A 115,343-nucleotide genomic window follows, 5' to 3' on the forward strand; every position below is an offset into this window, starting at 1 on the left:
TTGCAATCCGTGACTTGATAAAAAAGCACGGATTGCAAATCCGCGCTATCGAAGTAATAAGTATAAGAATGATGATGAAGAATAAATACAATTTTTATGAAATACTCTGAAAAAGATTTTGACATTAAAAGGCTCATACGAAAATTAGATGCCGAATTTATTCTCCAGTTGTTGTTGCTAGAAAAATTGCCACCTTCAATGCAAACTATTTTGGATGCAGAGATAAAAGCGGGAAACAGAATTGTAGATGTTATGGAAGATTATCCAGATCCCATTCGGTCTGCGTTACATTAGGTGAAAAATTTATAGTAAAACATAAAAACTTAGATGAAGGTGAAGTAGAATTTTCCCTTTGCAACGATCCGCATTATTGGTTTGCAGACTATACATCAAAAACATATCCTAAACATCTCATTATTTGTTGAAGCTATGGGAATATTTTTTTACATATTATCACTTATACCTTTCTTTTTTGTCCGATGTCGCGGATTTGCAATCCGTGACTTTACGCTCAATGAAATGTTATCAAAATATTAAAGCTACTTATTGTAAGTAGGAAATAAGCACGGATTGCAAATCCGCGCTATCAAATTGCAAATCCGCGCTATCAACAAACATGCTATCACAAAAAAGAAAATGCTCCCCACACAAAGCAGGAAGCATTTTCAACCCTAATATTTAATATAAGTAAATCATTACAAAGAGACCCCTCGTCTCCATGGAATGAAATCATTCTGATTCAGTAAGTCGGCTTTCGTTTTCACTTCACCGCTTGCCACTTTAATGATGTATTCAAGCAGTTCGTCTGCTGCTTCCGGGATGGTTTTATCTCCGCTGATGACCGTTCCTGCATTGAAATCGATAATATCAGACATTTTTTCAGCTAAAATAGTATTTGAAGAAATTTTAATCACAGGAGCAATCGGATTTCCCATCGGTGTTCCGAGACCTGTGGTGAAAAGCACCACTGTTGCTCCGGAACCGACTAAAGCCGTTGTACATTCGGCATCATTTCCGGGGGTACAAAGCAAATTCAGTCCCGGTCTTGTCGCGTATTCTGTAAAATCCAGAACCTCAACAATTGGAGCAGATCCGCCCTTTTTAGCTGCTCCTGCGGATTTCATGGCATCGGTAATCAAACCGTCTTTGATATTTCCGGGAGACGGATTCATATCGAAACCTGAACCTGCCGCCACAACAGATTTTTCAAAATCTTTCATCAACTGAAGGAATTTCACACCATCTTCATCGTTGATGCAACGGTTCACCAACTCCTGCTCTACTCCGCACAATTCAGGGAATTCAGCAAGCATGGTTGTTCCGCCAACTGCTGCCATAATATCTGAAACCTCACCCAAAACGGGGTTTGCAGAAATTCCGGAGAAACCGTCGGAACCGCCACATTCCAAACCGATATTCAGCTTTGTGATGGGGGCAGGTTTTCTTTCGATATTATTAGCTTGTTTAATTCCTTCATAAGAATCTTTGATCACGCCGGTCAGCATTTCATCAATCGTTCCCGATTTTTGCTGTTCGTAAACAACAATCGGTTTCTTATTATCGGGAGCCAAAGCGTGAAGTGCATCCATAAAAATCTGCACCTGAAGATTCTGACAGCCTAAGCTGAGAACCGTAGCACCGGCAACATTCGGGTTGTTGACATATCCTGCAAACAACCTTCCTAATGCTTCCGCGTCCTGACGAATTCCGCCACAACCGCCTTGATGGGTGATGAATCTTACATCGATATTTTTAAATACTCTGGTGTCTTCTTCCTCTTCCACTGCTGTATCAGAGGTTTCGCCACCATTTAATAATGATCTTAATAAAAGCTGATGTTTACTTGCTTTTTCGTGTAACAGCTCTTTTTCAAAAATATCTTTCAGCGTTTCGATATTTTTGTTTTCGCAGAATACCAAAGGAAAAAACAGCCAGATGTTTTCCGTTCCCACCTGTCCGTCTTCACGGTGGTACCCCATGAAAGTACGGTCTTTCCATCGATCCACATTCGGGGGAGTCCAGCCTAAAGATTCAGTTTTGCCTTCTACTTTTGCGCTTTGGTGTTTTACATTTTCGGTTGTAATTACCTCACCTTTTCTGATGGATTGATTAGCTTTTCCGACAATGACACCATACATGATGATCTGATCTCCTTCTTGAAAATCTACGGCAGCAAATTTATGTTTAGCCTTAATGTCTTTTGCCAACGTATATTCTGCACCGTCAAGATGTACCGATTCTCCGGCAGATAAATCCAGCAACGCTACAATAACGTTGTCTTTAGGATTTACTTTCAGGACTTTCTTTTGCATGATTTTTTAAGAATTGAATTCTACAAAATTGTTATAGGCAGTTTCCATATCATTATGATCGATTTCATACAATGCTTTTGCCACCGCTGTTTTCAGACCTTCAACCTGAGTAAGGTCTCTATCCCAGAAAGATTTTTCAGAAAGTGCCAATTCAGCGACTTTTTCATACTCTTTGTTTGCCCAGACTTCTTTGAATTTAGCTATAATTCCTTCTTCATCATTCAATGGAAGGACTTTTTCGCCAAAACTTCCCTGATAGAATCTGATGAGACTTGCTAAAGAAAAGGTAAGGTTTACCGGCAATTTTCCGTTGTTTTCAACATAGGTAAGTAAACTTGGCAATACTCTTACTTTAAATTTAGATACAAAATATAAAGCAATACTTGCCAAATGATGCTTAATGAAAGGATTTCTGAAACGGTCGAAAACTTCTTCCGCGAATTCTTTAAGTTCAGTTTCATCTAAGCCTAATGTCGGATTCACTTCATTAAAAATGGAATCCTTCAGGAACTTTCCGATAAATTGGTCATCCACAGATTCTTTAACTGTTTCTTTTCCCGATAAAATTGCCGGAGCCAACATTAAAGTATGACCGCCATTCAGAATTCTGACTTTTCTTAAACGGTATGGCTGAATATCATCCACCACCAAAATCTGCTCGTTGATTTTGTTGAACGGAATTCTATCATTTAAATTTCCGGCTTCCTGAATGACAAAAAGAAGGAATGTTTCTGAAACCACCATCATCTGATCTTCATAATCCAGCCGATCTTCATAAGATTCTGCATCATCTTTCGGATAGCCCGGAACAATTCTGTCGACCAAAGTATTATGGAAATAATTGTTTTGATGAATCCACTCCGCAAATGCATCTTCTAAATTCCAGAGTTGAGCATATTTGATGATAATATCTCTTAAAACAAATGCATTATCTTCAATTAATTCGCAGGGAATAATTCTCAATCCTTTATCTGACGCTCCATTGAAGTATTTAAATCTTTCGTAAAGTAAAACTGCTACTTTCGCAGGGAAATTTTTGTGCGGGCCTTGGTAAGAGGTTTCCGTTTCGTCAAAAGCAATTCCTGTTTCCGTGGTATTGGAAAATACAAATTCCAGCTCTTCTTCTTTCGCCAAAGCTAAAAAATCTTCGTAATCAGAATATGGATTAACTGATTTCTGAATGGCAGAAATAACGTGCTTTTCATCAACAATTTCTCCTTTTTTAATTCCTCTCGTGAAAAGGGTGTATAAATTATCCTGCTCTTCCATTTTCTGAATAGAGCCGTTTGGCGTTGCCTGTAAATTGACAATACCCCCTTTCCAGTCGGTTTCTTTATTTAATTTATCAATTACATAATCTGTGAATCCACGCATGAAATTTCCGCCGCCAAACTGGACGATTTTAATGGGAAGTTTTTCCTGAGTATTGTTTAATTCACGATTTAATTTTTGTTTTATCTGATTTTCCATTTTTCTAATATTGCTGCACTGGCTTTGGTTTGTTTTAAACGCAAAGACCGCAAAGTTTTTTTTGACTACTGACTGTTTTTAAGTTCGCAAAGGCGTTTCACTTAAATAAGATGACTAAGAGTTTATTTACTTTCTGTATATTTTAACCATTAAGATTTATTAAGGATTTAAGAAAAGTTAAGGGAAATAAATTTCGTAAGATTGAATTTAATCTGCCTGTAAATTCTTAATTCTTCTTAACTTCTTATCTATTCTTAATGGTTTAATTTTTTACGATGACTTGGAGTTTTGAACACAAAGTCCGCAAAGATTTTTTTAATATCTCATGTATATTTTTAAGTTCGCAAAGGCGTTCTACTTAGTAAAGGATTCAAAGTTTTTATTTGAACTGGTAAGAGTTCTTTTAAAATTTCATCAAAATTTATTTACTGATCACTTTGTATTTAGGAACCAGTGTTTTCATTACAGTCCAGGCAATAAGGTACGCTACGGCGCAGATTGAGAAAATAATCATGTAGCCTTTATCAATTCCGTCTTTAACGATTGCTCCGGATTTTTCCAATTGTTCAAAAAATCCATCCGGTAATCTTTCGTTGATGTATTGAGGATATTTTTCCAGTAAAGGAACTCCGTCTACGGTTGTCCAAGCTTTGTGAGCGTGATCAAATAATAATCCAGAAGATTTATTAATTAAAAAAGAACCGATTCCGCCTGCCATTCCGCCAATTCCGGTAATGGTAGCAATGGCTTTTTTAGGGAACATATCGCCGACCGTTGAGAAAATATTTGCCGACCAAGCCTGATGTGCAGCTCCGGCAATTCCGATAATCAAAACAGGAATCCAATACGTTGCCGAACCTAAAGGTTGTGCCAAAAGTGCCAAAAGCGGAAAAAATGCGAAGATCAACATGGCTTTCATTCTTCCCGAATAGGCGTTCATTCCTTTCTTTTCAACAAAATATTTTGGAAGCCATCCTCCGATAATGGAGAATAAAGTGATCATATACAATACAAATAACGGGAATGCACTTTGCGTAGAATCCATTTTGTAAACGGAACTTAAATACGCCGGAGTCCAGAATAAAAAGAACCACCAAACACCATCCGTCATGAATTTTCCAAAAGCAAATGCCCACGTCTGTTTATAACTGAAACATTCTTTGAACGTGAATTTCCGTTCTTCTGTTGTTACCGTATTTTCCTCAACAGCAGCATCTTCTTGATCCTGATTAATATACGTAAGCTCATGTTCATTCACTTTATGATGCTGATGGGGTTTTTTGTAGTAAAATACCCAAAGTCCCATCCATACAAATCCCAAAGCACCAATGATGATGAACGCCCATTCCCAACCCATCGATTTGGCAATGAAAGGAATTGTAACGGGTGCTGCCAAAGCTCCCACCGTTGCTCCTGCGTTCCAGATACTTGTAGAAAATGCTCTGTCTTTTTTAGGAAAATATTCTGCGGTTGTTTTAATTGCTGCTGGAAAATTTCCCGCTTCACCAATTGCCAAAACGAAACGTGCAAAAATGAACAACGTAACACTTGTACTGATGATCGCAGAAGTATTGGAAACTGTAGAAATCAATTCTTTAGATCCCTGAAAACCTGCAAACCAGTTTCCGGTAAGAATTCCTGAGGTAGCGATTCCGCAAAAAGCGTGTAGAACTGCACCGACTGACCAAACTCCGATTGCCCAAAGGAAACCTTTTTTGGTATCCATCCAGTCGACAAATTTCCCAGCGAAAAGCATTCCTACTGCATAGAAAATGGAAAACAGCGCAGTGATATTTCCGTAATCGTTATTGTTCCAGTGAAATTCAGGAGCAATGAAATCTTTCCATGTTAATGATAAAACCTGCCGATCCAGATAATTAATGGTCGTCGCTATAAACAGCAGCGAGCATATCGTCCATCTGAATGCACTTGGTTTAAGAGATTTAACCGAACTCATACTTGTTTAGAATTTAGTTATTTTTTGTTTTAATTTTTAATGATGCGTTTTTTTTAACGCAGAGAGCGCAAAGATTTTCTTTTTAAACTTCATGTATATTTAAGTTCGCAAAGGTACTTCGACAAGCTCAGCATAAACTATTCACTCAGCGAAGCTATGTATTGCGTTATTTTTCATTATTACTTTAAAGTTTGGATGATTTCCAAAACTTTTTTTGTTTCATTTTCAATGGTTACGTAATCTTTTGCAGCCATGAGATCTTTGCTGATGAGTTTACTTCCCATTCCTACCGCAGAAACTCCGGCTTTGAACCAGCTTTCAATGCTTTCTTTCGTGGTATCTACTCCACCGGTCGGCATGAATTTCAGATTCGGGAAAACATCTTTGATGGCACTCATAAATCCTGCTCCTAAAGCATTTCCGGGGAATAGTTTTACAAATGTTACTCCTGCCGCTTCTGCGGTGATAATTTCAGTCGGCGTCATGCAACCCGGACTGTACAATACGTCTTTCGGAACTAAAAATGCGGCAACTTCAGCTACAAAACCCGGACTAATAAAGAAATCTGCTCCAACTTTGTAATATTCTTCCGCTTGTTGTAAATTTTTAATGGTTCCGATTCCCAGAAGCATTTCCGGCATCTCCGCGTTGCGGATCTCTATCATTTTTTTAAAATTGCTTAATGCAGATTCTCCGCGGCTGGTATATTCTACTGCGCGAATCCCTGCTTTGTAAAGCGATTTCAGTATGTTTATGGTTACCGTTTCATCATCATTATAATACAAAGGCAAAATCCCCTGATTAACGATGGCGTTGGTAACGGTTTGAATTTTTGTCATTTTGTTTGAATTATCTTGTTTAAAAATAATTTTTAATAAGATTAAGTCTATCCTTTAGTCTACTGTAACTTCAGCACCTCTTTATTTTTAACGCAAAGGGCTCGAAGATTTTCTTTTTAAAACTCGATGTATATTTTTAAGTTCGCAAAGGCGTTTCACTTAAATAAGATCACTAAGTTTTTTGATTTAATTCTAAAAAGAATCGCTATAAACTACAAACCAGCAACTAAAAACTATTATCTCTTGATCCTTCCTCCGGAATTTCCTGCCATTACTTCTAGAATGTCTTCTGCGCTGCAATAGTTAATGTCTCCTAAAATCGTGTGTTTGATCGCACAGGCTGCGTTGGCAAAATTCAAAGCCTTTTCGTCGTCGAAATTTTTTAAGCCATAAATTAAACCCGCTGCGAAAGCATCTCCTGTTCCGATTCTATCGACTACATTGTCTATTTCTAAAAATTGGGTTTCAAAATAATTTCCATTGACTAAAGCTCTTCCCTGTGTCTGCTGAGAACTTGCCGTAACCCCGATTCTTATTTTGTCGAAAATTTTATGAATGGACGGACATTGTCTTTTTAATTCTTCACAGGCTTCTAAGAATCCGTTTTTATCTGTTGAAAACTGAGTCCCTAAGATTTCGTTGATTTCATTTACTCCACCAATAAAGATGGTTGATAGAGAAACCAGTTCTTTCAACACTTCGTTTCCGTTTTTTCCGTATTTCCAAAGGTTGGAACGGTAAGCGGGATCGGTTGTTACTTCAATTCCCAATTCAAGGGCGGTTTTCAAACCTTCTTTCAAACTTAAATAAGCTGATTCCGAAATTCCGGGACTGATTCCTGTCCAGTGAAAATAATCGCAGTCTTCCAAAGCTTTTTTCCAGTCGATTTTCTCTGCTTCTATGTTGGCAAATGAACCATTTAAACGGTTATAAGCAATTCTGCTTGCCCGAACTGATGATCCTACTTCTAAGAAATACAAACCTAAAGGATGTTCATTTTTAGAAATAAAATTGGCGTCAATTCCGAAACTTTTGACAAAAGATAAAGCTGATTCTCCAACGAAATCGTCCGAAACTGCACTTACATGTTTTACTTCGCAACCCATCGTTGCTAATGAAGAAGCGACATTAAGCTCTGTTCCGCCGAAGAAAAATTCCATTTCATGGCTCTGCTTCATGGTTCTGTTTCCGGGAGGGGAAAGCCGCATAATGATTTCACCGAAAGTAAGTATTTTGCTAACCATATTTTAATAAATACTCTTTTTAATATCTGCTGTTATTTTAACGCAAGGTGCGCTAAGATTTTCTTTTTAAAACTCGATGTATATTTTTAAGTTCGCAAAGGCGTTCTACTCAGCCAAGCTCACAAAAATTTTTCAAGTTTAGAAAAAGGCGGATATGTAATTATTGTTTATTTAAACCATTAAGATTTACTAAGGAGTTGAGAATAGTTAAGTTTTAGCATCGCTTTAAGCAATCTGCTTAATAAAATCTAAGATTTTAAGCTTAAAAAACCTTAACTCCTTAATTGTCCTGAATGGTTTAAAATATTTTTTATTTCTCGCTGATTTTACAAATCTGGCAGATAATTATGTTATAAAAATCCGCGTAATCTGCAAGGTTTTTAATTTCAATCATTAAGATGTTATTAAGGAGTTTAGAAAAATTAAGTTGAGCTTCGCTTTAAGTGCTTTTGCTGAATTAAAATCTTTGATTTTACCTTAATCAAAACTTAACTTCTTAATTCTCCTTAATGGTTTAAATTTTTTTTTATGTATCCCGAAGATTTAGCTGATAACGCAGATCATTTAAATCTACAAAATTTGCTCAATCTGCAAGGTTTTTAATTTTAACCATTAAGATTTATTTAAGGAGTTTAGAAAAATTAAGTGAGCTTCGCTTTAAGTATTCTTGCTGAATTAAAATCTTTGATTTTATCTTAATCGAAACTTAACTTCTTAATTCTCCTTAATGGTTTAATTTTTTTTTATGTCTCCCGCAGATTTAACTGATAATGCAGATCATTTTAAATCTGCAAAATTTGCTCAATCTGCGAGAAATTTACTCTTATTTAAATTTAAAAATCAAAATAATTTTTAGCATTATGGTAACAGATATCGGAAATAATTTTTCCAACGTGTTCCATATCCTGTGGCAATTCGCCGTTTTTCATTTCTTCTCCGAAAAGATTACAAAGCACTCTTCTGAAATATTCGTGTCTCGGGAAAGAAAGGAAACTTCTTGAATCGGTTAACATCCCTACGAAACAGCTTATCAATCCCATGTTTGAAAGCGCGTTCATCTGTTTGATCATTCCGTCTTTCTGGTCTAAAAACCACCATCCTGAACCAAATTGTACTTTTCCTTTAATACTTCCATCGTTGAAATTTCCGATCATCGTTGCGAAAATTTCGTTGTCGGCAGGATTTAAATTGTATAAAATAGTCTTCGTTAATTTGTCTTTTCCGTCTAAAGCGTTTAATAATTTAGACAAAGTTTCAGCCTGAACGAAGTCACCGATAGAGTCCCATCCTGTATCGGGACCGAGAATTCTGTGCATTCTTTCGTTATTGTTTCTCAAAGCTCCCAAATGGAACTGCTGAACCCATCCAAATTTGTGATACGCTTCTCCTAAGAACAGTAAAATGGTTGTTTTAAACTGATTAACCTGTTTTTCGGCAATTACTTTTCCTGAAATTTTATCATTGAAAATGGAACTTACTTCCGCTTCTGTAGCTTCTTCAAAAGAAATATTGTTCAGTCCGTGGTCGCATAATCTGCATCCGTTCTCGTGGAAATATTCAATTCTTTTTAATAATGCATCGCACAAAGTCTGGTAAGAATTGATCTCAATTCCTGCCGATTCGCCTAATTTGGCAATATAATCTGCAAAGTTGTGGTTTTCAATTAAAATTGCTTTATCGGGACGGAACGCTGTACTTACTCTCACTTTCCAGCCGCTTTTTGCCAGATCCTGATGATAATTCAAAATATCTGTTGGATCTTCTGTTGTACATAGAGATTCCACATTCATCATCTCCAATAAACCTCTTGTTGATTTTTCGGGAGTCTGCAACTGAGCGTTGATGTTATCGTAAATTTCTGAAGCGTTGTTTTCATTCAGCAATTCATCAATTCCGAAATATCTTTTCAGTTCTAAATGCGTCCAGTGATACAGAGGATTTCTTAATGTATACGGAACCGTTTTAGCCCACGCTTCAAATTTTTCTTTATCTGAAGAATCTCCGGTAATGAATTTTTCGTTCACGCCCATTGTACGCATTGCTCTCCATTTGTAATGATCGCCCGCAATCCAGACTTTAGAAATATTATCAAAAACCGTGTTTTCTGCAATATCTTTAGGAGTCAAATGATTATGATAATCGATGATCGGCTGTTTTTCTGCGTAGTTGAAGTATAATTCTTCAGCGTATTTATTTTGTAATAAAAAGGTATCTGTAATAAAAGATTTCATTCTTAAAGTTCTAGTGTTATTCATTAGCAGGCTTTCCGATGGTTGCTAAAATTCCGCCATCAACGTAAATAATCTGTCCGTTGATGAATTTACTTGCATCTGAAGCTAAAAATATAGCCGTTCCTGCAAGGTCTTCCGGATTTCCCCATCTTCCTTCCGGAGTTCTGCTGATGATAAATTCGTTGAACGGATTTCCGTCCACTCTGATTGGTTCTGTCTGCGACGTTGCAAAATATCCGGGACCGATTCCGTTTACCTGAATATTATGTTTCGCCCATTCTGTTGCTAAATTTTTGGTGAGCATTTTAAGTCCGCCTTTTGCCGAAGCATATGCGACAACGTTATCGCGTCCCAACTCACTCATCATCGAGCAGATGTTGATGATTTTTCCGGATTTTCTCTTGATCATGTATTTCCCCACTAATTTAGACATGATGAAAGGTCCGGTAAGGTCTACATCGATTACTTTTCTAAAGTCTTCCACCTCCATATCAATTGCCGGAATGCGTTTGATGATTCCTGCATTGTTTACAAGGATGTCTATTTTTCCATGAGCAGCTTCCATTAAGGCTACTTTCTGGGCGGCTTCCCGTTCGTCGGTTACATCGAAAATATATCCGGTCACTTTGTATCCTTTGGAATGATAATATTCCAGTGCTTCGTCTAATTTTTTCGGTGTAGTACTTGTGATCGCCAGTTCGGCTCCCGCTGCGGCAAGACCTTCTGCCATTGCCATTCCCAATCCGTGAGTTCCGCCTGTAACAACGGCAACTTTACCGGATAAATCGAATAATTTCATGTAGAAAAATTACTTGAGTTCGTTAGTTTTTACAGCATCCATATCGCCATAGTCCATGTTTTCTCCCGCCATTCCCCAAATGAAAGTGTAATTGGAAGTTCCAACTCCTGAGTGAATGGACCATTCGGGAGAAAGTACGGCTTCGTTGTTTTTCATAAAGATATGACGCGTTTCATGAGGCTGACCCAGAAAATGACTTACCGCCTGACCTTCTTCCAGATCAAAATAGAAATAAGCTTCCATTCTTCTGGTGTGTGTATGAGAAGGCATCGTGTTCCAGACACTTCCTTCGTGCAGTTCCGTCATTCCCATCTGTAATTGGCAGGTTTCCAGTACGCTATTGACAATCAGTTTATTAATTGTTCTTTTGTTTGCGTATTTTGTTTCGCCCAGTTCTACAATTTCAGCTTCGTTCTTTGTAATTTTCTTTGTAGGATACGAATGATGAGCGGACGCAGAATTGAAATAAAATAAAGTCTGCCCATCATTTCCGTTTTCAAAAACCACATCTTTGGCTCCTTTTCCGATGTATAGAGCTTCTTTGTTTGCCAGTTCGAAAACTTCGCCATCAACAGTTACCTTTCCGGCTGCTCCTACGTTGATGATTCCCAGTTCTCTTCTGTCAAGGAAATTTTCAGCTTTCAAATCGTCTGTCGGTTCCAGCTTCAATGGGCTTTTCACAGGCATTGCACCTCCGACAATCATTCTGTCGTACATAGAATATACTACATTGATCTGATCTTCATGGAATAAGTTATTCATGAGAAATTCCCTTCTTAAATCCTCGGTTGTATATTTTTTTACATCTTCGGGATGATGGGCGTAACGAAACTCAGATTTTGTCATCTTCTTTTATATTCATTTTTGCGGTTTTGATAAAACCGGTTAAACATTGTGTAATCGATTGCATAAATCACACTAAAAACTTTTAGAAATACTTTCGGGATAAATATATAATTAATATTCAAATGATCAATAAAAATTTAATAAAATATTATAAAATACTATTTTTCAATACTTTAAATGATAAATTAAATCTATAAGTTACTAAATTACGATCAAAAATTTAATGATTATTTAACCAAATGCATACATCAGGAATTATCTAAAATTAAATTTGAAGATAAAAGCTGTTAGATTTTAACAATATTGATTTTGTAATAATAATTCAAAATCAATTTATTCTATACATCTAATGCAGATAAAAATTATCACTGAAAAATTGTATTGTAAATTCAGGCTTAAAAAACTGATAAAAATCAGTAAAATGTCTTATTTTGTGGTTCTTGGTGATGAATTTGGGGAAATCTGAAGCTTCAAAATCGCTCATATTTTAAGTTTTTTTTAAGTTATTCCATCATCAGAACAGAAAAATCTGAACCAAAACCAAAAGACTATTAAACGAAATAATACACTGATTAACAATTATTTAATATTTAAAAATTAATTATAAATTACAGCAATTCTTTTCAAATTAATGAAAAAATAATATTTTTTTCTTTGCATATTCAAAAATAATATTAGTTTAGGAGCGATAATATTTTGAATTGAAAAATTACGCAATCGATTGCACTAAGGAAAGTGTATTTTTTCTGAAAATATAAACCACAAAAAACAGTAGAATACTTCCAAGATCCACCAATGAAGACAAAGATTGAAAAAAGACTTTCAACCAAAATTAAAACTATAAGGATACAAAATGGATAAAAAAGTACAATCAGTAAAGTGGTTATATCTAACTGTCTTTCTACTTCCTGTCCTTGCAATGGCTCAAGAAAAAGAAACGAAGGAAAAAGAAACCAAAATCGACGAAGTGGTTTTGGTGGGATACACAAAAGTTTCTAAAAAAGACGTTACCAATGCTGTTTCTTCTGTAAAAGCAGAAGCTATAAAAGATATGCCTTCTACTAATGCTGCAGAAGCAATACAGGGAAGAATGGCGGGAGTACAGGTGTCTCTGAGTGAAGGTTCACCGGGAGCCGATGTAGATATTGTAGTAAGAGGAGGAAACTCTATTACAGGGAGCAATGCTCCATTATATATTGTAGACGGTGTACAGATGGATAATGCGCTTACTATTCTATCGCCTAAGGAAATTCAATCGATTGAAGTGTTAAAAGATGCTTCATCCACGAGTATTTACGGAGCAAGAGGAGCCAATGGTGTTGTCCTTATTACGACGAAAGGCGGTCGTAAGAGAGCAAAAACATCAATTAATTACAACGGATTTTTAGGGGTAAGAAAAATTCAGAATACGATAGATGTTCTGGATCCTTACCAATATGTTCTGTATCAGTATGAAGTATACAATAAGGGCGGTGTACAGACTGATATTGATGCATTCAAAGCGAGATACGGAACTTTTGCAGATCTGGAAAAGTACAAATCTGTAAAAAAGAGAGACTGGCAGGATGAAGTTTTCGGAAGAGAGGCATTCAATTTTACGCATAATCTTTCCGTAACAGGAGGATCTGATAATTCTTCTTTCTCCTTATCCTTAAATAATGTACAGGAAGACGGAATTATGATCGGTTCCGGATTCAAAAGAAATATGGCAAACTTTAAGTATGATTATGATGTTTCGAAAAAAATCAGCATCACATTAAATGCCAGATACAGCCGCCAGATGATCTACGGAGCAGGAACTTCTTCCACCGGTTCGCAAAGTACCAACAGACTGAGAAATGCTGTGAGATATCAGCCATTTGAAGGCGGTTCCAATGTAAACGTAGATGAATTTGATCCTTTATTTGCCAACGAAACCAACCTTGTAAATCCTATCCTTTTAGCAAACAGCGAGGTAAAGGAAAACGGAAGAAACGACCTTCTTTTAAATGGAATCATCGAATACAGAATCAATAAAGATTTCACTTTCAGAAGTGTGATCGGATATGTACAGAGAGATGAAATGGTAAATCAGTTTTCCGGACCGGTTACTTCTCTTGCAAGACAAAACAACGATCAGCCTGTTGTTTTCCTTAGCAAGGCTCAATCCAGAAGAATTACGAATACCAATACATTAAATTTCAGAAAAACTTTCGGAAATCATAAGCTGGATCTATTGGCAGGACAGGAAACCGTAAAAACGGATGCAGAATCTTTAACGATGAACATCAAATGGTTCCCGAAATCCATCAGCGCAGAAGAGGCATTTGCCAATATTCAGGCGGCTTCTCCTCCATCGGGACAGGTTCAGGATATTCCGAAAACAAACGTTTTACCGGATCGTCTGGTTTCATTTTTTGCAAGAGCCAACTATATTTTTAACAACAAATATATCTTTACTGCTTCCATGAGAGCGGATGGTTCCAGTGTATTCGGACCCGGAAACCGATGGGGTTATTTTCCGGCGGCTTCAGTTGCATGGAAAGTAAATGAAGAAAATTTCCTGAAAGACAGTAAAGTAGTGAGCGAATTAAAACTTCGTGCAGGATACGGTTTATCCGGAAACAACAGAATACCGGCATTTTTATACAGTACGTTTTTCACAACATCATCAGATTACGGGTATGCATTCGGGAACAATGTAACACCGGGAGCTACAACAGGAGCGATTATGTCTAATCTTAATGTAAAGTGGGAATCGGCAGCTTCTAAAAATATCGGGGTAGATTTTGGATTATTCAACGGAAGAGTTTACGGAACGGTAGATGTTTATCAAACCGATACAAAAAATCTTTTGTTGCTGGCTAAAATTCCTCAGACTTCAGGATATGAATACCAATATCAAAACTCTGGAAGTACATCCAATAAAGGAATTGAATTTTCTGTAGGCGCTGCGATCATCAACAAAGAAAACTTTAACTGGAAAATTGATGCGAATTTATCTTCCAACAAAAACGTGATCAAAAGTTTAGGAAACAGTGCTTCCGCAAGTGCAAGTTCTTATCTATACCCTTCAGGATGGCAAAACAACCTGAACGATTTCCTTGTACAGGTCGGAAAACCGGTAGGAACATATTGGGGATATATTACCGCAGGAAGATATGAAGTAAGCGATTTCGATTATAATCCTACCACTCAGGTTTATACTTTAAAAGCAGGAATCCCGAGTTCTGCAGCAGCAGCAAACGGAGCGAAAGCTGTACAACCGGGAGATCTTAAACTTACAGACCTTAACGGTGACGGAATTATTGATAATAAAGATATGACGGATCTGGGAAGCGCACAACCGAAGTTTTACGGAGGTTTCAACCAGACCTTCCGCTACAAAAACTGGGATATGAGCCTAATGTTCAATTTCTCTGTAGGAAATAAAGTATATAACGCAAACAAAATAGAATATTCTACACAGTATCTTTACCGGGACAACAATATGCTGGCTGAAGTTGCCAACCGATGGAGATGGTTTGATGATGCAGGAAATAAAGTGAATGATCCTACTGCTCTTGCCGCTTTAAATGCCAATACAACAGGATTTACACCTCCTGCAGGAGCTTACTTCCTTCATTCGTATGCTATCGAAGACGGTTCTTTCCTGAGACTGAACAACGTTACAATAGGATATTCTTTAGGAAAAGATTTCACCAAACAATTGGGATTATCCAATTTCAGATTGTATTTTACGATGAACAATCTGTTCACGATTACAGGGTATTCCGGGTATGATCCTGAAGCCAACACAAGAAGAAATCCTTTAACACCGGGGGTAGATTATGCAGCATATCCGCGAAGCAGATTTATTTTATCAGGAGTTGATATCACTTTTTAAACCTAATATTATGAAGAAAAATAAATTTTTAGCCATTCTTTTTTCTGTCATCGGAATATTTTCTCTGAATTCTCTTAATTCCTGCGAAGAATATTTAGATGTAGAAAGCTTATCCAATACTTCAGAAAAACAGCAGTTTGATTCCGCAGCAGATACCTTCTCTGCTTTAGTCGGAGTCTATAATGCAACCATGGGAGACAACACCTACGGACAGAGAATGAACCTGATTCTTTCTCAATCCGGAGACGACATGAGAACTTCGGGAGATTATAACGCAAACGACCGAAGAGGGGTAAGCTGTTTCGGAGCGATTCCAACAAATACAGAACTTTTAAGACCGTTCTTAGATACGTACGCTGGAATCGAAAGAGCCAATCTGGTGATCAAGAACATTCCGCTTTCTCCTGTGTATCAGACGGGTTCAGCGGCGGATAAAAAACTAATGGACAGATATTTGGGAGAAGCTTTAACTTTAAGAGCACACTTCTATCATGATCTGATCAAAAACTGGGGCGATGTTCCTTTTCAGGATGTTCCTTCTGCTGATCTTCCGAGCGTGTATCTGCCAAAAACAGACAGAGATGTTATTTATGATAAAATTCTGGACGATCTTTTAAAAGCGGAAAGTTTAGTTCCGTGGAGATCCGAAGGCGGAACTACCGCTCAGAGAATTTCGAAAGCAGCCGTAAAAGGATTACGAGCAAGAATTGCACTGGCAAGAGCCGGATATTCATTAAGAAGAAGCCCGCAACAGATGATGCAGGGCTCCAATCCTCAGAAATATTATCAGATTGCTTATGACGAATGTAAAGACATCATCAATTCCGGGCAGCATCAGTTGAATCCGAGTTATGAAGGATTATTCAGATCACTGCATACCAACAGCGCAGATACATCCAACGAAGTAATTTATGCCATCGGAGCTTTCGGGGGAAACTCCAGAACAGACAGTAAAATAGGATATTACAACGGTTTAAGACATGATGATACCGACTGGAAATCTTCCGGAGGAGTCAGCGCAATCCCTGTTTATTTTTATGAATTTACAAAGTATGACCTGAGAAGAGATGTAAATATTGCCATCTTCAGGGTAAATACTTCAAAGCAGGAAGAGCTTCAGACTTCCATCAACTGGAACGACGGAAAATTCAGAAAATCGTGGACTTCCATCACAGGAACTTCACAAAACCTTGGAATCGACTGGCCTTTGCTGAGATATGCAGATATTTTATTAATGTTTGCCGAAGCAGATAATGAGCTTAATAACGGTCCATCTGCACAGGCAGTGAATGCAGTTCTTTCAGTAAGACAGAGAGCATATGCAGGAAATTTAAGTCAGGTAGGAACTATTCCGACCGACAAAACAGGATTCTTTAATTATATCGTTAAAGAAAGACAACTGGAATTCGGAGGTGAAAGTCTTAGAAAATACGATCTGATCCGCTGGAATCTTTTAGAAACGAAAATCAACGAAACAAGAGCTAAACTTACCCAGTTTATGAACGGTACAGGAGCTTATGCCAACGTTCCGGAATACATCTTCTACAAAAAAGTAGCCTATAACAAAGACAGAACAGCACAGCAAAACGTTTCGGATATCGATTTCTACACAGCAACAGGAGTTGCCAAAGCAGATATTTTCTACAGCCCGAACCAAAGTGTTGCAACGCCTTCCGGATACACAAAAGTAAACTGGAGACTGGCAATGACGCAGCCTTACATCAGTGGAGATCCTGTGAAAAGTTATGCCTATTATTTCCAGGCTAACAGAAAGGAATTACTGCCGATTGCTTTAGACGTAATCAACTCCAATTATAATCTTACGCAGGATTATGGATATTAGAAAATAGTTCACATTCATATCAGAAAAATACAGGCTTCATCTCCAAAGTGGAGTCTGTATTTTAATCAAAAAATTTTCAATGAAAGCTTCCTTTTTTCTTAAAAATTTAAATTCTTTTTTTGCTTTTCTGATCGTATTGCTCAGTTTTCTTTCTTTTAAAGCCAATGATAGAACCATCGTGGTTTCAAAAGACGGAAAAGGAAATTTTTCCACCATTCAGCAAGCCGTCAATGCAGCAGAAAACGGATCTTCCGTAAGAACAAGAATTGTAGTAAAAGAAGGAATTTACAAAGAAAAAATTACCATTCCGGAAACAAAAGGTGCTATTTTGCTCGAAGGTGAAAATCCTGAAAAAACCATCATCACCTACGACGATTTTGCATCAAAAAAGAATCCGGAAGGAAAAGAATTTGGAACTACAGGTTCATCAACGGTTTTTATTTACTCAAATGATTTTACGGCAAAAAATATTTCATTCGAAAACAGTTCAGGAAAAGTAGGACAGGCTGTTGCTGTTTTAACGACGGGCGACCGAATAGCTTTTGAAAACTGCAGATTCTTAGGAAATCAGGACACCTTGTATTTAAAAGGCGTTCAGGATTCATCAGACAAAACAAAGCCTTCCAGAAACTATTTTAAAAACTGCTACATCGAAGGAACAACCGACTATATTTTCGGAGCAGGAACCGCTGTTTTTGAGGACTGCATTATTTATTCCAAAGAATCGGCAAGCTACGTTACCGCGGCTTCTACTCCACAGGAAAACGAATTCGGATTTGTTTTTATCAATTCAAAAATAGAAGGAAACGCAAAAGAAAGTTCAGTCTATTTAGGAAGACCGTGGAGACCTTTTGCCAAGACCGTTTACCTCAATTGTGAAATGAATTCCACCATACAACCGGAAGGATGGCACAACTGGAACAAGCCCGATGCAGAAAAGACCACGTTTTATGCAGAATTTAACTCCAAAGGAAACGGTTCAGATCACTCCAAAAGAGTATCATGGTCGCATCAGCTAACCAAAACCGAGGCAAAAAAATATACAAGAGAACAGGTTTTAAAAGGAAAAGACAACTGGAATCCGCTTATAAATCTTAAGTAAATATTCTAAATACCACAATTTTTATAATGACGGAATGCCCGATGAATGGGAAATTAAAAACAGACTGAATCCTGAAGCTGCCAATGCCAACGGAAAAGATCTGGATAAAAACTATGACAATATTGAAGTTTACTTTGATGATCTCGTGAAAAATATAACCGGACAACAATAAAAGCAAATAACCATGAAAACTTTTATTGAAAACAGTGATCTAATAAAATGTATATGAAATTGAATGTATTTAAAATAATAGCTGCAGCAGTATTAGTGTCCTCAAATTTTCAGGCTCAGACTTCTGTTATTCAAAAGATCAGAAACAATCCTAAATCTCCGTTCTCTTATGCAGAACTTGCAGTGAAAGAAGGCGGAAAATGGGAAGGCGACAAATACATCGGAGGAACTTTCAAAAACGTTCAGGAACTCATCATTTCGGAATCGCATACCGATCATTCCACCTACATCAGATACGAAGGCATCGGTCTGGAAAACAACCAGATCGGATACCGCTTATATCTCGACTGGAGAAATGCCACGGATATTTTTGGTAAAAAAGTCAATACTTTGGTGTTGCCGGAAGTCGGACAGGACGGTTTTGAATCGTATCATCACGATGCAGCTTGGGGACAGGATATTCTGAAATCCGGACGCACCATCGGAATTGGTTCCTACGGAAGATACGATGAGCAGAATGATTTTGTTGAAACATTTAAAATCGTAAAAAGTACCGCCGCAAAAGTGGTGAATGAAAAAGAACAGTCTTACGCAACCATCGAATACAAAGGCTGGAAAACATGGGGTGATGCCATCGATCTTGCTTCAAAACTTACCATTTTTAATAAAGACCGTTTTGTAAAAGTGGATTTAAATCTCAGCAACTCCATTTCAGGGTTATGCACCGGAATTGTTGCCATAAAAAATATTCCGCTGAAACAGGGAATCAGCAAAAATAAAAAATGGGCTTACATCGCAACTTACGGTAACCAGACCGAAACCAAAAAAGACGACAATCTCGGAATGGCTGTCTTCTACCCTCTTGAAAATTTCGATAAATATTTGAAGACAAAATCTACGCATACTGTAGTTTTCAAGAAGACAAAGAACGTTTCCTATTACTTTTTAGGAGCATGGTCTCTGGAACCGAACGGTTTAAAAACTGAAGAAGCTTTTTATCAGGATTTGGATCAAAAACTGGAAATTTTAGATAAAAATAATCAACTTTAACGTTTACAATCATGAATTTCATTAATCAGCATATCAAACTATTCACCCTTGTCGCTTTAAGTTCGGGAATTTTTTCTACCTGTGCGCAGACAAAAACTCCGGTTAACGCTTCAATTCAGAAACAATCTTCAAATTCCGGAAAAATAGTTCCCCTCAATCTGAAATGGTCCGAAAGAATGATGCTGTCCGAAATGCACCGCTTTCCTGAAGCATGGATGCTGGATTTCAGCAAAACCCCGAAATGGACGTATCCTACTGCCATTGTTCTGGATGGTGCAGAAAAATTATATGCCAAAACAGGTAAAAAAGAATACTACAACTACATCAGCGAATTTGGCGAAAAGCTTATTCAGGAAGACGGAACCATCATTACCTATGAGCTTGATAAGTATAATATCGATATGCTGAACAGCGGAAACGTTCTCCTCTATCTTTACGAAAAAGAAAAAAAAGAAAAATACCTGAAAGCACTTCAAACCCTTCGTCTTCAGATAGATGGACAGCCAAGAACGAAAGAAGGTTCTTTCTGGCACAAAAAGATTTATCCTTATCAGGTATGGTTGGATGGTTTATACATGGGAATGCCTTTCTACACGCATTATACACACGACTTCGTGAAAGGAGCTGATGCGGCAAAAGCGTATGACGACATTCTTTTACAGTTCGATTCTGTTCAGGAGCATCTTCTGGATAAAAAAACAGGTCTTCTTTATCACGCTTGGGACGAAAGCAAAAAAGAAACTTGGGCAGACAAAGAAACCGGACTGTCGAAGAATTTCTGGGGAAGAGCAATGGGATGGTACGGAATGGCAATGGTAGATGTTCTGGATTATCTGCCAAAAGATCATCCCGGAAGACCCAAATTAATTTCTTACATCAAATCCTACACTGATGCCATCATTAAAGTTCAGGATAATAACAGCGGACTGTGGTATCAGGTTTTGAATAAAGCCGGAGAAAAAGGAAATTACACCGAAGCAACTGCCTCATCCATGTTTGTTTACACCATCATCAAATCTGTGAACAACGGTTATCTGCCGAAATCCTATAAAACGTATGCTAAAAAAGGTTACGACGGAATTATTAAAAATTTAATCACTGTTGATGAAAACGGAGTGGTAAATTTAAATAAATGCTGTGCTGTTGCAGGTTTGGGCGGAAAACCTTATCGTGACGGTTCTTACGAATATTACATTAATGAAGAGATTCGTTCCAATGATGCCAAAGGAACAGGGCCATTCATTCTGGCAAGTCTGGAGTTTGAAAAATAATACTTAAAACCATTAAGATGAGGTTAAGAAGAATTTTAAAGTATAGCTAATCCTAACTACACTAAACTCCTTAATAAATCTTAATGGTTAAAAAATGTTCTTATATAATTTCAACAACTATCATTTGCTGAGTAAATAGTTTCTGCTGAGCTTGTTAAAGTACCATTGAGACTGGAAAATATACAGTAAGCAATTAAAAAAAATCTTTCCGCTCATGGCGTTAAAATTTAAACCAGATGAAAAATCTGATGTATGAAAACAAAAAGCATTTTAAATATATTTTCAATAGCCATTTTTTCCATTGCCTCAAATTATTTGAGCGCACAGGAAAAAAACTACGTTTCTGAAGTATGGACCGCCGATCAGGGAAAATACTACAGCAACCCTATCCTTTACGCAGACTATTCCGATCCGGATGTGATTCGTGTGGGAGATGATTATTATATGACGGCTTCAAGTTTCAATGAAACACCCGGTTTGCCGATTCTTCATTCAAAAGATATGGTGAACTGGAAACTGGTGAATTATGCCATTCAGGATATTTTGCCGAAAGAACATTTTTCAACCCCAAAACGAGGCGACGGAGTCTGGGCTCCGAGTATGAGATTCCACAACGGCGAATTTTATATTTACTGGGGCGATCCCGATTTCGGAATCTATATGGTAAAAACCAAAGATCCGCTGGGAAAATGGAACGATCCTGTCTTAGTAATGCAAGGAAAAGGACTGATAGATTCCTGTCCGTTCTGGGATGAAGACGGAAATGCCTATCTTGTTCATGGCTGGGCGGGAAGCCGAGCCGGAGTAAAAAGCATTTTAACATTAAATAAAATGAATCCGGAAGGAACACAAGTGCTGGATAAAGGCATTCATGTTTTCGACGGTCATGATGCTCATCCCACCGTTGAAGGTCCCAAAATGTATAAAAGAAACGGCTATTACTATATTTTTGCTCCGGCGGGCGGCGTTGCTACAGGTTGGCAATTGGTGTTAAGATCAAAAAATATATATGGTCCTTACGAAGAAAAAATTGTGCTGGAACAGGGTTCCACAAAAATAAACGGGCCGCATCAGGGAGCGTGGGTAGATACACCTTCAGGAGAAGACTGGTTTTATCACTTTCAGGATGTGGATGCGGGAGGAAGAATTATCCATCTGCAACCTGTGAAGTGGGAAAAAGACTGGCCTTTTATAGGAATTGACCATAATAAAAACGGAATCGGCGAACCTGTTTTAACGTATAAAAAACCAAACGTAGGACAATCCTATCCTATCGTTACTCCGCCCGAAACCGATGAATTTGATGGTGAAAAATTAGGACTACAATGGCAGTGGAGTGCAAATGAAAATATCGTATGGTCTTCCAAACTTCCCGGACAGAAGTTTTTAAGATTATTCTCCATAAAAGTTCCCGAAAGCGAAAACAACCTTTGGAACGTCCCGAATCTGTTAACTCAGAAATTTCCGGCTCCCAATTTTGCAGCTTCCACAAAAGTTAAATTAACGCCCGAAGAAGCCAAAGAAGGAAAAACTGCAGGACTTTTGGTGATGGGACTTGATCATCAATCCATCGTAATTACCAATAAACCGGATGGATTTTACTTACAGTTAAGAAGAGCCGAAAAAGCAGATAAAGGCGGCGAGGAAAAGATTTTATTTGAAACAAAATTAAAAAGCAACGAAGTCTATCTGAAAGTGAATGTAAACGAGCCGAATGGTTTATGCCAGTTCAGCTACAGCGAAAACGGAAAAAATTTCATCAAAACAGGTGATCTTTTTCAGGCAAAACCCGGAAAATGGATCGGAGCCAAAATTGGACTGTACAGCATCAGTACATCGAAAGCACCTAGAGGCGGATACGCCGATTTTGACTGGTTCAGAATCACCAAGAATTAATTTTTATTTGATTTAAAAAATCTGCGCCATCTGCAAGATCTGTTACCGAAAAATAATAATCAGATTCTTCACTACATTTCATTTCGTTCATAATGACAGTGTACATAAAAATTTAGTTAAAATCATGAACAGAAAAATATATAATATAGTTTCATTTTTAATCGTCGTTTTGCTGTTGTCGGGATGCAAATCTCAGAACACTACAGCAACAAAACACGTTAAAAAGATTACCCATATTTATCTCATCGGAGATTCCACCGTGGCAGATTACACCGGAAACTACGAACCCGGAAAAGATTATATGAAAGTAAGATATCCCATTACAGGATGGGGACAGGTTTTTCAGCCGTTTTTTGCAAAAGACAGTTTAGCTTCTTTAAAACCTGCCATTTCAACGGACTCTGTGGAAATTATCGACAAAGCGCATGGCGGCAGAAGCACGCGTACGTTTTTTCAGGAAGGAAGATGGAGAGAGGTGTACGAACATTTGCAGCCGGGTGATTATGTCATCATCCAGTTTGGACATAACGACAGTTCGGAAAAACATCCGGAACGGTACGTAAACATTCAGGGATACAAAGAATTTTTAAGATTATTTGTAACGCAGACGAAGCAGAAAGGAGCAAATCCTGTTATTTTAACTCCCGTTGCCAGAAATTACCCCTGGAAAAACGGAAAACTGGAAAATGTACACGGCGAATACAGCAAAGCGCCCATTGAAATTGCTAAAGAAATGAACGTTCCGTATATTGATCTGAATACATTATCTATGGAATATTTTACCGGAAAAGGACAGGATTTTACCACAACTCATTACTTTATGAATCTTCCGGAAAATGTATACGAAGCCTATCCCAAAGGTCAGAAAGACAACACTCATTTTCAGCCCGAAGGGGCAAAAGTGGTGGCTTCCATTGTTTATCAGGAATTTAAAAAAATAATTAAAACTCAAAAATAATAAAATGAAGAAGACTTTTAAAGTGATCGGTTTAGCAGCAGCAATGCTATTTTCAGGGCAAATCTATGCTCAGAATTCTGATATTTATAAAAATATTGAGTTTAAAATGCCGCAGGTTGCAGAAACTTCTTTTGCAGCCAACACCGTTTCCATCACACAATACGGCGGAATTGCGGGCGGAAATGTAAAAAATACAGAAGCTTTTAAAAAAGCAATCGAAGACCTGAGCAAAAAAGGAGGCGGAAAATTAGTCGTTCCCCGCGGAATGTGGCTTACCGGTCCCATCGTCTTGAAAAGCAATATCAATCTTCACGTAGAGGAAGGTGCGATGATTATTTTCAGTAAAGATAAAAATGATTATCCGTTGGTAGATGTAAGTTTCGAAGGATTGAATACAACGCGTTGCCAGTCTCCGATTTCGGCAAAAAATGCAACAAATATTGCCATTACAGGAAAAGGAATAATCGACGGAAGCGGTGATGCATGGAGAGCCATCAAAAAAAGCAAAGTTTCTGAATCTGAATGGAAAGAAATTGTAAAATCCGGCGGAATTGTATCTTCGGACGGCAAAAACTGGTATCCTTCGGAAAGTTATAAAAAAGGACTGGAAAGCAGTTCTAACTTCAATGTTCCGGATAAGATTTCCAAAGAAGAACTGATTACAGTAAAAGATTTTCTTCGTCCGGTAATGGTAAGTCTGGTGGAATGCGACAAAGTTTTGCTGGACGGACCAACATTCCAGAATTCTCCGGCGTGGAATCTTCATCCTTTGATGTGTTCCAATGTTATTTTGAGGAATCTTACCATCCGAAACCCATGGTTTTCTCAAAATGGAGACGGTCTGGATCTGGAATCCTGCAAAAACGTTCTGATCTACGACAATACGTTTGATGTGGGAGACGATGCCATCTGTATAAAATCCGGAAAAGACAAAGACGGAAGAAAAAGAGGAATACCAACTGAAAATGTTATCATTAAAAACAATATTGTGTATCACGGTCACGGAGGTTTCGTCATCGGCAGTGAAATGTCGGGCGGAGCAAGAAATATCCACGTTTCAGACTGTACTTTCATCGGAACAGATATCGGACTCCGTTTCAAAACCACGCGCGGAAGAGGAGGAATTGTGGAAAATATTTACATAAAAAATATTGATATGATTAATATTCCGACTCAGGTAATTGGCTTCAATATGTTCTATGAAGGCGCCTCTCCGGTTCTGGAAGACGGGCAGAAACAGGAAGGCAACAAAGCTCCGGAAAAAGTATATCCCGTAACGGAAGAAACGCCGGTTTTCAGAAATATTTTCTTTAAAAACATTACAGCAGCCAATTCCGATGAAGCAATTACCTTATTCGGTTTAGCTGAAATGAATCTTAAAAATATCGTGATTGAAGATTCGCAGTTTGATACCCGAAAAGCTTTAACCATAGTAGATGCAGACGGAATTCAGTTAAAAAATGTAAAGCTGAAATATTCCGAAGGAACGGGAGCAACGATCTACAACAGCAAAAACATCAATCTTTCAACCGTGAAGTTTGATTCTGCAAATAAACCTGTTGTAAAAGTGTTAGGAAATAAAACAGGTGCAGTCTTATTACCAAAAGAAATTACGTCCGATAAAAATGCACTTTCTATCGGAACGGATGTATCGAAAAATGCAGTTAAATAGTGTATCAATAATTTAAACCATTAAGATCAATTAAGCTTTTAAGACAGGTAAGATCGCTTTATTTTAAGATAAAATCATAATAATGATTTTCTTAATAAAACTTAACGTCTTCAATCTCCTTAATGGTTTAAAATTTAAAATTTGACAACATGATTTTTAACCGAAAACATACTTATATTTCTATTTTTTTTGTGGGGACAATGGCATTCGGACAAATAAGTCGACCGAATGCTATTCCCTATACTAATGAAGGAACATTCGAAAAATTCAAAAAAAAATATCCGTTTGTAACTCCGATTGACCGTCCGGTTCCTCAAAATATCAGAATTGATAAAGACGCAGAATATAAAAACATCAACGGAATCTCTCTGAAAGCGGATGTGTATTATCCTTTAGATCAGAATAAAAAATATCCCGGAATTGCAATGGTTCATGGTGGCGGATGGATTTCAGGCAGTAAGGAAAACGAAAAATTCATGGCGATGGAACTCGCTTCAAAGGGTTATGTGGTAATTGCCATTGGTTATCGCTTAGCTGATGTTGCGAAATTTCCTGCCGGAGTAGAAGACATCGAAACCGGAATTGAATGGCTGAAGAAAAACAGTAAAAAATATTCTTTAGACCGAAAGAAAATAGCGGTTCTGGGAGAATCTGCCGGAGCGCAGATCGCCACTTTGGTGGGTGTAAAATCCAAAAATAAAATTCAGGCAGTTGTAAATGTAGACGGCATTGTTTCTTTTATTCATCCCGAAGCGCAAGAAAGCACTTACGCCTCATATTGGCTGAACGGAGACAGAGAAAGCAATTTAAAAAACTGGACAGCCGCTTCTCCGTTGGAATTTTTGGATAAAAATACCCCTCCAACTCTTTTCATCAACAGTTCGCAGCCACGATTTCATGCAGGAAGAGACGATATGATGAAAAAACTGAAGAGTTATAATATTCCGACAGAGTTTCATGAGATTAAAGACACACCGCATTCTTTTTGGTCGGCAGAACCATGGTTTACGGAAACGCTGAATCTGACTGTTGAGTTTTTAAATAAAGTTTTGAAATAGTGATCTTAAACGCAAAGTTTTTATTAATAGATATGTTAAATTTTAAGGAGCAAAGATGAATCAACAAGTTGATTTTATGAAGCTATCGTCATAGCTTCGCGAAGCAAATTTTATTTGCCTTTACTCCCTAAAAATCATGAGGCTTTATAAAAATCTTTGCGTCAAAAAAATAATTCAAACTATGAAAAAATTATTTTTAATTCTTCTCATTTCGATGGCAAATTTGCTGTTTGCAGGAAATGATCCGTACATCAAAATTACCGTTTCAAAAGACGGAAGCGGAGATTTCACCTCGATTCAGAAAGCTATTAATTCCATCAGAGATTTAGGACCGGAAGAAGCTTTGATCTTGATAAAATCCGGAACGTACAATGAAAAAGTGGTGATTCCTTCTTCAAAACATAAAATTACGCTGGAAGGGGAAAATAAAGATAATACCATAATTACCAACAATGATTTTTCAGGAAAACCGGATTCTTTCAATGAAAAGATAACCACGTTTAATTCTTATACGTTATTGGTGATGGGAGATGACATAAAAATCAGCAATATAACGATTCAGAATACTTCCTGTAATGAAGGACAGGCAGTTTCTCTTCATGTGGAAGGTGACCGTTTTATCATTAAAAATTCAATTATTTCAGGTTGTCAGGACACCGTTTATGCCGCAACCAATCACAGCAGACAATATTTTGAAAACTGCTTAATCGAAGGAACGACTGATTTTATTTTCGGACAGGCAACCGTTGTTTTTAAGAACTGTACGATTAAAAGTTTAGCCGATTCGTTCATCACGGCAGCCGCAACGGAAGCAGACAGAAAGTATGGTTTCGTGTTTTTCGACTGTACATTAACTGCGAAAGAAGGCATTACTAAAGTGTATTTAGGCAGACCTTGGAGACCTTATGCAAAAACTGTTTTCATCAATACTGAAATGGGAAAACATATTCTTCCTGAAGGCTGGAATCCGTGGAAAGGCGACAAAATGTTTACTGATAAAGAAAAAACAGCCTATTACGCAGAATTCGGAAGCAAAGGAAAAGGCGGAAATACTTCGAAGCGCGTAAACTGGTCTCATCAGCTCACAAAAAAAGATCTGAAAAATTATACCGTAGAAAAAATTTTTGATGGCTGGAATCCTCAACATAAGTAATGAGTAATTAATAATGAGTAATGATTACCATTCGCTAAATCGACATAGGAAAATGGAGCGTTAAGAAAATTAATTCTGTGAACGTTAAGAAAATTCTATTGTTTGAGCGCGACCAAAATACTGAATAAAAAGACAAACATCAAATTCGCGCGAGTTCTAGGATTTTTAGTGAATAGAAATAATTTTTAGCGGAAGTTTCCAGGTCTTGAACTTTTGATTCTTTTGTTTCCAAGACAAAAGAATATAAATTAAAAAATTTATTTAAAATGAAAAAAATACTTTTAATCTTTAGCATAGCTGTTTCAACTTTAGTTATGGCTCAGCAAAAGCCAATCCTTTTCTTAATTGGAGATTCTACCATGGCTAATAAAGAAAATCCGGACAAAAATCCGGAACACGGATGGGGACAGGTTTTGCCTCAGTTTTTAACCAACGGAATTGAAATTCAGAATCATGCGGTGAACGGAAGAAGCTCCAAAAGTTTCAGAACGGAAGGACGATGGGATAAGGTGGAAAAACAACTGAAAAAAGGAGATTTCGTCATTATACAGTTTGGTCATAACGATCAGAAAATCAAAGATTCTACAAAGTTTACCAATCCTTATACACAATACAGAGCGAATCTTGAACGATATGTGAATGAAGCCAGAGCGAAAGGGGCGATTCCTGTTCTGATGACTTCTATTGTAAGAAGAAACTTCAACGAAAACGGAGTTTTGATCGATACGCACAAGGAATATCCTCTGGTTGTAAGAATGGTCGCAAATGATCTGAAAGTTCCTTTTGTGGATATGCAGTTGTTAACAGAACAGATGGAAATTTCTTACGGCCCCGAAAATTCAAAAAAACTTCATCTATACTATAAAGAAGGCGAAGATCCGTATTATCCTAAAGGAAAAGAAGATGACACGCATTTATCGAAATTGGGAGCGGAAACGGTTGCAAAATTAGCCGCGAAAAATTTAAAGATGTTAAAAATAGGATTGGAAAGATATATTAAATAAAGTTTCACACTTAATTAAGAGAATCTTTACGGACAAAAACCTTTTAAAGATCTGCTCAATCAGCAAAATCTGCGCGAGAACAACATAAAATCAATCAATACATTAGATTTCTTCTTCGTCGAAATGACATGATGTAAAAATTAGTTATAATAATTAAAAAGTAATAAGATGAAATTCAAAAAAGAGGCTTTCTTCGATGGGAATTCTGAATGGGAAGATTTGGGAGACGGCGTTTCCAGACAGTTTGTCGGATATAACTCTCAGGTCATGATGGTGATTGTACAATTTGAGAAAAATGCTATCGGTGCATTACATAATCATTTTCATTCTCAGATCACCTATGTTGCTGAAGGAAAATTTGAAGTCACAGTTGATGGTGAAATGAAAATTTTACAGAAAGGCGACGGATTTTTTGCCCAGCCCAATATTTTTCACGGCGTGAAATGTCTCGAAGCGGGAAAACTGATTGATTCGTTTGCTCCTTTCAGAGAAGATTTCATCAAAGATAAGTTTTAAGGCTCCATTTTATTTTTTAAATCCCATTTTTAAAAATAACACAACCAACTGTTTATCAGTTAAATAATATATATACCAAACAGCTAATATTTTTTCCCGAAGATTTTCCGGTTCAGGAGATTTAAATTTCTTACACCGGATCATCTTTGGGATTTTTAATTTACAATTCAGCATCAAATATATTTTAAACATTAAATAAAATGCAACCGATTAACCAAATAAAATAAATAACATTATAATTATATAAATATAGATATGTTAAAATATAAATTATTTGTTTACCGTATTTGTAATTTTACAATCTAATCATAATTAAAACCATACTTACTATGAAAAAAACATTTAAAGCTGCTTTTGCGACAGTAGCTCTATGTTCTGTTTTTGCCTTCATCGGATGCGGACAGGAAGACATTAAATCAGACCTATCTGAAAACAGCAGTGACCTTAACATGAAAAGTGCACTGGCTTCTAAAGCCGTAGTTCCGTTAGCAAATTGTACCGCACCGGGATGGGCTTCACAAAACGGAGGAACTACAGGAGGCGGAACTGCCGCTGAAACTACCGTTACCACTTACGCACAGCTAAAATCTGCTATTGAAAATACTTCTGTAAAAGTGATTAAAGTAACCGGAACGATTACCGTTTCAGCACGCCTTTCACTACAGGATCAGACAGGGAAAACAATTTACGGAACAAGCGGCGCGAAACTGGTTTCTACAGATCAGACGAAAGACGGTTCCGGAATTCTTAATGTTAAAAGATGCAATAATATCGTCATCCGAAACCTGATTTTTGAAGGTCCCGGAGCATACGATACAGACGGTTGGGACAATGCTATTCTGGACGACTGCCGAAATGTATGGATCGATCATTGCGAATTCAGAGACGGAGTAGACGGAAATTTTGATATTAAAAATAAATCTGATTTTGTAACGGTATCCTACACGAAATTCCATTATCTGAAACCTCCGAAAGCAGGAGGATCGGGAGGAACAGACGATCACAGATTCTCCAACCTGATCGGTTCCAGCGATGGCGCAACAGCAGATGCAGGAAAACTGAATGTAACTTTTGTTCGTTGCTGGTGGGCTCCGGGATGCAGAGAGCGTATGCCAAGAGTTCGTTACGGAAAAATCCATATCCTGAACAGCTATTTTAACAGTTCTGTAAGCAATAAATGTATTGCAGCAGGAGTTCAGGCTAATATCCGTGTGGACGGAAATGTTTTTGAAAATGTAAACGAGCCGATTAACTTAATGAGCGGTTATACAGGAGTAACGGTTACTTCTAACAATACTTTCACCAACGTTACCGGTAATAAGCAGGGAGGCGGTTCAACAGCTTTCACGCCACCTTACACTATTTCTACGCTTTCTCTTTCATCAGTAAAATCTGATGTTACAGCAAATGCAGGAGCAACATTATCCGGAAATATCTGTAATACTTTTTAATACTATTCATATAAATGAGCGGCTGTCCCGATCGGGACAGCCGCTTTTTTCTGCAGAACATGGAATAAAAACTGATCTAACTTTCCATGATCCACACCTAACTATAAATCAGAAATACTGTTTTTTTCAAGCCACTTCGGATATTCTTTTCCAAGCAGTTTTTCGGCATAATCTCCGTACCAGCTATAGCCGTTTCTTCTTTCTTCGGAAACTTCATAATAATTGTATTTTACGCTTCCATCGCGGTCGCCGAAAAGAGGTTTATTATTGTTGATGTCGTAAAATCGTGCCCAGATTACAGAATTTTTATCTTCGGCTAAGGTTCGCACTGCTTTTCCGTTTACCTTAGACACTTCATAGCTGTAGCCTTCAATTTTATTTTGCCTGAACCATTTTATGGCAGATTTTACAGATTTTTCGATTTCCGGAGTTATAGGCTGCATCATTAAAAACCTTACGATTCCCACAGATTCTGCGGTAGCTAAAGAAACAGGCTCAAAAGCTCGTGCTTTATCCGGCTGTAACGTTTCTTCGTTGTACTGATCGCCCCAGATGGCAGGACTATTTTTCTGCAGTACCTGCGTTTTTAAAATACATTCTATTCCTTTCTGAACTGCGGTTTTTGATTTTTCTTTCAGCTTTGCATCTACTACATCGAATCCATTTTTTCCTTCGGCAACATTATATAAAACAGTTAATGCATTAATCATTGCATTGTCGTTATACGTAATCTGCTTTCTGTACAGTCCCTTGTTGGGATAATACTGTGGAAAACCTCCGTTGTTTTTATACTGCATCAGCAAAAGATAATTGATTCCTTTTTCTGCCGATTTTAAATATTCGGGATTTTTGGTAGCAGCATATGCTTTGATGAGCGCATTAATCTCTCTTGAAGTCGCATTATTATCAATGGTTGCGTGATCGTCTCCTGTTGCTTTTATCTTTCTTAAAAGTTCTTTGCTGAGAGGAAGATTGTAGTTTACGACAGATTTATCTTCAAGCTGTTTTCCCCAACCTCCGATTGGAAGCTGATAGATCATTATTTTTTCAGCCAGAGTATCTTTTGTTTGAGCGGAAAAATTGACGGCAGCTAAACCTAAAGTCAGTAAATAGAGTTTTGTTTTCATCCTTATAATGTTTATTTAATGGTTACCTGTAAAGGGTTTGCGATGATCTGCGTCTGTTTTTTCAACAGATCTTCCCAATCCTTCTGAGTATGAATCTGTCCGCTTTTCTGCCATGCAAATCCTGCGTAGTAGGTAAGCTTTCTCTGAGGTTTTGTGATGACCAGTAAATTGCTCTGATCCGGAGTTTCAGATTTAAAAGCCATTGATTTTTCAATAGTTTCAGGATTTACCACAATTCCCTCTCCTACAAAGGCATCATCAATCTTTTCCCAATGAAGATAATACCCTTCTTTGTCATTAAGCTTTGCTTCTCCTTCGTTTTTGTGAAGGGTAATTCCGATGGTATAATTCGGAACCTTTTTTTCCGCTTCGAAAGTGGATTCGAATTTTGAAAAGTTTGAACCTAAATCTAAAGAAATTCTTTTGGTTTCTTTCACGCCAAAATCGCTCCAAGGATTGTATGTAAGCTCAAAAACCGTTCTTAAAGGTCCTTCAGCAATGGTTTTAGAGGTAACAAAATTCTGCGAAACCTGTAGTTTTCCGTCTTTCCAGATTCCGATTCCTCCTGTTCCTCGGCTGTCTCCGACGTGATAGGGATCGTAGCCTTCTCCTCTCGAATCTCTGTGGTAATACATCGGATCGGTTAAATAGCCTTTATACCATTTATTGATAACCGGCTGTTCTGTTCTTTTCAGCCAAATATCCACTCCGCTGGAAAGGGTACTTCCTTTTACTCCGGCTAAAGCTTCTTTCTGCCCTTTCGGACCGTACATTCTGAATGCAATTTTTTCATTTTCCCATGCATAATCGTCCACTCTTTCAGGAACCAGTCTGGAATAGGTGGTTAATGTACTTTCAGGAACCGGAGATTTTCCATCGGCTGTAATGGTGTATTTTTCAGAGGATTTTCCGGCAATGTGCGCCATGAAAAGCAATTCATCATTGTTTCCGTCTCCATCGTTGTCGATCCACTGAATGGTTATTAATTGTCCTTTGCTGTTTTTTATCCTTATCTCTTCTTCTTTATTTTTGTCTAAAAAAGATCTTAGCTGTGAAACGGGAACTGCAACCACTTCATTTCTTTCAAAATTCAGATTATTTTTCACCTGAACAGATGTTTGTGCGTTGAATAAAGATGAATTAATGCAACCGATTGCGCAAATGAATCCAAGAATTGATTTTTTAACCGTAAACATATTCTGTACTGTTGAGTTAATTCTCCAAAAGTAAAAATAATTTTTGTTCAGGAAGAGAAAATTTTAATGATTTAACAAAAAATTGTGACTTTTAGTTTCAGATTCTGACTGGTTTATGAAAGTAGCCGATTTTTTAATTTTTAATTTTAAAGTTAAATAAAAAAGCGTCCGCATTTCTGCAGACGCTCCAAACTCAATCTTCTTCATCATACATCGACCACTATTTTAACTTCTCCACATACCATTTTATTGTGCTTTACCCTCTTTTTTTCTAAAAATTCCGCAGACTTACAGTTTATTCTTCTATCCAATTAATTGATTAAAATCTCAGATCATTCGTTTTATAAGGCTTAATTAAATATACCGATCTGCTTCGCCTGCGGAAAAAACCTGAAAAAATTCTTAAAAACCACAATCATCTGAATTTGTTGGTTGCCTAATTTAATTTTATCGATATATCCGAAATATTTTTAACATGTCTATTTATATAGATGCAGAAAAGAGGAAAAGCGTTGGAAAAGTTTTTGTAAAAAGTATTAAATTTTGTAAAATAAATTATAAATCATTGATTTTAAGATCAATAAAATTTTAATAATTATTACAAGAAAGTAACCTCTGAATGATATTCAGAAGATAATTTAATAATTGACAGAATTTAGGTAAGCAGATTTTTAGAAATCTATTCAAAATTATTCAGAAAATCAAACAGATCATCTTCCGGTTTCAGCCCGAGTTTTTTTCTCAGTCTGGATCGGCTTACATTGATACTGGAAGGCAATACCTGAAAAATATCTGCCATTTCTTTAGAATTTAAACCAATTTTAAGGTATGCGCATAAACGAAGATCGTAGATGGAAAGATTGGGAAATTTCTTCCTCATTGCCTTAAAGAATTCCTGATGCAGCTCATCCATCTGGATTTCGAAGGTGTGATCGTCTGTTTCCAGATAGGTTTTCAGGGTTCTGCGGATTTCCCCGAGTCTTATTTTAGAAATATTCGGGTTATTCTCTATTTCAAGTATTTTCTCGTTAATGGTAGAAAGAAGTCGGTTTTTATCTTCATCTTCTTTGGCTTTGGTGGCAAGTTCTATCGTTTTGTTTTTGATCTCTTCTTTGAGGTTATTTTTCTCATTTTCAAGCTGTCGCTGTTTTTCAAAAAACATTTCCTGTCTGTGCTTTTCTGCCTGTTCGCGAAGTGCATTCTGCTCTTTTTTCAGAAGTTCCAGTTTTTGTTTTTTCAGTTTATTTTCCTGATATTTTTTAAGGAAGTAAAAAAAAACCGCTATCATAAGAAGATAAGCTGCATAACTATACAGGCTTCTGTACCAAGGCGGATTGATTCTAAAGGTAAATGTTTTTACGTCAGATATCTGGTTTCCGATTTTAGCTTTTACCAAAAAGCTGTATGTTCCTTCTTTGAGACCAAGAAATTCTATTTTATTTTCAGAATTCCAAACAGACCAGTCTTTTGAAAATCCATCCAGAAAATACTGATACTCCACTCCTTCTTCGTTGGGAAGCGAAAATATAAAACGGAGATTATTGAACCGGTAAGGAAGCTTTTGGTTTTCTTCCAGATCAAAATTTCCCATATTGTTAAACATCTGTGCCTTCGTGAAAATAAGTCGGGAACTGAACCTGTTCTTATCCTGAAAATTCAGTTTTTCCAGCGCAAAACCGTTGTAAATAGGGAAAAAGTTATACTCCGCAGATAATTTTTGAGGAATATAAAATCCGGGAAGCTTACCGTTAATAACCGGGAGCTGTAGTTTTTCAGAAGCAGGAGAAAATGTACTGTTTGAATAACTGAAGTCATACTGTTCTGAAGAAGTAACAATTTTTATCTTCCCATTGTTATTGTAAATATGTGGCAGATTTCCTTTAAAATTACTGTCGGGAAAGATCTGACGATTAACCGCGTTAAAACTGGCATCAACGGTTGTCCGCAAGATCCCGTAATTAGGAATATTGATCCAGATTGTATGATCATTTTCCACTTCAATCTGACTTACCGCTCCTACGATTAAATTCAGTTTTTTTATGAATTTGAGTGTGTTGTTTTCTTTTTTGTAAACGAAAATTCCCGAATAGTTTCCTGTTAAAACATAATCTTTCCTGAAAGGGGTAATTGCAGAAACGCCATATTCATTATTAACTTTTTTTAAACTGTTTTTCTCCAGAATAAAAAGTCCTTTATCGTGACCGCAATACAGATTTCCGTCAATATTTTTAAGTGTCCAAACCTGTCCTTCGGATCCTTCGACCATTCGTAAAAAATTACCGGATCCCGGATTTCCCATTTCATTCCAGTCTGCAAAATACAGCCCCTGATTAGAACCTAAAAAGAAAATATGATCTTTGAACGCTGCCGTATATCCTGTTCCAAAATCATCATCCTTACTGTAAAAATAGGTAATGTCATTTTTAATATCCACAGAAGAGATTCCATAATCCAGACCCAGCCACAGTTTACCACTTTTCTGGTAATTCATGCACAAAACAGTATTGTTGGGTAATCCTTTGCTTTTGTTAATGTGCTGAATGATTTTTCCGTTCAGATCCGTAATGTATATTCCGTCCAGTATGGTTCCGAAAGCGTAATACTGCGTTCCCAAATTAATAAAACTGAAAACCTTACTCCTGATCAGCATTGAAGACACTTCAAGCTGAAGCGGGGTAAGTCTTCCGTTATTCCATTCAAAAATTCCTTTATCTTTAGTAGTGATGCGTAGAGAATTTCCGTTAAAAAAAACACCGCTTACATCCAAAGAGCTGTTATCTGGATAAGAAAACAGGAGTTTCAGCTTTACTCCGTCATACTCAAAAAGTCCTTTTTTTTCATCGGCAAGAAACAATCTTCCGTTGACGAAGAAACTATTGGAAAATCTGGATTTTGCGGAAAATTTGGTGAGTTTTTTTTCCGAACGTATATAGATGTTTTGATGAGATACAAAAACCATCTGATTTTTAATCTGATATGTTCCCCAAAATTCTTCATTTACTCCTCCAATTTTCTTTCTGAAAGGATACATTGAAGTAAAGCTGAATTTTCTGAATTTGTCTTTTTTCCAGACACCGAAATCCATATCTGCTCCAGCGTAAATGGTAGAATCATTGGCAACATATAAAGATCTTGTATAGCCACGGTAACTTTTAAAATGTCCCCATGTTTTACCATCAAACTCCAGAAGCCCGTCTTCGGAAGCCATGTAGATCATGCCGTTTTTTGCCGATTTAATATCCCAGATTTTACCGTGATTTCCATAGCTTTCGGGCAGATAATTCTGCACAAAGGGCATCCCTTTTTCCAAAATGCTCTGTGCATTAGAAAAAAAACTCAGGAACAGTAAAAAGTAAACAAAAAAGTATTTCAGCATTCTACTCAAATATAGATAAAATTTAAGAAAAAAACGTCCGTTTTTTTCAACGGACGTCTAATTATTTATTGGTAATTTTAATTATTTCACAATAACTTTTGAAGACTGAACTTCACCTTTATCTGTCGTGGTTTTTAAAATATACATTCCTTTGGCAAATCCTTGTGTGGATATGGCATTTGAGTTCTCACTCTTTACCTTTTGCCCAGCCAGATTATATACTTCGATCGTTTTCACTTTACTTTCTGCCGTAATTGTTTCACCGACATTCGCAGGATTAGGATAAACTCTCAAGCTTTTGGAAACGGTAGCTTCGTTGGTTCCCAATACTGTAGCTTTATGAAAATAGAGATTATCAAAATAAACCGTTCCGATATTGGAAGTAATCACAAACTGGGCGATATCATTTCTTGCAGCATTATTCGTCCAGCTGCTCAACGGAACATCGATAGAAAGCCATTGCCCTTTTACCAAAGCCGGTGTACTTCCTGTATTGAGCGGAAGTTCCAGTGCAGAAACCTCTCCCGAAGTTCCTCCCCATTGTGAAAGTTTGAGATTGAATACTTTTCCTACCAGATCCACACTATTGTCTATCCAGATATCCATATGGAAATGGGTAAAATTAGTTGCGTTGATATGATGTCCGGCTCCGCTGAAATCCACTCCCAGGAAATTGGTGAAAATAATTTTTTTAGTATCATTTCCTGCTACCTGAATATCAGAAATACTAGAATCGTCCCAAACCGCAGACCATGCATCAATCGGAATATTGGCATAAGCATTACTGAACATGGAAATCACATCCGTCGCTGCTCTCGCAGGAGGAGTTGGCGCAGCAACATTAGGTCCTGAAACCACATAATTTACCGTGTATGTTTTGGTTACCAATCCGTTTTGTGAGGTTACCAGAACAGTTGCCGTACCCGGAATTGCCGATGACTGAGTAATGACTTTTGTTGCGCTTGCATTGGTGGTTGTAGCCGCAGTAATTTGCGGAACCGCCGTTGTACCTTGCGGATATTCCAAAGTATAGGAAAGAATCGCAGAACTGAACCCTGAAACAGTGGTTCCGTTTACTTTTAAATCGCTTAAAGTAGCATCTGCAGCAGGATTCACGGGATTTTTCCAGAAATAGATATTATCCAGATAAATTGTCGAAGGATTTGCTCCGGACTGTCCGTCAAATTTTATCTGAAAAACAGAATTCCAGGTCATTCCCGTAAATGCAGATTTTGGAAGATCTACACTGCTCCATCCCGCATTCGTGAGAGGAACATTCACCAAAAATTCACTGGATCCTGTTCCGTTATTGATGGGTGAAACTTTAAGAACAGCACCTGCAGTATTTGTCCAGACGTCAATATGAAGATATTCCATCGCAGCAGCATTCTGAGTGGTAAGATCTGTTCCCTGATAATTGAAGTTAGAATATACCAAAATATTATTTCCAGATCCAGAAACCGCCTGAAAAGAAGTGTTCACACTTCCGGACTGTCCCCAGTTCGGATTATAGTTCGTAGCAACATTCGTATAAGCATCACTGAATATAGAAATCACATCCGCGGCGGCTTTTGTAGGTGTCGGTGCATTAGTTGTTGGCTGAGAAAAGCCAAAACTAAATGCCAAAAGCATTAGAAAAAGAGATAAGTTTTTCATCTTTATAAAGTTTTAAAAATTAGTATTATTGTTGATCTTTAATTTTCAGAAATAGTATTCTTAAAAAATCGCGAATCATTTTTTGTTTTATTTTTTTATGATTTTATATGTATTGGCTCCTTTCTGATTTTCAATTCTGATTAAATAAGTACCTGCAGTAAAGGAACTAAAATCTAACTCCAAAGTCGTCCCCACATTTTTTTCAAAAAGTTTCTTCCCAGAAAAATCATAAAGTGTAACCGTATTTTTGTTTTCAGGTAATTTCAGATTCAGGATATTTTCAACAGGATTGGGATAAAACAGTTTTTTGGCTTTAAAGGGATCTGTAACTCCCAGAGAAATACACGCATCGCCAACCACGTAAGAATAATATTTGGTTACGGACATTCCTCCTGCGTAGGCAAATTTCACTGCATAATTAATTGTAGAACCCGCGGTTTGTCCTGTAATGATACCCGAAAATTTCTTTCCGGAAACATTGGTCATTGGTGTTTCTGTAAAAGGCGTTTGTTTCCACAAATAAGCAATAACACCTGTTTTATCAGTATCTAAAAGTTCAAACGTAATTTTCACATCGGTTCCGATGGTTTGGAAATCGTATTTGTATCCTGTAGAAAAAGTACCTTGTGAAGCCAGTGTAGATGCGCCGTTGCAAGCCGTGTTGATATTGGAAAGTGTGGTTGCATTCAGTATGATGGGATTATTGGCTGCGGTATTTCCTGCTCCATCGCTTGCAGAAATATTAAAGGTATAATTGGTAGATGGACTTAATCCAGAAATAATTACAGATTTTTGAACTCCAGAAGTTCCATAGACTGTTTGTATGGCTCCACCCGAAATCTGATAGGTAATTGCTCCAAAATTATCGGTTGCATTTAGTAATAATTCTACGGAATCGCTGGTTACTGCTCCAACAGTTGCCGTAAATTGAGTGGGTGCAACCGTGTCTGGAGTGGTGTTCTGATAGACTCTCACATAATCAATAATCATCGAGGCATTGGTAAATGTGGAAGGAATGTTTCCTGCAACACCGCCCATTGCAATATTGAGTAACAAATACTGTTCTTTATCAAAAGGCCAAGTCGATGCATTTTTAACGGCAGGATTGTAAGTGTAATACGCCACTCCGTCTAGCAAAAATGTAATTTGATTCGGCGACCAGTTCATCGAATAAATGTGGTAATTATCGGTAATGTCTGATGAAGCCAAGATTCCGCCATGGTTGACAGAATTTCCTGACGAAGACGGCGTATGCAACGTACTTTGAATAAAGTTATCAGGAGCAGAAGGGAAAATTCCGTATTCCATCATATCGATTTCTCCGCAAGCCGGCCAATTCGTATTTCCATAAGTAGAAGCGAAATAGCCACCCGGTTCATTCACATTTCTTCCTAAAAGCCATATTGCAGGCCATGTTCCTTGGTTTTTAGGAACTTTTGCCCGTACATCAACTCTGCCATATTTAAAAGCAAATTTTGAATTTAATCTTGCCGAAGTATAATTTTTGGTATTCCCCTGATCGGTAAAGGTTTCTTTTTTAGCAACAATATTCAGTTCGCCGTTGTTGGTGAAAGAATTGGTGATGAGATTGGTGTAATGCTGTTGCTCATTATTGTACCATCCTCCTGTTGTAGGCAGTTGAGTTTGATGAAACCATTTGACATTGTCAACCGCTCCGTTGGTAGAAAATTCGTCGGACCAGACCAAATCATTGTACACGACATCGACCTGCGCCAAATAGAGTGTACTGAAAAGGAATAGAACGATATGGTGTAATTTTTTGATCATAATATTTTTTTAAATTTTAGATTATAGATTTTAAATTATAGATTAACACGTCTATATTTTTTAATCTCAAATTTCTCGCAGCCCGACTTGAGTGGAAATCCTTTTCTTTTCCGTTGCCTTCGACTTCGCTCAGGCAACGGAAAAGAAAAAAGCGGGATCTCATTGACAAGCTCAGGATAAACTTCTGGCAGGTGAAACAGCACAAAAAACTTCCATCTTCCATCTTCCATCTTCCTTCTTCCTTCTTCCTTCTTCCTTCTTCCAGCATCCAACTTCCCTCTTCCCTCTCCTCAATACTTCAACTTCTCGTGTTTGTCCCAGATTCCCCAATGTGCGCCGACTTCGCCTTCGGGACCGACTTTCCAGGATTCATCGAAAGAGGAAAAGTAGAAACAGTCGATTTCCTCGTCCATACACCACAATTGGGTGTTGATGAAATAATCGAGTGCATTTTTTTCGGATGGAAAAGCGCCTTTTAGTTCTTCACCTTTGCTTGGCCAACCGGTTTCGGAGATAATAACAGGTTTTCCATTGGCTGCCTGTTTTGCCTGCTCATACATCTGCTTCATATAATTGAGCGAATTTTCGGCGGGACAGCTTTCCCAAAACGGATAACAGTTTGCCAAAATAACATCGCAGGCATCGGTAATTCTTGGTTTTATGGTGAATTCGTAATAGGCATCTACGTAACCTACCGGAATTTCGGGGATTTCTTTTTTTACTCGGTTGATGAAATCCAGCAACTCGTCTTCGGATAAATCTTTTCGGTAAATTACCTCATTTCCGACTGCTGCAATGTCTACAAAACCTTCTTTGGCAAGTTTTATCAATCCTTCCACTTCTCTTTCGTTGATTTCGGGATCGTCGCCCAACCAAGCTCCGACCAAGGTTTTCATTCCGAATTCTTTGGCGATTTTCGGGATATGTTCGTTGCCTTCGGTGCAGGAAAACGAGCGAACCCACGAAGTGTGCGGTTTCAGGATTTCCATTCTTCGGCGAACCTGCTCCTCGGAGATAATGTCACCGGGTTTTTGTCCGTCCTCATACAAACTGAAACAAAAGCCGTGAACACCGTTGTACAGAATTTCTCTGAACAAATCTTTTTTTTCGGTTTCGGTTTTTCCTTTGATGTAATTATCCTGATTTTGCTTGGGTAAGGATAAATACTGCTCTGCTCTGTATGACATGTTCTAAAAATTATTGTGGTGATAAATGATAAATGATGATTGATATAATGATGATTTACTCTAATATCTCTTGTCTTTTAGTCTCGTGTCTATTTTCAAAATTTGAACTTTTCATTAGCATCCCACAATCCCCACGAAGTTCCTGCCCAACCTTCGTAATGGATTTTCCACGATTCATCGAAAGAAGAGAAATAAAACAGGTTAATTTGCTCTTTTGATACCCATTTCTGAGCTTCGATGTAGTATCTCATCAGATTTTCGGGAGATGGTTCTGCATGTTGTACCGCTTCACCTTTACTTGGCCAACCGGTTTCTGCGATGATGATTTCTTTTCCGCCCGCGATTTTTTTGGTTTGATGATACATTTCCTGCAAATACATTCCGGCGTGTTCTATGGATGCGCCTTCCCAGAAAGGATAACAATTGATTAAAATTTTATCGCTTGCCATCACCAATTTCGGGTGATTGATGATTTCATAATACACATCAATGTAGGTTACAGGAACATTCAGCGTTTGATTTTTAACTTGTCCGATGTAACCGAGTAAAGTTTCTTCGTTTTGGTCGCCACGGAAAAGCACTTCGTTTCCAACGGCGGCGATATCTACATTTCCTTCTTTGATCAATTGAATTAAAGACTGAATTTCCTGCTGATTTTCGGTTTCATCTTTGCCAATCCAAGCTCCCATTAATATTTTGAAGCCCATTTCTTTGGCGATTTTCGGGATATTTTCGTGTCCGTGGGTGGAAGAAAATACCCTGATCCATTGCGTATGAGGTTTTAATACTTCGAGGCGTTTTCTGATTTGCTCTTCGGTGATGAAGTCTCCCGGAAATTGTTTTTCGGTAAAAACGCTGAAACAAATTCCGGTCATTCCTGCTTTGAAAACCGTTGAAAATTCGGTTTTTATGCCTTCAACATTGGTATAATCAAATGTTGGGAAATAATATTGTGGGAATTTTTGTTGCAATTGCGCTCTTGAAAGTCCTGCCAAATTCATTCCTTCTAAAACATTGTTCGCGCCGTATCCGGAAGGTTTGGGGGCTTTTCTTTTTTCTAATAAATCTCTTACTTCTCTGGCTTTGGCTTCATCTACATCATAATCTTTCATTGCCCAAATGGCGGCTAAAGTTCCTAAAATCGGAATGCCGACAAAGAAAATTCGTAACCAAAACATCGTTTCATCGGTTTGTGTAGCGGCATTGGATTGAAAAGCGACCAGAGAAAGAATCATTCCACTTAATAATCCCGCAACAGCGGTTCCGAATTTTACCATCCACCAATAAATAGCGCCTAAACTTCCTTCTCTTCTTTTTCCTGTATTGAGTTCATCAATATCGATCACATCCGAAGTCATCGACATCATTAAGGTAAACAAACTCCCGATTCCGAAGGAGAAAAACGGCAACGCAAACAGAAACAGATACGGTTTGCCCGGAACGAAAAGTAAATACAGTAAAATATAACCGACGATTGAAATCCCCTGAGAAACCAAAAATGCTTTCTTCTTCCCCATTACTTTCGACATTCTTGCCACGATAGGAATGACTGCAACGGTTGTAATAATTGCGCCTACACTCCCGAATAAAGTGGGCCATAATCCAAATCCTTCTTCATTTCCTTTGAACAAATAATATTTGATGATGAAGTAGGAAAATCCGGCTGTAGTCTGAAATGCATTAAATATTAAAAAAGTGGCAATACATATTTTTCTGAACGGTTTAATTTCTACCGAAGCTTTCAATCCTTCTTTTATTTCGCCGAAACTTCCTAAAATTCCTTTCAAATCAATCGGACTGTAGTTTTCGTGGAATGTCGATTTGCTCGGAATAAAAAATGCCGGAATTGCCGCTAAAATGGCACAACCAATAGCAACATACACCGCCAAAGTTCTCACCGCTACATCACTGGATGGAAATAAGGACTGATCTGCCATGATTACCCAAAACCAAGGGGCAACCACCCAAGCTAACTGACCAATGAGCTGAGAAGTCGCCATAATATTAGTGCGCTCATGGAAATCATCGTTCATTTCGTAACCCATTGCTACATAAGGAATACTGAATATGGTTAATCCTGAATAAAAAATAAGTGAAACCACCAAAAAGTACCAAAAATTGTACGTAACGCCATTTTCAGCATATAGTTGCCACATCAAAGCAAACGAAATCCCTAAAATAATAGCTCCTGCTAAAACATACTGTCTTCTTCTTCCCCATTTGGATTTGGTATTATCGCTTACATATCCCATAATCAAATCAAACAAAGCATCATAAAACTTGGGAATAAAGTAGGTTAAGCCTAACAAAAATCCGCTAAAGCCGAGTTTCTCTACCAATACAACGGTGAAAATCCCAATCATTGCAGGAAACATCTGGTTCGCCAACATTCCCAACCCAAAAGCGATCTTTTGACCGATTGGAACTTTATTCGCTGATTTTTTGATTTGATTTGCCATTTTTCTTGTGTGTTTTTTTAATTAAAAAGTTAAATGAACCGTTTGCAATGCTTTTGCACTGATGCGAACCGGAATTTTTTGATTTTCTAAGAAAATTTCGATATTTTTTGCCTGTTCCGATGGGTTGAAAACCACCACCGCAACCGAACCGTCAGGATTTTTAGCGGCTGTAATTTTTAAATCGGAATCAGGATTTTCAAAACCAATTCTTACGGCTTCGGGACGAATAAATTTGCTGAAATGCGCCATCGTGTAGTACAAAGGCGTTACATACACTTCGTTTTTTTCGGGATCTACCAAAATCGGTGCGCCACACCAGTTTTTAAACCAGTTCGGACCGCCGTTTTTATCCAAAACCATATTCCAATCGATCCAGCCATCTACCTGATTGTTCAAGCAACCGATGATGTCTCCTGCGTAACGGAAAACCGGAACGTATTTCGGATGCAGATATTTTTCTTCTTCTTTCGCCCAGTCAAATCCCCAATCTGTCGCTTCTGCGCTCCAATACCAAGAATCGTCTTTCCATTTCGGAATATCGCCGTCGATGCAGGCTTCGGTTTGAATTAAGTGTTTTGACGGATTTTTCTGATGCGCGTATTGCAGTTCGTCTCCAAAAATTTTATAGGTGCTGTCGTACCAATGAATGGCTGTTCCTGCAAAATATTTGGAAGATTTTTCGGAGCGGTACATTTCGTCTACCCAGTTTTTAAGTTCAGAACGGTTTTGGTCGTAACCAAAAATTTTCACGTTTCCGTAGCCGTCTTTTTCTAATTTCGGACCTAAGAAATTTTCCACGAAATCGGTCATTTCTTTTGGGGTAAACAACATACTTTCCCAGTTTCCGCCGTTTCCATGGGGTTCGTTAATCACAGTAATTCCCCAGATCGGAATGCCCAGTTTTTTATATTCGGTTAAATATTTTGAAAAATACAAAGCAAACGTTTCGTTGTATTGCGGCAATAGTTTTCCGTTGATCCACGCATTGTTATCTTTCATCCAAGGTGGTGAAGTCCACGGTGAAGCCAGTATTTTAAACCCGTTTTTTGAAATTTTCTGCGCTTCTTTAATCATCGGAACCAAATCGTTCATATCTTCCTGTACCGAAAAATGTTTCAGTTCTTTATCGTGTGCAACTGGAGCGTAGGTGTAATTTTTCAAAGAAAAATCGCAGGAAGCAATCGTGGTGCGGGTTAAAGAATAATTCGCTCCATCTTCCCCAAAATACAATTGCAACACTTTTTCCCGATTTTTTGGGCTTAATTTGTTGAGTAAATACGCCGAACTTTCGGTAAAAGCGCCACCAAATCCTGTAATTTTTTGGAATCTCTGTGCAGGATTGAGTTTGATTTTAACTGAATTTTCAACAGGTTTTCCTGCAATTATTTTCGTTAACTGATTTCCGCTTGCAGAGGTTTCGTAGATGTCTGTCTTCCACGATTTTTGAGATTGACAACTCATCATCAAACTGGTTATTAAGGCGATATGTAAGATTTTTGTTTTCATTTTTATTTAATTTTCTTTTGTCTTGAAACAAAAGAACCAAAAGTTCAAGACTGGAAACTCGGCTAAAATTTTAAAATACTTCCTAAAATTTCCAAAACTCGCGCGATAGAAAATTTTGGTTTTAAAACAAGATTTTGGCGCGCTCAAACAGTGGAAATTTCTTAACGGAATTATTTCAAAATTTCTTAACGCCTCCGTTTCCTAGGTCGGTTTTCATATCGTTATTATCATTTAGTTTCCATCAATTGTTTTTCAAATTCGCGGTGTGGAGGCATTTCCACAGAATCTAACAATCGTTTCAGATTTCCGTTAAAGGTTTTCTGAATGGTGTTTCCGTCTCGTTTTAATTTTTTAAACGCACCTTCATCCACCAAATTCCAAACTGCATATTTTGCATTTCCGTCGACGGTAAACAATCCGAAATGATTTTCCGAACCACCTGCATTTCCCGCATCTTTCCAAGGTTCGTCAAACGCTTCGAAATAGAAACAGGAAATTCCCGCTTCATTCGTCCAATCGCGCATTTTGTGGTAAAAAATTCCGGCTTTGTATTCGTCTACTGCTTTAGAATCGTTGCTTCCGTACAGCTCATTGGAGAATGTTGCCCAACCGGTTTCGCCAATATGAATTGGTTTATCAACGCCTAAACTCTGCATATACTTTTTCACCGAATTGTACTGCGATTTTGCGTAATTCACGGAGCGATTCATCGCCAAATCCAATTGTTTTTCTTTGGAAAACTGAAATTCATCTTCTGAAATTCCCCAAAAAAACGGGTTGTAATGGGTGTCGTGCATCGGATAGGTGTGCATCGAAATATAATCGACTGCTTTGATCAACTCATTGAGGTCTTTTGTGTGATAGTCTTTTTCGCCACCACCCCAACTTGCAAAATTGTCGGAACTGGTAATCCATAAATCTTTCGGCAATTCTCCTTTTTTCTTTAATTCCTGCAAATGATTTACCCATTTCAAAATCACGGAAGGCTGCACGTAATAAGCCGTTGCCCATTTTACCATCGCCTCATTTCCTACGGCAATCACTTTGATGATTTCCGGATATTCGTTCGCCAATTCTACGGAGTGTGCAATTTCGGCGGCGTTTCTTTCGCTTTCTTCGTTGTGATTAGGTTCAAAACCAGTCCACGCATTTTTACAGTCGATCCACGCTCCGAGCATCACGTACATTTCAAATTCGGGATTTTCCTGACGCAATTCTTTAATCGCTTTCAGCACATTTACGGCTTCCGGAAGATGTACATTATACGTTCTGATGATTTTCACACCCATCGCCGAAAGGATTTTCATATCTTCTTTCAACTGCGAAACGGTAGGTTGCACTCTTCTGGAATTGGTTCGGTAACCGCCGTAAGACATTGCCAAATAGTTAGGATTTCCTAAAATTTCGGATGCACTTTTATGTTTGATTGTATTTTGCATACTGTTACACGACATTAAATAGGTCAAAATAAGAATTGGTATTACACGGAATAATTTCATTAATCATTGAAATTTTTTCATTGTTGCCTGATAAAAAGAATTTTCACCTCAACCATTTAAATGTTTATGAGATAGATTAACAGGTCGCTCCTACGGAGCTTTGCATTCACGCTTTCATTTTCTATTAACAGTACGCTCCTAAAGGAGCTGTATTAAGTCCCATCGGGACTTACTGTTAATAGGAAATTTGTATTCTTCGGTAAAAAGCTCCGTAGGAGCGACCTGTTAATTACATTTTTTTATCAGACAATAATTATTTTTTTTCATTATTTCAACTGTTCTTTTCTAATTTTCACTTTAATCAAAGTGATTTTTCCGTTTCTTTTAAAGATATTTTCGGAGTCTTCTTGATTGATGGTTAAACTGCTCTCTATTTTTGCTTCGCATTGTTCATTAAAAATTTCTACGCTTTCGTTTTCCGAAATTTCATAAATCACCGGAACTTCGCATTTGATGAAAAACAAAGCATTTTCGGGTAATTTCAGTGATGAAGCATTGGATTTCACATCAAAATATTCGATGGTTTTTTCTTCGGTTAAGAACTCTTCTTTTCTTAATAAATCGGGTTTAAACTGCAATTGTCCGTCTTTTACTAAGATTCCCAATTCTCCGAAACGGCTTAATAAATCTTCTTTTACCTGTCCCGTCATTCCCGGTTGTTGTGCGCCTTTTCCGAATGGCGTGTGCGAATAGGCATCGGTTGGAAATGCCCCGTACAATTCAGGAGATTTGTGAACACCGATTCCTTCGTTGATTTCGTAGAAATGTTCCAATAATCTTCCCACTGTTTCTGGCGAAGCATTTTCGTTGATGGCTTTTTGGCAAACTTCCATTACGGCTAACAATAATTTGGAAACCATATGCCAATAAATAGAGCCTAAACCTTCGTACCCGTAGAATGTGCCGCTTCTTCCGGTAAATTCTTTATGATTGAAAACTTCTTCAAAAATTCCTAAAATCAAGGCTTTTTCCTGATTTTCAACCTTTAAATCATCTAAAGCTGATTCTAGATCTCCTGCATTTTTGAAATTTCCATTGAAATGATAATTTCCTACCACATCTTTTTCGATAATTTGCATATTTTTTTCGCAAACCAATTTTTTAAGCAATTGAGATTTCTGAACTAAGTTTTCAGGAATACTGTTTCTTTCTAAAAATCCTTTCAATTGCTTGTTAGGATACAATAAATAGCTGTATTGATCCTCCCGGAACAACGCTGAATTTTTCAGCGCATCCAACACTTTCAACGCTTCATTTGAACTTAAAAATTGGGAACTCAACACCGCAACCTGTCCTTCCAACATTTCGCTGAGATAGGAAACCGCAACGGATTTTTCGTTGGAAGTCATCAAATTATACGCGTGATACAAACCGTCTTTTCTTTCGTTAGCTTTAATGGAATGTTCCAAAAACTGCAACGAAAGGTTTGTAAATCGTTGTAAACCTTCCAAAGAAACGGTTCGTTTTTTACCCCAAAATCCTTTCTGATACACGTGATTTCGGTATTCCGAAGCGGCTTCGCCAAATAGATCGAGGATTTTTTTGCGGTCTTCGTTGCTAATATTTCCTTCCAACAAATGAAGATTTTCCTGAAAACCTTCTCGTATTTTTTTGTAAAAATCGACCAGTTCACTGGAGATTTGTACATTTTCCAACGCCGAATTTTCAAAAACAGCCTGGAAAAATTTCATCATTCTTCGCAGATAATACAGCGTGACCATCGAAACGCCGTTTCCTACCAAAGCGTTGTTGGCATCGTTCCATTCCGGACGTTGCGTGTTCATCCAGATCCCGCCTTCCAAAATGAAATTGGATAATTTAGCCAAAACGGTTGCCAATATTTTTTCAGTGAAATTTACCTTCAACACTTCTCCGTTTTCATCGGTAAGCAAAGCACCGTCTGCTCCCATTTCGGCTCTTCTTTGGTGGATTTTTTCATCCAAATCGAAATCAAAATCAATGGTATCTTTAGGATTTTCCAAGATTTCGGTGTAGGATTTTATTTTATACGGAACATTAGCATACACGAAATATTCTTTGTCTAAAAGTGTTTCTAAAGAATTTGGGAAATAATTTTCGGTAAATTCTAAAAACTTCAACAGATAAATAATCTGATGATCGCCCCAATATCCAATGTAGCTCCACGGATCGTCGGCTTCAATCGTTTCCCAATCGAAACCGTCTTTGGTTACCCGATACGGATTGTACCCGTCAAAAGTTGTTGCATTGAGGAATTTGAAAATCATTCCTTCGATAAAATACGGATAGGAATGCGCCAAAGCTTCCCAATTCTGGAAAATATCTCTCCAGTTTCCTTCGTAATCGAGGATTTTAGAACCGTCGGTTTCACTTCTGGTATTGATGGAAAATTTGTTCCAGGGACGGGAAGGATCGCCGTGACGGCGGGAAAATTTGAGCGGTAAATATTCTTTAGCCAATCTTATGAAATCAGCATCTTCTGTATTTTTTAACGATTCATTTAATTCAAAAAGACTAAATTTTTCTGGAAGATTATTTAAAATTTCTTTAGAATGATTGAATATATTTTGATTCGCTTTTTCTAAATATTTGGAAAAATCCCACTTTTCGATGGTGTAATTGTCATCAAAAATTCCGCCACGCATAATGTTAAACAACGTGTTGGAAAAATGACGGCTGTCTCGCAGATCGTCGTTGGTAAACTGCAATCCATCGGCAGACGCGACTAGTTTTTTGAGATTTTCAGTGCCCAAATCAATATCGTTCTGGATTTTTTCAGCAAGATTTTTTTCGTTTTTAATGCGTTCTATCCAACCGATTACATTGGATTGAGATTGATTAACATTGGCGATAAACCACCATTCTTTCTCATCATTTGTGTTTAATTCTAATTCCTGCTGAATAAAATAGGCTCCTTTTTCGCCTTTAATATCGTTTTCCTGTGTAATTTTTTCGCCTTTTCTGAAATTTTTCAACTGAAGTGAAGACAGCAAATACGTTGGATTTTCTGTCCCAGTGGAAAAAACGGTGTTTGCTTTCAAGGCTTCACTTGGTTCGGCTTTATCCACAATAATGGCACTTAATGCGAAAATTCCGAGTCCGGATGTTGTGTCGAGTTCGGTACGTTTGTAGGCATCGCCCAAATTGCTGACACGGTTTTGCAAATCGCTTCCGATTCCGTACGGTAAAATATTTTGCAGTCCGTCTAAAACGGTTATATATTGATTTCCAGTCGCTAAATTTTTGATTTTTGATTTTTTGATGAACCCAAATTCGTTGCTGTTGTTCCATTCATAAGAAAAAGCGAGTGCTAAATCGTGGTTGATTTCTTCAAAAATAATCTTGTTTCCAAATTCGTTTTTATAGACATTTCTCGAAGTGTGAAATTGCGCTTCATTGCGAACGGAAAAAGGTTCCCAGACGATAATTTCCTCTTTTTTATGAATCTGAACCATCGTTTTGCTTCCGGTAATTTCTGCCGATTCGGTGATTTTATCATCGGTGTAGTACGGAAAAAGGGCAAATTCCGAGTTTTTTCTCCCCGCGGAAAGTCCGCCATTGCTGGAAACGAACATCCAATGATTGGAATCGCTTACGATGGTCATAAAAAACGGACGCAACGATTCTGCATCGGAGATTTTAAAAAAAACTTCGTGGTTGATTTTTACAGTTTCTAAAGAGGATTCGATATGGGAAATCGTGGATTGCATTAATGTAATTTTGATGAATTATTTTTAAAATTGGTTTGTAAAGCCCTTCCGAAGGAAAAATTTCCTTCGTTGAAATGTTTTGAGAGTCTTGTTTTTGGGAAACCTTACAGGTTTTGAAAGCCTGTAAGGTTTGAGTGGTTTAAAATTTTATTTTGCTTTGTAAACTCTTACATAATCGATGTACATACTTTGAGGGAAAGAGGTTCCGTCCGTTGGAAATCCTACAAAGTTTCCTCCGACTGCCACGTTAAGAATCAGGAAAAAAGGATGATTATACACCCACTCTCCTGAAACATCCGAAGATTTTACGCGATGATAAAGGTATCCGTCTACAAAAAAGTCGATCTGGTTTTCCTGCCATTCTACTCCAAAGACATGGAAGTCCTGATCGAATCTGGCATTTTGTAATCCATAGGCTTTTGTTTTTGCATTTCCTCCGGAATATCCGGGACCGTGAAGGGTTCCGTATACGACATTCGGGATATGTCCTTTCAGTTCCATGATGTCTATTTCGCCACACTGAGGCCATGAAACGGTATTGATATTATCGCCCAACATCCAGAAAGCAGGCCAGATTCCGGGACCATAAGGTGTTTTGATTCTTGCTTCTATTTTTCCATAAGCATGAGAAAAAAGTCCCTGTGTTTTTACTCTTGCCGAAGTGAAAGCGTTTCCGTTTTTTCTTGCGGTGATTACTAAATTTCCATTTCCGTCTAAAGAAACATTATTGGTGGAATTGGTATACGACTGCAATTCCTGATTTCCCCATCCGTTATCTCCGGTTCCTAAATCGAATGTCCATTTTTTATTATCCGGAAGGCTTCCTGCGGTACCGTTGAATTCGTCACTCCAGACCATCTCAAAGCTTCTGTCGGGAAGCGTTTGTACCGATTCCTGATCGCATGAACTCATCGAAAACAAAAATGCAGGAACAGCCAGAAGTTTTAAAATTTTATTTTTAGGTAAATATTTCATAATTGTTCTTTTAAAATTTTAGTTATGGAAATAAATATTATCAAAGAAAATATCTCCGTTTCCGTCTACTTTGAATTGAATGATGTTGCTGAGTACAACCGGTGAGAAGGAAGACAGCGGAATGTCTACACTTTTCCAGCCATTGGTATTGATCCCTATTCCCGAAGGTACAGATAAAGTATACGGCGTTTCTACAGGACCGGGACTGATTAAATAGAATTTTAAATTTGTAGAATTAGCGGTATAATAATCTATATGGATGAATCCGTAAGATGAAGCATTAAGCGGACTTGCAAACTGGGTTCCCTGATAGTTTAGTCCTGCATATTTCAATGTATTGTTTCCTGCTATCGGGGTCTGGGAAACCTGTGTAGCCTGTCCCCAGTTCGGGTTAAAATCTGTACCCGCAACATTTGTATAAGCATCACTGAAAACTGAAAGAACGCTTGCCGCAGCATGAGTTGGTACAGGTGCAGCCGCAGTAGGCGTTGCAGGAATTATGCTTCCGTCGTTGTAGAAGTAAATATTATCTGCATAAAAATTAGAAATATTGGCTCCTTCAAAAATTATCTGACCGATATGCGCTTTCGTTGTTAACCCTGTAATTGCTGTAATGGGAATATTCAGACTGATCCAGCTCTGACTTTGTAATGAAGCGGTATTTACGGTGTACTGCCCTGTTTTATCATCAGTTCCTCCATATACTCCATCTGCTCCGAAGTCTGCTACTTTTATGGTAAAAGATGATCCTGCAGCTACAGCATTTGGTAAGTACATATCCATGCGTAAATGTGACATGGATGATGCATTTACAGTAGGTGAAGTCATCTGGATTCCCACAAAATTAAAGTTGGTATAGTTAAGCACATGGTCATTATTTACCGTAAAATCTGCTGATTGTGTCGTTTGATAAGGAGCCCAGTATCCGTTGTAATAATCCACCGGAACGTTGGTGTATTTATCGCTGAAAATAGAGATGACATTATTTGCCGTCTGTGTCGGTACGGGTGCATGAACAAAATTTCCTGAGGAATTAATGGTAAGGCTTCCTGTTGCCGTATTGCTTCCTAAAGTTGCGGTAATAACAGAAGAACCTGATCCTACTGTACTTACATTTCCAAGCTGGTCTACCGAAGCTACCGCTGCATTGGAAGTTTTAAAGTTGAAATAATACGGCGTAAGGTTCACTGCCTGTGTTGCTCCGTTGGGCATACTGTAAGAAGCAGTAAGTCCGTCTATTTTATTACTAACGCCTACAAAAGAGGTAATTGTTTTGTTGCTTCCGTTCAGGATAGATGCGGACTGATAGGAAATGGTTCCGAGTTTTTCAAATTTCACCTCATCTACCCAAAAGGTATATCCTTTGTTGTTTTCGGGACCTTCGGAATAGAAAAACATTCCTTTTTCCATTTTTAATTTTGAAGGATCAGGAATCGGGATGATTACTTTTTTCCAGTTGGTATTTACCGGAAGCGCAGAAAGGGAAACCTGATATTTGTTTTCACCAAGATCGTTTCCAAAACCAATGATATCTATATTCGCTGCCTGAGTAGCTTTGATCCAGAATGTTAATGCATTGTAATCTGAAAGATCTCTTCCTACAGAGGTGTAAAAAGATCCTCCTGCATAAGCTCCTTCGGGACTTCCGTAATCCGGAACGGCAAATTTCATGGAAGTGGTTCCTGAATATTTTACCTGGGTGTCTACATCAAATGCTTTTACATCGGATCCTCCGAAGGCGGAATAATTTAACCCTGAACTGAAGGCATCCATAAAAACTTCCGGATTTTTAGGATATTCTGCCGTTTCAAGCTCGCTGATGTCTCTCTGACAGCCAAAAGCCACTAAAAGTGAAGCACTTAATAATACTTTGGTGAATTTATGTCTGAATATATTTTTCATTTTTGTACAAGTTATTTACCAATATTGATTTGAATATACGTTCTTATTTCCCATTCGTTTCCGTTCGGGAATCCTATTGCGGTAGGATCAGGAACCCAGTTTCCGGCACCGTTTATGGTATAAGTAGGTGCATATCTAGGAGAATACTGATCTAAAGTTCTGTAGGTCCCGCGAACTCCGATTCTTGTTCCCGGAAGGATCCACCATTCGGGTTTTCCTATTTCAAGGGAGAGATCTCCCATGAGCTGCATCGGGAAGGTAAGGTTATAATCTCTGTGGTAATCGTAAGGTCCCCAATCGTTCAGTTTGAATGCGGTAACAAATTTTAATTTTTTGTAAATGGTTCTCAGCTCTAATCCGAATCTTTCGATTTTTCTGGTATCGCTTCCGTTTGCCTGTGCCGTTCCGCCATAAATATTGGCTATCACTCCGAAATCGGAGCTTACTTTAGAAACAATTCTTGCATTGGCTTCCAAAAGATTGGCTGCCGGTGCAGCTCCCGGAAATGCGAAAGTGGTTCTTCCGTCCGGTAAAATTCCTATTGCAGCATCCTGTGTTGTCGGCAAATGTCTGTATACAAATCCTGTACTGAATGCAAATGGTGCATCTTCTGTTTTATCGCTGTCCCACGCGTACATCCATGTAGCCGGAGTAGGATCATACGTGAAAAGAATTTCTCCTGCGGTCTGCTCGCGGTTTGCTCTTACCACAAAAGGATCCTGAAGTATATTTCTCGGTCTTCCCGGTGCAGGTGCGTCCATTGGAACCGGTCCTTCGATCGGCTTTTGCCAAAGGAAATTAGGCGCAATCTGGAAATTTCCGATATTGTAGGTAAATCCTGAAAGGACGTTATACTGGTTTCCGCTTCCGCTGTCTTTTAATCTCCATCCTGTAAAGGTCTGTGTGTAATCTGCTCCTCCATTGGCAACCAGACCCATCATGGCTCCCTGCGCGTACCAGTTGAATTTTCCACCTGCGTAGGTAAATTTGGCTTTTCCACCCCAATTGTCTTTGCCGCTGATCTGATCCTGATAAATGTTTCCGTCTCTGTATAACTGGAATGTTCTTCCGTTAAGCGGCTGTCCTCCCCAGATTCCGCCCAGATCAATTCCGAAGTTTCCGAATTTTCTCTGAACTGCTAATGTTACTCTTCTGGTTTTAGGCTGCGGAATGGCAAATGAACTCTGCGTATCTCCTCTTTGATCGAGATCTTCATGATAGATTCCTGTAAGATCGAATTTTCCTGCTTTTCTTGAGTATTTTACCAACAATGCAGGGTTGGCTCCCCACCACAGTTCCGGTCCGAAAGCGACTTTCAGTCCATTGATTTCTTTTTTTCCTGTGAATTCAAAACCGAAAGGGGCTTCTCCGTTGTAGATGTCCATATTAGGACCGTAATTGGCTTCAGGATAAAGTCCGAAAAGATCGCCTTCGTATCCCCAATGGTAATGCCCTGTTCTGTAGAACCCGTGAAGATCAAAATATTTCTGATTCCATGTATAACTTGCGTTGTAGACCTGAATTCTGTTGAGATCTCTCATTGTGGTTGTGGTTCCGTCTGCATTCATTACCTGAATTGCTCTTCCTCTGTTTTCATAAAATATCTGGTCGATAGGATTTTCTGCCACATTTCCCAGAATATTAAAGTTAACATTGGCTCTCATATTGGCAGTCGGATTTCCTTCTATTCCCACGTAATAGGATTGCATATGATCAAAGCCCTGTCTATTCGGATAGGATGTATAAGCATCTGTTTTTTCTTTTGGTGTGGTGATAAGACTTCCTCCGGTGTTGAAGGTTGAAAAATCTGCTCTCAGATTGCTGATTCTGATCATATCACTGCTTTCTCCTTTCAGAGCGGCTTTATCGCCTCTTGCTCTCAGATTTGCATCGGTAATATTGATGTCATTAAAATAGTTTTTAACCACGCCGGAAGATTTCATCTGAGTGCTCTCGTAAGGATTGTACTGATGAACCTGCTTCAGGGTGTAATATGCGCTTCTCGGATATAACTGATAGTGTCCTGTAGCATCTGTTTTTCCTTTGGCGCAGATTCCGAACCATTCTTCGTTCATGTTATTTTCGCCTTTACGGAAATCTCTGATGTATCCTCCGTTGCTCCACGATGCATTGGTATTGTGTACCTCCAGATCTTCGGTCTGTTTGTATTTCCACCAACCGTCGCTAAACTGGAATGTGAATCCTCCCAATGCATTTCCCGCTTTTCCCAAACCCGCTGCATTTTCATAGATTTCCTGCCAGTTTCCGAGCAGATAATAAGACTGTGCATCCTGATCTTCTTTTTGAGAAAGTTCGTTAAAGGAGTCTGCTCCAAATTCGGTGAAAAGAACCGGTTTTCCGTATTCTGTTTTCACTTTCAGGAAGAGATCGCCAAAAGAAACGCCACGGTATACATTGGTTCCGAAAATATCTACATCTTTACATTCCTGAGCAATGATGTCTAAAAACAGGGTGTCTCCGTTACATAAAGCAACCGGATGGTTCTGATCTAAAGATTTTATTTCTAAAGCTGCCTGATTGAAGAGCTGATACATCGGGATAGCTTTTTGGGTAGATTTTCTGTCCTTCATAGGAATATCTTCCGTTTCTGCGCCTTCCCAGAATAAGCCGTAATTGTTTTCGTTTCCTAAAAGGTACAGCAAAAGTCCCGGTGTATTTTTATACTGCTCTGCCAGTTCTCTAGTTTCTTTCAGTAAAAGTTCTCTGGTTGCAGGATTTGCGTAATCTGTGTTTGCCACCCATGAGCCATTTACGGTAAGCCCGTATCTTCCGAAAGAATGGTTAAGCATGGTGTAAATTCCATAATTTTCGTAGATATACTTAATCCACTTTGCAGGAATTCCGGTGTAGATTCTTACGGCATTTACGCCCATATTTTTCAGAAGTCCCATTTCATCGTCCAAAGCTTTTTTAATGAAATCATCAGACTGCTTCCAAAGGGAATAGTTGTAATTGGTTCCGACAGGATAGTAATCCCAGTTCATTCCGTTTACAATGAAAGGCTTTCCGTTCACTTCTAATTTTTGTCCGTCTGTGTTATTCGCCACCTCAACTTTCTGGGATTGGGCATGGGAAAGATGAGTGCCAATACAGACCAAGAAAAATAATATTCTTTTCATTATGTTATATAATTTCTATTCAGTTTTATAATTCGGACAAGACCTCTTATTTAATGATGAATCGTCTTTGCCTAATTTAAAAATGTTAACAATTAGTTCATAAATAATATGTATATACATTTGATATACATAAATAAATTAATGAATATCAAATACTTAAACAGCAATCAAGAAGCAATAAAATCATTTTCAGATTAAAAAATCAGTTGAATTCTATGAAATTGAATTAAGAATTATTTAACATTTTACAGCTCCTAATGCGACATTTTTTAACATTCAGATAAAAATATTGAAATGAGAAATGGGCTTTAAAATTTCACATTTTTGAGAATTTTCAAACAATTTACTTTCAAAATATTTTGTGAAAATTCAATTTTCAGGGTTAAAATTTTCTGAGAATTTCTGAAATTAAAATAATGATTTTGGCGAAAATTATTTATATGCGCATCTGCTTTTTAAGACAAAAAAACCATCCGAAAATTTCGAATGGTCTGACTGAAATCAATGATTTAAATTTTGCTTTTTCTATGCTGACTCAATAGGGTGAGCCTAAAAACTGAAAGATTATTCTCTAAATTTAACGATCATTTTTTTGGTATACGCTTTATTATCTGAATCTGTAACTTTGAGCAGATAATATCCTTTAATCTGTAAAGGCAGATCTATTCTCACTTCTTCTGAGGCACTGAAATTCTTTTCTAAAATAAGAACTCCGTTCAGATCAATAACCTCAGCTTTTATTATTTTTTTTCTTGTGTATTCTGAACCTTTTCTGTGTTCTAGCCTTATAAATGCAACATCGTTTACAGGATTTGGATACAGATGAACTACTGTCATTTCCTGTTCCTGTGCTTTAGACTGAATGGTATTGGTTACCGTATTGGTTTTCAGAAGGTTTTCGTCATCAAATGCAATGAATGCACTGTTTTTAATTTTTGTATCTTCTTCTAATCCTTTTTTAGGAAGAATGGAGAAGGTAACATACCCCTGAGATCGGTCTGAATCTACGGAAGTAGGCGGTAAAAATACATTTTCAAGCTTAAACGTGATCTTGTTATCTATAATTTCCGCAGATACATTATCATGACTTGCAGACACCATTTTAAAGGTATTGATGTCTAATTCCTGCGGAATGTTATCTATAATGGATACATTCTGAGTAGCAAAATTTCCTACGTTTTCAAATCTGATGGTATAGGTAAGCAACTGATCGGGTAATATATATCCTTCTGTTCCATAGCCTTTCGGAGAAACCAGAATATCATTAGGATCTATCGCTCCATAAATAGGGTATTTTTGCATCAGCAGGTTATCATCGATATTGCAGTCTGCCGAAGAGTTTACAATTTCTCCTTTAAAATCCAATTCATCACCCACTGAAACGGATGCGTCTGTACCGGTCATAAAGCTAATGACTTTATTGTTAAAAGGATTTAAAGATCCCATACTCCAGGAATATCTTGTATAGTTTTTTGAATTTTCAACAAAGCTTTCCTGCTGCGCAATCGGTAAGGACGGACTGATAATATTTACAGAGGAAGGTACTGTAAATTTTAAAATGCTTGAATTGGATATATTACGGGACTGATTGCTTACTACAATTTTAAACTGGTTATTGGTATATCCTTTTCGGATAGCCGTTCCTCCCATATTTATTTTCAAATCTGTATCGTTACAGGTTGACGTTGCAGCAATAAATATTTTTTGGGAAGGCTGATAATTGGTCAGATCGAATACTTTGGAACCTGCACTTAATCCGTTTTCTTCTAAAATTCTCAGCTCAACATCATTCTGAGTGGTATAAAAGCTGAATGTACCGGCATCACTGGAATATACTTTGGCATTGGTAGGCACCACTTTAATAGCCGCTCTTGAAACGGTAGGTTCGCTATCCTGTTTCACCCCGTCGTTATTGGTGTCAAAATAAACGATACCGGAAACTTTTGTCTGTTGAGGTTCTACGATTTCGAGTATTTGATTGGCAGAAATATTCGTCAGTTTCTGAATAATTCCACTTGCCCATTTAACGGTGATGGTATTGATGGTTGCGGCGTTTCCTAATCCAAAATGCTGTGTATAGCTGCTTTGTCCTCCAAAACCACTCTGGCTGTTTACTTCTCTCATCTGCGTTCTGCTTCCTGTTTCTACAAATATTTTTGTACCGATGGCAGAACCATTGCTTTCTGTGGCTTTCAGATTAATTTCCAGCCATTTATTGGTATTTCCGTTATTGATGAAAATGTGGTTTTTCTGATTGGAATGCGTTGCCACGGCAAGATCCAGATCGCCGTCATGATCGTAATCGCTCCATGCGTGTCCAAAAGAAAGTCCGAAATTATAGGTAATTGCTTCGTCTCTGTTTTCGGTAAAATTTCCGTTTCCGTCGTTAAAATAAAGGAATTTTCTGATTCTGTCATTGGTTACAAACAAGTCTAAATCTCCGTCATTATCAATATCTGCAAAGCTGCATCCGTGAGAACTTCCTCCCTGATTAACAATAGAATTGGTTATTTTCTGGAAATTTCCGTTTCCTAAATTTTTATACAGGAAATTGGTTGTTGTGTTGGAATTGGTTACGAATAAATCCAAATCTCCATCATTATCTATATCTCCCCAACAGCTTCCTACAGATTTTCCGCCTTCCTGATTAATGATGTTATTTTTCTTGGAGAAGGTTCCGTTTCCGTCGTTATGGAATAAAGAGTTCTTATTTCCGCTTCCATTAGGGACAAATAAATCCATCAGTCCGTCCTGATCATAATCTGCCCATGTTGGTCCAAGAGAGGAATTGGCTTCCAGCGGAATGGCATCTGCCTGCTCTTTTACAAAACCTCCGCTACCTGTATTTCTGTGCAGCTCATTGTATTTTGTAGGGAAATAATTACACATAAATACATCTGCTTTATTATCGTTATCATAATCTGCAAAGGCACCGCCATGATAATAGGAAACATCCTGAGTAAAAGATTTGGTATTGTCTGCGACCAATGTACCGTTGTCATTTCTGTAGAAACGGTTGGGATTTCTGGTATTATTAAGAACCAATAAATCTTCATCTCCGTCGTTATCTACATCTGCCCAGGTGCTGCTCATAGAAACCCCGTCTTCAGGTAAAACCTGCCCTGCTGTAAAGCCTCCGGCTGTATTATTAATAAAAATTCGGTTAGGAGCAGTAAGTCCCATATCTGTAATGTATAGATCATCATATCCATCATTGTTGATATCTACCCAACTGATGGTCCATGAGTTGGAGGTAAATGAATCAAACAACGGATTTTCAAGACGTGAAAATATCAGCTTTGAAGTATTGGTGGTCTGCACAGATACCGAATTCGCAATGGTTGACTGTTGTGTTTCTCCGTTCACTTTTCCTGTTATCACTGTTTCAACGGTGGAATTAAGCGTAGTTCCTACCAGTTCTCCGTTATTGGCTCCTACGGTTGCTACCACTTTGGTTTCAATCTGATACGTAGAGTTCGGCTGTAAAGTCGGTAAGTTATTATATTCTACTTTTGTTTTGTCATTAAGTTCTGTAACAACACCCTGTGTTTGGGATTGATTTGGGTTAATGATTTTCGATTCTACTACTTTAAGTCCTTCCTGTACAATAACTTCTACCGAAGGATTCGTTACTTCCCCGCCCGTTTTAACCTGAGAAACTACGGTTGCCTGTTCGGTCGGGATGAGTGCATCGTCGCTTACGTTGCTTGTCTGGGTGAAAGAATGTCCTAAAGAACTTCCGGTATAACACATCCAGTTATCATTAAAATTACTATTCATCACCGCAATATCATTATTGCTTTCCACGATCAGATAAGGTCTTTCCGATCCTGAAGCTGTTCCTGTTCCGTTGTAAAATGCTTTCCATTCATTTAGACTTATGGAGCAGTCTGCATATTTCTCGGGAGTAATGGTAAATGTTTTATTAAATTTTGTCCCATTGGTTAAAGCATCTTTTACGGTAACGGTAGCTCCTGTTTTTGAAAATAAATACAGGTGAGAAAAGGAACCGTTATACTTTGATCCTGTTAAGGGGTTGGTTACATTGGTTTCATTACCCGGAGGTGCAATATAGGTCAGGAACTTTTTTCCTGCCGTTGTTCCGCTTTCGGAAGAAACCATTGTTGCCATATCGGAGGTTCCCGGAGAACCGGTTTCAAACCAATTCCCTTCAAAAACAGAGACTTTTTTTCCTGCGGAACAGGTAACTCTGAAGACGGTAGGATAAGAAACGTTTCCATTGGTTTTTCCCACCCAGTCTCCCGCGGCTAGCCGATTGAGAGAGAAGGTTTGTACAGGTACCCAGTTTCCGTTTACAAAACGATCCAGTTTCACGGTATTGTCATTGTCCCAGCTCACAATTCTTATTTCCTGTTCACCACCCGACTGATAAGGAACCGCGAAATACATCAGTTCTCCGGAAGAGCTTCCATTGGAGGTAGGCACATATCCTCCTCCGTCCCGCTCATTTCCGAATAAGGCTCCGTACTGCATCGTTACAGGCTTATTTGCGACCAGCATATAGGTTTCTCCAGAAATCATCGCATCCCTTCCTTGCGGAAAGCTGTAAATTAAATCCTGCCCCACGTTCAGTGTTTTGGAAAAAACTTTAACGGGATTTTCAGCATCAACATCTGTAAAACCTGTATTTGTTTTTGCCTGAGTAGAGATTTTGTAAAAGTCTATTACGGTATTATTCTGATAAGCAAATACATTGATGTCTCTGTTTGAAGAGGTAATCATGGGAGCATACACAATAAATTTCTGTCCGATAGAGCTTTTATCCACACTGGGAACCCAGTCGTGCTGCCAATCGCTGTTTGTACTTTGGGAAGCATACACCAGTTTATTGGATTTTACAATAAAATAGTCTCCGTCCCATTTTAAAACACCACCGGAAGCATAACGGGCATCATCATTAATCCCATTGTCTTTAATATACAGGACGTAGCTCTGCCCTGCTTTTAATACTCCGGTTTTAGAATCATCCGTATCTCCGTCCGCACCGTCATCAATGATATTAAATTCCGTATCATCGTAGATAGCCGTTACCACTAAACAGACGTTTCTTTGTACAGCATCGTTATTCGGTGGAACATAAATTTGAAAATAAGTTGAGGGCTCTCCTGTTGCGTAGAGATTATTTACCCCTAAAAAAAGAATAAATAAAAAGAATAAATTTTTCATACTTGCTGCTATTTTAGGTAGTAGACCGCATTCAACAAATATGCTTATTTTAAAATGTATTGATTTTCAAAAACTTACACTTTTTTCTTTGAAAAAAAATTCCAAAAAAAAGATTTTGTTTCATTTTTTGGAATTTTAAAGAGTTTATTGGATCAATGCAAATAGTATGCAACGATACCCTTCTGAAAATCAGAATAAAAAAAATCAATCCAAGACTCAAAACTGTATGAGCTTCTGTGAAGAATTTTACAGCCATCGCAAGATCTACTGTTAGCAATTAGATGAAACAACAGGAAAAATTAAAGAGAAGATGCTTCCACCTTCTCTTTATTAAAATCTAAAAATCAAACACTTAAACCTCTTTCATTTTCCAGATCATGGAATGGGAAAGTTTTCAGAATTTTTTAAAACAAACTCCTCATCTCCTTGTTATTGCAGGAAACTTTCTACTCTTTCATACATCCAGTAACAGGCCATTACAATCACAAAAACTGAAACGGCAGATCTGTAAAGATCGATATTTTTAAACCTATTGGAAACATAGAGGATAAGGGGAAAACTTATCAGTACAATCAGGATCTGCACCAGTTCTATTCCTATATTGAAGCCTAAAACACTCCATATAAACTGACTGATATCCAGATTAAAGAACGTAATGGTATTGGCAAAAGCAAGTCCGTGCACAAATCCGAAAAGCAGGGCAATAAGAACTTCTTTCCCGAAAAAGATGGGTTTGGAGATGTTGATTCCGGACAGTAAAATGGTAATCGCAATCCCGATCTCTATATTATTCGGGTTGATGTTTATTAATTGTATGGCTCCCAAAATAAGCATCAGCGAATGTCCTATGGTAAAAGCAGTTACGATCTTTACCACTCTTTTTACCGCAGATTTTTTATTATGCAGAAGTTTCCATTTTCTGTCTTCTACAAAAAACGGGGCAACCAGAAGCAGGGAAATTAAAAACAAAATATGGTCTTTCCCTTCTAAAATATGCTTGAAACCCATTTCAACCATACTTTTGAAGCCAGTAAAAAAGCTTCCTTCCTCTAATGATATATTTAAAGGCTGAATATTTCCGTCCAGATCCCGCGCTGCAACCCCCAGAATCTGATTAGAATTCTGTACTCCTTTTTCCCAGTCGGAAGCCAACCCTATAATCGATTTGTGATTATAGATCTGGTGTACAAATGCATCGTAATGAAGGGTGAAATCTCGGGTATCTTCTTTTTTTTGTGGTTTTGCCGTAATCCTGAAATCTATTTTATCATACAGCCCGACCACAGAATCCTGTGTTATGGAGATCTTATAATCAACAAGTTTTATATTCCAGAATCTGTTCTCAGAGGAAATTTTGATATGATTCTTAAAATACTCCTGAATCTTTTTTTTCTGATCCGGTGTTATTTTACCGTTAAAAACGATTTCAAAATCACGAAGCGGCGCAGTAATATCAATCGCTGCACCGCTCGGATACATATGAAACATGACCTTCGTATCCGGCAGCGGATGCGCCGATGCAAAGACTGAAAAAAAGACAAATAAAAGAAACAGTTTCTTCAACCCTTTATTTTTTGATGAGTTTTTGTCCGCTTGTTTTTGTACCATTGTGTTGTATATTGAAGGTATAAACTCCTTTTTCAAGACTGCTTAAGTCGGCAGAGACAGAATTTTGTCCTTTCGGCAGATTGCTCTTTTCTATGCTCTTCACTAATTTTGCGCTTTGGTCATAGATGTTGATTTTTGTATTTCCTTTTTCAGAAGCTGTAAAGTTAAAAGTAGCAAAATCCTTTACCGGATTAGGATAAATCATAGGTTTAGAAATCGAAGTATTGGTTTCATCCGTAGATAAGGTATTTCCTGTTCCTCCGTAATCTGTAGTGTGATCTCTCCAAATGCTGTGAGGATGTTTCGGAGTAAGGATGATTCCGTTCTGTACAGAATATTCTATCCATACCGATGGTCCGTCTATTCTTACATAACCGTTCTGGTTACTCAGTGTGGCATCGGTAGACCATGCAATGTATGTATTATCCAGTTCATTATTATATTTTGTCATAATCGTTGCAGCATTCGTATCGTCCACATCATTTACGTAAGTTGCAATTGCATTGTAAACGAGCTGTTTCTGAGCTGTTGTTAAATTGCTTACTTTCAGTCCGGATTTTGTCGTCGGAAACAGCCAGTCTTTTCCGGGACCGCAGACCAAATCGGTATACGTTGTGGAAAGCTGTGCCGTAGTAAGCTGTGCGGAAGATAACCCGGACAACATATTCACAAGAGCCGTTTTTTCTTCAATCATTGGTTGGTAGGTTGCCGAATTATAGGTAAAAGAGGCAAAAGGTTCTGCCGCGACAAAAGAAGGAGTTGCCCCCACAAGAATTCCGTTGATATAGGTATTGGAAACTGTTCTGTGATGTCCTGTCATCTGGATTTCAAAAGTTCCTGATAAAGATGGAGTTCCGAAAAACCCAATATAAAAATTACCTTCTCCATAAGTGGTTCCGCCTCCGTTGTTAGAAAGATAATTGTCTGCCATCCAAAGTCCGTAGATCTCGTTATAGCCTTCATTTCCAGTTCCGGATAAAGCCTGAATGAGATTTCTGGCAGCAGTTAACTGAGCCGTTGTAAGAGTTCCCATTTTCAGCCCGATTCTGGGTGACATCGCAGCAGGAAGATTCGACCATGTTTTTGCATTGGCATACGTATAAGCCAGCTCCAGCGTTGCAATCTGCGAACTGGAAAGGGTAGCTTTGAAGGCATTTGCCAGATCAATAATCTGTTGTGTGGTAACCACTGTTTTCGCAGCTTTATTTTTCTTGGCAATATTCGTCATAAACGCTGCTTTTGGGGTTTCCGTATCTTTTTTAAAAAAGCTGAAAAATGAAAGTGCCGCAACAGAAGTGGCTACGGTGATGCTGAATAGTGTTTTCATTGTATAAGTGTTTAAATTATAGGTTGAGTTTGGTTAAACTTTTTTTATTAAAAATATTCTTCTTGGAAAGCGCAAAGATTTCTATGTTAATAAGCTTAAAAAAGTTTGTTTTTAAAAATTGTATTTTAAAATTAATCGTGCATTAAAGGGCGTTCCTGCGGTATAATGTATTTCTTCCACGCTTTCCGTTTCGTTTTGAAGACGGCTTTCGGTGAGGAACTGGGTTTCTTTCCATTTGGTATTGAAAATGTTATCGATATTAATTCCCACAGAAACTTTCCTGAACTGATAATTCACAGAAAAATCAGTGATAAAATACCCTTTTGCTATTACAGAATTATCCTCATTCGCAGGTCGGTCTCCTAAATATCTTGCATTGATGCCTGCCGAAAAATTCTTAAGGTTTTTCACAGACAATCCACTGACAAAGGTAGTTTTGGGAGCAAGCGGAATGTAATCGCTGCCTTTAGCTTCTTCTATGGCTCTTGCGTGGGTGTAGGTAAAATCGGTATTCCAGAAAAGCCAGTTGTTCAACTGATAACGCAATCCGACATCAACACCTTTTCTTGCTGTTTTTCCTGAGGGTTCCACCACCGCTTCATCGCCTACATAAACAAACTCCTGTTCGAGAAAAAGATACCACAATGAGGCGTTTATTAACAAGTTGGGAAGAGGTTTCCACGAAAATCCCAAATCGGCATTGTAAGAAGCCGGCAGAACATTCTTCCCTTTTTCGGCAATTACCACTCTTGCATCATTGCTGTGAAAGCCTTTTCCTAACTTCAGAAAAGCATTAAAACCTGTATTAAAAGAGTATAAAAAATTAAGTTTCGGACTAAGTACAGCTTTTGCTTCAGACTGATTCTGATAGTTTTCTGCCAATTGATCCACAACATTAAATTTGAAATAATCTACCCTCAATCCTGCATTAATCAGCCACTTTCCGAAAGAGAGATCCCAACTGCCGTACCCGAATAGATTAGTCTGATTAATATCTCCCAGACTGAGGTATTGCAAAACGGTTTGTCTGTTCTTGGTATGAGAAAGTTCTATATCCTTATTATTATCATTTCGTAAACCGCCTCCTGTTTTAAAACTGATATTGTCATTTATTTTCCCGTTGTATTCCGATTGAAATCCCACAATCGTTCTGTTGTCTTTCTGCCTGATCTGATCTCCGTTGATGGGGTCATTCATGAAAAAGGTAAAATTGGAGTACAGTTCAAAATCATATTTGTTGAAATACACCTGATTTCTGATAAAAGAATCGTCATTCATTTTTCTTTCGTATTGAAGATTGAAATTGCTTCGGCTTGTTGTGCCTCCTTCCGTATTGTCTATTGCTCCAAAATGCGAAATAAGTCCGCTGTTTACAGCTCTTTCCGGTATCTGTCCGCTTGCATCCCATTTGCTGTTAAAGTGCGAAACAGAGACAGACAGTCTGTCTTTATCGCTCAGTCTTGAAGTATATTTTCCAAAAAGGTTGATGCGGTTGAAGTTTTGAGGAGCATCAAAATAATTATCCGTCATTAAAAACTCACCTGCAAAATAGGCAGACTGGTTGTTTTTGTTGAGTAGATTAAAAATCCCGTTGGTTCTGAAGGTATTAAATTGTCCGATTTCCAATCCTAAACTGCTTTTGTCGACGAAATCTCTGGTTTTAAAAGCTACAAATCCGGCAGTGGCAAAATCGCCTTTATCCGCAAAATAAGATCCTTTATCAAAATCGATGCTTTCTACGGTTTCCGGAATCACGAAATGCAGATCGGCATATCCCTGTCCGTGAGCGTGAGACACCATATTTACAGGCATTCCGTCTACAGAAATGGCAACATCGGTTCCGTGATCGGCATCAAAACCGCGCAGAAAAATCTGCTCAGCTTTTCCTCCTCCTGCGTGCTGCCCGATAAACAGCCCCGGAACTTTTCTCAGCAGATCCTGAGATGAAGCAACAGGCTGCACCTGCAAATCGATTTTCGAAATGGTATTTAAATTTTTTAAATTTTTCGTAATGGTGATTTCTTTAATCTGAAATGATTTCTTTTCTAAAATAATATTCATGTTTTCCAGATTTTTCAGAACGATCTTTTGGGTCTCAAAATCCTGATGAACAAATTCCAGACTATCCTGCAGATTTACATTTTCCAACGAAAAATTCCCTGAAATATCGGTATGCGTATGATACAGAGATTTAGAAATATTTTTTACCAAAACATTTTCTACCGGATAACCGCTTTCATCAGAAACAATACCTCTAACAATATTCTGAGAAAATATAAAAACCGGAAAAAGAAGCAATAAAAGAAATTTCATTTCATTTTTAATTTTTTGTTGTGGATTTTTAAACCTTACAGGCTGTAAAAACCTGTAAGGTTTGAGTAAGAATCTTTTTATGAATTAGTCGTTGCATAATCGTTCACTCTGTCTCTCCAGATGGAGTGATAGTGCACTCCGCTGAGAACAATCCCGCCCTGTACGGAAAATTCGATCCACACTTTTGGGCCTGCAATTCTGAAATAATCATTTTTTACCGTCATTGAAGTATTTCCGCTGTAATAAATGTAGGTATTGTCTAATTCTGAAGTGTAGGTTGCCAGAATAGAAGCTGCATTAGTATCGGAAACATCGTTTACATACGTTTTAATCACATTCAGTACCAGTGCTTTTTGAGTCGCATCCAAAGCAGAACACTGCAACCCTGAAAAAGCAGTCGGGAAACTCCAGTTGGCGTTAGGTCCGCAAACGAGATCCGTAAACGTTGTACCGGCTTTTGCAGTAGCAAGCTGTGTGGAAGAAAGTCCGCCAAGTAAAGCAACAATAGCATTTTTCTCCTGATCCATCGGGGCATACGTTGTAGAGTTAACCGCAAAAGACAACGGTTCTGTAGCGGTGAATAAAGGAGTTGCAGCCACCAAAGCACCATTGTTATAGGTATTGGCAATGGTTTTATGATGCCCTGTAAACATAATTTCGAATTTACCTGTTGCTGAAGGAGTTCCGAAGAAAGCCAGATAAAAATTTCCTGAGCCATACGTACTTCCGCCACCATTGGCATTGAGATAGTTATCGGCATACAGCAATTGCTGAATTTCATCATAGCCTTCATTAGCAGCGGTTCCGCTCATTTCTTTAATGACGGCTTTGGCGATACCTACCTGTGTTGCATTAAGATTTCCCAAAGGAATTCCTTTTCTTGCAGACATCGTGGCAGGAAGATTAGACCATGTTTTGATGTTGGCATACGTATAATCCAACTGAAGGGCTGCAAGCTGTGAGGAAGTAAGCGTAGCTTTTAACTGTTCGGTAAGGCAGACGATTTTGGAAACGCCTGTTACGGAACCACAAGCCGTAACATCTGTAGCGGCTACGGATGCTGCTCCAGTTGTGCCCACTGCATTATCGGATGCGCCTCCTCCTGTAGTGCTTGTAGAATTACCAGAATCTGCAGAATCGCTGTCACCCGAACAAGAAACGATAACCGTACCCAGTGTAATACCCAGAATACTTACCATCGAAAGGATCTTTTTCATAATATGTTATTTTAAAATTCATTACAAAAAAAATCAATAATCCGATGGGTTTCAGGAAAGTGTGGTCAATGATAAAATAGTTGTGGTGAAAGTGTATATTTTTAATTTTAACCTCAGTTCGGGACAAGAAATAAATTTAAATAATTGATTTATAGTATTATATATTAATTTATCGCAAAGAAAAACAAAAGATTTTTTTACTTATTGAAAGTTGGTAAGCTAAACAAAGGCACTTCGTTTATTTAAAAAAGACAAAAATGGTATTACTTTGAGAAGTTTTACGCCTTTGTATATCTTAAAAGCTGAATTCCTGATAATTGAATCTCTTTGTTTAACCTTGCGGTTAAGAAGACTTATCCCGAACTCACGTTAAATTATATTTTTTTAAGAAAGTCTTCTTCATAGGTATTGCCTACGGGAAGCACAATATCTTTTATATAGACTGTTTTGTTTCTGAAGGAAGTAATTTTCGATAAAGAAACAATACTGGAACGGTGGATTCTGCAAAAACTGTTCTCAGGAAGTTTTTCCAGCAGTTCTTTTAAGGTTATTCTTACCAAAAGTGATTTTTGGTTTTCAAAGTAAAATTTCACATAGTTATCCTGTCCTTCAATATAAAGAATCTCACTGAAAACAACTTTTACCAACCCGTAATCTACCCGAAAATAGATAAAACCTTCATCGTGGGCAGAGAGTAATCTTTTTTGCTCCGCCACTCTGTCGATTGCCATTTTAAAACGCTGAAAGCTAAACGGTTTCAGCAGATAATCGAAGGCTCCGATTTCGTAGCTTTCTACGGCATATTCTTTATAAGCTGTTGTGAAGATTACCAAGGTTTCCTGAGGAAGTGTTTTATAAAAATCTATTCCTGAAGTTGCAGGCATATTAATGTCCAGAAAAAGTAAATCGACAGGGTTGTTTTCCAGAAAATATCTTGCCTCGCTGGTTTTGAGGAAGGTCTTTTTTAAATCAACAGTATCAATATTCGCGCAAAATGCTTCTATAATCTCTAAAGATGGCAATTCATCGTCCAGTGCAATTGCTGTAATCATATCAAATTAATTTTCAGGTTTACAACAAATGCTTTTGGATCTTCTTTTATTTCCAGCGTGTGTTTCTGAGGATAATAAAGCATCAGTCTTTCTTTTGTATTCTTAATTCCGATATTGCTGGACTCTATATTTTTAGTGGTTACGATTCTGTTGAAAACCGTAAAATTCAATTCATTTTCCTTTATAGAGATTCCAATTTTTATTTCAGAATTTTCATCCGGATTTACGCCATATTTGAAGGCATTTTCCACAAAAGTGAACAAGATGAGGGGAGCAATTTTTTTATTATAAAAATTCCCTTCTTTTTCAAATTCGATTATAACGGAATTTCTTAGTCTTGATTTCTGTAGTTCGATATAATTGCTGATGTATTGGATTTCCTTTTCCAGCAACACTTCATTTTGATAGGAATCCTGTAACAAATACCGCATAAAATCTGAAAAAATCAAGACCGTATCTGCCGTTTTATCATCTTTTTTTATGGCGGAAGCGTATATGCTGTTGAGGGTATTAAACAAAAAATGGGGATGAATCTGTAATTTGAGATGAGAAAGTTCTGCCTGCAATTTTTCGTTTTTTATTTTTTGATTCTGCATTCTCTCGAACCAGAATGTGGAAAAAAACACGGTTCCTCCAAACAGGAATACCAAATGATCCACATCTGAAAAAAATATCTGAATTTTATGAAAAATTGTCTGATCATGGGATCTCGGATGGATGGGCAGCTCCGGAAAATCAGAAGGAAGGTGGGAGCCGAAAAGCATCCAGGGCAGAAGCAGAACAACCAACAGTCCGCCAAAAACGGAAAACCCGTATTGCAGATACTTCTTCTGAAATAAAAGTCGCGGGATAAGGTAAGTATAATTGATGTAAAAAAAGATGAGGATAAGCAAATTGCCCAATATATTTTCTGATAATTCCTTAAAATAATGCGGCTCTGAGCTCTCCATTGGAAACGCAGGAAATACAACGGGCTGTAACAGAAAAATCAGTACCCCTATAAAAATAAATACTTTTCTTTTGCTCATACTTATTCTGCAAAATTATTGTTTTTGTACTTGCAAAAATAAAAATGTTGTGAAGAGGGATATTTTTGGGGTGAATGTTTATTTAACAGGATTTCAAAAAGTGGCTTCGGCTCCGCTCAGCCACCTTCGTTTTACATTCAGCCACCTGGTTATATGCTCAGTTACCTTAGTTTTATATTCAGCCATCTGTTTATTCTCCTTTTCAAAATATTCTTAACTTTTAGTACTAAAAAAATCAAAATACAACAGGTGGCTTCGGCTCCGCTCAGCCATCTTTTGTGTTTCAGAAATAATCTTAGTTAATTATCAAATTCCAAGCTATGTTGTCTCCGGCTTCTCATAATGTCCTAGCCACGGCAGTTCGCACCTGCAATCACCCCTACTTTTCCAGAAAATCCTCCGAGGATTTCTTTTGTAACTCGTGCCATTTTGTGCATTTTTACTGGTTAACAGAACGAAGGTATTACAGAATTTTCCCATTTCAGGCACCTGTGAAAAAGATGACCGGTTTTGACTGCTTTTGACCGGTTTGAAAACCCATTTATTCGGATCATGTTCGGGTCTTCTTCGGATCGGCTTCGGAAAAATGGGATTTTTTCCGAAGGATGACCGAACAACAGTCGAAGGATTTCGGGAGAATTCTGAGTGGTTTTTGATTGGGGAATGATAATTTAGGTTAAAAAACATGACCGTTTTTGTAATCAAAAAACTAAATCTTGAAATAAAAAAGAGTCCGTCTCACAACTAATGAAAACGGACTTTTTTATGTTTTTTCTCGACCTTCTGATGGAGAATGGTTTTCGTACAGTGAATCTCAACCCATATCATAGAGTTATGATACAAACTCTTTTTATGTGGTTTCACCCGGGTTCGAATCAGAGACACTGAGATTATTAACTTCTACCTCTAAATAACTGATATAAAAAAACTTATGAAACACTATTAATATCACTCATTTATAAAGAAACAGAATAATCTCAATGATATCATGATTTTATATTCCGGTTACTCTTTCAATTACTATTAATTAATAAAAATTTTCCTCCATTTGGCAATTGTATTACGGCTTAGATTAAAATGTTTTGCAAGAGCAACATTGTTGTAATGATTCTTCTTCTGATAATCTAAAATTTTCAGTATGGTCTCTTTATCATAGGATTTATGTTTCTGGTTGAGTCTGTTTATGCTGTCATCACCCTTACCAAATATAATTTTATTAATTCTTATTACATCTAATACCGTTAAGTGATTCTGTAAAAGCGGTAAAAGCTCTTCTTTTCTTTTTGTAAATTTTTTCTCTACAATGTCTCTGAAAATTTTGTTATAATCAGGCTGTTCAAATTTTCCCATTTACAATATAGTTAAGATTATATATTATTTATATTCTAAATTAATGCAGGTTTTTGGTTATTTACTTTCATTGTACATTTCTGTCTGAATATTACATCTGAGAATACTTATTAATCCACTTATAAAGCGTATTTTTAGGAATTCTATATTCGTCAATTATTTCTTTTTTATCCTTCTCTCCTTTTTCAATTAATTCCAGAATAAATTCTATTATTTCTTTCGTATAGATGTTCTTACGAAATTGAGGAAGAGTTGAATTTTTACTATTTTTTGAAACACTACTTTGTGGAGGGGAATAAAGAATCAAATGTTGAGTATATATTCTGAAAAAATCAAACTTTAATAATTTACTCCATTTGAGAAGCAAATCGGTTTCCAGATTTTCGGAAGCATACATCATTTGTATTTTTTCCTCATCACAATCAAAAAAATTACAAATTCTGTCCAGCGTTATATCTTCATGCTCCAAAACTTTACTTTTTATTAGATGTCCTATGTGTATATTTTTAAAATTAAATTTCATTTTTAATCATTTTAGTTTTTAATAATCGTTGTTTTATAGATTATATGATGACCATCAAACAATTTTAAAATATATGATCCTGTGCTTAAGTTTTTCAGAAATATACTGTTGTGAAATTTTGATTTCGGAATAATAATCCTTCCTGATAAATCCAATATTTCATATTCTGAAACATTTTTATCGCTTACTACAGTCAGCCAGTCATTTACAGGGTTGGGTACTACTTTTATATCACTTTCTGTTTTTTTAATATCAGCAGTTGACAGTACTCCGGTAATAGTAAGTTGTCTTTTATTGGAACTTTCCTGAACACAGACACCCATTGCAACAATCTCGTTAAATGTCTTTCCAATAAATGACGAAGGCGAAGCTGTATTGATATATGAAAGTCCTTTCACGGTATAAGAGCCTATTGGTAATACTGTAAAATCCGCTGTCGGATGAAAAGCCTCTACCTTATTTGTACTGTTGTTCACTGCAATATAAGTATAGTTGTAACCTGATGGTGTATTTATGGTTTCATAAACCATTCCGGGTCCGTTAAAAGTCAATGTGTAAGTATTGGCATTGGCAGGATTACTAAAATTACATAAATACATAAAATAATTTGTTCCCTCGTTAAGTACTACGGATCTTGTGGAACCGGAAGCATTTACAACTCCATAATATGCCCCTGTAGAGTTTGATGTTAAAAAACCTGACAAATTAGGTGGTGTAGCTGTATACACTGAAGTTATAAGAAAGCCGGAATTTTTAGAAATCGTATAATTTCCTGTCTGCGTTACCCGAAACTGCACAAGATGAGTGGGATAATTATCATTGAAGCTGATGGGTGTTACATTATCTGCACTGGAATACCCATGTATTGCTGAATTTGTAGACGGCGCATTAAAAATGATCGATTTTGTACTAAAAGGTTCACTGGCTGCCGCTGCACCTGTCATATTAAGATTCGCAACCGCAGATCCTGCATAAGTTGTTACAGCAAAAGTGGGACTGATGTAACTTCTAAATGCTTCACAAGCTGATGCTATGGTAAAATTATTATCCGAGATATCAAAAAATTCTGCATTTGGATTGAGCAATGCACTTACTTTTATTATTGCCTTAGTTGTAGCTGGAATATTGGGAATTGTTACAACATAACTTCCGTTGTTTAAAATATTGCTCGCTAAAATATAAGGAAAACTCAAACCTCCATCAATAGATAAAAACAGATTAACGGTATTAGCTATTGAGTTTGTATTATTTACATTCCAGCTTATCATAGCACTGCTATTGGCATTCAGCGTTATTCCTGAGGCATTTGGATAGCTTACACTTAAAGGTCCGCAATCAGCAACCGTAACATTAAGATCATCTGAATCAATCCCTCCGTTTGAAGCATTATTATCCCGAACAGTTAATCTCAGATTGATATTTCTTGCAACGTTGGGCAATGCTTCTCCCTCATTCAGTGGAGGAACATTCTGGTTATTGAGGATGAAATTCAGTTTTGGAAAATATCTTTCTCCATTTATATTACTTTTAACCGATCTGAAAAGCGGTGCAGTAGCGCTGTTAACCGCAGTATAACCACCAACACCATTTAATGTGGCTCCAAATGCACCTTTATCATTAGCCGTAGCAGCATCATTTTCTTCCCAGGTATAAGAAAGATTGGCATCATTCGCATCCGTTCCTGTTCCCAAGAGCCTGAAAGGTGTATTTTTGGGTATGGTAATATCGGCTCCTGCATTGGCAGCAGGCGGTGTATTACTGCTTGTAACGATTGTATAGCATGTAGAAAGGGTCTGTATTCTGTTCAGAATCTGATCCAGACTTCTTGCATGAAAGTAGGATTCATAATTATTATAAGGGTATCTCTGGTCTACAGGATAAGAACAGTTTGTTCCATATGCCATAAGAGTGGCTCCGCTCCCGGGTTCTACTGCTCCGCTACTGCTCCAGCTATTGGCGCAAAAAGTATCTCCGGGGGAGTCTCCTCCTGTAGCATTGTAGCTATGGCTTGCCCCGAATTGATGTCCCATTTCGTGAGCTATAAGATTTGTAACAAATCCCAGACTGTTTTGTGCTCCCCAGTTAGACCACCCCAAAGCTTTTGAAGAATCATTACAAGGCTGCCCGCCAGCTGTTCCGCTTGCTCCTCCCGAAGTACTTATATTTACCGTATGTCCTATATCATATTTATTATAAGTAAGAAGTCCTGAATTATTCATTATTACAAAACCTGCCTGGCCTGCACTTCCTCCGGTTCCTGTAAACGGATCTGTAGCAGAGTTGGTGAAAAGAATGCTTTTGTTCAGTGTTTCGGATATCAAAGTAAAAGTAACGGAAACTTCAGATTCATAGATAAGATTAACTGCATTAATCTTGGATACAATTTCATTAAGAACTGCATCCGCACTGCCTAATGATTCTACCGATTCGCCTGTGGCTGCAACAGCCATACGATATTTTCTGAGCTGTGATCCGATCGGAAAATTGGTTACTGATTTTGATATTATGGAACCATCATGAGTTTTTGAAAGGAAATCTTCAACATTCGCACTGCAGATAAAAGCCTCTTTTTTCATGGCTTCACTTAAGCTGTATATTCTGTAATGATCTGAAGAAGAGCTCCCTGATCTTTCCAATGCATAATATTTACCCTGATAAGTTTTAATAATTGCACTCAGCCTATTATTGTATAAAGAGAGTTTCATTGAAAACTTTCCATCTTCACTTTTACCGTCAAATGTTATAATCGACGCAATTCTATCCGGTATAAGATCATTCTCATTTAAAATAAATTTTACCAGACCGTTCTCAGGAAGAAGGATTGATATATTTCCCTTCATTTTCTGAGACGTTTCTTTCTTTTTATAAAACTGAGTCTCAAACTTTTTAAAATCTATCTTGATTTCAGTGTCTGAAGAAGTCTGTTCTAATGAATTTTGTCCCAGAATAGTAATGGAAATAAATGTATAAAATAAAATGACTATTTTTTTCATATTCTACTTTTTAAAGCAATCAATTAAAAACATGTTGTTTAAAGTAAAGAACTTAGAATCTCAAGTATCTGAAGTTTATTTTAAAATCTCTAACCCGATCATTTTGAAAATCCAGATACAGTGTTGCCTGTTTGCCCCACCAGGTTGTATACAGTTCATAGCTCCAATGATCCGACGGATAAAAATTAAATTCCTGTCCCAGAATGGAAATAACTTCCTGTTTGGTTTTTCCTATGAGATATTTATATTTTTCAGACATATAGAGCTGGCAATGTTTGAAATGAACAGCTTAAAAAGTAAAATTTTAAGCTGTTCACATTTTTATATTTTAATGTTATGGTTTCCAGAATGTCCACTTCTGTCCATTAAAAACCACCAAACGATGTTTGTCTGCAGTTGCTCCTTTCAGAAAAACCATCATTCCGGGTGACGGATTCTTGATGTTGGTATAATTGGTAACTATAGGAAGAACCATGGCTTTGTTTCCTGAATCCAAAACCAGAACACCGTCCGTTGTTGTGGCAGAATTTCCGATCACAGCTTTTGCTCCGGCTTTGTCTGCCAGTGGAGCCGCCTGAGGATTTTTCACTACCGTTTCTACCGCTGTGCTGTAGCCTGATTGTACACTGAGATCTGTCCAGCCTGTGTTCTCATTTTTTACTTTAACTTTATATTCCGATGATGCAGACACATCAAAAATAAAAGTACCACCTTTAGCATTATTGGCTCCTGCAGGAACCGTTTCTACATAAGGGAGAACAATTCCTTTGTTATTTGTATCCCCGAATTCCAGTAAAACGGAAGCACTGCTTAAATCGTAATTGGTAGGATTAATTGTTTTCTCCCCGATTCTTACCTGAGAAAATGATAAAACCGAGGTGTATATTCCGATAAGTATGATTATTTTTTTCATTGTTTTATATTTATATTTGATAACACAATGGGCATGGTCAATAAACACCATTACCCAATGGTATTAAAAAGTTATGGACAAGTCTGTGTATTAAAGCATTTCCAGCCTTCACCGGATCCGGATCCTGTATAGATTTTCAGACATCCTTTGCCCGAATTTTCATCCGTATCAAACACCATCATTCCCACAACAGGAATAGCAATACTTCCTTCAGGATTAGAATTTCTGGTAATCACGAAACCTTTCGTTTTTGATTCTAATACGGTATACGCCGAATTTCTCAGCATCGGCCAGTTTCCATTGCCTGCTCCTGCTCTTCCTAATAGGGTAATCCCATGTTTTACCGGAACTGAACTGCCTGTATCGGTAGGTGATTCATAGCAAACCGCCAGATTGATTCCGAAATCAATACCATCCAAATCAACATTGGTTACAACTACCGTAGTGATTCCATCTGTAGGAGTGCTGTCTGTAGATGTAACATTAACATAGTTTGGCGGCAATGAAGATGAAACAGGGGCCGTTGCTCCCACTGTCTGCATTGCGTTTGTAAGTATTATGGTATAGGTTCCTGCGATTACATTGCTGAAACTGTATATTCCGGTTGCAGTACTCACCATTTGGGAATTTACAATGATCCCGTTTGGATCTACCAGATTTGCATATACATTACCCGCAGTATAAGGTACTCCGCTTGGTATTCCTCCATCCGTATCGGTATAAACTTTTCCACGGACAATCTGCTTGGTAAAGTTATTGGTTCCGGAGAAATCACAGCCAAAGTTAACTGACGCATAACGATTAGCAAGATTTGAACTGATGCTTCCGGTTCCTCCTCCATTAATTACAATCTCATTATCTAATTTAAAGCTAAACTCATTGGCATAACCGTAATTTCCATAAGCAGAATACTGAGGATCTACTCCTATACCCGGTTGTGAAGTTCCATTAGATTTCACAACATTTCCTGTAACAATCTGTGTTGTAGGGGTACTCGTTAAAATCTGAGCCGGAAGCGGAGATAAAAACTCTACACTTTCAATCACATTTATTGTTGAAGACAGCGATCCGTCATTATCCAGTACCTGCACAATAGACGGTACACTGTAAGGTGTATTCGTTCCTGCTTTGTATATTGTAACTTTCCAGGTTGAAGACTGGTGATAAGTTCCATTCGGAATGTTATTTATATTTCCTGTCGTACTTCTTATAAAACCAGGCTGAAAATTATTTTCAATACCTGCAGTAGATTGGGGAACATCAAAAACAAAATTATAATTCGATTGTAATAAAGATGACCCATAATCCAACGCTGTAAGTTCAAACACAACGTCTGCTTGCTGGCTCACTCCCGTTCCTCCAATAGCATTACTGTATTTATATTTTGCGCCTACCGTATTTGCCGTACCGGAAATCAAAACTCCTCCGGATAAATTTAACTTAGTTGCCGTACTTCCCATACATTCATTCTGAACCACAGGTGCTGTCGTTGCCGAAGATGTATTGTTGCCAGAAACAGGATCTGATACATTTCCACTAACAGTAGCTGTATTCAGATACGTTCCTGTAGAATTTGCTAAAGCCGTTATGGTGAGAGTACTTGCTGCTCCGTTGGCTAAATTTCCAATTGCCCAAATCCCTGTTGCCGGGGTATAAGAACCTGAGGTTGCTGTAGAACTCTGATAGGTATAACCGCTAGGCAAGAGATCTGTTACAGAAACTCCGGCAGCAGCATCAGGGCCGTTATTGGTAACCACCAAACTAAATTGTACAGGGCTGCCTACATTTGGTGTGGCATTATTAACAGTTTTCACAATCGAAAGATCCGCTACAGGATCAATAATCGTATAAATTGCAGATACAATACTCTGGAAACATCCCGCAGCTGGTGCTATTAATACATTTCCAGTAGAATTCTGTATAGAAAACTGAATCGTTTCATTAGATTCTGATATATTATCCTGATTGATCTGAATATAAGGCGCTAAACTAATAGCAGTTGCATCTGTTCCATCATAATTTCCTGCAGGTATTGTTACTGTAATTAATCCTGTTGCAGGTATTGTAGTATAATCTACTCCTCTGGTGGCTGTACCTCCGGTTATATTAATCTGAATGGTCTGTGCTGTGGTAACACTCCCATTGATGGTTAATTTTGGAAGATTAGCACTCGGTATTGTTTCCAGACCACTGCTGGACGCGGTTGATAAATTGGCAATACTGTTGAGAGAAGTTATCGACACATCATCAATAAAGTTACCGCCACCCAATCCACTAGACGCCGTACTTTTTGCATAATATGAAAAAAATACTGTTTTTGCCACCCCTGAAGTATTGTTCCAGGTTCCGGTATATCTTGTCCATCCTCTAACATCGGTTGCACTTTGTGTTAATCCTGTATTAATCGTGCTATTCCCTGTTAAAATAAAAGAATGGGTTCCGCCTTGTCCATTATTGTCTGAAAACTCCGCAACGTTTTGATCATCTATACGCAACCCCATTACATCAACTCCATTTCTTCCCCGGTGCAGAAATGACCACGTAAAACTTTCTCCGGGTAGAACACATATTGGTTCTTGTTCAAGCATTCCATTGGTATAAGCATTTAATTCTGCCCAAAATGATCCCTGAGATGATAAAACCGGAGAACCTCCTTCCAGTTGTCCATCACTCCAGTATTCAATTAAACTGCCTTGCGTAGGAATTACCGGGGTTCTGTTGCCGGGCATTGCTGCCGCTTCCGTAGTGCTCCATCCTCTTACATCGCCTTCTCTTGGCATACCAGCACCATCAAGTTCAAAACCACCGTTTACAAAATTTCTTACTGCTGGTTTAGTAGAGGCAAATACCTGCAATTCTGTAAATTCGAGGTTGTCATCCTGCAAATTAAGAATCAGCACATATCTTGCTTTATGTATACCAACGTGCATATTGATTTGCCCACCAGGGAAAGCCGGTCCTCTCTTAGAATTATCTACAGCGGGAACCGGACCGCCTCCCAACACAGTCTGGGAATCCACAAATCCTGCAGGATCTGTATATACTAATCTGTTGTATAAATAACAGGTATTATTAGCAGCAATATAAGTATTCGGATTAAATCCTAAATTACCTCCCACTGTGCTGGGATAGGTAATCAGCATAAATCTTCTGGAACGTCCGTTATCCGGAACTACCGATCCTAATGTTACGTTATCGATAATATAGTCTGAACCCAGATCCACCAGAAAATATTCTGCATTAGGCGGAACTGCAGCATTACCTGTAATCGCAGCTGTATTAAAATTACCATCTACCAGATTAGACAGTGAACTTCCGCCTGCCGAAGAGGTTACGGTTTTTCCCAGTGCCAAATTCGTCTGGGCATTTGCTCCGCTTGCTAATAAGAAAAGCAGGCAAACCAAAAATAGTTTTATGTTGTTCATTTTTATACTTTATATAAATCTTAATTATTATGTAACCATATTCCATTATCTGTCTGAAAACCTGTAGCTTTAATCTCTTTCAGTAGAGTGAATCCTTAAAACAAAATGTTTGACAAACCCTATGACTATTTTGAAGATGACAGATATTGATCTTTATACAATAAATGGCGGAGGCTTGTTGAAAAATTGATACCATTTTCCTGAATCCTTAAAAAACAGATAGAAATAGGTGTTTTTTCTGATGAAATGTTCTTTAAATAGTCTTATTAAGAAAACATAATTATTAAAGTTATTTTTGATATCGGGATTTGTATTCGAAGAAAAAACAGCAGAAATCTTTTTCACCAGTGAAGTTGAAAAAAGCCAATCATCATCTGAACTCTTATATGTTTTTATTTGTGTTTTTTTTTCAGAGCGATTTTTTCTGCTGTCTACTGAACCTAATTTAGTATCTGTTTTTTGAATGTTCTTATGTTGCTTAGTCTGTTTTTTTCTGATAACGAAAAGAGATTTTCTTTCTGCTTTTACTTTATCTGCAGTGGGATCTGAATCATAATTTTCAATAATTATTGCGCCTCCCATCTTTATGATTTGGGTATTAACGACATCCTGTGAGTGCATACAACACCCGCAGGAAAAAGACAGTAAAAACCCTAACCAGAATTTCATCATTTTCTGTTGAAGAAAGACTTTATTCTTTCCGTTGTGTCTGCGAAATTATATACCTACGAGTGCAAATGATGAAAATGAGGTATTAAAAAGTATTAATAAAAAGAAGAAATAATTAAAATATTCATTAATTTTAAAAAATTAATAGTCTAATAATCAACAAATTAAATTTATCGATATATTAATAATGTTTTACAGCAATTTTTTATCGTATATGTTTGCAGTCAACAAGTAATTCAATGAAGAAAAATCTATCTTTTTTTATTCTGTTCTTTTTTACATTCTGTTTCTCGCAGGAAGAATATCTTCAGAAACTCAAAAAAAGAATTGAGTATAACATCGATAATAAAACACAACTCCAAAAAATTGCAGATCTTGAAAAAAATAAATTCGGAAAAACAAAAGACAGCCTTTATTTTATCTCTTATAAATATGCACTTCTATTTACTTTTAATCAGGATAAAAAAGACAGAATTTCCCATTTTCTTACGCTTATGGAATTATGGAAAGCCAATAACAACAAATACTCTATTGTTATCACCGATGTTAATTTTTCTCTGGCTCTGCATTTTGAAAATTACTCCAGTAATCTGAGCTTTTACTACCTGAATCAATCAATAGAAAACGAGCTCAAAATTAAAAACTCCAAATCTTTACCTCATCTATATCACGTTAAAGGCAGGCTGTATTACAATGAGAAAAAATATGACAAAGCCAATGAATATTTCACAAAAGCCCTTAAGCTTTACGCTCCCGACCAATATTTATATATCTCATCCATGTACAATAATTTCGGATTGGTTTATATAAAAAAAGATGAAAGCAACAACGCTATTCAGGAATTTAAAAAAGCTTTAGAAATTCTGACTAAGAAAAAAAACATGACCCATCAAGAACATTTGTTTTTTTTACATATTAGTGAGAATCTTGCAGAAGCGTATATAAAAAACGGCAACCGAAATGAAGCTCAGGCGTTATTAGAAAATCTTTTTAACCAAAATAAAAACAGAGAAGATCTTGTGCGGGATCTGGTGATTATCTGCAAAGATTTATATGGAGTTTATAAATCTGATCAGAATACAGGAAAAATGAATGTTATTATTGATTATCTGAAAAATTCAGAAAAAAAATCACCCGATTTTGATACCCGATTACTTATATCTGAAACCCTTACAGATTATTATTTCAACCTCAAAAATTATAATGAAGCCAAAGTCTATCATTTTAAAACACTTCAGATTAAAGATAAAATGATAGCAGACAACAAGGAAATGATGGGATATTTAAATGAAGCTTTAAATAAAACCATCATTAAAAACATTAATCAGAAGTATGATAATGAGATACATTCTCAAAAAGTGCAAAGATCATGGATTATTCTTATCGGCATTATTATTATTTCATTTTTAACCTATTTTTTCATTTCTACATTCAAGAAAAGAAAAATAGAAAAAGAAATGAACGCTCAGCAGAAAACAATCTCAGACCAGAAAGAATTAATCTTACAGCAGAATCTGAAATTGCAGGAAGAGAAAATAAGAAATCTGCATCTTAATCTCAATATAAAGCAGGAAACCGCAAAAGCATTTTTAGAAAAAATTAAGAAGGCCAGAAAGTCTAACCTGAACAATCCGGAAAGTATACTTAAAGAGCTTTATTTCGACTTAAACAATTTAATAAATATTGATAAAAGAAATATTGATTTTACTGAACAAAACTCTGTGGAGAACCAAAACTTCATCAAAAAACTATCCGAACAATACCCTATCCTTTCGGAGCAGGAACTTCAGTTATGTGTTTATTTCAGGCTGAATTTAAGCGCAAAGGAAATTTCAATGTTAGAAAAAATTACCGATGGCAGCGTTCGCGTTTATAAGAGTAAAATTAAATCTAAAATGAACATCCCAAAGGAAAAAAGCATTGAAGAGTCTCTACAAAATATATAATATAAACCGGTTTATACTTAATCTGTTTTAAAGTTATTCAATTTGATTGTGATTGTCAGAAAACACATTTTTTATCCTCAAATTATTCTTAATTTGATTTTTCAGGAAATCCCGAATAATCTCCGTCCTTTTTTTGGACAAAGACTCAGATTAAATTAAAGTATAAGCCCCAAGATACTTGCTGTTACACGCAAGCGTTTCTTTCGCATTTCTGAAAACCCTTCAAGGATTCCTTTTGTAACTCGTAGCATTTTGTGCTTTTTTTATTGGTTAACTGAACGAAGGTATTACAGAATTTTCCCATTTCAGACACCTGTGAAAAAGATGACCGGTTTTGACTGCTTTTGACCGGTTTGAAAACCCATTTCTTCGGATCATGTTCGGGTCTTCTTCGGACCGGCTTCGGAAGAATGGGATTTTTTCCGAAGGATAACCGAACAACAGTCGAAGGATTCAGGGAGAATTTTGAGTGGTTTTCTTCTATTCAGGTTGACTAAACTTTTTGCTTAGCCCCCAACTTTTGCGTTTGATCCAATGTTTCACCTGACAAAATAAAAAAGCACCTACAAATCTGCAAGTGCTTGATTTAAAAAGTGGTCCCACCTGGGCTCGAACCAGGGACCACCTGATTATGAGTCACTGCAGGATTTCCGTAATTCACTGTCTATTAAGGGGACAGAAAAGGAGACTGTTTTATTTTGTTTGATGATTTATTATGTTCTAAGACCATCTACTAAAAAAGTCTTGCAAGAAATCTTGCAAGAAAATGTGGGATTGGAGGAACCATCAATGTCAATTAATAATCCAAGCATTTAAAAGATATAAATATATTTACATCACGGCTACACACATTTATTTTTTTAAAAATTATTTTTTTAGTTTTATCAAATTATCCTCGAAATCACTTTTTACTGTTTCCCATGATTCAAAAAACTCATCATTGTTTAAATAACCTGCTGTAGGTTGTTTTTTAGTTAAGCGTGCAAAAATTACGGGGTGCGAAATACTAAAAGTATAAACTCCCTCACTTTTTTTCTCGAATTTCACCGAAAGTGATGCATCTTGAAAAACCTTAGCTGCTACCGTACTTCCCGTTACACCAAGCTTCGCGTCTAAGCTTGCGGATATTTCTTGGTCGACTTTTACAGTAACACTCATATTTTCTATCACACAATCTGCTACAACCAAAACCAGTTTTCCATTTAAAAATGCTCTCTTAATAGACTTTGAATTATCCAACTTTTCAATATATTCAACTATCTTGTCTCGTCTAAGTTTTCTTAAATAAGCCTTTCCAATATTTAATGTTACAACTGTTTCTTTTTCTTTTTCAAATCCCCCATTTATACCTACGACATCATAAATTTTTGGTAAAAGAACTTCTACAGCAAATTTTGATTTTTGTTTCTCTTCAAGGGTGATACTGCCACCAGACCCAACACCAGCAAAATCATTTAAAGATAGCCAATCTACTTGAGCTGAATCGTTAATGCCGATACAGTTTAACATATCACATAGAAAATTACCATCTGAAAGTGAATTCTCATAAGATGTTATTAGTCCAAAATTATCTGTTGGATAACTAAAAATCTTGTAACCTTTTAAATCGTTTCCTATCGCTTTCTTTATCGCTTCACCCATAATCTTATTATAATTTTGAGCATAATAAAAATTGTGAGCAAATATTGTAAAAAAAATGCACTGGCTAAATAAATTGTTTTTTTCATTGTTTATTAATTTTTAAGTTTAACTATTTGTTTAAATTGCGATCTTAGCTCATCAACGTCATTAAAATTCTGTGAGATACCACCATTTTTTATTTAATATTATAGGAATGGAAATCTTATGGGGTTTCAGAACGATAGACTTTAATAAATATAAAAATATGGAATACAAAAATTCCCATTAGAGCAAAACAGATGATTCTACCGGAATCTAATATAGATGCTATTGAAAAAATTTCGTGCTTAATTTCTTTGTGGTTTAAATTTAAATAGTCAATAAGTTTGCTCCCGTATTCAACATAATTGTCAATAATTCCAAAACATAGGATTATACCTAAAATACTTACTAAGATTCCGACAAGTGATAATATTTTCATAAGTTCGTTTTTAATTTTAATATCCTCTGTTATTTTTAAATTCTTTTTCACATTTTAAGGAGCAAAATTCTTTCTTTTCAGTTATACATTGAAACTTGATACCTTTATGATAGTCTTTTATATAACGATAAATTTCCGGTGTATTCCATCCACTTTCCATGATTGTCATTCTAAAACCCAAAACTTCGCCCATAGCCAGATAGGTAGGTTTAAGTAATTTTTCTTGAGAAAAAATATTTCCGCACCATTTACATTTTCCATCTTCATGTCCACAAACCTCAAAAGAGGTAACTTCACTCAGGTCTTTTATGTTTTTAAGATCGTTTACTAACTGTTCAAACGTTTGAAGATATTCCGGATCTTTCTCCAATCTTAAAAGTTCTTCTTGAGTTGGAATATTTGATGTCTCAATATTAGAAGTGGAATTGGTTGAAAAATTATTTCCGAAATTATTATTTTCTTCAGCTTCATTTTCTTTAAACAAATCTTTATCATCATCTAATTTTCCAAGATTGGAGAATCGAAAGTTTTGAATACCTTTTCGATCTTCATGATCATAGATTGTAATGATAGAGAAAGATATGATTAGATAAAAAAATATATTTGAAAATACCGTAACCTTATTCTCATCATCTTCAGATTTTCCAATTGAAAAAAGTAAAACTGATAAAATCTTTAAGATAACTATTATACCTATAAAAGGTAGTATAAAAGATGTTTTATAAAGGATATCAAAATTGAAATTTTTAAGGTAACTAATATATCCCATTGATTTATCTTCTCTTTTTTACAGTAGACTTGTTTACCGGAACTTTTGTAAGATCATTTTCGATATCGCTTGTCCTTTTAAATTTATTTCCATCATAAACATCTGTCAAAGTATTCTCTGCACAATTAATCAAGACCTTAACTATTGAATTTGAATTTTGATAATCATAATATGTGATTACTGCCTTTGTATAGGATAGTAAAGTAACTTTTTCTAGATAATACATTTTTGAACCAACCGTTCCTTTTGAAAACACTCCACCACTGTTTGAGAAATACAATGTTACATTTTGGGAAAGATATTCTTGAACATCATTATCATTGTAAAAACATTTCTGGGCGGAAATTTCAATGATTGTCAAGAAGAGGAGTAGACTGATAAAAATTTTCTTCATGATTTTATTTTTTATTTTTAAATTCTTTAATCTTTTCCAAGGTGGGACAATTGAGTTCGTTATATTTCTTCTTGATTTCATCCGCAGTAAGACTATTCTTATTTCCCTTGATACATTCACGTACAAAATATTCCGTGACATTATAACTGGACGACAAAACTTTGACAATCTGGGTATTGAAACTTGTTCTTTTTTGTGTATTTTTATCCATTAGTTATATTGTTTCATAAAGGAAATAAATATATCAACATCTCTATATCCAACAAAGATATATAGTATAATGAGCGATTTTTTTGATAGACTTGATAAATACATGGAATACAAAGGTTTCAACGATAATAAAATTACCGTTGAAACTGGCATATCAAATGGCTTAATTGGAAAGGCTAGAAAAAGAGGAGGATTATCTCAAGAAAATATATCAAAAATACTAAACACATACCCCGACCTTGATGCAAATTGGTGGTTTCGGGGAAATGGAAAAATGTTAATATCTAATGAATTCTCCAATGAAAATTTGGTTGATTGGGAGAAAGTTATTAAATCTCAGCATGAATTACTTACGCTAAAAGACAAAGAGATTGTAAGATTGAAAAACTTAAATAAATAAAAGAGGTGCCTAATGACACCCCTTTACTATAAGCTTTGTCCTAATGGTATTATTTTGTCAGGATATTCTAAAGTTGCAGTAACAGGCTTAAGTGCATATCCACCTGATTGTAAAGGAATTTTAAGTACTCCATATATTTTTGCAAGAATATTTTTCCCCATAATACTATTACTACTTGAACTAATTTCGGGTACTTTTATATGTAACTCATATGTTTTCTTGTCGGTACCGATAAATTTGATTTCTGCTGATATTTTTTCATTTCCAACAGTAAATTCCGCCTGCTTAACTTCTGCAATTTTGTCTTTTTGGTACAAAACAGGTTTTTCACTATCTTCAAAGTTTATTGGAACTACCCAGTTGAGTTCATATTTATCATTATCACTTTTTTGAGCAGTATAAGATATTGCTTTTTTAGGAGGATTTGGTATCGGGTGAACCGTTGTTGAAAAATCCCTTTTGACAGGTAAAATTATTTTCTTGTTGTTTATATTGTCTCTTGTTTTGATCTCTAGATTAATTGGAATTTTATCCGAAACAGTCTTTCCTGAAAAATGTATTTTATTTGGAATACCCGATAATGTAAATCTTACAGAATTTTTAGAGTTTGGAATTCGTTCAATTTTACTTAATATCACAGAATTATCTTCGAATGAGCTTTTATCAACTACATTTATTTCCCAGAAGTGTGGACTAATAAATGACTGTGAAAAACCATCAATATCAATATAAAATTCGAAGTTATTACCATCAGACATTAATTGATCAGAAATATTAAATTTGATGTCGGTCAATGATGAAATTTGAAAATATGAAATGATATCGTCAAGATTTGGCAACTTAACATAATTGGTTTTCAATATTTTCCCATCTTTGTAAACAAAAGTTTCAAAGTCTGTACCTCTAAATGTACTTGATGCGTCGAAAGAATTCTTCATATTTGTTTCTACACTTGCAACTTGTGCAGATATATTAATTCCTAAATCACTTTCTATCTTTTTATATTGCTCACTACTTGTAAATCTACCTACTGTTAATCCTTGAAAACTTTCAAGGTAATAAGCCTTATTATTGTATTCAGGATATTTTTTATAAAAATCCCATAGATTAAGCATCAACTCGGTTGTTTGATTATTTTTCACAGATAATATATTACTTAATGGAGACTTAAATACTCCTTCGTAAAGATACAATCCGAATTTCCTTTCCACATCTGCATCAATAGCTGCACTTAAAGCAGCACCTGCATACTTAACATTTCCTTTCGATACAATATTCAAAAATTTAGAGCAATTAGTGGTATAGACATAGCTTGGAAAAGTATTTTCATCAACTAAATTGAATCCGTCTTTAGTATCTGATATTTTGTTAATAAATTTATTTGTTTCAAAGTTTAATTTTGATGCATCCATATTTAACTTTAGTTCATCTTCGAAAAAGATATAGCGAAACAGACTTGATCCATTAATAGACATCGAACTAACCTTTATAGTACTTAAATTTACTCTTAGAAAATTTTTAATATCCGAAGAAATATAATCTCGATCAGAATCTTGTTTTCTAATTACGTTACATGAAACAGTATGTTTTCCAAATTGAATCTTCAATTTACTACCTAAGGTTTCGTCTTCATAATTTAGTCTTGGAAATAGTTTCTGTTCATCCAACTGACAGAATGCATTGGTAAAAACAAAACATAGTAATAGAATAGTGTGTTTTTTCATTTTTATAATGTTATTAGTTTCATCAAACATACAATAAATCATAAAATTATGAAATCACCCTTTTGCGGTATTTGGAATAATGAAAATTTTCATTTTTCAATTACGTTAAGGATTAATAATAAAAATTAAAAAAACTAATTTATGGTACTTGTAAGATTTTTAGGCTCTTCTATCCTACTTGACTAATTTTATTTTTCTCTCATAAATCCTAAACCAAATTTAATTAGATTAAAAATGACAACATTACATAAAGTACAATGTATACTTTTCGTGTAATTTATAAGACTTTACACGTACTTTATGGTACTTTTAAGGAACATTTTTGTCGTAAACTAGTCAGGTTGAAAATTAAACCTAATTTTCAAAAGTCTTCATCTGGTGAGATGAGACGTGGTTTTCTCTCATGTATTACAAAAAAACACTATTATTTTGCACTGAAAAAAACCGTACCTATTGATAAGCAAGTGCTAGTTTTTTTAAAAAAATTCAAATTGAAGGGCACCAATGGATTACCCTTAATTTACATTTATATCATATCAAGTTTTACAGCGACTTTTTTTACTTTTTGTATTGTTTTTGTTGACATTTCAAGAAGTTTTCCAATCTCTCTCAAAGTTCTTCCTTTTTTAAGATATTCTAAAGCCTTCTTATTTTTTGTTTTATTTATGAAGTTAAAATCTCCTTCATTCGTTCCGACAGGTCGACCTAAAACTCCACCGTTTTGAACATATACCATTCTACCAACCGAGGTTCGCTCCAAAATATTCTCTAATTCCATTTCATATAAAGATGACATTACAGAAGAGATCATTTTCCAGATTGGATTTTTCTTTCCATTTGATCGTGACTGAAGACCAATGTTTCGTACAATTACATTGATTTCTTTTTTTTCCAACCACTCCAACGTTTGGATAACGTCGCCAGTACTCCTGCCGAGACGTGAAAATTCTTCAACAACAATCTCGGATATCTTTCCATCATCTACCAACCTAATTAATTCCTTCGATTTTGGACGGTTTTTAAAACTTACTGACCCCGATATCTTATCAAGAAAAACAATATCATATTTTTCTTTGTCAGCCTCAAATCTGTTTCCGGTCTGAATCAATGTCGAAACTCTATTGTATTTTACACGCATATTGTAGTAATTTAAATCTTACTTTAAATTTACGGAGAAAGTGCCGTTGTGCATATGCTTTTAGCACTATTTAGCGTTTTAAATGGATTTCCTTTTTATATTAAATTTTATGACCGCAGAAATATGCAAAATAATAATCACATGCTGTTGATCAGGAATGGAGTCTGGTTTTTATAGTTGGAGAGCAAAATAAAATTTAGCTCTCAAGATCTCCTCCCCGGTCAATGCAGTAAAGTGAAGAGCAAAATAATCTTTAGCGTAGGTCCTGTAGATATCTGGAGCTGGAATTGCGCCTGGAATCGGTCGATCTCTGGATGTTGAATTTACTTTGCTCGTTTGGGGAAAATATTTCATTTTTCAGGATATATCAAATTTACCATAGCCACAGGTAACCCGGGGTATCAAATCCCCCCTTGCCCCCGTGGGTGTATAGAACTTTGAAAAACCAAGCTCGAATGTGTACACGTAGTCTTAGGTTTATTAGTTTGAGATTATAATAATACCCGTTTTTAAAAAATAAAATTTTTCCGGTTTTTGCCTCAGAAATCTGACTTTGGAAGATTTAAATTTAAACCGGAAAAAACTTGTTAAAAAAAATAGGCTCCCAAAATAAAAATAAATTTTTTTTTCATTTTTTGTCTGGAAAATGGACTTTTAATGATTATGTGATTTTTTTAATCTAGAATTTTCCTCTTGAAGATCATAGATAATTACAGATAACTTTTCAATGGTTTGATTACAGGATATACTATCACTATTGCTCTTTGTCTTTGTATTATGTAGCAATGATAGTATATCGTCAGAATTTTTTTGAGTGATTTGTGATGATAAGAATATTTAAGTTCCGTTAAAAAATTTCCTATCACAACACCAACAACTAATATTATTATATAAGCAAGTGATTTTTTCATAATGAGATAAAATTTTTATTAAAGATAAAATATTATTAAAATCAAAACACTCCTTATAGATAACGTTCAAAGTCTCTTCAATTATCAATCATATTTTTTTAGAAAAGATTATTAACTCGGATTAATTCTCAATGTTGGTTATTTTGATCTAATACCTTTACAAAAAGAAAAGGATGAATAAAGAAGTAAAGGAAGAAGTTACAGATCCATTTTATATTGAACCGGAATCTGATATTATTAATGATTTTATTAACCCTTAAATTTTGGAAATTATGCCAAGAAACCACGAGGCAGACATCTGCAACCCTAACAGTGATGCGTATCAACAAGCTATGGATAACCATGCCGATCAGTTGAATCCAAATAATGATGAGTACGCAGGAAATTAATTTTGAATTGCTACCTTAGAGGTAGCAATTTTTTATGGATTATAACAACATTTTTCAGATTACCGACTTAATCACATCATTTAAGAAAAATGATGAAGATAAAATTGTTAAGGAATTTTGGTTATCACTCAATATCAGAGAGCAAGAAAAACTTAGACTATTTTTGAGTGATGAAGAATTAGTTGGAGACATCATGCAAATTTTTAAATTTATAATTCAGCATACTTCTAGCCAGTACGCAACTGATTTCTTAGTAAGTTATACATCGTTATTAAACAATCCGAACATCATTTTTCCTAAATCTAAGAATGAATATAAAGTTTTGTCATTCTTCAATTTTATAAAAAGAATTCACAGAAAGAAAAAAACTATTCATTTGAAGAATGTTCAAAAAAAAACTATTCAGGATGAATTTGGAATAACAGACAAAACACTCAATAAATGGTTTATTTATTTTGAACTAAATTTCCCCAACCAACGGGAATTTAGTTCAAGAGAATATTCTGAAATTGTTAGAAACTTTGTTTTTGTTGAAGGTATTATTGCTGAACAGTTCGAGCAATATTTTAAATCAACTTATACAAAAAAAATCCTATCTGAAATGTTGGGAGATCATACTAAAAGTGAAAAAACAAACTACCGAAATTTTAAAAGCATTTTGGAAAATCTTGATTGTTGGGATACTTCCGATAATAAACTTTTAGAATTTATACGTACACATCATAAATTACCATTTAGTACTGTTTACAATTTTTTGTTGCTAATGAAAAAAAACAATTTTCTTACAAACTCTGATGTAAAAGACGTTTTTGAAAGTTACTTTAAATGTTCATCTAGCTAGATTATGGCTAGTTACAGCAATACTTTTCAATTCTCCTTGTTTGGAAAATTCATAAAAATTTCTTATATTATACATACCTGAAATATCGGTATAAAAGAAATAATACAATATTTAATGAGCAAATATCCAGATGTAAGTCTCATCATCCCAAATAATATTAATTACGAAAAACTTTGGGACAAAATTAATACTAATCCTGACCTAAGTAAAGGAGATAAATCCAAATTAAAAGATTCAACATTACTATTTCTTCACTATCTGTATCCGTCTTCCAATTATATGACTTATACTAAGAATAATAGTTTTCACAAGAAAATAAAGAGTACAGACTTTAATGTAATTACTAGAAATTTTTTAACAAAAACTGTTACCCTCTTAGAACATTCCGATTATCCGGTAATAGAAAGTAGAAATTATAAAGTTGGGAAGTATTCAAAATCCTACAAACTTAAAAATGATTTTTTCCTATTCTGCAAAGCTGAAAAAATTACGATGAACTCTAGAGTTGGAGATAATTATTTAGAGCATGTTTAAATAAAAAAGTAGTTTTTATTTAAACATGCTCTAATTCTAAAGGTTGCCTAGCTATTCTTCTTCAAAGGTTTGAATCCAATCTCTTGTTAGATATTGGGATCAAAAAACTATTGAAAAAACAGCCCGACTTAAACTTTTTCACAATTCACGATTCGGTTGCTGTTGAAGAAGGAATGGCAGAAACGGTGAAAAATATTCTTTCGGCTGTAATAAGTGAAACTACCGGAAAACCAATCGGACTATAAATAAAAGAAAGTGAAGATCCATTTAAAACAATTGAAAATACCGCTTTGGAAATGTTGAATAAATCATGTAAAAAAGTTATTTCTAAAAGAAGAAAAGAAAAATTTACTAAAAGATAAGTAGAGAAAGGTTCTTGCGAGAACCTTTTTTTGTTGCTAATTTTCGAAAAAAATAAAGATGGAGGTTTTATTATTCGGATTAGACAACAGTTCCGAAATACATATCAAAAATGTGATCAATTTATTTAGCTCAATAAAAGGTATCATTAATTTTAAGAGTATTAATGTTGAAAGAGATATAAAGTATAGGTTTGAAGATGTTAAACGAATAAATCAGTCTGAAATAATTAGCATATGTAATGAAGTGAGAGATAAATTCGACATTACTGATTACGTGGTGATGGTTACCAATAAAGGATTGGATATTCCGGTTCACAACTTTCCCAAAGAAAAAGATTGGAATAGTGTGTTTATTCATAGAAATATCGCTGTAAATTCTTCTTCAAGATGGAATTCAATAACAAATGGTAATATTTATTTGGCAGTTGCACATCAGATCGTTGAAAATATTTTTCAAGCAATTTCTCATATGGAACTCAACTCTCAGAAACAGTTGGAAAATGTCCATCAGGAAACTGAAATTTGTATTAATGATTATTGTGCAGATATTCAAAATTAGATCGGGTTACATATGTCAGAACTGTAAGGACAGTGCAATTAGGCTAAATGATTTCAGGTATATTGAACATATTGAAAATTTACTGACCGGAATAAGTAATAAGCTCCGGTATAGTAGTAATCACTCTCCAACGAAAGAGCAGATAACCGTAACTTTTGATGATGAGCTGAATATGAAGATTGGAGACAATGTAGTTGATTTAAAAAAAAGTAAGATCTCAAAAGTCAATTATTTTTTCCATCTTATAAATCATGATATTCCGTTAACTGGTAAACTCATGAAGGATGATAGAGTTAAGAAGAAGTTTTTAGAATTAGATTCATTATTAGACCATGATATGACAGATGCTCATTATAACAGTCACTTAAAAAATTTAAGATGCAACCATAACAGGTCAAACGATGTCATCGTTGAACATTGCAAGAGTGATGTTCTTTCATCATTGTTTAAAATTAAATCATCACTAGAAGAACAAGATCTCTATTCATACAAAATATCATCGTTAAATAACAATATTCAATCACATAGCAAATTCCAGAGATTTAGGATAGATCGGTAATTGCAGCGTCGCAGAATCGGAAAATGCGCTTTGGATTTTCTCAATTTTACATCATAATTAAAACAATAAAAATTATTTATTATGAGAAAATCAGTATTGAATTCTAGCGCGGTGTTACCTTTACTAAATGTTGTAATAAAATTAAAGTTATCTCAACTTGAAATTCCGGAAGAATGGGATGAACTTTTTGAGAGAAAAGAAAAAAAACAATTTATTCAAAATCTTAAAAAACAGATAGAGAAATCCGGTTACTGCAATCCGATTGTTGTTTTTAAATTTGAAGATAAATATGTTATCATCGACAGTGTCTTACGATTCCTAGCGGTACAGGATTTAAATTTAAATGAGGTCGATTGTATTATTCTTGAAAGTTCTCCGAACTCTAAAGATGAAGTGAAAGATTGGATTATTGAATTCAACTTAAAGTCTGTTCCAAGTCTGGAAGAACGTAAAAGACTTCTTGCTCATTATTTAAGGGTTATTGATACCGAATCAGAACTTGATGAAAGTACTTATAATGAAAAGTACAGGTTCATATCTGAACAGTACGGGAGAGGTTGGGGACGTAATAATGTAATTACTTTTAAAAAATCTCTGGTTTTTGAAAAAGAGAATCCTGAAAACAGCCTAAATCTTTCCAGTAAACTTTTAGAAAACGAAGTATCATTTGATCGGGTAAAAGGCGTGTTGGATATTTTGAATGATGAAAAAAACAATTATGATTTGGAGAAGGAGAAAGAAGCCAAGGTTATTGATGGATTTCTAAATAAAAAATATGATTTAAGAAAAACGGAATCTTTGGTTCGTCAATACAATCACAAGAAAGAAACCGGAACCACTAACATTGATATCATCACAAACATAGTATCTGATAGATACATGATTTTACCGGGGAATTCTCTTGATGTAAAATTTCCTGAAGGAACCTTAATAAATGGTATACTAACATCAATTCCATACTATAATCAGATTGAATATTCCGAAAAAGATTCTAAGAATAGCGAGTTCGAAATTGAAAGAGAAAAGAAACCGGAATTTTTTGTAAGAAACATTGTTGACGTTATGAAAATCGGTGCAGAAAACATGACTGGAGATGGTGTCATCATTATTAATCTTCATGACTCATATCAGGACGGTGTTTGTGTAGGTGTGGTTCCTTTACTGATTCTTGAGATGAAGAGAGAAGGTTTCTTCTTTATAGATCAAGTAATCTGGCAGAAATCAAATAATAAACCTCAGGGAAATAAAACCAAAAGATTCACCAATGGTTATGAATCTGTATTGATATTTTCCAAATCGAAAGATTACTATTACAATCAATTAAAAATCTATGATCCAAGCAAGTCAGCTACGGTCAAAAAAGGGTGTTCAGAACAGGGAAATAAAGGTGTTGACTTAGAAACTTCATATCACATTTCCAACCAGTACAAAACAATGAGAAATTTTCTTTGTGATAATGATATTGAACATGTTTTGAAATTGAATATTTCAAAGGAAAGATCACAGCAAAGTGGTTTGCAAAATGGGTTTTTCGGTTCTTTTCCCACATTACTCCCTTACCTTTCATATTATCTTTCATCCCTGAGGAAGGAACAGTCTGGGATCCATTTGCCGGAACGGGTTCTGTTGGTAGAGCTGGATTGATGCTAAACCGTAAAGTTATTATGAGTGAACTGTATGACAAAAATATTCCAAAAATCAAAGAGGTTCTCGAAAAAGGAATTTCTGAGTATGATGAGAATGAATATCATACTTTAAAAAATGACTTTGTCTCTTCCGATAATCAAATTGATCTTGCGGCATAGAAGTTTCTATAAAACTTTATGGTAACATCTACCTCTCCTCTAATTTAATCTCAAATTTTATCGATTTTTTTAATTCACAGCTTCTGTGAACAGGATGATCTATATGTAAAATTGAGGGAGAGAAGATTAAAGCTAAAATTTTCAACTGCCGGTTTGGCAAAACCAAAACAAAGGCTTAGCATTGCGACGCCTTTGTTTTCAATAATAACATTAAAAATTATGGAAGAAAACAGATATATGGATCTAAATTCATTAATAAAATATATCCCTTTTACAAAGGCAACAATTTACTCAAAGGTAAATAGAAAGCAGATACCCTTTTAAAAAAATCGGAAAAAAACTAATATTCAATAAGCAGGAGATTGATCGTTGGATCGATGAAGGAGGAAATATGAGTGATGAGATCACAATTCCGGTTTTAGTGGTTTAATTTTAAATATTTTCGAAAATGGCAACATGTAGTCTTGTACTTGATAAAAGAGTGAAGTTAAAAAATGAGAACTATAATTTAAGTATTCGCATCATTGATGGAAAAAATCAACTGTATCTCAACATTTCAAAGATGACTGAAAGGAAATACAACAAAATCTTTATTAAAAAAGATATGGGACAGAATACAATTGAGTTTCGTCGACAATGTCAGGAACAGATTACAAAAGCTGAAAAAATCATTTCACATATCAAGGTTTTCGATAGAAATATTATTAAACAATCTTTCTTTAAAAAGAATACCCAAGAAAACCAAACGGAAACTACTCAAATATCATTAAAATTAGATGATCTATTCAAAACATATTGTGAAGAAAATGAACATTTAAGTATTAGAACAAAAATTCATATTAAACAGTCAAAAAATGTTTTTACAAGAGAAAATAATGATCTCACAATTCTAGAAGTAACACCGGAATTTTTGAAAAAAATTGAGAGAAAAAGATTACAAGAAGGTGTATCTATTTCATCTATAAATTCCAACTTCAGAGACCTCCGAACGGTAATTAACTATTTCATGAAAAAGAAAAACGTGATACCGACTGATTACTTCTATCCTTTTGGTAAAGGTGGGTATTCGATTTGTGAATATTTTCCAAAAAAACAAGTTTTCACCAATGATGAAATATCTCAGATTATAAATTTGGATAAATTTGAGAGTCGTGACGAAGAGTTTGCACGTGATATCTGGGAATTACTGTATCGATGTAATGGTATTAACTTTGCCGATCTTTTAAGACTACGATGGGATCAGAGAAATGGTAACTGTTTTGTATTTTCCAGAAAGAAAACAGAGAATATCAGAAAAAAAAATGAGACAGGAAATTGTTGTTCCGATAAATCAAAAAGTACAAAATATTATAAGTAAAGTTGGTGATAAAAATAGTCCTTTCGTACTTGGATTTTTAAAAGAAAGTTACACTGATGAAAATTTTGATTACATGAACCGTAAAATGAGAAAAAGTATTAATAAATCTCTTAAAAAAATCTCACAACGTCTTCAATTATCAATTACCCTACAACTAAAAACCGCCCGCGATTCTTATGCGACAGTGCTAAGGAGAAAGGGTGTTTCAATTGATATAATTTCTGAAATGTTATCACATTCAAATACAATTGTTACAAAACATTATTTGGACAGTTTAGATAATGAAACGGTATTCAAAGTAAATGAAAATTTAATCTAGCAGAGAATATTGAAAATCAAATATATCAACAATGAGATTCTTATTTCTTGTGATAGACTTCATTGGGAATCCCCGAAAAGTATGTTGTTATATCCTCAGATTGATCAAAAAGATAGTGAGTTTGGAAATTATAAATTCAAGTATAATGACAGGATAAATCAGTGTAAATTAGAATTTGTAAGTGTCATTGATTCCGGAAGAATAAAGAAGGGCAAACAATTATGTAACGAGATTCTCAGAAAAATACAATAATAACCGGTAAACATCATAACATGATCGTACTTGCCAATAAAATTTATTCCCCCGCCATGTATTTATCACTTTGAAGATCTTGCAACTTTCTTGCAACAATATAAAAAAAGACACCTACATCATTGTAAGTGTCTTATTTTCAGTGGTCCCGCCTGGGCTCGAACCAGGGACCACCTGATTATGAGACGATTAAATATAATCTTCAATCTTTTGCATTTATTTATATTCATCTATTTTTCAGTAATTTACTAATAATTATAATTCTAAAACTTTTCATTTATTATTATTTTTCTTCAATGAGTTAATCTAATTGTTGCAGTAATGTTGCAGCGAAAATAATTACTATCTCTAAACTAATGTAAACTTGCAAAATCTGCAATATTTGCAATACTACAATAATCCATCATCAGCAAAACTCATGTAACTTTCTTTTGTTATGATGATGCTATCAAACAAAGTAATATCCATGAGCTTACAGCTCTGGTTTAATTTCTTTACAATGTTCAAATCTGCTGAACTTGGTTTTAAATTTCCACTCGGATGATTATGGGCTAATATTATACCTGGAGCCAAACATTTTAATGCTACTGATAGTACAAGTCTAATATCTACTAAGCTACTTGTAATCCCACCTTTGGATAAATTATAGATTCCTAATACACAGTTAGAATTATTAAGCAAGATTACTTTTACTTCTTCCTGCATTTCTATTGTTTCTTCATTCCAAAACTTTCTTATAATTTGAACAGCATCAAAGCTTGTAGCAATCTTTGAACTTACAATTTTGTTAGGTTTGTAAGAAACCTGGATTTCGGAAACTTCTGATATAGTGTTATTCATTTCTTTACTTTAAATTGTTTTGTAATAGTTTATTCTGATACATCAATACAGAGAATTTCTTATCTTTTCTCAGAATCAACATCATATATTCTGGTAACTCAATATCCTGCATCTCTTCCAATTTCTGTTTTAAAAAAACTAAAATGTTACCTGGATATAGAAATTCTACTCTCATCAACACATCGGCATTAAAGTACATAAGAATGTGCTTTGTTCTTAGTTCTAAAACTTCATGTATCTCACCAAAGTATTCATAAGGCTCTAATGACAATCCATTCTCAATAAATTCATAAGGCGGAATAGAAATTAAGTCAAATTCGTATTCTGCATATTCACTGTCAAGTTTAAAAATTAAGTAATCATAAATATTGTTTTTCATTAATCTAAGGGTATAAAAAAACCACCTCTTAGGTGGCTGTTAATCAATTTTTAGGAATTGGAATCATAGGTATAGCTACCTTCTGCATTTCCTCTTCTATTTCTTTTAGTTTTTCTGGATATATTTTTCTCTCATAAAGTAGCATCTTAAATACATCGTCAAATTCAATAAGGTTCTCATAATACTTTCTATCAATACAAACTCCGAATTCTCCTATTGGCGAGTTTCCAAAGTGAGGATGAACTATCTCATCATCACTAACGCTATAATCCAAATGCTCATAATAAAAAATCGCCAGTTTGTTGTAACCAATATCAAAGTACTTTATCAACCAATCTTTTAGGAGTGCATCATTATTACTACAAGTATTATATTCTTCAAGTGCAACTTTACAGTCTGCATCTAATTCCTGAACTTTAATACCATATTCAACTTCTTCGTAAAAGCTTGTAAAAAACCTATATTTCTTGGTACAATACTCAGCTTCCTGTAAACAGTCATAAGGCAAATCATTATCTTTCCATTGCTGACATTGCTCACAAAGATTCTCGGAATAATTTTTAACTTCTTTGTATAAATCGTTGTATTCATATAACCAAAATGCAACCTTTTGTAATGTAAAAGGATTGTCGTTAAGTTCTTTTAGATGTTCGAGAGAATTAGGTATTTTTTCTTCCATATCTTAATTAGATATTATCTGATAGAGTTTTTGATTTTTTATCAAAATACAAGTAACTTGATGAGAAAGAGATTATTAATATTAAGAGTAAAGGTAAATATTGATAAACACGTCGAGTATCATAATCTTTAATATTATTTTCAGCTTGCTCCTTTCGGAAATCATAATTTTCTGAATATCCATCATCACCATTTTCCATAACAGCACCAAGCTTTAAATCCTTTTTCTTCTCTCTAAGAATCCATTCTTTCTTATCAAGTTTCAAAAGATTCTCGTCCTCATCCTTACTTAATTCCCATGAGCTTTTTGATGTTTTCCTATCCTGGTAGAAGTAATCAACTCTGCTAAAAATAAATGTAAAACAAAAAGTTATTACACTTGCAACAAGAAGTGATTTAATAATTTTTTTCATACTAATAATAATTATTATTGAAGTTTAAGGCTAATTAATCAATTAGTTACTGGTAGTCATCTGGTAAAATCTCAAAATCCAAAAGCGGTTTATCATTTTTATCAACAAGGAAGTATTGAAATGTTATATTTTCATGAACAAATGACTTATTCTTAGGATTATGCTTCGCCGTATTAATAACATTTTGTTTCCATTGATTCTCATAGTTCTCAATTTCATTTTTAGACATATTATTAATGTCATAATCAGTTTTGTAAAAATACTTTACTTTTTTTCCTGCTAACTCTAAATTATTTAAAGTCATTCCTTCTCCTGTTTTTAGAGGTAAATCTAATTTTGTCTGTTCTACAGTCATCATGACATCATAATATTCATCTTTAACTTCACGTTCAATTATTTTGGTAATAATATTAATAGCTATTAATATTAGAATAACAGTACCAATTGTAATAAGTATTTTCTTCATTTAATTAGTTTTTTAAATTTTTTCAAATATAGTAAAGTTATCATTTGTGATAACCACAAGATTGTATTTTATCTCCACTTTTGGCTATTAATCTAAAACGTGGATAAAAAAGAGTATCAAGTTGCAATAGGAAAGCGTATAAAACAGCTTAGAGAAAAAAGGAACATTTCTCAAGTTGAATTGGCTGCTTTATGCAATTTTGAAAAGTCTAATATGTCCAGGTTAGAAGCTGGGAATACCAATCCTACTGCATATACTTTGCACATTATTGCTCAAAAGTTAGAAATAGAAACTTTTGAGATTCTAAAGTTCAAAACTTTGCCTGATTAAGTTTTAGCTATTTATAACTATCTCTACATAACACCTGGAAAAGGATGAGTTTGTATTTTATTGATATAAGAGCAACAAAGCATATATATGCCTCCAGGTAAAACTCAGATAAGAAACGAATAATTGTGAATATCTTCGCGTTTCACCTGGATTACAAATATTTATTTCCAGGTAAAGTATTAAATTCTCCTGCACATTTTTTCCTAACACTATATTATATTAAAGGAAATTTTGCGCAGATATATAAAATAAATCTATATCTGAAAAGCATTAGATTTTCCTTTTTATTATATATAAGAAAGGAAAATCTGATGCTAAAAAAATAAAAATGTCCAGATTTTACCTGAACCTTATATGATTCTACAGTAAAATTTGGACATTTTAGGAAATTTAATCAGCCATTGATAAGTTACCTGGAGCTGAATATACTTTAGAAGTTATAAGTTCTTCTGCTCTGTAAACATACCTGTGGGATAATGTAATAATTTCTCCTGTATCTTGAATAGTGTATTCATAAGGCTCACATTCTTCTTTTACAATTGAACCAGGAAATTCTGAGCCAATTAAAGATTTACAGGTTTCTTCATCGAATGTAGATGTAATAGTAGCTTTCTTAGAGGTGGCATAATACATTCCTGTAGTTTTGCTTAATACCATTTCAATACCTCCTGAAACTTCAAGTACAAAGAACTCCTTGTTCTCTGCTACTCTTCTTTTGTAATTGATAATTCTTACCATTGTTTTTGATTTTGAGTTAGAAATAACACCACAAGAATTGAAATTAAACAGCACAAATAAACCCAGCTCTCAACTTGAATTTATAATTGTTCCTGTAAAATTTTTGTTTTCTTATAAAGGTGTGGGGGAATCTTCTTTTCCCCAAGAGGGGTGGGGGTTGATTATAAGGGGCATCGAGTGTGAATAATTTTTATTGAAAATTTTTTTTAGGAGAAAAATTCTGTAATTTTGATAATACTGCTTTTATGAAGAACACAACTAAAAAAGGAGATTTATTTGAAGATAAGTGTTTCAAAATCATTGAAACAGCTCTTAAAAATGAAGAATTAGGAATTATTCCCTCTCTCAGCAAAATTTATAAAAAAAAGAAATATTACTCTCCTGACAGGGAAGGTGACATTATTTTTGACATATCAATTGAAGTAGTACTTAAAGGAGGAAAAAAACCAACTTTGGTTTATATCGTTGAATGTAAAGACCTGAATAAAAATGTTCCTGTTGATGATGTAGAGGAATTTCAAACAAAGATTAATAGTTTAAAAGGATTTCAGGTTAAAGGTGTTATAATCGCTAATGGCTCTTTACAAAAAAGCGGATATAATATTGCCAAGAATAAAGGATTTATGCTAATTGAGGTAAATGAAAATGGCTATGATATAGTTCTTGATAAGAAAAAGAAAATAGATTCAGAATTAAATGATTTAGTTCTAACTAATATAAGAAAATGTATTTATAAGTCATTCTTGATAAAGTCAATTTATATATTAAAAAAACTATCCAAACAGGGAATAAGTAGAATTGCTCAAAATATAATCAGAGATTTCGATACACAATCAAAAACAGAAAGATATAGTTTAGAAAACTTCAAAAAATATCTGGAAAATCACCATAACCTTATATTTGAATTGTTACCCAATTCTGAAATCCAATTAGGTCAGTTTATTCCGAATGAAAATAAGATATTAATCAATGAATCAATTGTAGATACTCATCAGTATGGATTTGTGTTTTATCATGAAGTAGCACATTATTTCTTACACAGAAAATTGTTAATAAACAAAAATCTATACGATCTCTTTTCAGATTCAGAATTTAGTTATATTGAAAATAAATATATTTTAGACAACCCAAAAAATTGGATTGAATGGCAAGCAAATTATTTGGCAGGTTGTTTAGCACTTCCTGAAAATGCACTGATTAAAAAGGTTATTGTGTGGCAAGAAGAAAAAAGTATCAGAAACAAAGGAACAATATTTTTAGATAAACAGAAGGTTAACAGAGATGATTTTAAAAATTTGTGCGAGCATTTATCTGAATTCTTTTGCATAAGTAAGACTGTAATTAAATTTCGCTTACTTGATTTAAAAGTTTTAACAATAGACCCTTCATATTACAAGGCATTTAAATCCACTGCAAAAAGCAGTTATCCAAATGATTCTGACGATATAGAAGAGATTAGGAGAAGATCTATTGATAGAGCAAAAGAATTGTATAATTTTTAAGTAAGAAATTCATTGAATAAATAAACCAATAAGCTGGTAAGTATTCTGAAAACCCAATTTATAATTGATTATAAAAGAAACTTATCTCACAGCTAATTTAAATATAAAGAATTATGAAAATATGACAGTTTAATTAATTGAATAATACTGTAACTAATATTAGATAAACATACTTAAGGTAAACTAATAACCCATGAACATTACACCTAACAAATTAACAATAACACAACTCTTAGCAACTCCAAATGAACAATTTGTAGTACCATCTTACCAAAGAAGATATGCTTGGGGATTTCCACAATATAAAGCATTATTTGAAGACATTGATATGTTGAATGAAAATGATGGACATCTGTTTGGAACCATTATTTTACACTCAAACCATCATACTGGAGGATTAAACCAACCTGAATTAGTTGATGGACAACAAAGGCTGACTACGTTAATTATTTTACTTAAAGCAATTGAGACTACCTACAAACAAAAAGGAGAATTCGAAAAAGCTAAAGAAGTGAAAAATAAATTTACTTGTAAAGGACTTGATGAAATAGAAAAGCCTAAATTAAAATTAGGAGAATTGGATAATTCAGATATAGAAACCCTGATTTTAGAAAACCGTATTAATAATATCACTAATCTTAACATAAAAGATGCATTTATAAAGTTTAAAGAATGGTTGTCTGGGTTTACGCTAAGTGAGGTTAATAAATTCTATTTCAAACTAACAAATATAGCAGTACTTATTAGGCTGGATGTTGTAATGCCTCAAGATGCCTTCAAATTATTTGAAACTATTAATAATAGAGGTCTACGATTGTCTGCTACTGATATTATAAAAAATTTTTTGTTGGGTCATGCTTCGAAAATACAAGAATCTTATACTTTAGAGAATGTAAAAAAATTATGGTCTAACATTATAATAAATCTTGATGGCATAGATACTGATGATTTCATTAGACAATTTATGTGTTCAACTCTTCATCGAAAAATAACAATGTCAAAATTAATTTTTGAATTTAAAAAGTATTATTTGAAAAATGTTAAATACGGAGATTTATTAAAAGAATACCAATATTACTACAATGAAATAGTTGATGATATCGAAGAAAATGAAGAAGAATTTATTCCAGAGGATACTACTGAAAACACTTTAGAGGAAAAAAATAAATTCTCCATTATTGAATTTTTAGAAAAACTTGAAAAACTTTCCGCTACTTACAGAAAATTAATTTTTACTACTCACGAAAATATTAAGGTTAATAGATGTATTAAAAATCTAAACAACATCCTATCTAAACCATCATATATTTTTCTTATGCATTTCTTAGATGACAACAGTTATGGTGTAAATGATAAAATAAAAGTTTTAAAATATTTTGAAACTTTAATGTTAAGGAGACATATATGCGAAAGAAGGACAAGTGAAAATGATGATATTTTCTCAAGATTAATTTTGTTTTTATCTGATGACAATTTGTTAGATAAAATTAAAGAATACATAAAAATCGCTGAACATATTCCATTAGATGATGAATTTAAAGAAAGTTTTCCCAAACATCAATTTAAGGGAAAGTTAGTTGATAGAGCAAAATATGTTTTAGAGTCTATTGAATATTTCAAAAGAGGAAACACAAGTGAATTATTAGTTTCGTCAAGTGAAGAAGTTCATTTGGAACACATAATCCCCCAAACAATTAATACAAAAAAAGCAAAAGAAGAGTTTGGAGATTGGGTAAAATATTTAGGTGATAATAGCCTGGTAAAGCATAAAAAATATGTTAACTACATAGGCAATATGACCTTGCTTGGAGAAGCATTAAATATACAAGCCTATAATAATCCATTCGTGAAAAAGAAAGCAAGCTATAAAAGATCTAATTTTATAATAACTAATGCGTTGGCAAATCAGAATGATTTTAAATTTCAACATGTAGATAAAAGAAGTGAAAATCTTACTGAATTAGCACTTAAAATATGGACAATTTAAACTTCATGAATTTAAAACTTTATTGTGAGTAAATCCACTCTAACCAGCATGTAGAAATCACATAACAAAATAAAAATATAAAAACTACACCATGAACATTTTTAAAAAAATTAATGAGCAACAAAATAATGAAGTAGTTCTACCTTCTGAACCAATAGATTTATTTTACAGTTTAAAAAAAGAAAAAGATTTTGCCTTTTTAAGAGATGCTCAAAATGAAGTATTATCAGAGTGGTATAAAAGAAAAGGTGAGAAGAATTTATTAATCAAAATGAATACAGGTGCAGGTAAAACACTTGTTGGTTTACTTATACTATATTCGAAGATGTTGGAAACAAAGAAAAAATGCCTTTTCTTATGTCCAGACAAACAGTTAGTAAACCAAGTATTAGAACAATCAAAAAACTACAGTATTCCAACTTGCATATTCGACGAAGATGAAAATGATTTTCCAGAAGAGTTTTTAAATAATGAAGCAATTCTTATTACAACGGTACAAAAACTTTTTAATGGTAAAAATAAATTTGACAAGCAAAAAATAGAAATAGAGTCTATTGTAATAGATGATGCTCATAGATGTATTGAAAAAATCAAAGATTCGTTCACAATTAAAATCCCTAATGATAATCAAATGTATGACAATTTGGTTAATTTATTTACAGATGAACTAAGAAGGCAAGCAATAGGATCATTTGAAGCAATTAAAATGCAACATCCGGAATATTACATGAAACTTCCTTTTTGGTCTTGGTTAGATAATGAGCAGGCTGTTATAAGAATAATGTCAAATCAAATTGGGGACAAAGATACTTTACTCTTTAAATGGGACTTATTTTACAATAATTATAAACAATATGAACTATATTTAAAATATCAAGGGATTGAAATAAGCCCAATAAAATGTTTTACTACAAATATTGAAACCTACAAAAATGCAAAAAATGTCTATGCTTTATCTGCTACTTTTGAAAATGAAAAATCCTTGCTTTTTGATTTAGACTTTACTTTGGACTCCATCCTAAATCCCGTTGAGCCAAAAAATAAGAAAGATTATGGTCAAAGATTAATACTCTCTCCAAAACGATATTTTAGAGACTTTGATATGGATGATTTAAAAGAAATTATTAATCATCATCTATCAAACAATGAGAATATATTAGTATTAGTACCAAGTTATAGAGATGCCAGAAGCTGGGAAAGTTTGGGAGCAAAAATTATTATTGAAAATATTGTAGAAGAATTAGATTGCCTTAAAAGAACCAAAGGAAACTTTATAGTAATTGCAAATAGATATGACGGTATTGATTTAGGTGGGGATGCATGTAATGTATTAATAATTTATGAGCATCCAAACTATAAGTTTATCAAAGATAAATATTATGAAAACATTAGTCATAAATCAGAAACGAATCTAATTGCTCAAACTTTAGAACAGGGCTTAGGAAGAACAGTTAGATCAGGTAGCGATTATAGTGTCGTATATTTATTAGGAAAGAATATTCTCCGGTTTTTAAGACAAAAAGATAACTTTAAATACCTAAATAAGCATACAAAAAAGCAAATAGAAATGGGATTAGATTTATTAAGCAATGTAGGAGATGTGAAAAAAGAAGAGATAGCAAAGACTATCTACGAAACTGCTGACTATTGTCTTTCCCAAAATAGTGATTGGCTACTTTATTACCAGAACTTTATGAAAAATGAAAGTAATAGTGAGGAACTCGATAAAGAAGAAGTATTGCAATTAAAACAGTTAGAAAAAGAAGCCATTGTAGAATTTGTAAAAGGAAATCATAAAAATTCAGTTGATAGAATCAACACAATTCTTAATCAAAACCTAACTAATTCTGAAAATGCAATTTATTTGACTTTAAAAGCTAATATTTTATATGAAATTGACAAAAACGGATCTAATGATTTAATTATTAAATCAAGAGAATTTTCAAGACACATGTTTGAACCATTTCTTGCACAAGAATACACAAAAAAACAATTAAAAGCTGGAAATCAATTTGAAAAGGCTAAAGCTTTTTTACATAATTTTTCAACAACAAATGATGCTATAGACACTATGAATGAAATTATTTCTGGGCTTGTTTATGATGAGAGTAATCCATCTGATAGATTTGAAAATTCAATAAATCTTTTAGGAAAAGTATTAGGTTTCATATCTTTTAGACCAGAAAAAGAGAAGTATGAAGGAAGTGATAATTTATGGCTGATGGAAAACAATGTATGCTTAATTATGGAATCAAAATCTGAAAAACTGCATAAGAATCTTATTTCTAAAACAGATATAAGTCAATTAATGCATTCTGTAAATTGGTTTGGGGAAAAATATCTAAATGATAATTTAGTTGTATATGGAGTAACTTTACAATACAACCGCAGAAAAGAAACTAATGTAACAGTTAACGATGAGATAAAAGTCATTGATCATGAATCTCTTGAGAAATTAAAAGATTCATTATCAAAATATATTTCGTTTTTGTCAAAAAATAATGTTAGAGAAATAACTATTGATAAAATTAAAGCAGAATTTGTTTCTTTAAAGTTTTCTAATGATCTGTTCATAAACTCGTATTTAAAATCAATAATCTAAAACATTAATACAGGTTGTTATTTTTATGACAACCCTGTTTTATCTCAAAGATAATGATAAATTGATATAGTGATATTTAGTAAACACAATATATAACAACACGCTCTATTTAAAATTGATTTAAATGCAGACTTTTTTATGAGAAGTCCCAAAATGATTAATCATATTTTTTTTAATTAAAATTCTGTAGTTTAGTAATTGAAGTAACAATATAACCCTTGAGTATGATAAGAAGATTAAAGTTTGACGAGTTTTTAAGGTCTGTATCAATAAGTAAAGATAATTCATTTTCCATGCTTTTAGGTGCTGGCTGTTCTATTACTTCAGATATCCAATCAGCAAATGACTGTACTTGGGAGTGGAAAAAAATGATCTATAAAAGTAATAATCCTAATACTCAAGAATGGATTGAAAATTATATGAACCCAAAAGTCCAAGACTCAATACAAAACTGGTTAGACACTCAAGGTACTTATATCGAAAGAGGACATACTGACGAATATTCTTTTTATGCTAAAAAGTGCTTCCCTATAGATGAGAATAGAAGACAATATTTTCAGAAGATATGTGCAAATAAAACCCCTTCAATAGGATATAGAGCAATTCCTATGCTGGTGAAACAGGGCATGTTAGATTCTATTTGGACAACAAATTTTGATGATCTTATTCTTACAGCTTGTGTCCATGGTGGAATAACAGGTATTGATATTTCATTAGAAACCGTGAATAGGGTTAATCAAAGGACTCAGAGTAAAAATGAACTTCCTGTTATAAAACTTCATGGTGATTTTAAATATGGTGATTTAAAAAATACCTCTCAAGAATTACAATCTCAAGATCAAACTCTAAGAAATAAATTAATTGAATATTTAAAAGATAAGCATTTAATTGTTCTTGGTTATAGTGGTAGAGATAAATCTTTAATGGACACACTAAAAAAATCATATTCAGAAGCAGGAGCTGGAATTCTCTTTTGGTGTGGATATGGAGATAATGTTAATCAAGAAGTTGCAGACCTATTAGAACATATAGAAAATAGTGGAAGAATAGCTTATTATATTAATACAGAGGGTTTTGATATTACAATGATTAACCTCACTAAATTAATTATTGAAGATAGTTTGGAACTAAAAAGAGAATTTGAATCAATACAAAAAATTACAGAAGTTAGCTCAAATAAACCATTTAATATTCAACTTGAAAGAATTAATAAAGTACTAAAAAGTAATCTTTTTCCTATTGATTTCCCAAAGGAAGTTTTAATTGCCGAAGCAACTCTGGGAGATAAACCTTGGGACAAAATAAAAGAAAAAACTTTTTCAGATAATTTGGTTGTTGCAGCCCCTTATGGAAAATTTATCTGGAGTTTTGGTAAAGCCGAGGACATTCAAAATCTTTTTTCAGAATTTAAAATTGGGCAACTAAGCAGAAAACCTTTAATTGATATAAAAATTTACAATCAAAGTATAAGCCATCTGTTATTATGCTCAATATGTAAAATTTTTAGCTTTAAAAATAATTTAGAAACAAATTTCAAAAATAAAATTTGGGATAAGGCTCAAAGTATAAACATTTTAAACCATAAAGTTTACAAAGCTTTAAAATTTGGTTTAGAAAAAATTGAGGGGAAATATTACCTATCTCTAAATCCTGACTTTCATATTGAAAATACTAATATTGACAAGGAAATCAAACAACAAATAGGTTTAGCTTTTTTTCATAAAATTTATAATGACAAATTTAATATATACGTAAATGATTGGAGAAAAAAGCTATTAGCTTCAAAGGTAAATAAGTTAGAATTTCCTATGAATTCAGGTACAGGATTTATTTTCACTATACATGGAAGTCCAATCTTCACTAATATCTTAGATTTGAATAACCAATATTCAAAAAATCACAATGTACCTTACAGTTTATTAAAACTAAAAGGAGTCCAATTTAAAGAAACCGACTTAGTATTTTCAACAAAAAATGGAAACAAAAAATCCTTTGATACTCACCCTATGAGAGGACTTATAAATAATAACCCATTTGATACCAATCTACACAAATTATTAGATGAAACCATAAATCTTGGTGTTATATGTCCAGAACAAGATTCTGAAAAATTTCTAAAATTTTTGAATATGCAGAATCAAGAAATTCCTAAAAATAATCCAAAAGACAATTACATTATCGATTTTAAAGGATTTTATAACATTTATAATATCAGTCTAAATATTCCCACAATAAATTCTCAAAACTGGAGAACAATTAATAACCCTACTGAAAGTGATAATAAAAAGATAATTCATGAAATAAAAGCAAGTATTTGTGACAAAATCAATAAATTAAGCACTATTGGTTCCCAAAAAATAATTGTAATTTATATTCCTAAGAGGTGGGATAATTATTTACATTATAATAACGGTATAGAATCTTTTGATTTGCACGATTATATTAAAGCTTTTTGTGCAGAAAAAGGTATTACATCTCAAATAATTAGGGAAAAAACCATAACAGATGACTTACTAAATTGTCAAATCAATTGGTGGCTATCCCTTTCTTATTTTGTCAAGTCATTTAGAACTCCATGGGTGATAAATAATACTGATAAAAATACTGCATTTGCGGGAATAGGCTATAGTGTTGATAATAAAAAGGATAATCATAAAGGACATATAATATTAGGCTGTAGCCATATTTATAGTTCGGATGGAGAAGGTCTAAAATATAAATTGTCAAAAATTAATGACAAGATTCAGTGGATTAATAGAAAACCCCACTTGAGCTATGATGATGCTTATGAATTTGGAAGAAATGTTCTTCATCTTTTCTATGAATCAATGAATGATGTACCCAAAAGAGTTGTTATTCATAAAAGAACTTTTTTTACAGACGATGAAAAAAGGGGTATTTTAGATAGTCTCTTAGACAATAAAAAAATTGAAAATGTAGATTTAATTGAAATAAATTTCGAAAATAATATAAGATATGTTTCCAGTAAAATAGTAGATGGCGAAGCTAAAATTGATGGATTTTCTGTATCCAGAGGCACTTGCATTCAAATAGGTAATTACGAAGCATTATTATATGCTCATGGAATTATTCCTTCAGTTGTAAATTCAAACTTTAATTTCTATCCTGGTGGCAGATATATTCCTAAGCCATTAAGAATAATTAAGCATCATGGTAATGGAAGTTTAGAACAAATTGCAACAGAAATTCTTGGATTAACAAAAATGAATTGGAATTCATTAAATATGTATTCACAATTGCCAGCAACAATTTCATCATCTAATGAAATTGCAAGAATTGGAAAATTAATTGAAAATACTGAAAAAGTACAATATGATTATAGATATTTTATTTAAAAATATTTTCCGAAAAATTACTTTTGCTAAAGAAAACATTATCAAAATTTCTATTTAGATATTGAGCTAATTTTGTGTAATGTTCACATTGAAGATTACCATTTTTATAAAAAAAGACATTCTCATTCAGCAAATGATCTAAACAAGTAAAAAGAATACTTTTCTTACAATTTTTAGAGAATATTTCATCGCATTCAATGGCATAAATTAGCTTGTCAATATTCAGAAAATTTGTTCTTGGCTTACCTTGAAACTCATTTTCAACATTAGTTTCATTCTGATTATTTATAAGTATAAAATCCTTATGTAGATTATCAAATGGTCCATTACCGTGCCTTGTTTGATATACTCTTGTTACATATAGAACATTGACGTCAAAATGATTTTTATTACCTTCTAATATATTAAAAACATTCTGAGAAGTAGTATTGCTTTTAGTAATATAAGGCTTAGTTCCAAAATTCTGATCTATCATGATTCCCTGTGAACCTTCAAAGATTATATTATCCCAATTATCAATAATTTCTCCAAAATCATTAATAACTGTAATTTTATTTTCATCAATCAGGTTTCTAACTCTTGAAACACTCTCACAGAATAAATTATCTTCCAAATCATGATTAAAATTATTAAAATTAAAAGAAGTGTCAATATTGATTTTGCTTCTATAGAATTTTCTGATATCAGATAATTTTCTTTTTAAATTAACTTCATTTAAAATATCTTGAAAACAGAAAGGTAAGGTTTTGCTTCTCTCTATAGTAGCTCCAAATCCAACACCACAACTACCCTTTCGTTTATCTTTATCTAAAGTCAATTCAACTGCTCTATTATATAATACATCATAATGTGTAGTTATTGGCGAATCAATATCAATAAAGAATTTAAAATCAAAATTTAATTGAGAAGCTTCTTCAATAAAAAAATTGGGGGCAAATGTACAATACTTAGACCAGTATGTAGGTAAACCCCTCATTGTGCCAGAACCAAAATTCGAAAAAATATGCTTCTCACCCATTTTATTCACCACACAATGTCCTGCTTGGTGTCCACCATTAAATCTAACAACAATAGAATTTGAATTTTTATATGAAAGGAAATCTGTAGCAATACCTTTCCCTTCATCTCCATATCCTAATCCAACAACTATAAATACTTTTTTCACCAAGATGCTTTATATATTGCCGTTGTAAAATCATCAGTAATTTCACAATTAGTATCCTTAAACATAAATAAATCAGCTTCCTTGTAATTCTCAGCCAATATTATTACACGTTTACCTTTAGCAAGAGCGTAACCAATCTCAAAAATAGTTCCTGGGTCATTTCCAGAAATTATAGCCAACACAGAATCACATTTTTCAATCTCGATTAAATCCCTGTTTCTCGCTTCATCCATTTGTATTTTAGATGCTTGGTCATCTAATAGACCTAAATCATGCATTGGCGAAAAAACTTCATTTCCGAATTCAATCAAAAGATTTCTGATTTCATTTACAAATAATTTATCACTTACTGTAAAAAACGGAGAAGCGATGTAAACTCTATTTACATCTTTGCTTACAATAGGATTATGATGATTATTTGAGACAATTAATGGCAGTTGCTGTGTTTCACAGAAATTAGCCACAGACTTTGAAGCAAACTTTGCTGCCTCTATTGGCTCAAGCCTTTCCTCTATCCACTTCCAAGCAAATACTGCGGAAAAAATATCTCCACTCCCTATAGACCATACTTTATTGGTTTCAAAAACAGGGATCATTTCATAAGAATCTTTATGAAAAACAATGGCTCCTTTTGCTCCATTCTTAATTACAACAACCTCTGCATTTTGAGATTTTTTAATTTCCCATCCTATCCCAATTAAGTCATCATCAAAACGTTTTGATATTATTTGAGCCTCATTTTTATTCAAAATAATAGCTAAATGTTGTGCTTTAGAATTTGTTTCAGTAAACGATATATGATTTTGAGGATCATAGACTACAAAATTACCAATAACTTCGCAATTATTATCAATCATTCCATAATACAAAATATTATCTGCTTTTACGTCTATACGTTCTTTTTTTTCACGCAGATTATAAATATTAGGTTTTGATAGTGGTGTAAAATAAGAAAACTCAAGAGTTCTCGAATCACTTTGAATCACGGAATTAGTAAAACCATATAATTTTGATTTATAATCTACATCGTTAAAATACTCTTTACCTACGATTCCCCTAAGTTGTATATCAATTCCTTTGTTACCTAATGCACATGTAGCTCTTAATGCTGAACCAAATAATTCAGAATAACTTGGAGTTAAACAATTTTCTAAGTAGATTCCACCGACAACTGTAAGCATATTACTATGGAGTATAATATCTAACTTTTATTTTACAATTTGAATTTTGCAACTGAATGACTATACCTTTGTAAACAAAACCTGCATCAATACATTTAATTAAGTTGTTTACAGCCAAAGAATCAAGCATCCCACATAATTTACCATCATAAAGAGCTACAATTAAGCCCAAGTCATTTTTTTCAATATTTAAAATATCACCAACTTTTAAACTGGTAGTAATTAGTTGTACATTTTTTAAATCAGTATCAAATTGTAAATCCTTACAATTAATCTCGCCATTGCCTGAAGCGATACCTTTTGTTGAATTTTGGATTTCACGAGTATAACTGTGAGAACCTCCACCACCTCCTTTCATAATTAAATATTTTTATTTAAATGTTTTTGTTTAATTATAGGCATTATTGTGTTTACCCATTTTTTACCATTCTTATTTGTCCATCTTGCTAAGCCACTTTCGTTATCATTCTCCAAATAAATTAATAAAGCACCATCACAGTTGAATCTCTCAGTGAAAGCTTTTAAAATATCCTCATCGCTTAGGTTTTCAAAAATTTTTAAAGAGGATGTTTTATTCTTCATATATTATTATTTTTTATTAAAAATAGAATATTTTTTCAATATACAATAAAAACTACCCTACATTTCTGTAGGGTAATTTCTCTAACTCAAAAACCAATGATAATCAGAATTACCATTGAGACTTTTTTGAATACCTTTGGTAAAATCAAAAGCATTCAAATTTCTATCTAAAAATGTATCTATATAACTGCTCTTATTAGCTTGTGTAAAGAGATTGTAGAGATCCCACAGATTTATATTTCCATTACTATTTCTGCAAAAACTTTCATCTTCATAATAATCTTTTGTAATGGTATTTATATGACCATCAGTAAATTGAAGCAATGGTATCTTTGATTTCTCTTTTTTAGGTAAATGCTGATACAACCTTGTTCTACCCAATAATTGAGCAAATTGCCGTTCAGTTAATGAGTAATCTACAAACTGTTTCATTTCAGATAAATGTTTTTCAGCATTATAATTGTTAAGTACCTTGAAAAGTTTAGATTGTAGTTCCTCATAACAACTTACTTTTAAATCATCAACAAATCCATCACTCCAAACACAAAGATTACAGCATACCTTATTCTGAAAACCAATGAAAAACTTAAACTTCTCAAAGGTTTTCTTATTGTATAAATTCTCCTGATTATAGGCTCTAACTCCGCCAATTGTTAACGACAGATCATTACCGTTAATATTATCAGTAATAGTTGGAATCTTGATGATAAAAGCCATTCTTTCATAATAGATGGTTTTCTCATGGTGTAATAAGTCCTTTACATTCTTATAAATAGCACCTGGAGTTCTACCTTTAATTTGGTGAGAAACCCTTATTTCAGGTTCACTTATGGAATGGTTAGGAAATACATCAGAAATACAATTTTGAGATATTTCTATGAACTCCTGATGACTAATAGTCTTTTCGTTATCCTTGCTGAATACAGGTATAATGCATTCATTTTTCAAATGCTGCAAATGAACTTCTTGTGTATTGGCTTCTATAAAAGGTTTGTGAGGATATTCAATTTGAGTTTGTAAAGATTCTGAGGGGATTCGTAAGTTACCTGGAGCTGGAATATATTCATTATCTCCAGGTGACATTTCAATTATTGTATCGCTGACTGGTCTTAAATCAAAAGCCTGCTCTAATGTAGCAGGCTTAATGTGTCTTAGTGTGTCCATTTGTTGAATAATTTTTAGGATTGGATAGTTGTATTAAGAAACTCTTTTTCTCTTCGTAATGAGGTTTAAGGTTCTCTTGATATTCGGGATATTGTTTGTATAAAGCCAGTAATTCGGCTATATTATTACAGTACTGGATTTGTTGAATTATCTGCTGTTCATTAAGAATATGCTGTTGTCCAGGTGTTCCACTATTACACCAATCTAAAATCAGCTTCCCTGTCAATTCACTTATCTGAAATTCAGATTTATCCATGAATAAGCCAGTCCTGTCTTTACTTGATACAGCAAAATGCTTAATGTCAATATCAAACACCAGAGTAAATTCATAATCCAATCCATCTCTTTGAACTGATTTCAAGCCTACTTTTTCAGGAATATATTTACCATCTTTTTGATTGAGTACATAATCTTGTTTAGTTCTCATAGTGGCAATGATATGAGCATTGGCTTGAAGAATTTTATCTACAAAGGCTTTTTGTCTCGGTGTAACCTTTGCCCAGTTAGTAAAGCTGTTTCCCGCTAATTTTGAATGAAAATCTAATAGTTCATCCCATTCATGAGAAATGGAATCTATAATAATGACTTCCATTCCTGCTTTTTCACAAACGTCAATAGCTTTAATATAATTCTCAGGTGTGAATGGTGGTGACATTGTCAGAACATTGTAGTTGCCTAAATGAGCATACAAATCAGCACTTCCATTCTCTGTATCAATTACAGCTACTTTTGACAAATCACCATTTGTCAGTCCTTGTGCTATGAGCAAGGAAGAATAAGTTTTTCCTGTTCCTGATGCACCTTGCAGAGCCATCTTGATTTTAGCTCTTTTTCTTTCGCTTTGTCTTAATTGCATAATATTTTTTGTTTAATGGTTAATTTTAAAAATGAAAAAAGGTTAAGTAAAATTTACTTAACCTCTGTGATTATTACTATGTTTAATTTTATATCTCGTCTAATGTTCTTACAGCGTTATCCAATACATCACTATCAAATTCTTTGAGATAAGTTGCTGTAATTTGAACATTGCTGTGTCCCATGAGTTCCGAAATAATATCTGTACTTACACCTTTATTTTTCATTATTGTTGCAAAACTATGCCTTGCAACATAAGAAGTTATATGTGTTTCTATTTTGGCTATTTTAGATATTTCTTTAAGTTTGAAATTAAATCTTGCCAAAACTTTATGCTTTCGATTAGCAATCTGCAAAGGAGTCATTTCATTGTGAAGTAAAATAGGAAATACATACTCCGAGTTATTTCTATCTTTGTAATAGTTAATAATTTCATTTGCTTTATCATTCAATTCAATGCTGAAATTTCCTTTTGTTTTTGAGCGAGTATATATAATTCTATTATTTTTTATATCTGTCTTTTTTAACTTCATCATATCAACGAAGTTCATTCCTAAAGTATAAAATGAAAACATAAAATAATGATAAGCTTCCAACAATTCAGGTCTTTCAGTTAAATCCACATTTTTGAATTTTGTTAGATCATCAAGTGTCAATGCTCGTTTTTTCGTTTTTGTTTTAAGTTTTGAAATCTTATAATCCTCAAACGGATAATCTTCTTT

General features: G+C 35.0%; 86 protein-coding genes (1 of these 86 running past the window's edge). 32 read left to right on the forward strand and 54 right to left on the reverse strand.

Annotated features, from left to right (window positions below):
• The first annotated feature begins 96 nt into the window (after positions 1-96).
• Positions 97-294, forward strand: coding sequence for a hypothetical protein (locus QWT87_RS03340; protein ID WP_302713601.1), 198 nt, complete (start codon positions 97-99; stop codon positions 292-294).
• Between the two features lie 401 nt (positions 295-695).
• On the opposite strand, the gene QWT87_RS03345 is transcribed toward QWT87_RS03340, so the two are convergent.
• The 8 genes from QWT87_RS03345 to kduI all read right to left on the reverse strand — a co-directional run bounded on the left by QWT87_RS03345 (position 696) and on the right by kduI (position 11,698).
• Positions 696-2,312: a UxaA family hydrolase gene (locus QWT87_RS03345; RefSeq protein ID WP_302713603.1), complete on the reverse strand. Its 1,617-nt coding sequence runs from the start codon at positions 2,310-2,312 to the stop codon at positions 696-698.
• Positions 2,313-2,318: 6 nt separating this feature from the next.
• Complete coding sequence (locus QWT87_RS03350) at positions 2,319-3,782, reverse strand: tagaturonate reductase (protein ID WP_302713605.1); 1,464 nt, start codon at positions 3,780-3,782, stop codon at positions 2,319-2,321.
• 421 nt (positions 3,783-4,203) lie between these two features.
• Entirely contained in the window at positions 4,204-5,739 is a 1,536-nt protein-coding gene (locus tag QWT87_RS03355) for an MFS transporter (RefSeq protein WP_302713607.1), read from the reverse strand.
• Between the two features lie 179 nt (positions 5,740-5,918).
• Positions 5,919-6,578: a beta/alpha barrel domain-containing protein gene (locus QWT87_RS03360; protein ID WP_302713609.1), complete on the reverse strand. Its 660-nt coding sequence runs from the start codon at positions 6,576-6,578 to the stop codon at positions 5,919-5,921.
• A 236-nt stretch (positions 6,579-6,814) separates the two neighbouring features.
• On the reverse strand, positions 6,815-7,822 hold the full coding sequence (locus tag QWT87_RS03365) for a sugar kinase (protein ID WP_302713611.1): 1,008 nt from the start codon (positions 7,820-7,822) through the stop codon (positions 6,815-6,817).
• A gap of 833 nt (positions 7,823-8,655) precedes the next feature.
• On the reverse strand, positions 8,656-10,077 hold the full coding sequence (uxaC, locus tag QWT87_RS03370; RefSeq protein ID WP_302713613.1) for a glucuronate isomerase: 1,422 nt from the start codon (positions 10,075-10,077) through the stop codon (positions 8,656-8,658).
• Positions 10,070-10,852, reverse strand: a complete 783-nt coding sequence (locus tag QWT87_RS03375) for a gluconate 5-dehydrogenase (RefSeq protein WP_302713615.1) — start codon at positions 10,850-10,852, stop codon at positions 10,070-10,072. Before QWT87_RS03375 ends, uxaC begins: the two co-directional genes overlap by 8 nt.
• A gap of 9 nt (positions 10,853-10,861) precedes the next feature.
• A complete protein-coding gene (gene kduI, locus QWT87_RS03380; protein ID WP_302713617.1) occupies positions 10,862-11,698 on the reverse strand; it encodes a 5-dehydro-4-deoxy-D-glucuronate isomerase in 837 nt (278 codons plus the stop codon).
• Positions 11,699-12,617: 919 nt separating this feature from the next.
• Between kduI and QWT87_RS03385 the strand changes: the two genes are divergently transcribed.
• The 14 genes from QWT87_RS03385 to QWT87_RS03450 all read left to right on the forward strand — a co-directional run bounded on the left by QWT87_RS03385 (position 12,618) and on the right by QWT87_RS03450 (position 30,708).
• The gene (locus QWT87_RS03385; RefSeq protein WP_302713619.1) at positions 12,618-15,563 is read left to right on the forward strand and encodes a SusC/RagA family TonB-linked outer membrane protein; all 2,946 of its coding nucleotides are present in this window, start codon (positions 12,618-12,620) and stop codon (positions 15,561-15,563) included.
• Positions 15,564-15,573: 10 nt separating this feature from the next.
• The gene (locus tag QWT87_RS03390) at positions 15,574-17,406 is read left to right on the forward strand and encodes a RagB/SusD family nutrient uptake outer membrane protein (protein ID WP_302713621.1); all 1,833 of its coding nucleotides are present in this window, start codon (positions 15,574-15,576) and stop codon (positions 17,404-17,406) included.
• A 79-nt stretch (positions 17,407-17,485) separates the two neighbouring features.
• Positions 17,486-18,508 carry a pectinesterase family protein gene (locus tag QWT87_RS03395; RefSeq protein ID WP_302713623.1) on the forward strand — a complete coding sequence of 341 codons (1,023 nt, stop codon included), beginning with the start codon at positions 17,486-17,488 and terminating at the stop codon, positions 18,506-18,508.
• A gap of 34 nt (positions 18,509-18,542) precedes the next feature.
• On the forward strand, positions 18,543-18,680 hold the full coding sequence (locus QWT87_RS03400) for a hypothetical protein (RefSeq protein ID WP_302713625.1): 138 nt from the start codon (positions 18,543-18,545) through the stop codon (positions 18,678-18,680).
• Between the two features lie 53 nt (positions 18,681-18,733).
• Complete coding sequence (locus tag QWT87_RS03405) at positions 18,734-19,729, forward strand: DUF4861 family protein (protein ID WP_302713627.1); 996 nt, start codon at positions 18,734-18,736, stop codon at positions 19,727-19,729.
• 11 nt (positions 19,730-19,740) lie between these two features.
• On the forward strand, positions 19,741-21,000 hold the full coding sequence (locus QWT87_RS03410; RefSeq protein WP_302713629.1) for a glycoside hydrolase family 88/105 protein: 1,260 nt from the start codon (positions 19,741-19,743) through the stop codon (positions 20,998-21,000).
• Positions 21,001-21,252: 252 nt separating this feature from the next.
• Entirely contained in the window at positions 21,253-22,896 is a 1,644-nt protein-coding gene (locus QWT87_RS03415; RefSeq protein ID WP_302713631.1) for a glycoside hydrolase family 43 protein, read from the forward strand.
• Between the two features lie 124 nt (positions 22,897-23,020).
• Complete coding sequence (locus QWT87_RS03420; protein ID WP_302713633.1) at positions 23,021-23,854, forward strand: rhamnogalacturonan acetylesterase; 834 nt, start codon at positions 23,021-23,023, stop codon at positions 23,852-23,854.
• Between the two features lie 4 nt (positions 23,855-23,858).
• Positions 23,859-25,526: a glycoside hydrolase family 28 protein gene (locus tag QWT87_RS03425; RefSeq protein WP_302713635.1), complete on the forward strand. Its 1,668-nt coding sequence runs from the start codon at positions 23,859-23,861 to the stop codon at positions 25,524-25,526.
• A gap of 149 nt (positions 25,527-25,675) precedes the next feature.
• Entirely contained in the window at positions 25,676-26,584 is a 909-nt protein-coding gene (locus QWT87_RS03430) for an alpha/beta hydrolase (RefSeq protein ID WP_302713637.1), read from the forward strand.
• A 181-nt stretch (positions 26,585-26,765) separates the two neighbouring features.
• Positions 26,766-27,737: a pectinesterase family protein gene (locus tag QWT87_RS03435; protein WP_302713639.1), complete on the forward strand. Its 972-nt coding sequence runs from the start codon at positions 26,766-26,768 to the stop codon at positions 27,735-27,737.
• A 266-nt stretch (positions 27,738-28,003) separates the two neighbouring features.
• Positions 28,004-28,741: a rhamnogalacturonan acetylesterase gene (locus QWT87_RS03440; protein ID WP_302713641.1), complete on the forward strand. Its 738-nt coding sequence runs from the start codon at positions 28,004-28,006 to the stop codon at positions 28,739-28,741.
• 168 nt (positions 28,742-28,909) lie between these two features.
• On the forward strand, positions 28,910-29,257 hold the full coding sequence (locus QWT87_RS03445) for a cupin domain-containing protein (protein ID WP_302713643.1): 348 nt from the start codon (positions 28,910-28,912) through the stop codon (positions 29,255-29,257).
• A 329-nt stretch (positions 29,258-29,586) separates the two neighbouring features.
• On the forward strand, positions 29,587-30,708 hold the full coding sequence (locus QWT87_RS03450) for a pectate lyase family protein (protein ID WP_302713645.1): 1,122 nt from the start codon (positions 29,587-29,589) through the stop codon (positions 30,706-30,708).
• A gap of 101 nt (positions 30,709-30,809) precedes the next feature.
• On the opposite strand, the gene pelA is transcribed toward QWT87_RS03450, so the two are convergent.
• The 27 genes from pelA to QWT87_RS03585 form a co-directional block, all read right to left on the reverse strand.
• Complete coding sequence (gene pelA, locus QWT87_RS03455; RefSeq protein ID WP_302713647.1) at positions 30,810-31,835, reverse strand: pectate lyase; 1,026 nt, start codon at positions 31,833-31,835, stop codon at positions 30,810-30,812.
• Positions 31,836-31,846: 11 nt separating this feature from the next.
• On the reverse strand, positions 31,847-33,031 hold the full coding sequence (locus tag QWT87_RS03460) for a DUF4861 domain-containing protein (RefSeq protein WP_302713649.1): 1,185 nt from the start codon (positions 33,029-33,031) through the stop codon (positions 31,847-31,849).
• 679 nt (positions 33,032-33,710) lie between these two features.
• Positions 33,711-36,407: a helix-turn-helix and ligand-binding sensor domain-containing protein gene (locus QWT87_RS03465; RefSeq protein WP_302713651.1), complete on the reverse strand. Its 2,697-nt coding sequence runs from the start codon at positions 36,405-36,407 to the stop codon at positions 33,711-33,713.
• Positions 36,408-36,488: 81 nt separating this feature from the next.
• Positions 36,489-38,063, reverse strand: coding sequence for a T9SS type A sorting domain-containing protein (locus QWT87_RS03470; protein WP_302713653.1), 1,575 nt, complete (start codon positions 38,061-38,063; stop codon positions 36,489-36,491).
• 87 nt (positions 38,064-38,150) lie between these two features.
• Positions 38,151-39,851 carry a family 16 glycosylhydrolase gene (locus QWT87_RS03475; RefSeq protein ID WP_302713655.1) on the reverse strand — a complete coding sequence of 567 codons (1,701 nt, stop codon included), beginning with the start codon at positions 39,849-39,851 and terminating at the stop codon, positions 38,151-38,153.
• Positions 39,852-40,141: 290 nt separating this feature from the next.
• Positions 40,142-41,038 carry a glycoside hydrolase family 17 protein gene (locus QWT87_RS03480; protein ID WP_302713657.1) on the reverse strand — a complete coding sequence of 299 codons (897 nt, stop codon included), beginning with the start codon at positions 41,036-41,038 and terminating at the stop codon, positions 40,142-40,144.
• Positions 41,039-41,133: 95 nt separating this feature from the next.
• A complete protein-coding gene (locus QWT87_RS03485) occupies positions 41,134-43,497 on the reverse strand; it encodes an MFS transporter (protein WP_302713659.1) in 2,364 nt (787 codons plus the stop codon).
• A gap of 21 nt (positions 43,498-43,518) precedes the next feature.
• Positions 43,519-45,003: a glycoside hydrolase family 30 protein gene (locus QWT87_RS03490; RefSeq protein ID WP_302713660.1), complete on the reverse strand. Its 1,485-nt coding sequence runs from the start codon at positions 45,001-45,003 to the stop codon at positions 43,519-43,521.
• A gap of 227 nt (positions 45,004-45,230) precedes the next feature.
• Positions 45,231-46,442, reverse strand: coding sequence for a glycosyl hydrolase family 17 protein (locus tag QWT87_RS03495; RefSeq protein WP_302713662.1), 1,212 nt, complete (start codon positions 46,440-46,442; stop codon positions 45,231-45,233).
• 326 nt (positions 46,443-46,768) lie between these two features.
• On the reverse strand, positions 46,769-50,191 hold the full coding sequence (locus QWT87_RS03500; protein WP_302713664.1) for a hypothetical protein: 3,423 nt from the start codon (positions 50,189-50,191) through the stop codon (positions 46,769-46,771).
• 147 nt (positions 50,192-50,338) lie between these two features.
• The gene (locus tag QWT87_RS03505) at positions 50,339-51,166 is read right to left on the reverse strand and encodes a glycoside hydrolase family 16 protein (protein WP_302713666.1); all 828 of its coding nucleotides are present in this window, start codon (positions 51,164-51,166) and stop codon (positions 50,339-50,341) included.
• Between the two features lie 18 nt (positions 51,167-51,184).
• Positions 51,185-53,068, reverse strand: coding sequence for a carbohydrate binding domain-containing protein (locus QWT87_RS03510; RefSeq protein WP_302713668.1), 1,884 nt, complete (start codon positions 53,066-53,068; stop codon positions 51,185-51,187).
• An 11-nt stretch (positions 53,069-53,079) separates the two neighbouring features.
• On the reverse strand, positions 53,080-56,208 hold the full coding sequence (locus QWT87_RS03515; protein WP_302713670.1) for a glycoside hydrolase family 2 TIM barrel-domain containing protein: 3,129 nt from the start codon (positions 56,206-56,208) through the stop codon (positions 53,080-53,082).
• Positions 56,209-56,772: 564 nt separating this feature from the next.
• The gene (locus QWT87_RS03520; RefSeq protein ID WP_302713672.1) at positions 56,773-61,395 is read right to left on the reverse strand and encodes an FG-GAP-like repeat-containing protein; all 4,623 of its coding nucleotides are present in this window, start codon (positions 61,393-61,395) and stop codon (positions 56,773-56,775) included.
• Between the two features lie 429 nt (positions 61,396-61,824).
• A complete protein-coding gene (locus QWT87_RS03525; RefSeq protein WP_302713674.1) occupies positions 61,825-62,958 on the reverse strand; it encodes a HupE/UreJ family protein in 1,134 nt (377 codons plus the stop codon).
• Positions 62,959-62,962: 4 nt separating this feature from the next.
• Positions 62,963-64,330: a DUF3500 domain-containing protein gene (locus QWT87_RS03530; protein WP_302713676.1), complete on the reverse strand. Its 1,368-nt coding sequence runs from the start codon at positions 64,328-64,330 to the stop codon at positions 62,963-62,965.
• Between the two features lie 111 nt (positions 64,331-64,441).
• Positions 64,442-66,643 (reverse strand): TonB-dependent receptor, encoded by a 2,202-nt coding sequence (locus QWT87_RS03535; protein WP_302713678.1) that lies wholly within the window; start codon positions 66,641-66,643, stop codon positions 64,442-64,444.
• A 77-nt stretch (positions 66,644-66,720) separates the two neighbouring features.
• The gene (locus tag QWT87_RS03540) at positions 66,721-67,860 is read right to left on the reverse strand and encodes a DUF3500 domain-containing protein (protein WP_302713679.1); all 1,140 of its coding nucleotides are present in this window, start codon (positions 67,858-67,860) and stop codon (positions 66,721-66,723) included.
• Positions 67,861-68,234: 374 nt separating this feature from the next.
• Positions 68,235-68,912 (reverse strand): LytR/AlgR family response regulator transcription factor, encoded by a 678-nt coding sequence (locus QWT87_RS03545; RefSeq protein ID WP_302713680.1) that lies wholly within the window; start codon positions 68,910-68,912, stop codon positions 68,235-68,237.
• Positions 68,909-69,940 (reverse strand): sensor histidine kinase, encoded by a 1,032-nt coding sequence (locus tag QWT87_RS03550; protein WP_302713681.1) that lies wholly within the window; start codon positions 69,938-69,940, stop codon positions 68,909-68,911. Before QWT87_RS03550 ends, QWT87_RS03545 begins: the two co-directional genes overlap by 4 nt.
• Positions 69,941-70,963: 1,023 nt before the next feature.
• Positions 70,964-71,290: a helix-turn-helix domain-containing protein gene (locus QWT87_RS03555; RefSeq protein ID WP_288461544.1), complete on the reverse strand. Its 327-nt coding sequence runs from the start codon at positions 71,288-71,290 to the stop codon at positions 70,964-70,966.
• A gap of 91 nt (positions 71,291-71,381) precedes the next feature.
• Positions 71,382-71,813: a transposase gene (locus tag QWT87_RS03560; RefSeq protein WP_076392955.1), complete on the reverse strand. Its 432-nt coding sequence runs from the start codon at positions 71,811-71,813 to the stop codon at positions 71,382-71,384.
• 11 nt (positions 71,814-71,824) lie between these two features.
• Positions 71,825-74,806, reverse strand: coding sequence for a reprolysin-like metallopeptidase (locus QWT87_RS03565; protein ID WP_302713685.1), 2,982 nt, complete (start codon positions 74,804-74,806; stop codon positions 71,825-71,827).
• A 52-nt stretch (positions 74,807-74,858) separates the two neighbouring features.
• The gene (locus tag QWT87_RS03570; RefSeq protein ID WP_087708811.1) at positions 74,859-75,065 is read right to left on the reverse strand and encodes a hypothetical protein; all 207 of its coding nucleotides are present in this window, start codon (positions 75,063-75,065) and stop codon (positions 74,859-74,861) included.
• A gap of 75 nt (positions 75,066-75,140) precedes the next feature.
• A complete protein-coding gene (locus QWT87_RS03575; protein WP_185206909.1) occupies positions 75,141-75,719 on the reverse strand; it encodes a hypothetical protein in 579 nt (192 codons plus the stop codon).
• 71 nt (positions 75,720-75,790) lie between these two features.
• Positions 75,791-79,144: a DUF11 domain-containing protein gene (locus tag QWT87_RS03580; protein ID WP_302713690.1), complete on the reverse strand. Its 3,354-nt coding sequence runs from the start codon at positions 79,142-79,144 to the stop codon at positions 75,791-75,793.
• Positions 79,145-79,297: 153 nt separating this feature from the next.
• Entirely contained in the window at positions 79,298-79,816 is a 519-nt protein-coding gene (locus QWT87_RS03585; protein ID WP_302713692.1) for a hypothetical protein, read from the reverse strand.
• 236 nt (positions 79,817-80,052) lie between these two features.
• Here QWT87_RS03585 and QWT87_RS03590 point away from each other — a divergent pair, with 236 nt between their 5' ends.
• Positions 80,053-81,759: a tetratricopeptide repeat protein gene (locus QWT87_RS03590; RefSeq protein WP_302713694.1), complete on the forward strand. Its 1,707-nt coding sequence runs from the start codon at positions 80,053-80,055 to the stop codon at positions 81,757-81,759.
• Between the two features lie 867 nt (positions 81,760-82,626).
• Here the strand turns inward: QWT87_RS03590 and QWT87_RS03595 are convergent.
• From QWT87_RS03595 to QWT87_RS03610, 4 genes are all read right to left on the reverse strand, one after another.
• Positions 82,627-83,400 carry a hypothetical protein gene (locus QWT87_RS03595; RefSeq protein WP_302713696.1) on the reverse strand — a complete coding sequence of 258 codons (774 nt, stop codon included), beginning with the start codon at positions 83,398-83,400 and terminating at the stop codon, positions 82,627-82,629.
• Positions 83,401-83,602: 202 nt separating this feature from the next.
• Entirely contained in the window at positions 83,603-83,911 is a 309-nt protein-coding gene (locus tag QWT87_RS03600; RefSeq protein ID WP_302713698.1) for a hypothetical protein, read from the reverse strand.
• Complete coding sequence (locus QWT87_RS03605; protein ID WP_302713700.1) at positions 83,877-84,629, reverse strand: hypothetical protein; 753 nt, start codon at positions 84,627-84,629, stop codon at positions 83,877-83,879. The genes QWT87_RS03600 and QWT87_RS03605 overlap by 35 nt, the downstream gene beginning before the upstream one ends.
• Before the next feature lie 4 nt (positions 84,630-84,633).
• Entirely contained in the window at positions 84,634-85,104 is a 471-nt protein-coding gene (locus QWT87_RS03610) for a hypothetical protein (RefSeq protein ID WP_302713702.1), read from the reverse strand.
• A gap of 199 nt (positions 85,105-85,303) precedes the next feature.
• On the opposite strand from QWT87_RS03610, the gene QWT87_RS03615 reads away from it, so the two are divergent.
• A complete protein-coding gene (locus QWT87_RS03615; RefSeq protein ID WP_302713704.1) occupies positions 85,304-85,633 on the forward strand; it encodes a hypothetical protein in 330 nt (109 codons plus the stop codon).
• A 26-nt stretch (positions 85,634-85,659) separates the two neighbouring features.
• On the opposite strand, the gene QWT87_RS03620 is transcribed toward QWT87_RS03615, so the two are convergent.
• Together QWT87_RS03620 and QWT87_RS03625 are read right to left on the reverse strand one after the other, a co-directional pair.
• Complete coding sequence (locus QWT87_RS03620) at positions 85,660-87,357, reverse strand: hypothetical protein (protein ID WP_302713706.1); 1,698 nt, start codon at positions 87,355-87,357, stop codon at positions 85,660-85,662.
• Positions 87,358-87,883: 526 nt separating this feature from the next.
• Complete coding sequence (locus QWT87_RS03625) at positions 87,884-88,495, reverse strand: recombinase family protein (RefSeq protein WP_302713708.1); 612 nt, start codon at positions 88,493-88,495, stop codon at positions 87,884-87,886.
• Between the two features lie 1,334 nt (positions 88,496-89,829).
• Between QWT87_RS03625 and QWT87_RS03630 the strand changes: the two genes are divergently transcribed.
• The 10 genes from QWT87_RS03630 to QWT87_RS03675 all read left to right on the forward strand — a co-directional run bounded on the left by QWT87_RS03630 (position 89,830) and on the right by QWT87_RS03675 (position 96,131).
• Entirely contained in the window at positions 89,830-90,636 is an 807-nt protein-coding gene (locus tag QWT87_RS03630; protein WP_302713710.1) for a hypothetical protein, read from the forward strand.
• Between the two features lie 114 nt (positions 90,637-90,750).
• Entirely contained in the window at positions 90,751-91,170 is a 420-nt protein-coding gene (locus tag QWT87_RS03635) for a hypothetical protein (RefSeq protein WP_302713711.1), read from the forward strand.
• A gap of 110 nt (positions 91,171-91,280) precedes the next feature.
• Positions 91,281-91,415, forward strand: coding sequence for a hypothetical protein (locus QWT87_RS03640; RefSeq protein ID WP_302713713.1), 135 nt, complete (start codon positions 91,281-91,283; stop codon positions 91,413-91,415).
• 175 nt (positions 91,416-91,590) lie between these two features.
• A complete protein-coding gene (locus tag QWT87_RS03645; protein ID WP_302713715.1) occupies positions 91,591-92,091 on the forward strand; it encodes a hypothetical protein in 501 nt (166 codons plus the stop codon).
• Positions 92,063-92,650, forward strand: a complete 588-nt coding sequence (locus QWT87_RS03650; protein ID WP_302713716.1) for a hypothetical protein — start codon at positions 92,063-92,065, stop codon at positions 92,648-92,650. Before QWT87_RS03645 ends, QWT87_RS03650 begins: the two co-directional genes overlap by 29 nt.
• A gap of 81 nt (positions 92,651-92,731) precedes the next feature.
• Complete coding sequence (locus QWT87_RS03655) at positions 92,732-94,294, forward strand: DNA methyltransferase (RefSeq protein WP_302713717.1); 1,563 nt, start codon at positions 92,732-92,734, stop codon at positions 94,292-94,294.
• The gene (locus QWT87_RS21275) at positions 94,228-94,455 is read left to right on the forward strand and encodes a TRM11 family methyltransferase (RefSeq protein WP_302713905.1); all 228 of its coding nucleotides are present in this window, start codon (positions 94,228-94,230) and stop codon (positions 94,453-94,455) included. Before QWT87_RS03655 ends, QWT87_RS21275 begins: the two co-directional genes overlap by 67 nt.
• Positions 94,456-94,566: 111 nt before the next feature.
• Complete coding sequence (locus QWT87_RS03665; protein ID WP_302713718.1) at positions 94,567-94,779, forward strand: hypothetical protein; 213 nt, start codon at positions 94,567-94,569, stop codon at positions 94,777-94,779.
• Positions 94,780-94,903: 124 nt separating this feature from the next.
• A complete protein-coding gene (locus tag QWT87_RS03670) occupies positions 94,904-95,812 on the forward strand; it encodes a phage integrase SAM-like domain-containing protein (RefSeq protein WP_302713720.1) in 909 nt (302 codons plus the stop codon).
• Positions 95,757-96,131 carry a tyrosine-type recombinase/integrase gene (locus QWT87_RS03675; protein ID WP_302713721.1) on the forward strand — a complete coding sequence of 125 codons (375 nt, stop codon included), beginning with the start codon at positions 95,757-95,759 and terminating at the stop codon, positions 96,129-96,131. Before QWT87_RS03670 ends, QWT87_RS03675 begins: the two co-directional genes overlap by 56 nt.
• Positions 96,132-96,773: 642 nt before the next feature.
• On the opposite strand, the gene QWT87_RS03680 is transcribed toward QWT87_RS03675, so the two are convergent.
• From QWT87_RS03680 to QWT87_RS03700, 5 genes are read right to left on the reverse strand one after another with little or no spacing between them, the layout of a single operon-like run.
• Positions 96,774-97,223, reverse strand: coding sequence for a JAB domain-containing protein (locus QWT87_RS03680; protein ID WP_302713722.1), 450 nt, complete (start codon positions 97,221-97,223; stop codon positions 96,774-96,776).
• Positions 97,224-97,227: 4 nt separating this feature from the next.
• Positions 97,228-97,602, reverse strand: a complete 375-nt coding sequence (locus QWT87_RS03685) for a hypothetical protein (protein WP_302713724.1) — start codon at positions 97,600-97,602, stop codon at positions 97,228-97,230.
• Between the two features lie 43 nt (positions 97,603-97,645).
• The gene (locus tag QWT87_RS03690) at positions 97,646-98,281 is read right to left on the reverse strand and encodes a hypothetical protein (protein ID WP_302713725.1); all 636 of its coding nucleotides are present in this window, start codon (positions 98,279-98,281) and stop codon (positions 97,646-97,648) included.
• Positions 98,282-98,288: 7 nt separating this feature from the next.
• A complete protein-coding gene (locus tag QWT87_RS03695) occupies positions 98,289-98,693 on the reverse strand; it encodes a hypothetical protein (RefSeq protein ID WP_302713727.1) in 405 nt (134 codons plus the stop codon).
• Between the two features lie 46 nt (positions 98,694-98,739).
• On the reverse strand, positions 98,740-99,159 hold the full coding sequence (locus tag QWT87_RS03700) for a hypothetical protein (RefSeq protein WP_302713729.1): 420 nt from the start codon (positions 99,157-99,159) through the stop codon (positions 98,740-98,742).
• A gap of 99 nt (positions 99,160-99,258) precedes the next feature.
• Here QWT87_RS03700 and QWT87_RS03705 point away from each other — a divergent pair, with 99 nt between their 5' ends.
• Positions 99,259-99,489, forward strand: a complete 231-nt coding sequence (locus tag QWT87_RS03705; protein ID WP_302713731.1) for a helix-turn-helix domain-containing protein — start codon at positions 99,259-99,261, stop codon at positions 99,487-99,489.
• Positions 99,490-99,879: 390 nt separating this feature from the next.
• Here QWT87_RS03705 and QWT87_RS03710 read toward each other — a convergent pair whose 3' ends face one another.
• The gene (locus QWT87_RS03710; RefSeq protein WP_302713732.1) at positions 99,880-100,227 is read right to left on the reverse strand and encodes a hypothetical protein; all 348 of its coding nucleotides are present in this window, start codon (positions 100,225-100,227) and stop codon (positions 99,880-99,882) included.
• Between the two features lie 245 nt (positions 100,228-100,472).
• Between QWT87_RS03710 and QWT87_RS03715 the strand changes: the two genes are divergently transcribed.
• The 4 genes from QWT87_RS03715 (at position 100,473) to QWT87_RS03730 (ending at position 109,674) form a co-directional block, all read left to right on the forward strand.
• Positions 100,473-101,729: an ImmA/IrrE family metallo-endopeptidase gene (locus tag QWT87_RS03715; RefSeq protein ID WP_302713733.1), complete on the forward strand. Its 1,257-nt coding sequence runs from the start codon at positions 100,473-100,475 to the stop codon at positions 101,727-101,729.
• A 193-nt stretch (positions 101,730-101,922) separates the two neighbouring features.
• On the forward strand, positions 101,923-103,716 hold the full coding sequence (locus tag QWT87_RS03720; protein WP_302713735.1) for a DUF262 domain-containing protein: 1,794 nt from the start codon (positions 101,923-101,925) through the stop codon (positions 103,714-103,716).
• 91 nt (positions 103,717-103,807) lie between these two features.
• On the forward strand, positions 103,808-106,318 hold the full coding sequence (locus tag QWT87_RS03725) for a DEAD/DEAH box helicase family protein (RefSeq protein ID WP_302713736.1): 2,511 nt from the start codon (positions 103,808-103,810) through the stop codon (positions 106,316-106,318).
• Positions 106,319-106,542: 224 nt separating this feature from the next.
• Positions 106,543-109,674: an SIR2 family protein gene (locus tag QWT87_RS03730; protein WP_302713738.1), complete on the forward strand. Its 3,132-nt coding sequence runs from the start codon at positions 106,543-106,545 to the stop codon at positions 109,672-109,674.
• Here QWT87_RS03730 and QWT87_RS03735 read toward each other — a convergent pair.
• The 7 genes from QWT87_RS03735 to QWT87_RS03765 form a co-directional block, all read right to left on the reverse strand.
• Positions 109,667-110,839 carry an adenylosuccinate synthetase gene (locus QWT87_RS03735; protein WP_302713740.1) on the reverse strand — a complete coding sequence of 391 codons (1,173 nt, stop codon included), beginning with the start codon at positions 110,837-110,839 and terminating at the stop codon, positions 109,667-109,669. The genes QWT87_RS03730 and QWT87_RS03735 overlap by 8 nt on opposite strands.
• A complete protein-coding gene (locus tag QWT87_RS03740; RefSeq protein WP_302713742.1) occupies positions 110,836-112,020 on the reverse strand; it encodes a PfkB family carbohydrate kinase in 1,185 nt (394 codons plus the stop codon). The genes QWT87_RS03735 and QWT87_RS03740 overlap by 4 nt, the downstream gene beginning before the upstream one ends.
• Positions 112,021-112,024: 4 nt before the next feature.
• Entirely contained in the window at positions 112,025-112,378 is a 354-nt protein-coding gene (locus tag QWT87_RS03745) for a hypothetical protein (RefSeq protein ID WP_302713744.1), read from the reverse strand.
• A gap of 2 nt (positions 112,379-112,380) precedes the next feature.
• Positions 112,381-112,602, reverse strand: coding sequence for a hypothetical protein (locus QWT87_RS03750; protein ID WP_294307981.1), 222 nt, complete (start codon positions 112,600-112,602; stop codon positions 112,381-112,383).
• 81 nt (positions 112,603-112,683) lie between these two features.
• Positions 112,684-113,766, reverse strand: coding sequence for a DUF3871 family protein (locus QWT87_RS03755; RefSeq protein WP_407933581.1), 1,083 nt, complete (start codon positions 113,764-113,766; stop codon positions 112,684-112,686).
• Positions 113,744-114,622, reverse strand: a complete 879-nt coding sequence (locus QWT87_RS03760) for an ATP-binding protein (RefSeq protein ID WP_302713748.1) — start codon at positions 114,620-114,622, stop codon at positions 113,744-113,746. Before QWT87_RS03760 ends, QWT87_RS03755 begins: the two co-directional genes overlap by 23 nt.
• A gap of 88 nt (positions 114,623-114,710) precedes the next feature.
• Positions 114,711-115,343, reverse strand: the 3' portion of a protein-coding gene (locus QWT87_RS03765; protein ID WP_302713750.1) for a site-specific integrase. It continues 570 nt past the right edge of the window; the window shows 633 of its 1,203 coding nt (coding positions 571-1,203); its start codon lies beyond the right edge, outside the window — the gene reads right to left on this strand; the stop codon is at positions 114,711-114,713.

Source organism: Chryseobacterium urinae, assembly GCF_030518295.1.
GTDB lineage: Bacteria > Bacteroidota > Bacteroidia > Flavobacteriales > Weeksellaceae > Chryseobacterium > Chryseobacterium mucoviscidosis.

Coding starts and splice junctions, on each gene's coding strand:
- QWT87_RS03340 (WP_302713601.1), top strand. CDS start 97: ATGAAATACTCTGAAAAAGATTTTGACATTAAAAGGCTCATACGAAAA.
- QWT87_RS03345 (WP_302713603.1), bottom strand. CDS start 2,312: ATGCAAAAGAAAGTCCTGAAAGTAAATCCTAAAGACAACGTTATTGTA.
- QWT87_RS03350 (WP_302713605.1), bottom strand. CDS start 3,782: ATGGAAAATCAGATAAAACAAAAATTAAATCGTGAATTAAACAATACT.
- QWT87_RS03355 (WP_302713607.1), bottom strand. CDS start 5,739: ATGAGTTCGGTTAAATCTCTTAAACCAAGTGCATTCAGATGGACGATA.
- QWT87_RS03360 (WP_302713609.1), bottom strand. CDS start 6,578: ATGACAAAAATTCAAACCGTTACCAACGCCATCGTTAATCAGGGGATT.
- QWT87_RS03365 (WP_302713611.1), bottom strand. CDS start 7,822: ATGGTTAGCAAAATACTTACTTTCGGTGAAATCATTATGCGGCTTTCC.
- uxaC (WP_302713613.1), bottom strand. CDS start 10,077: ATGAATAACACTAGAACTTTAAGAATGAAATCTTTTATTACAGATACC.
- QWT87_RS03375 (WP_302713615.1), bottom strand. CDS start 10,852: ATGAAATTATTCGATTTATCCGGTAAAGTTGCCGTTGTTACAGGCGGA.
- kduI (WP_302713617.1), bottom strand. CDS start 11,698: ATGACAAAATCTGAGTTTCGTTACGCCCATCATCCCGAAGATGTAAAA.
- QWT87_RS03385 (WP_302713619.1), top strand. CDS start 12,618: ATGGCTCAAGAAAAAGAAACGAAGGAAAAAGAAACCAAAATCGACGAA.
- QWT87_RS03390 (WP_302713621.1), top strand. CDS start 15,574: ATGAAGAAAAATAAATTTTTAGCCATTCTTTTTTCTGTCATCGGAATA.
- QWT87_RS03395 (WP_302713623.1), top strand. CDS start 17,486: ATGAAAGCTTCCTTTTTTCTTAAAAATTTAAATTCTTTTTTTGCTTTT.
- QWT87_RS03400 (WP_302713625.1), top strand. CDS start 18,543: ATGCCCGATGAATGGGAAATTAAAAACAGACTGAATCCTGAAGCTGCC.
- QWT87_RS03405 (WP_302713627.1), top strand. CDS start 18,734: ATGAAATTGAATGTATTTAAAATAATAGCTGCAGCAGTATTAGTGTCC.
- QWT87_RS03410 (WP_302713629.1), top strand. CDS start 19,741: ATGAATTTCATTAATCAGCATATCAAACTATTCACCCTTGTCGCTTTA.
- QWT87_RS03415 (WP_302713631.1), top strand. CDS start 21,253: ATGAAAACAAAAAGCATTTTAAATATATTTTCAATAGCCATTTTTTCC.
- QWT87_RS03420 (WP_302713633.1), top strand. CDS start 23,021: ATGAACAGAAAAATATATAATATAGTTTCATTTTTAATCGTCGTTTTG.
- QWT87_RS03425 (WP_302713635.1), top strand. CDS start 23,859: ATGAAGAAGACTTTTAAAGTGATCGGTTTAGCAGCAGCAATGCTATTT.
- QWT87_RS03430 (WP_302713637.1), top strand. CDS start 25,676: ATGATTTTTAACCGAAAACATACTTATATTTCTATTTTTTTTGTGGGG.
- QWT87_RS03435 (WP_302713639.1), top strand. CDS start 26,766: ATGAAAAAATTATTTTTAATTCTTCTCATTTCGATGGCAAATTTGCTG.
- QWT87_RS03440 (WP_302713641.1), top strand. CDS start 28,004: ATGAAAAAAATACTTTTAATCTTTAGCATAGCTGTTTCAACTTTAGTT.
- QWT87_RS03445 (WP_302713643.1), top strand. CDS start 28,910: ATGAAATTCAAAAAAGAGGCTTTCTTCGATGGGAATTCTGAATGGGAA.
- QWT87_RS03450 (WP_302713645.1), top strand. CDS start 29,587: ATGAAAAAAACATTTAAAGCTGCTTTTGCGACAGTAGCTCTATGTTCT.
- pelA (WP_302713647.1), bottom strand. CDS start 31,835: ATGAAAACAAAACTCTATTTACTGACTTTAGGTTTAGCTGCCGTCAAT.
- QWT87_RS03460 (WP_302713649.1), bottom strand. CDS start 33,031: ATGTTTACGGTTAAAAAATCAATTCTTGGATTCATTTGCGCAATCGGT.
- QWT87_RS03465 (WP_302713651.1), bottom strand. CDS start 36,407: ATGCTGAAATACTTTTTTGTTTACTTTTTACTGTTCCTGAGTTTTTTT.
- QWT87_RS03470 (WP_302713653.1), bottom strand. CDS start 38,063: ATGAAAAACTTATCTCTTTTTCTAATGCTTTTGGCATTTAGTTTTGGC.
- QWT87_RS03475 (WP_302713655.1), bottom strand. CDS start 39,851: ATGATCAAAAAATTACACCATATCGTTCTATTCCTTTTCAGTACACTC.
- QWT87_RS03480 (WP_302713657.1), bottom strand. CDS start 41,038: ATGTCATACAGAGCAGAGCAGTATTTATCCTTACCCAAGCAAAATCAG.
- QWT87_RS03485 (WP_302713659.1), bottom strand. CDS start 43,497: ATGGCAAATCAAATCAAAAAATCAGCGAATAAAGTTCCAATCGGTCAA.
- QWT87_RS03490 (WP_302713660.1), bottom strand. CDS start 45,003: ATGAAAACAAAAATCTTACATATCGCCTTAATAACCAGTTTGATGATG.
- QWT87_RS03495 (WP_302713662.1), bottom strand. CDS start 46,442: ATGCAAAATACAATCAAACATAAAAGTGCATCCGAAATTTTAGGAAAT.
- QWT87_RS03500 (WP_302713664.1), bottom strand. CDS start 50,191: ATGCAATCCACGATTTCCCATATCGAATCCTCTTTAGAAACTGTAAAA.
- QWT87_RS03505 (WP_302713666.1), bottom strand. CDS start 51,166: ATGAAATATTTACCTAAAAATAAAATTTTAAAACTTCTGGCTGTTCCT.
- QWT87_RS03510 (WP_302713668.1), bottom strand. CDS start 53,068: ATGAAAAATATATTCAGACATAAATTCACCAAAGTATTATTAAGTGCT.
- QWT87_RS03515 (WP_302713670.1), bottom strand. CDS start 56,208: ATGAAAAGAATATTATTTTTCTTGGTCTGTATTGGCACTCATCTTTCC.
- QWT87_RS03520 (WP_302713672.1), bottom strand. CDS start 61,395: ATGAAAAATTTATTCTTTTTATTTATTCTTTTTTTAGGGGTAAATAAT.
- QWT87_RS03530 (WP_302713676.1), bottom strand. CDS start 64,330: ATGAAAACACTATTCAGCATCACCGTAGCCACTTCTGTTGCGGCACTT.
- QWT87_RS03535 (WP_302713678.1), bottom strand. CDS start 66,643: ATGAAATTTCTTTTATTGCTTCTTTTTCCGGTTTTTATATTTTCTCAG.
- QWT87_RS03540 (WP_302713679.1), bottom strand. CDS start 67,860: ATGAAAAAGATCCTTTCGATGGTAAGTATTCTGGGTATTACACTGGGT.
- QWT87_RS03545 (WP_302713680.1), bottom strand. CDS start 68,912: ATGATTACAGCAATTGCACTGGACGATGAATTGCCATCTTTAGAGATT.
- QWT87_RS03550 (WP_302713681.1), bottom strand. CDS start 69,940: ATGAGCAAAAGAAAAGTATTTATTTTTATAGGGGTACTGATTTTTCTG.
- QWT87_RS03555 (WP_288461544.1), bottom strand. CDS start 71,290: ATGGGAAAATTTGAACAGCCTGATTATAACAAAATTTTCAGAGACATT.
- QWT87_RS03560 (WP_076392955.1), bottom strand. CDS start 71,813: ATGAAATTTAATTTTAAAAATATACACATAGGACATCTAATAAAAAGT.
- QWT87_RS03565 (WP_302713685.1), bottom strand. CDS start 74,806: ATGAAAAAAATAGTCATTTTATTTTATACATTTATTTCCATTACTATT.
- QWT87_RS03570 (WP_087708811.1), bottom strand. CDS start 75,065: ATGTCTGAAAAATATAAATATCTCATAGGAAAAACCAAACAGGAAGTT.
- QWT87_RS03575 (WP_185206909.1), bottom strand. CDS start 75,719: ATGAAAAAAATAATCATACTTATCGGAATATACACCTCGGTTTTATCA.
- QWT87_RS03580 (WP_302713690.1), bottom strand. CDS start 79,144: ATGAACAACATAAAACTATTTTTGGTTTGCCTGCTTTTCTTATTAGCA.
- QWT87_RS03585 (WP_302713692.1), bottom strand. CDS start 79,816: ATGATGAAATTCTGGTTAGGGTTTTTACTGTCTTTTTCCTGCGGGTGT.
- QWT87_RS03590 (WP_302713694.1), top strand. CDS start 80,053: ATGAAGAAAAATCTATCTTTTTTTATTCTGTTCTTTTTTACATTCTGT.
- QWT87_RS03595 (WP_302713696.1), bottom strand. CDS start 83,400: ATGGGTGAAGCGATAAAGAAAGCGATAGGAAACGATTTAAAAGGTTAC.
- QWT87_RS03605 (WP_302713700.1), bottom strand. CDS start 84,629: ATGGGATATATTAGTTACCTTAAAAATTTCAATTTTGATATCCTTTAT.
- QWT87_RS03610 (WP_302713702.1), bottom strand. CDS start 85,104: ATGAAATCAAGAAGAAATATAACGAACTCAATTGTCCCACCTTGGAAA.
- QWT87_RS03615 (WP_302713704.1), top strand. CDS start 85,304: ATGAGCGATTTTTTTGATAGACTTGATAAATACATGGAATACAAAGGT.
- QWT87_RS03620 (WP_302713706.1), bottom strand. CDS start 87,357: ATGAAAAAACACACTATTCTATTACTATGTTTTGTTTTTACCAATGCA.
- QWT87_RS03625 (WP_302713708.1), bottom strand. CDS start 88,495: ATGCGTGTAAAATACAATAGAGTTTCGACATTGATTCAGACCGGAAAC.
- QWT87_RS03630 (WP_302713710.1), top strand. CDS start 89,830: ATGGATTATAACAACATTTTTCAGATTACCGACTTAATCACATCATTT.
- QWT87_RS03635 (WP_302713711.1), top strand. CDS start 90,751: ATGAGCAAATATCCAGATGTAAGTCTCATCATCCCAAATAATATTAAT.
- QWT87_RS03645 (WP_302713715.1), top strand. CDS start 91,591: ATGGAGGTTTTATTATTCGGATTAGACAACAGTTCCGAAATACATATC.
- QWT87_RS03650 (WP_302713716.1), top strand. CDS start 92,063: ATGATTATTGTGCAGATATTCAAAATTAGATCGGGTTACATATGTCAG.
- QWT87_RS03655 (WP_302713717.1), top strand. CDS start 92,732: ATGAGAAAATCAGTATTGAATTCTAGCGCGGTGTTACCTTTACTAAAT.
- QWT87_RS03670 (WP_302713720.1), top strand. CDS start 94,904: ATGGCAACATGTAGTCTTGTACTTGATAAAAGAGTGAAGTTAAAAAAT.
- QWT87_RS03675 (WP_302713721.1), top strand. CDS start 95,757: ATGAGACAGGAAATTGTTGTTCCGATAAATCAAAAAGTACAAAATATT.
- QWT87_RS03680 (WP_302713722.1), bottom strand. CDS start 97,223: ATGAATAACACTATATCAGAAGTTTCCGAAATCCAGGTTTCTTACAAA.
- QWT87_RS03685 (WP_302713724.1), bottom strand. CDS start 97,602: ATGAAAAACAATATTTATGATTACTTAATTTTTAAACTTGACAGTGAA.
- QWT87_RS03690 (WP_302713725.1), bottom strand. CDS start 98,281: ATGGAAGAAAAAATACCTAATTCTCTCGAACATCTAAAAGAACTTAAC.
- QWT87_RS03695 (WP_302713727.1), bottom strand. CDS start 98,693: ATGAAAAAAATTATTAAATCACTTCTTGTTGCAAGTGTAATAACTTTT.
- QWT87_RS03700 (WP_302713729.1), bottom strand. CDS start 99,159: ATGAAGAAAATACTTATTACAATTGGTACTGTTATTCTAATATTAATA.
- QWT87_RS03710 (WP_302713732.1), bottom strand. CDS start 100,227: ATGGTAAGAATTATCAATTACAAAAGAAGAGTAGCAGAGAACAAGGAG.
- QWT87_RS03715 (WP_302713733.1), top strand. CDS start 100,473: ATGAAGAACACAACTAAAAAAGGAGATTTATTTGAAGATAAGTGTTTC.
- QWT87_RS03720 (WP_302713735.1), top strand. CDS start 101,923: ATGAACATTACACCTAACAAATTAACAATAACACAACTCTTAGCAACT.
- QWT87_RS03725 (WP_302713736.1), top strand. CDS start 103,808: ATGAACATTTTTAAAAAAATTAATGAGCAACAAAATAATGAAGTAGTT.
- QWT87_RS03730 (WP_302713738.1), top strand. CDS start 106,543: ATGATAAGAAGATTAAAGTTTGACGAGTTTTTAAGGTCTGTATCAATA.
- QWT87_RS03740 (WP_302713742.1), bottom strand. CDS start 112,020: ATGCTTACAGTTGTCGGTGGAATCTACTTAGAAAATTGTTTAACTCCA.
- QWT87_RS03745 (WP_302713744.1), bottom strand. CDS start 112,378: ATGAAAGGAGGTGGTGGAGGTTCTCACAGTTATACTCGTGAAATCCAA.
- QWT87_RS03750 (WP_294307981.1), bottom strand. CDS start 112,602: ATGAAGAATAAAACATCCTCTTTAAAAATTTTTGAAAACCTAAGCGAT.
- QWT87_RS03755 (WP_407933581.1), bottom strand. CDS start 113,766: ATGGACACACTAAGACACATTAAGCCTGCTACATTAGAGCAGGCTTTT.
- QWT87_RS03760 (WP_302713748.1), bottom strand. CDS start 114,622: ATGCAATTAAGACAAAGCGAAAGAAAAAGAGCTAAAATCAAGATGGCT.